The organism is Sorangium sp. So ce381 (assembly GCF_051473845.1).
GTDB lineage: Bacteria > Myxococcota_A > Polyangia > Polyangiales > Polyangiaceae > Sorangium > Sorangium atrum.
The window spans coordinates 11,415,245-11,530,587 of sequence record NZ_CP150336.1; the positions used below are offsets into that span (position 1 = coordinate 11,415,245).

A 115,343-nucleotide genomic window follows, 5' to 3' on the forward strand; every position below is an offset into this window, starting at 1 on the left:
TCCGATGCGACAGAATCGGCCGCGCACGGGATCGGCTCGATCACGTACTCCGGTTCGGCAAAGGAGGTGTCGCCGGCCCGGACCTTGGCGAACAGGTCTTTGACGTAGACGCGCTCCTCGCACACGTCGATGGGGAAGCTGAGGGGACCGAAGCGGCAGATGGGATAGTCGCGGGCAGCACATCGATTGGACCCCGTGAAGTCGATGTGCTCGCTGGTAAAGATATAACCGGCGTCCTGTTCCTTGATGGCGCGAAGCGCGGCAAGTTGGCTGCCATCGGAGACGCGAAAGAGCATCGTCGAGCCGTCTAGGAGAGCGGACACCAGCACGTTGCCGTCCGGCGAAAACGCCACCGCGCGCACCAGATGGGCATGCCACTCCAGGGTCTTGACCAGCGCGCCAGTGCTCGCATCCCACAACCGCACGCTCGCGTCCCCGGCCCCCGACGCGAGCCGCTCGCCGTCCGGCGAAAACGCCACCGCGTGCACGTCATGGGCATGCCCCTCCAGGGTCTTGAGCTGCGCGCCCGTGCTCGCATCCCACACACGCACCGTCTCATCGCCGGACCCCGAGGCCAGCCGCTTGCCGTCCGGCGAAAACGCCACCGCGTGCACCTGATGGGTGTGCCCCTTCAGGGTCTTGAGCTGCGCGCCCGTGCTCGCATCCCACAAACGCACGCTCTGGTCCGAGGACCCGGACGCGAGCCGCTTGCCGTCCGGCGAAAACGACACCGCTTCCACCCAACCGGTGTGCCCCTCCAGGGTCTTGAGCAGCTCCCCCGTGCTCGCATCCCACAAACGCACGCTATTGTCCCAGGACCCCGTGGCCAGCCGCTTGCCGTCCGGCGAAAACGACACCGCGTCCACGACGTGGGTGTGCCCCTCCAGCGTCTTGAGCTGCGCGCCCGTGCTCGCATCCCACAACCGCACGCTCCTGTCCAAGGACCCCGAGGCCAGCCGCTTGCCGTCCGGCGAAAACGACACCGACGTCACCCAATCGGTGTGCCCCTCCAGGGTCTTGAGCAGCGCCCCCGTGCTCGCATCCCACAAACGCACGCTCTTGTCCTCGGACCCCGAGGCCAGCCGCTTGCCGTCCGGCGAAAACGACAGCGCTGTCACGTCACCGGCGTGCCCCTCCAGGGTCTTGAGCAGCTTCCCCGTGCTCGCATCCCACACCCGCACGCTGTCCGAGGACTCCGAGGCCAGCCGCTTGCCGTCCGGCGAAAACGACACCGACGTCACCCAATTGGTGTGCCCCTCCAGGGTCTTGAACAGCGCCCCCGTGCTCGCATCCCACAAACGCACGCTATTGTCCCAGGACCCCGTGGCCAGCCGCTTGCCGTCCGGCGAAAACGACACCCCTTCCACGACCTCGGTGTGCCCCTTCAGCGTCTTGAGCTGCGCGCCCGTGCTCGCATCCCACAAACGCACGCTCTGGTCCGAGGACCCGGACGCGAGCCGCTTGCCGTCCGGCGAAAACGACACCGACCTCACCCAATGGGTGTGCCCCTCCAGGGTCTTGAGCAGCGCCCCCGTGCTCGCATCCCACAACCGCACGCTCTTGTCCTCGGACCCCGAGGCCAGCCGCTTGCCGTCCGGCGAAAACGACACCGCTGTCACGTCACCGGCGTGCCCCTCCAGGGTCTTGAGCTGCGCGCCCGTGCTCGCATCCCACAACCGCACGCTCATGTCCCGGGACCCCGACGCGAGCCACTTGCCGTCCGGCGAAAACGACACCGCTTCCACGACCTCGGTGTGCCCCTCCAGGGTCTTGAGCAGCTCCCCCGTGCTCGCATCCCACAACCGCACTCTCCTGTCCTCGGACCCGGACGCGAGCCGCTTGCCGTCCGGCGAAAACGTCACCTCTGTCACCCAATGGGTGTGCCCCCGCAGGCGAGTTCGCTCCCTCCATGTCGTGGTATCGACGATCGAAATCTCCGCCCGGTCGGTTATGGCCAGACGCTTCCCGTTCGGCGACCAGGCAACGGAGAGAGCGGAGCCTCCATTGGGCATCTCCAGCGAAAGTCCCTTCCCTGTCGCCTTCTCCAGGTCCACCATCGCCCGGTCGAACAGCCGCTGCGCCAAGGCCCCCTCTCCGACCCTCCTCGCACACTCCCCCGCGGCGACCAGCGCCTGTCCGTTCGGCCGCCACGCCTCCCACGCGGCCACGAACTTCTCCATCGCGCCCCTCAGCGAGGCCTCATCGCCCTTCGCGGACAGCCTTTCGGCCTCCCAATACAGCCGGCGCATCTCCGCTTTGGCTTCGTCCGTCTCGGCAAAGCTCCTGTCGAGCCGCGCGCTCTTCTCTATCGCCGCCGTCGCCGCCTGCCGGGCGTCCTCCGGCGCCGACCCCGCCGCCTCGATCTCCTGCGCCACCCGCCGCGCCTCGGCGTAACGCCCCAGCTCCGCCAGCGTCTCCACCTCCGCGGCCCACGTCGCCGCCGCCATCGCAGGGCACAGCCGGTTGGCCTTCGCGATGACACGCACCGTCCGATCCAGCCGGCCCTTGCCCAGCAGCGCGGGCACCAGCTTGCGCAGCTCCCCGGCGGTCTGGCATGGATCCGGGGGCGGCGGTGAGCGCTGCGCCGTCCCGGCCACAGGAAGCTTCTCCGACAGCGGTGGAGCAGAGCCGGAGCAGGCGAAAAGCAGCACCAGCAGGCCGAACAGCAACCAGGAGCTCGGACGCAACGCACGCCGCATTGCGCCAGGCTATCACCGCGGCGTCAGCATGTGTGCACTCCTGGGCCGGGGCGGCGATGTTGACCCACCTCGGTCGGGTCGCCCCTTGGTGCGGAGGCGACATCGCCGCCCGAAGCCAGGCTCGCAGCGCGGCAGCGCGTCTTCGACCGCTTCCGGCACGAGTACAACGACCAGCGCCCCCACGAGACACTCGGGCAGAGGACGCCAGCTTCGCGCTACACGCCGTCGCGGCGGACGATGCCACGCAAGCCTTCGTCGCCGGGGTGTCCGAACACGACAACCGTTCGACGCATCGGCAGCACGGGACAGCTGCAGTTCGGGGGCGGGCAGAGCTTCGTTTTCAAGCTGATCGCCGGTGAGCCGATGGGGCTGCTTCCGATCGCAGACGACATCTGGGAGCTGTACTACGGCCCGGTTCTGCTCCCGCAGGTCCCCCTGAAGAACAAGGAGCCGCAGCGCGCCAAGGCACGGTGACCTTCGCGCTCGCACGCCGGACCGTGCGGACAAGCTCGCGTGCACCGAGACCGCGGAGAGCGGCTCGTGGTCGGATCCTGGCGGTCCGAGAGAGCGCGGCGAGCGAGTCGCGTCGACGAGGGTCCGGTCCCTGTTTCCAGTCCTCCCGGAGCAGGGGCCCGTAGCGCACGGAAGCGTCACCGCGGCTCCCGGTCAGAAGTGTTACCAGGGCTCCCGGTCGTTCAACCCTCCTGCGCACGCCCGGCGACCCTCCGGCGCGGCCTCGGCGCCCTCCTGCGCAACCCCGGCGGTCCTGCTGCGCGGTGCCGGCGACCCTCCTGCGCCCCCTCGGCGCCCTCCTGCGCAGCCCCCGCGACCCTCCTGCGCACCCCCCGCGACCCTCCTGCGCACGCCCGGCGACCTTCCTGCGCGGCCTCGGCGCCCTCCTGCGCAACCCCGGCGGTCCCGCTGCGCGGTCCCGGCGCCCCTCCTGCGCCGCCGCGGCGCCCTCCTGCGCAGCCCCCGCGAGCCTCCTGCGCATCCATTTTTGTGTCCTATCGCACGATCGCGTAGCTCCTGCGCCGCCCCGGCAACCCTCCTCCGCACCCATTTCCGTGTCCTATCCTACGATCACATGGCTCCTGCGCCGCCCCGGCAACCTTCCTGCGCGCCAAATTTGTGAGCTGCGTTGCCATGCCTCGACGCCTTCGGCTGTCGCCCCTGCTGCGCAGCCGCGGCCTCCGCTGGCGCGGCGCCTCTGTCTCCTTGCGACCTTGCGACAAAAGCGTCGGTATCGTGCTCTCCCGTGACCCGATGCCTTGGCGCCGACCGATTCCCTCATTGAGCGACCGTGCCTCTGCTCGGAGGGGCGCTGACCTCGACAAGGAGACACTCATCGCCATGGCAACGAAGGCACCCACCGCCGCTTCCTCCAGGACCAAGAACACCAAGAACACCAAGAACACGCGCGCTTCGAGCGACGCCGGAGGCGCGCACCGCTCGTCGGGCGGCGCGCCCGAGTTCACGCTGAGCGCCGAGCGCGAGGCCGAGCTGCTCCGGGAGGCCGAGTCGCTCGGCGATAACGCCTCGCCCTTCCCAGGCAAGCTCGCTCGACGCGTCATCTGGTCGAGCCGCATTCAGCTCGCCGCCGAGCGCGACGCGGCGGATCTCGTGCGCACGCCGTTCGCCGAGGACGAGGCTCCGCTCACGCGCGAGGAGATCCGCGGGCTTCGTGAGAAGATCGAGCTCCTGCGCGTCGTGCAATCGCGCTGGCAAGCGGCGCAGCAGCGCCAGGAGCGGGCCGCCGCGGCCTTCGAGACGCCGGCCGCCGAGGCCGTCCAGATCAAGCAATCGCTCCTCCGCTTCTTCGATCTCCGCTTCAAGCAGAGCCCCGAAGGGCAAAAGCGGCTCATGGCGATCCGGGCGGGCAGCGGAGACGCGGATCTGGTCCAGGACGCCTCCGATCTCCTCTTGCTCTGCTCCGAGCACGCCGAGGCCGTTCAAATGGCGCCTCGCGGAGAGGCCGCCGCGGCGGACCGCCTCCGCGAGCTCTCGCCAGTGCTCGCGCGCATGCTCGCCGACAAGACGCTCTCTCTCGAGACGGTGCGCTCGCGCAAGCTCCGCGACGCCGCGTACACCCTCGTCGTACACGCCGAGCGGAGGCTGCGCGCCGCCGCGGAGTACTGGTACGCGGGCACCGACAGGATGAAGGACTATGCGCCGTTCCCCGCCTCCCGCGGCGCCTACGGCGGAGGAGAAGAGGAGGGGGAGGAGGGCGGCGAGCCGGAGGAGGCCGAGCCGGAAGAGGGCGTGGCGAAGGAGGGCGAGTCGGGAGACGACGAGGCGGGCGATGACGGGGAATCGCCCTGAGCTCGCGCCTCACGGATCCCTGACGGGACGACCCCAACCGACGAGCGCCGGTCCCGGAGAGCACGGGGCCGCGGTCTTCACCGCGCGGGACGTAATGATCACCGACACGTGGAGCTCCACGACGACGCCGCGGGCGTGATGGCGGCAGGTTGGACAGCCGCGCAGAGCTCCAGGAGCACGACTCCAGGTCGTGGCGCCGAACGCGCGCTGGAGGAGCTCGCCGGCGACGGCCCCGAGTTCGTGCTGCGCCGCCCGGCGAGGGCCCCGAGCTCGCGCTGCGCTTCTACCTGGAGGAAATGACCCTCGCCGGGAGGCGAGGCGCCCGAACTCCGGCGCCCCTCGGCGCGCCCATGCCGCCGCTGGACGGCGCCGCGGCCCGCCTCGCCGAGCTCGGCGCGGTCGTGGGTCGGCGAGCTCGTGCAGCGGGAGCTGTCGAGGGCGTCGCCGTTCGATGTCCACCAAGGTAGTGCGGGGCGGCCGTCGGCGAGCTCCGCCCCGGCGCGGAGCTCGCCGACGGCCGATCGGTTGACGAACACCTCCACCCAGGGGCGTTCCGCTACCAACGGACGCCAGGTCCAAGACCTGCCGCCTTGCACCCTTAAGCCGTTCGGCGGAGTTACGACTGTTCAACCACCTTCATTCTGAAGCTTGAGAAGCCGAGACGGTTTGTGTTCATGGGCGCGCCTCAGCAGCACACTTGAGCCAGGCACACGCGTCGCAATAGGGCATGGCATGCGAGCTCTCAACATCATCACCACAGCTCTCATTTTTTGTTTTGCTACGGCGTGTACAGTTGATCCGTTGCCCGAATCGGAACCAGTGTTGGAGGAGGAGACCCTAGAGGACGGCGAGGTTCTCGCGACACGTGGCAGGTGTGAAGATGCAGTCGACGAGGGGGCGGAATTTCTGGAGGCTCATGTGTGGAGCGGCGATGCAAGACACGCTCTTTACGCCTCCAGAAACGGCCCATTGTTTGGGAGAGAGCAGCGAAGGTCGAGGCGCAGGCAAGGCAAAGTGCCGCTCCAGTTGCCCTACGGCATGCATGGCGCTCGTATCGCGATGGCAGCTGTACTGTGAAGAGCACCAGATCAGGCTCCCGTTGAGCATCTGCGAAAAAGCGCGCAAGATTGGGATGCAGCGATGCCTGAGCTACTGCTGAGCACGTGCGCTTGACATCAACGACGCGGGCGCTAGGTGGCCGTCATGCCGGACCTGATCGCGGAGCGCACCCTCGTGCTGACACTTCCGAACGGTACCCAAGAACGCATCCACGTGCGAGTTTGGGCGCCAGAACATAGGCCATCCGTGATGTACTGGGAAGCTGACGTGGAGGTCGACGGTGCGGGGGACACCGACAAATCCCATGGAGTCGGCATCGACGGATTCCAGGCGCTCTACAGCGCGCTCTTCTTGATTCCTTCAATGCTCGTCAAATACGAGGACGTGGGCCGGATATCGTGGCTGGGCGACGAGTGGCTCGGGTTCCCAGAGTTCAAACTAACGAAGCCGAAAGCTGGGTCGTCGGCGCCGTGAGTGCGGTGCAGTGGAGCCGTGGCCGAGCTCGCTGACGCGCACCTCGACGTCCTTCGCGGCCCGTGCGTCGCGGTCGAGGCGTGAGCCGCGCTGGCTTCCCCTTGGCCCGACCTTCCGGCTCGACACTGGCGACGAGGAGCACATGGGTGAACTCGGACCGCAGCGGCGTGGGCGCGCGCCGCGAGCCGCCTCGCCGAAGGTAGCCGCGCCCTAACCTCCCGTCCGAGAGTACTGCGCCACCGCGCGCGTGTTCGCCTCGCTCTTCCAGGGCGGCGGCGCGGCGCTGGTGCTTCAGCACTCGCGGGAATTGACCCGCCTCTACTCGCGAAAAATGGTTCACCCCCCGGCTGACAATGCTCGTGCCGAGCGCGCTGTCGGTGATCATCGCGTCCCGCGGCCTTCGAGAAGCCGGCCGCCGAGGCCGCCCAGATCAAGCAATCGCTCCTCCGCTTCTTCGATCTCCGCTTCAAGAAGAGCCCCGAAGGTCAAAAGCGGCTCATGGCGATCCGGGCGGGCAGCGGCGACGCGGACCTGGTCCAGGACGCCTCCGATCTCCTCTTGCTCTGCTCCGAGCACGCGGAGGCCGTTCAAAAGGCGCCTCGCGGAGAGGCCGCCGCGGCGGACCGCCTCCGCGAGCTCTCGCCGGCGCTCGCGCGCATGCTCGCCGACAAGACGCTCTCTCTCGAGACGGTGCGCTCGCGCAAGCTCCGCGACGCCGTGTACACCCTCGTCGTGAACGCCGAGCGGAGGCTGCGCGCCGCCGCGGAGTACTGGTACGCGGGCACCGACAAGATGAAGGACTATGCGCCGTTCCCAGCCTCCCGCGGCGCCTACGGCGGAGGAGAAGAGGAGGGGGAGGATGGCGGCGAGTCGGAGGAGGCCGAGCCGGAAGACGGCGAGTCGGAGGAGGGCGAGTCGGGTGACGACGAGGCGGGCGATGACGGGGAATCGCCCTGAGCTCGGGGTTCACGGATCCCTGAGGGACGACCCCGAGCCCGCCCGACGTCCGACCGACCAGCGCCGGTCCCGGAGAGCTCCCGGCAGCTGACTCACCTCGGGCGCCGTGAGGACCTGCGGCGCCCGAGTCTCCGCCCAGCGTCGGTAGCTCTGATCGATCGTCCGGAAATGCAGGAGACGCCGTCTCTTGGTGCAATCAGCATCGGCCCACCAACGGCGCGCGCATCGATTCGAGCGCCAACGTCCCCGCGGTGTCCCGGCGACACGCGACGCTGGAGACAACATGCACGAGGGAGCCGCGTCAGCGCTCGGCCAACGTGTCGTCGAGCGGGGGCACCGCATCAGCGCTCGGTCAGCGCGTCGTCGAGCGTAGGCGCGGTGATCACGCGCTCGGTCCAGCCTTCGATCTGCGCGGCATCCGCGGCGCCGATGCGCGCCTCGATCGGCTCCGGCAGCTCGCCGAAGCGCAGCCGGAGCTGCTTCAGCAACGTGCTCCGCTGCCCTTCGAGCCGGCCCTCTCGCTCGCCCGCCAGCCGGCCCTCTCGCTCGCCCGCCAGCCGGCCCTCTCGCTCGCCCGCTAGCCGGCCCTCCCGGCGCCCCTCTTCGCGAAGGTAATCTGCGATGGTCACGATCTCCTCCTTGGCCTCCGGTCCCGCCGCCGCGAGCAGCGCCTTCAGCACTTTCTCGGGGTCGCGCAGGTCGGCGATGCTGAACATATAATGCCACAAGCGCGCGAGCGCAGCCCCTCCGCTGGGCGCCCGACGCACCTCCTCGAGTACGTCGCGCCACGCCGGCAGGAGCTTCACCAGCTCGTCGAAGTCGCTCGAATGCCGGAAGCACCACAGCACCACCCGCCCCAGCGCCGTCATCGCCCGCGCTCGCAGCGCCTCGTCCGTCTCGTGGCTGATGTCGTCCAGCACGAAACAGAACTGCGGCACATGCTCGGCCATCTGCGCCAGCGTTTCCGGCGGCACATCCAGCAGATCCTGGAACGAAACCGGCGCGTTCCAGGCAATCGCGCCGTGATACAGCACCACCGGCAGGATCCCCGGGAGGAGCGTCGCCTTGGGGTGACGCTCCAGGTAGCCCTGCCAGATCCGCACCATGTACGCGAGCAGCCGGGACGCCATCAGCGGGTGCATCGTGCTCTGGTGCTCGAAGAGCACGTAGATGAACCGCGACCCTTGCTCCAGCCTCGCGGTGAAGAGCAGGTCGCTGTGGCTCGCCACGAGCGCTTCGTCGATGAAGCTGCCAGGTTGCAGCGTCAGCGACCCGAAGTCGATCTGGGCCGCAAGCGCCGCCGGCAGCGCCTCGCGCAGCGCCCCGGCCGCGTGCTCCGGCTGGCTGAACGTGGACTTGAACAGGGCGTCGTGAGGGGTCGGCGTCATCGAGACTCACTCCCCGCCCGCGCTCTCCGTGCCGGCGAGCTCGCCGATCTCGCGCATCGCCGCCTCGTCACGGCCGATGGCCATCGCGTAAGCCCGGAGCTCCGCGCCTGGCCGACGTGTGCAGCCGGCCGTCGTGATGGGGCAAGCGCCTCCGCGGCGCGGAAGGACAAACGTCGGCCTTGCGCCGCCGAACACGGGCTCGGCGGCGCGCCGTCTCCGAGGCCGATTCGCTAGCAAGTCACAGATGGATTGACCATGAAAAAGAAATCTATTTTTGGATGCGATTCATGAGATGACATCGAACGGTGTCGCGCAATTACGGCGAGGCAAACCATCTCATCTCTCAATCGTCTTTCGCGCACGCCAGTGCTGCCAACCCAACCTGGTTCGGGTCGCCTCGGAGCGGTTCGCCTCGGGCCCAGATCGCCCGCTCCGCTCAGCCCTGGTCACGCCCGCCTCACCTGCCGTATCCTCCTCCCAGGTGCAGACCCTCCACATCTCCCGCCTCTCCGAGCTCATGGCCCTCCTCGAAGCCGCGCCCGGCTCGCGGTTCTGCTACCGGGGCCACGCGAGCGCCGCGTGGAGCCTGGTGCCGACGCTCTACCGCGACGTGGAGCGCACCTCGCCCCCGCTGGAGCCCGTCGACGGCGAGTGGCTCGGCCCGCGCGAGCGCGACATCGCGCGCCGCTTTCGGCTGGCGGCGCGCGGCGAGCCGGACGTCCTCGCCGACGAGTGGCGCGCCCTGTGCCTCGCCCAGCACCACGGCGTACCGACCCGCCTTCTCGACTGGACCTATAACCCCCTCGTCGCGGCGTTCTTCGCGCTCTCGGAGCGCTCGCCCGACGACGCGGCCATCTATCGACTCAACCTCTCGGACTACCCCTTTCCCGCGGCGCTCGGCCGGCGCCTCCCGGAAGGCGCCTTCCGGATCGAGAACCTCCGCTCCTTCCTCGGCGGCAGGACACCGCCCTTCTTCACGCCCGTGTCGAGCATCCTGCCCCGCGAGGACGCCACGGCCGCGCCGCCCGCCGTCGACTCCGCGCTCGTCGTGTTCCGGGCCCCGCTCGACGTGGCCCGCATCGAGCGGCAACAGGGGATCTTCTCTGTCTATCTATCGAGGAACGACCACGATTTCGCGCTCGATCACCTGGCGCCCATCCTCGGCGCCGAGGCGTCGTCCGGGCGAGAGCTGCTCACCAAGGTGATCATCCCCCGGGCGGCGGCAGACGGCATCCGCAGGCAGCTCGCGAGCCAGGGAATGACGGCGAGCGTGCTCTTCCCGGACCTGACCGGGGTCGGCCTGGAGCTCAGGGCGAAGCTGCGAGACGAGCTCGAAGAGGAGCTGCAGGACCGGCGGCGCCAGCGGGCGGAATAAGCCCTCACCCGCCCAAGGGCAGCGTCGTCGCGAAATCCGCCGGCCGCAGCACCACGCCGCCGCCGAGCGCGTCGACCACGCGCACCCCGGTCGGATGGAAGCCGATCGCCACAAGCCCGGGCGCGCCCTCGGGCTGCGCGTGGTACCGCTTCCAGACCGGCACCCCCGCGCCGTGCCGGCGCAGCACCTCGCGCTCGGTCACGAGCCACGGCACCCCGTCCTCGTCGAGGCCCATCGCCACCGGGCGGCCGCCGCCCTCCGACGCCTCCATCGCGGCGCCGCTCTGATCGAAGCGCATGACCACCCCGGCGCCCGCGGCCCACGCCGCGCCGTCGGCGCCGGCGACGGCCACCTCCAGCGGCGGCGCGTCGGTCATGCCCGTCGCGAACACCTGCGCCTTGCCATCGTAGCCGAGCCACATCGCCCGGCCGCGCTTGCCCCGGTAACCGCCAGCCACGAAGAAGCCGAGCGGCCCCGATGCGACGGCGTGGACCTCGCCCCTGAGCAGCAACAGCAACGGGTCGCTCCAGCGCTCGCCGTCCTGCGACAACCACAGCTCCGGGCCGCCTTCGCCGTCGTCGGTCTCCGCCGTCACGACGCCGAACGTGCGGCCGTCGCCCAGCACGGCGACGATGGGCCCGACCGCGCCCCCACCCGCGCGACGCGGCAGGGGCATGAGCGCGAAATCGGCGTCGCGAAACAGGGTGCCGCGGAACAGGAGCACGTGCGCCGGGCCGACCAGCGCGACGCCGCCACCCGGCCCGCGCGCGAGCCACCTCGTCGCGGCCAGGGATGGGAGCACCTCCTCCGGCACCTCCACCTCGAACAGCTGCGGCTCCCGCTGAGAAAAGCAGTAGAGGCCGCCGCCGCTGCACGCGAAGGCGAAGGTCCCCGGCTGGAAGACGACCTCGCCCGGCGCGAGGAGCAGCGCGCGACCGCCGGGGATCGACGACGGCGGAACCACCTCCACGGCGGCGTGCGCGCCCTCGTCCGACGCGACCATCCGGGTCCGCCGGAATTGCGTCACCGGCCGCTGCCCCTTGCTCTCGCGCTCGATCCACCGCGCCGCCACGGCCTCGAGCGGCGACAAGACCGCCGCGGCGAGCTCGTCCACGCTCGCATACCGCGCCGGCGCATCGCCGAACACCGACGCACCGAAGAGCTGGCGCGCGCGCCGCTCGTAGAAGCTCGCGCCCTCCCGATCCCAGGTCCCCGGCGGCAGCTTCGGCGACGCGCCCGTGCGGAGCGCCCGGTCGAGCGCCTCGAGCAGGTCACCATCCGCGAGGAAGCCCCGGTGCAGCCGCCGCGACGTGCGCAAGCTGCGGCGCTCGCCGGCGTTCCAGGCCGGCTCCGAGCGGCACCACTCCTCGCCGGCGATCACGAAGAAGATCGTCGCGGCGAGCGCGTGAACGTCGCTCCACGGTCCGACCAACGGGTTCTGGTGGCTCGGCCGCAGCGCCGAGAGGCTCTGCTCGGGCGCGCCGTAACCTGGCGTCATCGCCTGCACCGTGGCGAGCCGCAGCCCCTCGACCCGCGCGATGCCGCAGTCGGCGATCTTCGGGGTCTCGACGTCCACGGGGCCAGCTACGAAGACGTTGTTGGGCTTCAGGTCGCGGTGGATGACGCCGAGTCGGTGCAGCACGCGTACACCCTCGATCATCCCGCGCGCCAGCCGGTGAACCCGCACCGGGTCGACGCCACCCTCCCCGGCGAGCTCGATCCGCTCGGCCAGCGTCGTCCCAGCGTTCGATCCCTCGACGTGCTCGAGTGCGATCCAGGGCAAGGAGAGCGCCGAATCGTTCTCGAGCTGAACGAGCGCGCTGCCGCTGCCGTAAAGGCCGATGACGAACTCGCTCGGTGGACGCAGGTTCCTCACCCGCACGAGGGCCTCGATCTCGCGGAGGGCGACGTCCATGCTGCTCATCCCGAGCTGAGCGAGCCCGTGCTCCGTCTCGGGTTTGACGATCTTCACGGCAAGGAGCGTCGGCGCGATGTCGGAGAGGAGACGCGATGCAACCGTCGGATCCCGCTCGGCAAGGAACACCGCCGACATGCCGCCCGCGCCGATCCACCGTAACAGGCGCAGCCCAGAGGGCGCGCCGGTGCGAGCGTCGGCGAGCACGGGCCGGCCCTGGGCGAGATCGCGGAGGTCCGGCGCGCTGCTCCGAAGGACGAGCGTCATGGGGCACGATGCTACGCGGAATGGACCGCAAGCGGGAGCCCGGCCGAGTAAAGGGTGCTGCCTCCGCAACGACCTTGTCGCCCGCAGGAGCTCGCGGAAGCGCCGCGCGCGAACCCTTGCGGTTCAGCTGCATCGAGGTGGCAATTGCCCGAGCAGCCCGGAGCCGCGCGAGTGCTCAGGGTCCTATCGACCCCTCCTTCATGGCAGCCAACCTCGCTCGATACTCCGGCGGACCCATCGAGGAGGCGGCAACCCAATCGAAGCGCGGGAGCGCCCGCGCTGGAACCGCGATCAGTTGATGGTGAAGGACTTGCTGACCGAGACCGGGCCCCCGCCGAAGGCAGGCACCCGCGCGCCGCGGAACAGCCTGGCGACGCATCCGCCGACGCTGGTCCCGGCGAACGGCGCCCCCTGGACTTCAGCCGACGTGACGCTGCCGCTCGGCGCGAAGGTGACCTTGACCCTCCCGGTCCCGGTCGGTCCGCCGGCCTTCTTGCAGCTCTTGGCAGAGCCAGCGGCGGCGCCGAGCGCCGAGCTCGCGGCGCCACGGTTGAACTCGGCGCCGCCGGACGCCGCCGGCTCCGGCTTCGATGCCGCCGGCTTCTCTGCCGCGGCAGCGGGCGCCGACGCCGGCTTCTCCGCCGCGGCGGCGGGCGCCGACGCCGGCTTCTCCGCCGCAGCGGCAGCAGGCGTCGCGGCGCTCGGCGCCTCGGCGCTGGCGGTGGGCTCCGCGGACGGCGCCGCCGTCTCCGCCGTGGACGGCGTTGCGGCCGCAGCGGTCTCGGCGGGCGTCGGCGCCGGCGCCGGCGTCTGCGCAGGGCTCGGCACCTCGGCGGGGGCGGTGTTCGCCTGCTCCGGCGTGGCCGTCGACGTCTCCGGCTTCGGCGACTGCATGAAGAAGAAGGCGACGCCGCCGATCAGCACGACCGCGGCGACCGCGGCCGCGATGAGACCGGTGCGGCCCTTCTTGGGCGAGGCCTCCGGCGCCGCGAGCGGAGAGAGCGACGAAAGCGACGCGGGCGGCACCGACGCCTTGGACGGAAACGGCATCGAGGGAGGCGGCCGCGAGTCCGTCACCGGCGCGAGCAACGGCGGCGGCGCGAGCATCGGCGCGGAGGCGATGGGGCCGCCGCCGAGGTTCAGCAGGTCGTCATAGCCGGCTCGACCGTTGTTCTTCGAGGGGCGGTTCGAGGGACGCCGGCCCGACGGGAGCTCGTCTTCTTCCTTCTGCTTGGCCGCGGCGTTCTCGGTCGCGGTGAGCGCCGAGAGCGAGAAGAGGACCGAGTTCTCGTTGCGCTCGCCCACCTGGCGATCGAGGCCCGGCGGCGGGGCGGACGCGCCGGGGTCCTCGGCGCGCTCCGCGGCGCTGAAGACGTCGACCGCGGCCCCCCGGGCTGCGCGACGCGCAGCCGCTGGCGCCGCTGCGCCGTCTGGGGCCGGCGCCGCGGCCGCTGGATTCGCCGACGCCGCGGCCGCTGGATTCGCCGGCGCCGCAGCTTCAGGGGCCTTCGCCGATGCGACGGCTGCAGGCGCCGGGGTCGCGGCCCCCGCTTGGTTCAGGGCGCGCCGCGAGTCCTTCATGACCACGGTCCCCTCGGGCCCGAACCTGAGCCCAGCAGGCGCCGGAGCCGTGGGGACCGGCGCAGCCGCAGGCGCTGGAGCGGCGGCAGGCGCAGAGACCGCTGCGGGCGGAGGCGCCGCTGCGGCCGCCGGCGCAGCTGCAGCAGGGACGGCCGCCGCGGCAGGCGCAGCTGCAGCTGACACAGGCGTCGCGATCGCGGGCGCCGCGGCAGCTGGCGCCGCCGCGGCGACGGCTGCTGCGGCCGCGGGAGCCGCGTCTTCCCGCGAGGAGAAGCGCTCCTTGAGCTCCGGGACGCTGGCGATCGGCAGCCAGTCGCCCATCCCGTCCTTCCACACGTACGTGTCGTTGCTCAGGCCTCCGCGCGCGTACTCGGCCACGAGCTCGGCGGTCGTCATGGTCCGCTCGTCGCCCTCGGCGACGTTGACGGTCCACGTGTCGGGCGCCGCCGCCGGGGACGCGCCGCCCGCGTCGGCCACGAGCTTCGCCTCGGCGTCATCCGACAGGTCGCCCTGCTGCTCCGCGGTCGCGTCCTGCGGCGCGGCCGGGGTAGCCTCATTCGCGCCGTGGACCACCATGGAGTGGTTGCACTTTTTGCATTTGATCTTGACCGTCTTGCCGGCGACTTTCTCGTCGGCAATCGTGTACTTGGCCTGGCACGACTCACACGTAATCTTCATGCGACTGTCGCCCTTCCCGTTCCGGCATGCGGGCATGGGTTCAACGACCACACACGCGCACGTTCACGCGGCCCGGTCGGTCGACGCAGAATAGCGGGACGGCGCGAGGCCGATCAAGGCGGCGACTTCTTTTATGATCGCGCCGGCGCAGCGCCGCCCGATGACGCAGCGCGCGTCCACGTCCCCGCGCGGCCGCAGCGCGCAGTGTGGCGCGATCAATTGAGCAGGAGCAGCTGCGTGCCGTCTTTCCCGCAGAACATCGCCTCGCTCGGATAGCGGTCGCCGCAGGTTGGGCAGATCTTTCCACGAGCCCGCAGCGTCGGCCTGACCGGCGCCGCGGCTGGCCCTGCGACGCCCGCGAGCGAGGCCTCCGCGGGCGCCGGGGTTCCCTCGGCGCCTGCGCTGTCGTGCTCGCCGGCGGCACCGGCCATGGAGGCCGGGTCTTCCACCTCGCCTCCTGTCCGCCGCCGGCCTCGGCGGAGCAGGATCAACCCGGCAAATCCGAGGCAGGCCGCGACCCCACCCACGATGGCCACGAACAGGTTCTTGCGCTGGCGTCCCAGGTCCTCGCCCGAGGTCGTGCGCCCGCCGATGGTGCCGGCCGCGATCACCACGACGGCGGCCTGCTCGCTCTCACCCGCCTCGTTGAGGCCGCTCGTCGCGAGGAGCGCGTCGTAACGATCGGGGCTCGTCACCTCGATCGCGACGGTCACCCCCTTTCCGGCGACGGACGCGACGAGGCCGAGCGCCCCCTCGCCCGCGCCGGCGCCGAGCGAGAGGGCGCCTGTCGCGTCGACGGTCGCGGCGGACGCGAGCGGCCCCGGCGCGATCGACCACGTGGGCCTCGTCGGGAGCGCGCACCCCTCCGCATCCATGACCAGCGCGCGGAACTGAAAGCGTTCGCCCGGCCGCATGAGCTTGCGCGACGGCGTGACCTCGAGGCGCGCCGGCTCACCGGGGGCGTCGCAGGTGCGCGAGGCCGCGGGCTTCTTCTCGGCTGCAGCGGGCGCCGCGGACGCCACCGGCGGCGGAGCGCTCGCCACCGGCGGAGCGCTCGCCGCGGGGGGCGCCTCGCCCTCGCGCCGGACGAGCGTGTAGGTCCGCGTCCTCGTCACGGACGCGCTGCAGGTCGTGTCCTGGATGATGAACTGGTACTGCCCGGTCTCCACCATGTTGATGCTGGCGTCGGTCGCCTGCGTCGTGGTGGTGACCACGGCCCGGCGGGGGTCGCTGGCCGGCGTCGTGCAGCGGGTCTGCCAGGAGCGCGCGTTGCCGGAGGCCGAGTGCTTGCTCCGCGCGAGCCCGGGCATCTGCTCCCAGCACTCGGCGGTGCTCCACGACCGTCCGGCGCCCGAGATCGAGAGCTCCGAGCCGTGCTGCTGGATCTGCACGGCGCCGCCCGGGGCGCCTTGCGGGCGTGGCCTGGGCCCGCACGCCTGCCCCCAGGCGGCGACCGACCACTGTTCCGTGAGAGCGCTCGCCGTCCAGGACCCGCTCAGCGTCGGCAGGTCCTGCGCGGCGCTCGCGCGGGGGACGGCGAGGACGATGGACGCGAGCGACGCGAGGCGAAGCGCGTGGAACAGGGCGGACGAGGCGAGCAGCGGGCGTCGCACAGCCGAACCGTAGCAGCGCCCGCGCGCGGGCGGCAGCCGGCGGGCCTGGAGCGCCGCCCGCGCGGCGCGGGATGTGCGGGATGTGCGGGATGTGCGGGATGTAACTGACGCCAGATGATCGCAGCGAACCGCGACGCAGCCTGCTCGCTCCGCCTAACGAGCGCCGCGTGACAAGCAACGCCCGGGCCCACCCGTACCCGAAACCAAGAGCCACGCCACACAAAATGCTCACGCCCCGAAAAAGGATCTAGACAGGCAAAGCAAAGACTCGTTATCTTTAAAAATGGTCCTGTGTGCGTTCTGCATCAAATCTCGTCAGGCACTCCCGCGTACCTGATCCGATCCTGTTCGTCCCTCGACCCCTGCGAAGGGTCAGAGAGGGCTGCTCAGCGCCGCCGAACGCCGCCGCACGCCCAGAGCCCCCGCGAACCGCGAGCTTGCGCACCGACCGTCGAGCTGGCGAGTGTTCTGGCCATCGAACTCGATGCGCCAGACGGCGCTCGTCGCCGCAAACGGCGAGCAAACGGCGAGCAGCCGCGAGAAGACCAAAAGCGTCACCGCACGACCCAAAATTGTCACCGCACAACTCGATAACTTTCTCGCGTCTATCGCCAAAAAGATCTGGACACTTTCATCTCTGAGTTGCTAACTTGAACACTGTCCCCTTGCGCATCCGCTCTCCGATCGAAGCAAAAGCACCCGCGTACTTGATCCGATCCTGATCAGCCCGCGGGGCTCATTCCGACCGGAGCCCGCGAAACCGACCTCGCCTGACCCGTGTGTCATGGTGCCTGCTATTCGGATGGCGCTCCATCAATGGTTCACCCGTGAGGACCTCAAGGAGCTACCAATGAAGCAGTTCGCAATCGCATCTTCTGCCGCCCTCGCCACGCTGTTCATCACCGCCACCAGCCTCGCCAACACCGCCGCTCCGTCTCCCACGTGCACCGTGATCAAGCGGGGAACCCTGGGCGACATCTACAACGCCGAGATATGGAGCCTCGCCCCGAGCTACCACGTCCCGTCCCCCTTCGAGGTCAACACCGGGTACTCCAGCTCGGTCGGAGAGAAGCGCGCCCTGTTCCGCTTCGATCTGAGCCCCATCCCCGCCGGCTCTCTCGTCACGTCGGCCAAGTTCTACGCCCTGACGTACACGAGCACCGCGAAGACCGTGTACGTCCACCAGGTGCTCGCCCCCTGGAGCGAGGAGCTCGTCACGTGGAACAACTTCGGCGGCATGGACCCCGCCGCGTTCACCTCGTTCGTGCCCAACGTCACCGGGTGGAGCTCGGTCGACCTCACCGGGATCGTGCAGAACTGGGTGAATGGGACGGCGCCGAGCTACGGGATCCTCCTCGAGGAGGGCACCAGCGGGAAGACGTCGTACAAGGGCAGCGCCCACACCGACATGGGTTACCGCCCCATCCTCGAGGTCTGTTACACCGCGCCGAAGGGCTCGATCGGCGACAAGGTGTGGTTCGACGCGAACGCGGACGGCATCGAGGACGCCTCCGAGCTCGGCATCTCTGACGTCGTCGTCGACCTCTTCGGCGACGCGAACTGTGACGGCGTCGCCGACGGCGCCGCGCTCCAGAGTACCGTGACCGGCGCGAACGGCGTCTACCGATTCACCGAGCTCGAGGCGGGCTGTTACGTCGTCGATGTCGACGACGCGACGCTCCCGCTCGGCCACCTCCTGACCAGCGATGACGAGCCGTTCGGCGTGTCCCTCGATCCGGGTGAGAACGTGGCCAACGCCGACTTCGGCTACGTGACCTACTCGTCGATCGGCGACACGGTCTGGCTCGACAGCGACGCCGACGGGCTCTACGAGCCGGAGACCGGCGAGCTCGGCGTCAACGGCGTCCGTGTCGAGCTGTTCCAGGGGGCCCAGCTGATCGACTTCACCATCACCGGCACGAGCCCCTACACCGGCCAGCCCGGCTTCTACCTCTTCGACACGCTCCCGGCGGGCACCTACTCGGTGGTCATCACGCCCGACAACTTCATGACGAGCGGTCCGCTCGCCGGGCAGGAGCCGACGGCCGACCCCGACGGCGGGCTCGACAACGTGGGCGTGGTCTCGCTCGGCTGGGCACAAGACCTCCTCGACGCGGACTTCGGCTACCGGCTCTCCTGCGGCAACGGCGTCTGCGGCGGCGACGAGAGCTGTTCCAGCTGCGCTGTCGACTGCGGCGTCTGCCCGCCCCAGTGCGGCAACGGCACCTGCGAGATCGGCGAGGACTGCGGCAGCTGCAGCGCCGACTGCGACGTCTGCCCGCCCGCCTGCGGCGACGGCACCTGCAACGGCAGCGAGAGCTGCAGCACCTGCGCGGCCGACTGCGGCACCTGCCCGCCGGTCTGCGGCAACGGCACCTGCGAGGCCGGCGAGGACTGCGGCTCCTGCTCGGACGACTGCGGCGCCTGCCCCGCGGTCTGCGGCAACAACGTCTGCGAGAACGGCGAGGACTGCTCGAACTGCACCGGCGATTGCGGCGCTTGCCCCGCGGTCTGCGGCAACGACAGGTGCGAGGCCGGCGAGAACTGCCTCGAGTGCCCGAGCGACTGCGGCATCTGCCCGCCGGTCTGCGGCGACAAGGTCTGCGCGGTCGGTGAGACCTGCTCGAACTGCGCCGGCGACTGCGGCGCCTGCCCGCCGGTCTGCGGCGATGGGGTGTGCAAGGCGGGCGTCGAGAACTGCTCGAGCTGCGCCGCCGACTGCGGCGTCTGCAAGTGCTCTTCCCCCGGCACCGGCTCCCCCGGTTACTGGAAGAACCACCCGAACGCCTGGAAGATCACGAAGCTGACCATCGGCGGCAAGACGTACACGAAGTCCCAGCTGCTCGATATCATCAGCCGTCCGACGCGGGGCGACGTCACCTACATCATCGCGAAGCACCTCATCGTCGCCAAGCTCAACGTCGGTATCGGCAACCAGTCGAGCTGCATCGAGGACACCATCGCCAAGGCCGACGCCTGGCTCAAGAAGTACCCGCTCGGCAGCAACGTGAAGGACAACTGCAGCAGGAACGCGCCCTGGGCGACCGGCGAGCCCCTGGCCGAGAGACTCGACAAGTACAACAACGGCTATCTCTGCGCCCCCCACCGCGACGACCTTGACTGCGAGGACAACCGCAACGATCGCGACCATGACCGCGGCTGCGGCCGCTGAGACATAGTCGCGAGCGCCCCCGGGGCCAGCGCCCGCTCCAAGCGACCAGCCTGGAGAGCCGCCGACGCTGGCCCAGCCTCCTCCCCCCTCCCCCGCCTCCCCTCCCCCTTCCAGCCTCCCCTCCGCCCAACGCCGCCTCCTCCTCGCCGCGCCTGGCGGGGATGGCCACCTCGTACTCAGGACGGAACGTTCCTCGACGCGCGTGGACACCCTATGCCCCCGTATGGGCGTGATCTGCCCCTTCTGCGGCAAATTGCCCCTGCCGCCCCGAAGGGAGCCCCCGCCGGCGCCGCCTACGCCTCGAACAGCGCCCCGCCAAGGAGCGGGGTCGAACCCGTCGAGGCCGCTCCACCGCAAGGCAGGACAGCATGGCACGGGCGCTGCAAATCCTGCGGGGCTGAGCTCCGAGGACCGCGGTAAACGGTCCAACGACACAGCGTTGGCGGGCCAGAAGAAGGAGAAGTTGCCATGAACCTGACGGAAAGCTGGATTGGCGATAAGCCCCTGGTCCCGCCTTGCGGCTTGTTCGGCAAAGGTCAGCATATCGTCCTGGCCGAAGACGACGATGACTTCCGGTCCACGATCGCCATGGCGCTCCGCAGCGACGGGTTCGAGGTGTCCGAGGCGCGAAACGGCCTCGAGCTGCTCGACAAGGTGGCGCCCTGCCTCGGTGGGAACGAGCCCCCGAAGCCGATCGACGCGATCGTCAGCGATATCCAGATGCCCTGCTTCTCAGGGATGGAGATCCTGGAGGGCCTCGCCGAGGTGAGGCGGCGGCCGCCGGTCATCCTGATCACCGCGTTCGGCCACCCGCACCTCCACGCAGCCGCACGCAGCCTGGGCGCCTCGGCCGTCTTCGAGAAGCCGTTCGATCTGGACGACCTCCGCAGCGTCCTGTTCAACCTGAAGGACGCGCCCGGCTTCGACGGCGGTTACTGACGAGGACTGACGTGGACTGACGAGGACTGACGAGGACTGGACGAGGGGTCGCGCCTGCGCGCGCCGGGGCCGCCGCTCAGCCGTCCGGCCGCGGGAGCGGGGTCGCCGCCGCCCAGCGCGCGACACAGCCCCGCTCCTCCTCGGTCATCTCGAGCATGCTCGCCACCGTGCCGTCCAGGTGGCGCCGGGCGTCGGCTGGCAGGCCCGCGTTCGCTGGGCCGAGCTCCCGTCCGAGCGCGTCGAGCGCCGCGATCAGGGCGGCTCCCGCCGGCGGGGGCGCAGGGATCGCGCGCAGGTGCGCGATCTTCACCTGCGGCATGCCCTCGCGCGCGTCCCGGTGACGGGTGTAATGCCACCAGCGGACAGGAGAGGAGTTGAGATAACAGAGCAGCGCGAACTCGCTCCAGGTGGCGTCGGAGAAGCCGGCCAGGATCGAGTTGCGGAACGGGAGGCCGTCGCTCAGCGCGGCGATCGGATAGCGGGCGGTCTGGCGGATGAGCAGCCGCACCGCCTTCCAGTCCTCGTCCTTCCGGAAGCGGCCCTTCACGCCGGCGCGATCGACGTGGTGGCGCGGAGCGCGCGCGACGAGCTCGCCCACGTCGGCGCCCTCCCGGATGGGGCAGGTATACGGCGGCTCCGGGGCGTCCGCGCGCCGGATGCGCTCGGCGTCCTCGGCCGTCGTCTGGAACCCGCGCTCGCCGAACAGGGCCGCCGGCAGCGGGGGCAGCGCGCCGAGCCGCTCGAGGAGCCGGCGGGACACGACGTCGAGATCCGAACGCGCGAGCGGCCACGAGGCGATCGCAGCCGCCCGCGGGGCGGCGGGGGCGAGGCGGGTCGAGAGGAGGCCCATGCACGGCTGGAACACGCCGTCGAAGGCGCCGCTGCCGAAGCTCGGAAGGTCGGAGTCCACGGCGCAGAGCGCGTCGTGCGCGCGCCGCGTCGGGCCGTATCCATCGAGATCCGACACCGACGTGGGGATGACGAGGCCGAGCCGCCCGCCCGGCCGCAGCAGCGATGCGGCCCGGTGCACGAACAGGCCGTGCAGCGAGCGGTAACCGTGGAACGCCGGGTTCCTCCGGAGATGGAGGTGGAAGACCTCGGGCGCGATCGGCTGCGCCGCGCGGCCGACGTACGCGACCCACGGCGGATTGCCGATCACGGCGTCGAAGCCCGGCTCGGGGCGATCGAAGACGCAGGGGAACGCGAGCTCCCAGTGCAGGAACCGGCGCTCCTCGGCGATGCGCCGCGACAGCGCCGCCCGCGGATCGGCCGGCTCGCGCGCGGCGGCCATGTAGCGCGCGAACGTGGCAGGCTCCGGCGCCAGGGCCGCGAGCTCGCCCGCCGGCGGCCAGAACCACAGGGCCATCCAGGCGTCGAGCGCCGCCTGGTCCGCCCCCTCGGGCCCATCGCCGAGCGCTCGCTCGGCGCCCTCTGGCCCACCGCGGGGCGCTCCCTCGGCGCCCTCCGGCCCACCGCGGGGCGCTCCCTCGGCGCCCTCCGGCCCACCGCGGGGCGCTCCCTCGGCGCCCTCCGGCGTCGCGCCCTCCGGCCGCGGGGGAAGAGGAGCCTGCCGCAGAAGGGCCCGCCGTGTTTGCCGCTCCCCGCTGCCGCCGGGCAGCTTCGCGGCGGCCGGGAAGCCGCCGACCTCCGCGCGCTCGGCGCCGATGAGGCTATCGCCGCAGCGGAGCTTGCCGTCGAGGAAGCTCAGCGGGAGGCGCGCCTCCTGCACGACGAGCCACAGCGATAGCCTGGCGAGGTCGACCGCGAGCGGGTCGAGGTCGACGCCGTGCAGACAGCGCTCCGCCACGAGCGCCATCGCGCGAGCGAGCGGCGGCTGCGGCGGCTCGTCGCGCGCGAGCGGCGGCGCCGCGCCGGCGCTCTGCCACGCCTCGACGAGGCGCGCGGCGAGCTGGCGGCATGCCTCCACCAGGAACGCGCCGGACCCCATCGCTGGATCGCACACGGCGAGCGCGAGGACATCCGCGGGCGCCGCCGGCCGGCCGTTCCTGTCGAGCAGCGGCGACAGCGTGCGCTCGACGACGTGCGACGTGATCTCCCGCGGCGTGTAGTACGAGCCCGCGCGCCGCCGGAGCTGCCCCGGCTGCAGGTAGAGCGCGCCCCGCGCGATCCGGTCCGGGTGCCGCGGGGACGCGCGTCGCGCGAGCGCCTGCGACAGCTCGGCCACGCTTCCGGCCGCGGCGACGCGCGCTGCCGGCCGCGCGCCGAGCTTCAGGTCCGCCGCCTCCTCGAGCCGCGCGAGCCGGTCACGGCCGGGGAGGGCGAGGAGCGCCTCCAGATCGACGACGATGTGCGACGGCAAGAGCGCCATCGACTCGCCCTCGGCGATCTCGAGGTCCAAGGCGATCAGGCCCTCGTAAAGCGTGCCGAGGTGCTCGACCTCGAGCTCGCCGTAGCGCAGCGGCACGCCGTCGTGCGCGAGGAGCGCCGAGAGCACCCGGTGGAGCGCGCCGTCGCTGAGCCACGGTCTCCCCTCCAGGAAGGGATGGGCGTCCGGATCGCAGAGGCCGCCGCGCGCGCCCCCGGGACCGCGATCGCGGAGCGCGCGGAAGAGCGCCGCGATCCTCGCCCACGCGCCGTGGCGGCGCTCGAGGTCGTCTCCCTGCCGTCGCCGTTCTTCCTGGAGATCCTCGAAGAGCCGAGCGAGCGGCGCGCCGCCGCCTTCCACGCCGGCGAGCAGGCCGCGCGCCTCGGCGTAGAGGAGGAAGATGAGCCGCATCAACGCGGACACGAGGCCGGCGCGGAGGCGCCGCCGCCCTTCGGCGGAGCCGGCGCACGCGACGTCGCCGCCCTGCGTATCCGCCGCCTGAAAGCCGCGGAGGACCTCGCCGAGCGCGCCCTGCGCCCGGTCCCGGAGCTGCCGCGCCACGCCGTCGGCGGACGGCCCGGATCCGTCGAGGGACGCGCCCGTTCCCCTCGCGGCGCCGCGCGGGGCGAGGGCGCCGCCCCGTTCACGGTCGCGGCCCAGGGCGGCGCTGAGCTGAGGGCATTCCGAGGACACGCAGGTTCCGCAACAGCATTGCGGATGAGACCGGGTGCAGGCAAGCGCCCCGGCGCGGCGTCGCGCCCCGTCGTGGCGGTCCGCGCGGCCCGCGGCCGGCCTTGGCGCCGCGCGGACCGCCACGGCGGGACGAACGCCGAGAGGAGACCTCCATGTCCCGACCCCTTCCGGCGCTCTCGGCGCTTGCCCGTGCCGCTCCTCGAGCCGCGCGGCGCGCTGGAGAGGAGTCCTTCCTCGCCCGGAGGTCCTCACCCAGCACGGTTTACCGAGATCCTCGTGAAAGCATCTCTGGCACGCGGCCCCATGGAGGTATGGTTCGTGCCGCATGCTCAAGAATGAATCCTGAGCTGTTCGAACGATACGCACTCGCTCATTCACGCAATTCACGCGCTGGCTCCGTGGCGCGGCGCGGCGCCCTGCTCGCCGCGCTCCTGCTCGGGATCTCGGCGTGCCACGGCGCGAGCGAGGACCCTGCGCAGGAGCCCACCGGCGCGGTCGCCGGCGGGATTGACCTCTATTCCGGCATTCCCCAGGACGGCATCGTCCTCGGGGACCCGGACGCGCCGATCACGCTGGTGGAGTTCTCGGATCTGCGCTGCTCGCATTGCCGGGATTACGGGCTCGAAATCTTGCCGGTGATCCTCGAACGCCATGTGAGGACGAAGCAGGTGAAGCTCGTATTCCGGAATCTCGCGTTCCTCGGTCCGAGCTCCGTGCAGGCTGCGCGCATGGCTGCCGCGGTCGGGATGCAGGATCGGCTCTTCGATTTCGTCGACCGCTTCTTCCGGCTCCAGGAGCGCGAGCGCCCGGCGATCACGGACGAGCTCCTGTTGCGCGTCGCCTCCGAGGTGCCCGGCGTGGACGCCGATCGAGCGATGGCGCAGCGCGACAGCCCGGAGGTCGTGAAGCAGCTCGAGGCCGCGCGGGCCGAGGCGGTGGCGCTCCAGGTCCGGGGCGTGCCGGCGCTGTTCCTGATCCGGAAGGGGCAGGAGCCCCGCCGGCTCCGCCTCACTTCGATGTCGCCGGAGCCGATCTCCCGCGCGATCGAGGAGATCATGCTCGAGCCGCAGCCGCCCGGGTGAACCGCCGCGACCGCCGCGATGACGCGGGTGAACCGCCGCGGCCGCCGCGACGGGCACCGGCGCATCGCGCGCTTTTTGGTACGCTCGCGCGGGGATGACCGCATCGCCGCTCGTGTTCCCTCCCCGCCCCCCCTCGCTGCGCGGCCGTCGCCGCGAGCTCGCGACGCTCGTGGCGACGGTCCGCGCGTCGCGCCCGACCCGCGTCGCGCTCGTCGGCACCGGCGGCAGCGGCAAGTCGACGCTCGCGTGCGCGCTCGGGCACAAGCTCGCGCGCGAGCTCCCCGGCGGGATCCACTGGTTCCGGGTCGGCGCATGGGACGCGCGCACGCTGCGCGGCATGCTGTCGCTCCGCTTCGGGGCAGGGCCGTCGCCATCGCTGCCTGCGCTGCGGAGCCGCCTGCGGGCGCTCGGGGAGATGCTCATCGTGCTCGACAACCACGAGCACGACCGCGCCGTCGCCGAGCTGCTCGACGGCCTCCGCGACGAGGCGGTGACCTGGGTCATCACGGCGCGGCGCTGCCTCGTGGCCGGCGTCTCCATCTTTCCGGTCATCGCGCCGCTCGTGACCTCCGGGCGGAGCCCCTTCCCTGCGGTCGCCTCGCTGACCCGCCTGCTCCGCTGGAACCCGGTCTCCCTGGAGCTCGCCGACGCGATCGTCGAGAGCGGCGCGGCCGACGTCGCCGAGCTCCACCGGTGGCTCGTGGCGGGCGGCGTCGACCGCGTGCAGGTCATCGATCACGAGGACGACCTCCCCGAGGTCGGCCTGCTCGTCGCGTGGGCTTTCCGCGGGCTCTCGCCGGCGGCGCGGCGGATGCTCGCGGTGCTCGCGCACTCGAACGGCGACCACATCGACGAGGGCTCCCTCGCCGAGCTCGCGCGGGCCGGACGGCGCGCCGGCGACGCGCTGGCCTCGCTGCGCCGCTTCCGGCTGGTGCAGGAGCCGTTCGCGGGCCGCTTCGCGCTGCACGCGACGGTGCGCCACGCCGTGTTGAAGCGCACGCAGATGGATCAGCGCCGCTTCTTCGATCACTACGTGGCGCTCCTCGAGCGCTCTCCGGAGCGCCTCGATCTCGAGCAGACCCACCTGTTCGCGGCCATGGACTACGCGCACGACATCGGGAGCGTGGCGGCCGCGCTCCGCGTGAACGAGCTGCTGTCGCGGCTGTCGCTCTGAAGCCCGCGCCGGCTCCGGGAGCCCCGTGCGAGCGCGAGCGTCGATGGACGCCCTGGCCGCTCTCCCTGCTCGATCCCGCTCGATTTCAGGTCACCGCGGCGCCTCCGGGCCCCCCACGTGCTGGCGGCAGAGCTCGACGAGGCGCTTCAGCACCCATTGCCCCGCGGGCCCCTGCACGAGGCCCGGCCTGTGGACCACGGCGAGCGGCAGGACGTGCTCGTCGTCCCCCCACGCCGCCGGCCAGAGGCGGACCAGGCGCCCGGCGTTGAGGTCGTCGCGGATCATGTGCTCTGGCAGGTTCCCCCAGCCGAGCCCCGCGCACAGGAGCTCTCGCTTGGTCTGGAGATCCACGACGCGCCAGGTGCGGGGGGACAGGACGGCCTGCTCCGGCGAGCGCGCTCCGCCGCGCTCGCTCAGCACGATCTGCACGTGCTCGCGCAGCTGCTCGGTCGCGACGCGCGCGCCGCGCGGCCCTGCTGCGGCGAGCGGGTGTGTCTTGCCGACGACAGGCACCATGCGCACCGAGGTGAGGTGCTGGCGCTCGAGCCCCTGGGCCGTCGCCGTCGGCCCCACGACCCCGAGCTGGCATGTGCCGTCGAGGACGCGATCGGCGACGGCGGCCATGGTCTCGGTGTGGACGACGAGCTCCACGGTGGGGTAGACGCGCGCGAACTCGACGCAGAGATCGACGAGCGCGGACAGCGGAAAGACGGCATCGACGCACAGCGAGACGAGCGGGTCGAGGCCGCCGGCGAGCCGCTGCGCGGTGCTGCTGAGCGCGTCGGCGTCGGCGCACACCCGCCGCGCGGCGCCGAGCAGGACGCGGCCGTGCTCCGTGAGCGCCGGGATCCTCGTCGACCGGTCCCAGAGGGCGACCCCGAGCTGGCTCTCCAGGTTGGCCATCGCGTGGCTCACGGCCGACTGGACACGCCGGAGCTTCCTGGCCGCGGCCGAGAAGCTGCCCTCATCGGCGACCGCGATGAACGTGCGCAGCTGTTCGAGCGTGATGGAGTCGTGCACCGCGCATCACCATGCCACGGCCCGCCGCGGCGCGGTGCGGTCGCAGGGTAAGTGGGTGGGCGCGTGCGTGCGCCCGCCGGAGGCCGCGGCCCCTCTGCGCTGGTGATGTCCCTGAAAGCGGCGCGGCGGCCAGGACAGGCGAGGAGCGTTTTCCCAAGGGGTCTACCCTCCAGCGGGCCCGCATCGTCCGCGGGAAGGTAGACCCCTTTTTCTCACGCTCCTCGCCTGCCCCGGCCGCCGGCCGCGCGCTCAGCCGAGCGCGCTCGTCACAGCCTGGAGCAGGCCTACCCGCCTGTCAAAGCGCCGGCTTGGCGTTCTTCACGCACTCCACGAAATACTCGTGGAACCACTGCCCCGCCTGCGGCGCGCGCGTGTCCGCGTTCTCCTTGCCGCAGAACAGGTCGTAGCGCGGCTGACCCTCCTGGCCCACGCCGTCGGAGTCACCCGGCGGCTTGACCCACACGAAGGCGTCGAGGTTCGTCGCGCCACCCGGGTTGGCCTTGGGCCGCTCGCCCATGCCGGCGCCCTTGTTGTTGCACCAGTAGCCCCAGTCCGCCCGGATGTTGCCGACGCCGTTGCGGCTCGTGTCGATGATGAAGTGCTTGTCGCCGAGGCCCTCGGCCGCGAGCGCCGAGGCCATGGCATCGACGTAGTCGAACTCGCCGTAGCAGGGATTGCTCTGCTGATCGTAGCTCTCCGAGCTGTAGCTGAGCTGGGTGTAGTTCGCGACGTTGGTCGCGAAGCCGCGGACGCTGGCCGGGCTGCCGGCGGCCTTGATGACCTCGGCGAAGATCTGGGCGCCCTTCTTCTGGTTGTCAGGCCAGCCGAGCCAGCCCGAGTGCGCCGCATCGATGTACTGGTACACGTGCGGCATATTGAGCTCCTTGAGCGCGTGCGCGACGTTGTCCCGGTAGGACTGCGCCGTCGTCTCGTCGCATCGCTTCCCGCCCAGGTTCGTCGCGATGTTGGGGAGCGAGTCGGGCTCGATGACCGCGGCGATGCGCTGCCCCGAGTGAGCGGCGAGGATCTGCTTGATCGGGGCGATGTACTCTTCTTTGTACCGCTGGGTGCCGTTCTGAGCGAGCTGGAGCTCGCCGTTCGACGCCTCGGCGAAGCAATCGCGGTTCGGAAGGTCGTACACGACGATGAGCGCAGTGACCGGCTCACAGAGCTCGTTCTGGAGCTTGAGCGCCGCGTCGAGGTAGGCCGGGAGCTCCTTGATCGCCTCGATCCTGTCGAGCCAGAACGCGGTCTGGATCTCCTTGACCTTCTCCATCTTCGCCTTCAGGGCCGCGTCCGTGACCTTCGCGATCGACGAGTCGACCTTGGCCACGTAACCGGGGTCCACGAACAGGTGCGCGCCCGCGAACGGGTTGCCATTCGGCGCCGCGATGTCGACCGCAGGAGAGCAGTTGCCGCCGCCCGAAGCCGCGCTGGTCGTCGGATCGACGTTGCCGGTGCTCGTCGTCGTCGGATCGACGTTGCCGGTGCTCGTCGTCGTCGGATCGACGTTGCCGGTGCTCGTCGTCGTCGGGTCGACGTTGCCGGTGCTCGTCGGGGTGCCCGCGCCCACGCCGCTGCTCGTCGGGGTGCCCGCGCCCACGCCGCTGGTGTTGCCGCCCCCGCCCGTCCCGTTCGTGTCACCGCTCCCGCCGTCCCCGCCGCACGCCGTGAGCGCAAGGATCACCGCAACCGACGTTGCCAACCCCAGCTGATGCGCATTCCTTCTCAGCATATTAAGCCTTTCATTACTTCAACGAAGAAACCAGGCCAATTCAACGCGTCAAATAGCGGGCCGAATTTAGACCAAAGGCATCTCTCGGGCAAGGACAAACGACGGCTATCCCACGCCAGCGCGGCTGCGTTAATAGTGCGCCATGTAGGTATTTTTCCACGGACGCTGAAACGGCCGACCCCCCTCGACGCGCGTCCCACGTGGCTCCTCCGCGCGGCCAGCCGCGAGCAGCTGCAGCGGTTCTGCAAGGGGAGAACGCACCGGCGGCGGGGGCGAGCGCCCTCCGCTCATCCACTCAACGCAACGCGCAATCACCGCGACTCCACAGTTGCGAGCACGGCTGCGCCCGGATGTGACACGGCAGTGTGACACGGCAGACCGATAGAAGGGTTTCAGTTCTATTTCCAAGGTTGCCGACGACGACGAACTCCGCCTCTCCGAGCGATAACGCACACCAAGGCTGCTCGGCGCTCTGCGCCAGGCGTCATGCGCGATGGCGACGCATGGCGCCATCGCGCGTCCGGGGGTCGAGGGGCGGAGTGCGCCGCTCGCCCGCGGCCTGCGCGTGGACCGCTTCGAAGCCGGGCGCTCATGACGTGACAGCGAGCAGGATCGCACGCCACGTCCGCGCCTCGCTCGTGTCGCTCGATCCGTCGCAGCGCGTCGGCGTCACCCGGCCGTCACGGAGCGCTTTCTGGCCGGTCGTCGCCGATCGGTTAGGCTTCCGTCCCCCCTTTCGTGCAGAGCCTCCCATGCGCATCGCTGTCGTCTCGCTGATCCTCGCCCTCGTCCTCAGCGTCCTGGGCCTGTATGTGCATCGGCGCGCATCCGGGCTGCTCGGCCTGGGTGTGCGCGCCCGGCGCGCGCTCGCGTGCCTGCTGGCCGCCGGCATCATCGCCATGATCTTCGCGCGGCTCGGGCGCGGCGCGCTGCCCGACGGGGTGCTCCGCGGGATGGGGCTCGCCGGCAGCACGCTCTCGCTCGGCGTCCTGATCTCCGCGGTCCTGCTCGCCGTCGTGGACCTCGGCCGGCTGATCGCCCGGCTCGGGGGCGCCGCGCTCCGGCGCGCGACGGCGGCCGGACCCGCGGAAGGCGGGACCAGCCGCCCTGCCGGCGCGACGCCTCGCCTCGAGGAGGGAGCAGCGCGAGAGGAAGGCGGCCCCGCGGCCCTGCCGCTCCCGCCGCCGGTAGAGCTGCCGGCGCTCGCCCGCCGCGACTTCCTCGCGACCGGGGCCGCTGGCTCCGCCTTCCTCATCGGCGGCGGCAGCGCGGTGTATGGCGCGCTGCTCGGGCGACACGACTACACAATCGAAGAGGTCGCTATCCCGATACCGGGCCTGCCGCGGAGCCTGGACGGGTTCACCATCGTGCAGCTGTCCGACATCCACCTCGGGCTGTTCGTCGGCGAGCCGGAGATGCGCGCCGCCGAGGATCTCGTGCGCGAGGCCCGCGGCGATCTCGTCGTGATGACGGGTGATCTCGTCGATTTCGATCCGAGGTACGCCGAGCACCTGGGGCGCCTCACGCGGAGGCTCGGCCCGCTCGCCCGGCATGGCGTCGCGGCGATCCCGGGCAACCACGACCACTTCGCCGGCATCGACGCGGCGCTGGGCGCGCTGGAGCGCGGCGGCGCGCGCGTGCTCAGCAACCGCGGGTGCGTCGTGGGTGGGCCCGGCGGCGCCTTCGCGCTGCTCGGCGTCGACGACGTGTGGGCGCGGGGGCGGGTCCCCGGCGGCGGTCCGGACCTCGGCCGTGCGCTCGCGGACGTGCCCCGCGATCTGCCGCGCGTGCTGCTCTGCCACAACCCCGTGTTCTTCCCGGAGGCGGCCGGCGAGGTGGCCCTGCAGCTCAGCGGCCACACCCACGGAGGCCAGATCAACCTCCTCGTGCGGCCCGCCGAGCTGCTGCTCCCCCACGGCTACGTCGCCGGGCTCTACCAGCGTGGCAGTTCGCATCTCTACGTCAACCGCGGCTTTGGCACCGCCGGACCGCCCGCCCGCGTCGGAGCGCCGCCCGAGGTGAGCCGTATCGTCCTCGTCGCCGCCTGACGTCACGCCCGACGCCGTCCCCGTCGAGCTCGCATGGCGCCGGCGAGCAGACGGCCGAGCTCGGTGCCGAGCTGCAGAAGGCCCCCGCGAGCTCCCGGGCACTCGAGCGTCTCCGGGACAGGCATGTTCTCGGATCCTTGATTCCCGTGCTGAGGGTGTTCACCCTCCGATGTGCGATGAGCGCAACACGTGCGACCCGTACGACACGCGCGATGCCTGAGAGGCGTGCACCACGCGCGATGCGCGCGGCACGTCAGCGCGCGCCGACGGCCTCGGGCCCCCGGCGGGCGCTCCTCCTCGGGATCGCGCTCGCGATCGGCGCCGAGGGGTGCGCGCCAGCGCCGCTCGCCGCTCCTCTCGGCCGTGTCGGCCGCAGCGATCCGCCCGCCGCCCCGCAGGAGCGCGGGCGTCGGCCGGAGAGCGCGCCTCAGCCCGCGCCGGCGCCTCCGCCGCCCGCGGACGAGCCCGAGCTCATCGAGCTCGAGGTCCCGGACTTCGGCCCCGCGGTGGTCGTGACGCCGCGAGGCGTGGGGCCGCGGCCCCTGCTCGTGGTCGCGCACGGCGCGGGCGATCGGCCCGAATGGCACTGCGACATCTGGCGCGGGATCGTGAGAGGGGCCGGGTTCGTGCTCTGCCCGCGCGGCAAGCCGATCGACGTCCGGGCGCCGGACGCCGGGCGGATCTTCTATTACCCGGACCATCACGCGCTGAGCCGCGAGGTCGCGGCGGCGGTCTCGGCGCTGTCGGCGCGCTTCGGGGATCGGGTGGATCTCCGCGACCCGATCTATGCGGGGTACTCGCAGGGGGCGATCATGGGCGCGCTGCTCTTGCCCGGGCATCCCGCCCGCTTCGCGCGAGCGGCGCTGATCGAGGGTGGCTACGGCAGCTTCGACGAGTGGACGCCCGGCGCCGCCCGGCGCTTTCACGGCGGCGGCGGGGCGCGCGTGCTCCTCGCGTGCGGCCGGGCCGACTGCGCGGCGCAGGCGCGCAGGACGCGGGAAGTGCTCGAGCGCGGCGGCGTCACGGCGCGCGTCGTCCACGCCGTGGGGGCCGGCCACAGCTACGGCGGCCTGATGGAACGCGCGCTCCACGAGGCGTACCCGTGGGTCGTCGAGGGCGATCCCCGCTGGCTCGACGGCGGGGCCGCGTCGCCTGCGGACGGGGCCGCGTCGACCGGCAAGGCCGCGCCGACCACGGACGGGGCCGCGCCGACCGGCAAGGCCGCGCCAACCACGGGCAAGGCCGCGCCGACCGGCAAGGCCGCGCCAACCACGGGCAAGGCCGCGCCGACCGGCAAGGCCGGCGCCCGCTCAGCAGGACGCGGCGGCGATGCTGCGCGCGCGCTCGGCCAGCCCCTGGACGACGGAGTGGAAGCTCCGCAGCTGCCTCACCTTTCCCTCGCCGAAGCGCCGCTCGATGCCGCGCCGGAGCGCCGGCACCCTGGCGGTCCCGCCCGTGCAGCACACGACGTCGATGTCGTCGAACGACAGGCCCGCGTCCGCCACCGTCCGGTCGAGCGCGCCGAGGATCGCGTCGATCTGCCGCTCGCTCCCGGCCTCGAACTCCTCCCGGGCGACGCGCTCGCGGATGTGCATCGACGGGTAATCGAAGCGGAACTCCGTGGCCGCCTCTCCGGACAGCGCGCACTTGCTGCGCTCGATCTCCTCGAAGAGCCGGAATGCCAGCGAGTCCTCCACGAGGCAGAGCAGGTTGTCCATGCGCTGCCGATCCTCGGGCCCGAGGGACCACGCCTTCACGTCGCGGAGGAAGGCGAGGACGTCGCGGTGCTGGAGCACCGTCATGTCGGCCGGTGAGCAGAGCTTCTCGGCGATCGATCGCGGCATGGTCAGCTGGTTCGAGCCGAGCGGGACGCGGTAGGTGACCTCCGCGCCGAAGTGGCGGGCGATCTTGTGGCGCATGAGGCTGCCGTCGAGCGCGTCCCCCGCGACCGAGACGCCGCCGAGCGACAGCACGTCGGACGGCGAGAACCCCTCCGGCCGCATCCGGACGATCGTGTAATCGGACGTCCCGCCGCCGAAATCGGCGACGAGGACGACGGCCCCGCGATCGAGCTCCAGGTGGAAGTCGTGCGCGGCGGCGACCGGCTCGGGGCAGAAGGAGACCTCGCGGAAGCCGGCGATGCGCGCCGCCCGCTCGAGGCGCTCCTCGGCGAGGCGATCGTCCGCCGGATCGGCCGAGAACTTCGCCGGCCTGCCCAGCACGACCCGCGCGACGTCGGCGTCGAAGTGGCGGTTCGCCTGCTCGCGCATCTGCCGGAGGAAGCGGCCGATCAGGTCCTCGATGGTCACGACCCGGTGCCCGATCTGCGTGCCGGAGAAGCTGCGATCGGGGAGGTATTTCTTGATCGAGCGGATGAAGCGGCCCTGCATGCCGTTCGCGACGAAGTCGCTGATCGCCGCCGCGCCGCAGGAGAACCGCTCCTGCCCGAAGAACAAGAGGCTCCGGAGGACGGTGGGATCGGCCGCCGCGGCGTCGAGCGGGATGGGCGGGCAGGTCGCCTCCGCGCTGGCCGCCGAGAGCAGCGAGTTGGAGGTACCGAAATCGACGGCATACACCTCGGGCCTGAATCGTGCGGACATGATCTCGCCTCCTCGTGGGGTGCTTCGCGAGACGCGGATCTGGCGCACATAGCCACTATTTACAAGCTATCGAATGCATGCGAAAATGCTGACGGGCTCGCGGGATGAGCAGAATTTACCGCTCTGACACACGCGACGCAGAGCGGCGGTCTCCCGCACAGGAGACGGGCCCAGATCGGCGTTTTCGGCGCGGAAGCGCACTCCTGTGCGCTGAGCACCGAAAACGTCGAGGTGGGCCCGTATCCGAAGCGGGTGACCGCCGCTCTACGACACGCGGGTCACGCGCCGCAGCGCCACGGTGAGCACGACGAGCGCGATCAGCGTCGGCAGGGCGATCACGCCGACGTCGATCCAGCCGAGCCAGTCGGCCGGATCGAGGCCCAGGGCGGGGATCGGCAGCGCGAACGCGTTGTAGGCGGCGGCGCCGAGCGCGAGGGCGCCGCACGAGACGAACAGCCACACGAGCGCGCCGAGGAGGCCGTTGCCGAGGCGCTCCATGGCCGGCGCGCTCCGCCAGCGGCCGACGAGGACGCGGAGCGTGGCGACGAAGGCGATGAAGGCCAGCGCTCCCGCGGCGCCCGCGGCGAGGAGGACCTCGCTCTGGCTGAGCGCCCGCCGCTCGGTGATGCCGTAGACCCTGCGGAGGACCATCGCCGCGCTGGTGAAGACGGCCGCGCCCGCGGCGAGGCTCACGGCGATGGACAGCAGCGACGCGAGGGGGCGAGCGCGCCGCGCCTTGCGCGTCACGTCGTCCGCGCTCTGGCCCTGGGCGTTCGGGATGACGACCGTGGCCCGCTCGTCGTTCGGGGCGCCCTCGGTCACCGCGACGCCCACGCCGAGCGCGCGCGAGGGCGCGAGCGGATCCTGCAGATCGAAGTCCGCGAGCAGGCGATCGAGCTCCTGGGCGGACGGCGGCCGGTCCTCGCGCGCCCGGGCCATGGCGCGCTGGATCAGCGCCTCGAGCCCCTCGGGGATCGTCTTGTCGATGTCGCGCGGGCGCCGAGGATCCTCGGTGAGCAGGCGGAGCATGGTCCGCGTCGGCTCCTCCTCGGGGAAGGGCCGCTCGCCGGTCAGCATGCGGTACAGCACGGCGCCGACCGCGTAGATGTCCGCGCGCGAGTCGACGTCGGCCGAGCCGCGCGCCTGCTCCGGCGCCATGTACTGGGGCGTGCCGACCACCGAGCCGGTGCGCGTGAGGTCGGCGCCGTCGAGCACCTTGGCGACCCCGAAATCGAGGATCTTCACGTGGACGCTGCCCCCTTCGCGCCGGACGAGGAACAGGTTCGACGGCTTGAGGTCGCGGTGGACGACGCCGGTCGCGTGGGCCGCGGCCAGGCCGCGGCAGACCTGGCGCGAGATCGTGATGGCGGTGGGGAGCGGCAGCTTGCCGACCTGGTCGAGGAGGCCGCCGAGGTCCTCGCCCTTGAGCAGCTCGGTCACCATGCACGGGCGCCCGTCCTTGAGGCGGACGATATCGACGACGTCGATCACGTGCTCGTTGCCGACGCGCGCGATCGTCTGCGCCTCGCGCTCGAAGCGCGCCATCGCCTCCCGGTGGCTGGCGAAGTGCTCGTGCGGCACCTTGACGGCGAAGCGCTTCGGCAGGCGGATGTGCTCGGCGACGTAGACGCGGCCCATGCCGCCCGCGCCGATCACGCCGGTGATGCAGAAGCTCCCCGCGAGCAGCTCGCCGACCATCGGGTCGCTCGCGGTCACGCCCTGGAGCTCCAGGGCCGTCGCGTCGATGGGGCAGACGAGGAAGTCGAGCGGGTACCGGACGCCGCACACGGGACAGCGTCGGGTGGGCCTCTCCGGGGGTACCTGCTGCCGTGCCTGGTCCGGGGCGGCTTGCCTGGCTAGGTCGGCCATCGACGGCGAGTCTAGACGAGAAGCGGGTTCCGGGCGCGACGGATCGGCCCCGCCTCGACTGACGCAGGGCGACGCCGGAGAGCCCCGCCGGCGGCCGCGCGGCGCCCTGGCGGCGTCCGCGGCGCGTTCCGGTGTCACGCGGGCATGGAGAGACGGCCCTCCTGGCCCGGCCTCGTCGCGTCGATGCCCACCCGTGGGGAGCTGTCGCCTTCGCTGGCTGCGCCGATGGGCGGGTGGTCCCAGACCGGCGAGCGACCGCCGGAGCCCCGTGGCCCCGCGACACGGGCCGCGATGTGCGCGTGATCCGAGCGTGCCTGATCGCCGTGAAAGCGGAAGTCTTCAATGGCCTCCCTCCTGTCCTCCTGGGGGCACCCTGGATCGCCGACACCGGTGGACACCTGACCCCACGACGTCCGTTCGCGCCGGCGAGGAGTGGAATCGCGACACGGAGGACGGGTATCGAGCAGGGCCTGACAGATCCCTCATTTCATCGGCATTTTTAGAGAAATATTGAACAGGGAGGCGGGGAGACGGGGAGATTCATGGGAGTTTATTTCCCTTCTCTCCGCCTCTCCGCCTCCCTGTGAATTCTCCCGGACCATTCGCGGGGATGCTTCAGGAGCAGGCCACCTCGGAGCTCAGGCAGGGCCCGAGCCCGCTGCGGGCGCGGCTTCGCGGCTCATGATACGACGAAGGAAGCTTGAGGCGCGAGCGTTGTGCTGATGGGCTCGCTGGGGTATAGCGAGCTTCGATGGCATCTTATCACGGCGCCCCGACCGACGTCGCCTCGGTCCTTCGCCAGGTTCGCAGGCCCAGGCGGGCGGTCGTCACCGCAGGCATGCCCTACGCCAACGGGATGTTGCACCTTGGGCACCTCGCGGGGGCGCACGTCCCTGCGGACATCCACGCGCGGTGGCTGGGCCTGGTCATCGGCCGCGAGAACGTCCTCTTCGTCTGCGGCACCGATGATCACGGCTCCGCCAGCCAGATCGCGGCGCGGCAGGCCGGGGTGCCGATACGCGAGTTCATCGACGGCATCCATGAGAAGCAGCGCGCGAGCCTCCGGCGGTATGACATCGATCTCGACGTCTACTCGGGGACCTCGCGGCCGGAGTGCTTCCCGATTCAGCAGGAGCTCGCGCACCGCTTCCTGAGGCGCCTGCACGGGAACGGCCTGCTGGAGAAGCGCACGAGCAGCCAGTGGTTCGATCCGGAGCTCCAGTGCTTCCTCCCCGACCGCTTCGTGCGCGGGCGCTGCCCCAACCCGAAGTGCGACAATGGAGACGCGTACAGCGACGAGTGCGATCGCTGCGGTCACCAGCACTCGCCCTCGCAGCTCGGCAGTCCGCGGAGCGCGCTCAGCAACGCCACGCCGGTGATGCGCGACACCGCGCACTGGTGGCTCGACATGTGGGCCGTGTCCGAGACGCTCCGGGGCTGGATCCAGGGCAAGCAGGGCGCGTGGCGCCCGGCGGTGCTCGCGGACGTGCTGAACACCGTGATGCCTTCGCTCCGCTTCGAGGCCGACCTGGCCCCGACGTACAAGGAGATCAAGGCGTCGCTGCCGAAGCACAAGGCGAAGTTCACGCAGGATCGCAAGGTCCTGCTGCAGCTCGGCAGCAAGCCGGAGATGGAGGAGGCGCGCGCCGCCCTGGCGCGCCACGGCGTCCCCAGCGAGCCCGTCGAGGACTGGGCTCACCGCGCCATCACCCGCGACGTCGCCTGGGGGCTCTCCTTGCCGGTGGATCTCGATCCCGAGCTCGCCGGCAAGACGCTCTATGTATGGCCCGACTCGCTGATCGCGCCCATCGCGTTCTCGCAGGTCGCGCTCGCCCGGAGGGGCGTCGATCCGGCCCGGTACGTGGACTTCTGGTGCGATCCGGAGGCCAGGATCTACCAGTTCCTCGGCCAGGATAACGTCTTCTTCTACGTGCTCATGCAGGGCGCGATGTGGCTCGGCGCGCAGGCCGATCCGCGCCGGCTGCCGGCGCCCGGCGAGCTGCAGCTCACCGACGTCCTCGGCTGCTTCCACCTGCTCGTCGGGGGCGACAAGATGAGCAAGTCGCGCGGGAACTTCTTCACCGCCGATCAGCTCCTCGACGAGAAGGGGTATTCAGCGGACCAGATCCGTTATTACCTGGCGCTGCTCGGCCTCGCGGAGAAGCCGTCGAACTTCGATTTCGCCAAGCTCGACGAGCGCAACCGGTTCCTCGCCGGGCCGCTCAACGCGGCGTTCGAGCGGCCGATCTCGGCGGCGCACTCGAAATTCGATGGGCGCGTGCCCGAGGGGGCGCTGCTCGACAAGGTCGCCTCGGATACCGTCCGCATCGTCCAGCGCTACGTGCGCGCGATGGATCGCGCCGACTACCCGACGCTGCTCTTCGAGATCGAGAACTACGCGCGCGTCATCAACAGCCTCTTCGCGCAGTTCAAGCCGCACGACGACCGGCACCCGGAGCAGGGCCGGCGCGACGCGCTCTTCTCCTCGTTCTACGTGCTCAAGAACCTGATGATCATGCTCTACCCGTTCGTCCCGGCCACGATGGATCGGCTGCGGGAGTCGCTCCGACTCCCGCCGGACGTCTTCCGCCTCGATGAGCTCGGGACCCCCATCCCCGCCGGGCACGCCATCGGTCCCAAGCAGGTCTACTTCGCGCCGGTACCGGAGGAGTAGCTCCGCGAGTCAGAAATCCCGCCAGAAAGACCGGTCGATGACGGGTGGTAGCCGTGCGCATGGGCGGCGCCGTGTGGATCGTGACAGCGAGAACGACATGAACGGGAAGGTCTGCGTCGTCACCGGCGGCAACACGAGAATCGGCAAGGAGACGGCGCGCGGGCTGGCGCAGCGCGGCGCGACGGTGGTGCTGGCGTGCCGCGACACGGGGAAAGACGAGGCCGCGCGCGTGGACATCGCGCGCACCACCGGCAACAAAGAGCCGCGGGCCCCTGTCGGCTTCGCGGAGCAGGGCTCGCCTGACAGCTGATCCTCCGCCATGCAGCGCACGAGGCGGGCGCCGAATCAGCCGGACGCTCGCCCGACACGCCGCCAGTCGCGCGGCGTCATCCCGAACGCCGCCTTGAAGGCGCGCCCGAAATGCGACACGTCGTGGAAGCCCCAGGCGAAGGCGATATCGGCGATGCCGCGCGCTCGCAGCGCCGAATCGACGAGGGCGTCGCGGCATCGCGAGAGCCGCCGCGACAGGACCCAGCGCATGAACGTTTCGCCGCTCTCGGCGAACAACCCGTGAAGGTAGCGCGTCGACATGCCGCAGCGCGCGGCCACGGTCGCCGGGCTCAGCGACGGGTCGGCGAGGTTGCGCTCCACGTACCGCTTCAGCGCGTGGCGCCGGGCTTCACGCACGGACGCGCCATCGGAGCTCGCGCCGGCCTCCGGCGCGTTGCACGCGAGCGCAAGCAGCTCGATGAGGATGTCGGAGGCCGACCCCGTGACAGGCTCGGGCAGGACGTTCTGCGCGAAGGCGCGCATGTAGCTCGACACAAGCGCTCCGACCCCTTGTCGGCCCCTGACAACATTGCCGACCGCCCGGTCGATGCCCGTCAGCCTCGGTCGCAAGAGGTCGTAGGGGACGGACACGACGATCCGCTCGTAGTCGGTCTCAAACGACAGCTCGCCAGGACGAGTGCCATCGAGCAGCTCGATGTCGCCCGGCTCGGCCTGGCGGACCTCGCGCCCCTGGCGCAGCGTGCATAACCCGGCGAGCTGCATCGCGACGAAGAAGCACTCGCGCGACGCGCGCGCGATCTCGGGCTCCCCGCGGAAGACCCCCTGCGCCGACGAATGAAGCCGGGTGACCCACAGCGACCCGGCCCCGCGCCCCTCGAGCATGCCGAAGAACGGACCACGTCCGCGCCGCTCGGTGCGCAGCCCCAGGAACACCCGGCCCGCCATCTCCTGCCAATACTCCGCGCGCTCCTTCTCCGGAACGGCGTCTGTAGTGAAAGAAGCGAACATGCGCCTCGACGTTACCACGCGGACAGCCCCACGGCTGCACTCCGAGTCGAATCGTTGTGCGCTGTCGTCCGAGCCGGCCTCCCAGCCCCGTCCTAGGGTTCCAGGGGTCGTGACGGAGCAGCAGGCGAGCCCGGATCGCCCCCTCCGGGCGCGCCCCGCCGGCGGCCGCTCCGACCCACTGGATCTACCCCCATGCTCCTCGGCCGGCAGCCGGAGAGCCGTGATGAGCCACCGTCCCAATGAGGAGGACTCGATGGTATCTTCTTCTTGTTCGAATTCTGCCCCCTCGGCTCCGACCTCCCCACGCCGGGATCCCCGAGCGCCGACGAGCGCGTATCGTCTCCCCTTGATCGCTCTCCTCGTCGTCGTCGCCGGCTCGGCGCCGGTCGTGGCGTGCACGAGCGGGCCCTATGCTGATTTCGACCCTGCCGACACGGCGCACGCGCTCGATGTCGGCACGGAGGGGAGGAGCTCTTCGGATGTCGATAGGCCCGCCATGACGCCCTATGAAGAGGTGATCGTGCTCGGGGACGCCTCGATTTCGGGGTCCCGCAAGGGCGCCGCGCCGCAACCATGGCTCGCGTGCCCCCCGGGGCGGCACCCGATCGAGTATTACTTCAACGCCAGCGCGCCCAACTACGGGCTCGGATGGGACAACGCGGTGACGTGCCACGACACGACGGGGCTGAGCTTCAGCTCGTGCGAGCCCTGCCCGCCTCCGTACACAGCGGTCAGCGTGACCCCACAGGCCGGTCCCCTGATGCCTTGTCACCCGCTCGCTCCAGGCACCCTCTGGAGCGGCGTCATGCCCTTGCAGTACCAGTGCCATATCGGCGCCAGCTTCGGCGCTTCGCCCTGGGAAGCGCGGCTGGGGCCGCGGGAGACGTTCTACACGACCTTGACCTGGCACGGCGGCGGGGCCACGAACATCCGCGTGGTCGCGCGACCGCCCAATCGACCGGAGATCGAGCTCTCCACAGACCACGACGGCTCGCTCAGCTATGGCCCCATCGCCGGGGGCGAGTCCCATGGAATCCAGCTCTGGGGCGACGGGATGCTCCTCTACAACTACGGTGTCGTCGGCCGGGGCCCCACCGCGACGATCACGGCGACACCCGACCGCGTGGTCGCGCCCGCCAGCACGACCAACCTGGTCTGGTCGACGTCGAACGTCAGCTCTGCCCGTCTGGTGCGCCGGATCGACGGCGGCGCGCCGCAGATCATCGACACGCGCGTCGCCGGTCAGCGTGTCGAGACCATCTCGCCTGGCCATCGGTATCTCTATACCGTCGTGTATGGCGCCACCGCCACGAGCCCGACCCTCAGCGAGGTCACGGTGATCGGCGAGAACCCGCCGCTCGCGCCGACGCCCCAGGGAGGGCTCTGGGACGACCTCAGCCGTCCGAACAACGGTCTCGATGTTCGCTTCCTGGGCAACAGCGATGGCGTGGTCATGACGTGGTACACTTTCGATCCGGGCGGCGCGCCGATCTGGTACCAGGCCATCCTGTCTCGCGGCCCGAGCGCCTGGACCGGCGAGCTGTATCGCACGCGCTGGACCGGCACCGGGATCACCGCGACCGTGGTCGGCGCTGCGAGCCTGGAGCTCACGTCCTCGGATCGCGGTGAGCTGGTCTGGCAGCTCGACGGCAGCTCGGGGCGCGACAGCGTGGCGTGGTTCTGGGGTGCTGGCGGCTCACCAGATCTCGGCGGGCTCTGGTACGATGCCACCGAGTCCGGCTGGGGGCTCGGCCTGCTCTCGCAAGGGAGCACCCACGTCGGCTACCTCCAGGCCTACGCCGGGAGCGCGCCGACCTGGGTCTTCGGCACCAGCAACGGCAGCGGCTCTCACTTCGATTTTCCGCTCGCCGGAGTGACCGGCGTCAATGCGTGCCCCGGATGCTCCGGCCCAGTGTCGATCTCGACCTGGGACGCTGGGACCATGACGTTCGACGCCCCGCTGGCCTGGCAGGGGACCGCGACGGCAACCATCAATGCAACCCTCGCCGGCGATGTCTGGCAAAGGACCAGCCGGACCATCACGCGGATCACGCCCTGAGAGATCGCCGCGCCGGGGGGCGCCGTGGCAGCGCGGGGCTCGATCGCGTGTTGTCCCGCCGATCGGCCGCCAGCTCGACTGGAAGTACGTCGACGGGCCCGGATCCTGCCATTCGATGACCGCGAGCGACAGGCTGGCTCGAACCTCCTCGCGGAGGCGTCACGAACCCCGGCGGCGTCCTCATGATAACAAGCGCACTGGCATGCTCGAGTCCGCCCTCCCCAGCGACGCCGTGATAGCGCTCCCCGGAACGACAGCGACCGCCGTTGCGTGGCGCACGGCCCAGGGACAGCTCCACCTCACCGCAATCGTCAAGGCGACCTTCGCCTTCGCCCCGGACGCGGAGATGCCGCTCGCCGGGCCGCAGCCCATCGTCCGCGCGGAGGTGCACCATGGCAATAAGCCCATCCGGGGGGCACTGGCGAGCGGCAAGGCTCCGGCAGCGAGTCGACGCGAGCGGCGGGCTCGACGTTCGGCCCAAGCTTGCTCACCCCTCCGGTGCCACCGGCAGCCCGAGCAGCTGACCGATCGCCTCGTGCACGACCCGGGCAGCCTCGGCGTCCCCGAGGGCGACGGCTCGGCTCAGGATGCCGGCGAGCGACGCAACCACGGCGGATCGAGGCGAGGGATCGACCGTCGCGAGCTCTCCGGGCCCAGGGCTCGGCGGTTGGGTCGGGTTGGGGCCATGCCTCCTGAGGGGGTGCGATCCGTCGTCACGTCCTTCCAAAATCCCTGGAGATGCGACGGATCGCGACGGTTCGGCGCCGCGGAAGAGTCCCGCCAGAAAGACCGGTGCGCCGCCCGTCCGAGATGGCCATCGACATGCGCTCGGATTTGATGTTGGGCGCGTCGCCGACGCAGCGCTGCTGGCCGCGCCGGCGGTCCAACGTCACGAGCGGCGTACAGCGCCTGGTACTCACTCGCGGGCAGGCCGCCGCCACGGGCCCGCTCCGCCGCGGAGGACATGAGCATCGCAACGAGGGCTGTCTCGTGCGCCCACGCTGCGCTCGATGCGAGTTCGCGCGGAACCCCATTGGACCTCTTGTTCTCCCAGCAGGCAGCGGCGTTGCCGTTACCGGCGGACTGGAGGCCGCAGTCCATCCATGAGGAGGTCCAACAGGCGACTGGCAAGAGCTCCTCGCTGGGGCTTGGGGGCCACCGTGAAGACGCCGATGAGACTCGCGGCGATGTCTTCGGCGGTGACGTCTCGGCGGAGGTCATCCACCGCGCGGCCGGCGTCGAGGATCGTGGTGATGGCCGCGAGCAGCTCGATTCGGGTCTGGTCGTGGGCGATCTCGCCTGTCTCGATCATCGCCAGCAGTGTGTCGAGCATGCCGTTCTTGGTCGCGATCCAGTCGCCGAACAGGTCCACGATCGCCGGACGCACGGCATCCGCCGCCCTGGCCGTGGTCGAACTTGGGCCGGACGACACCGTGCTGATCGGCGGCGCGGCGGGCGGAGTCGGGGTATTCGTCGTCCAGATGGCCCGGATCGCAGGGGCGCGCGTGATCGGGACGGGATCGGCGACATCGGCCGATTTCCTGCGCGCTCTCGGAGCCGAGCCGGTCGCCTACGGCGACGGCCTGGCGGACCGGGTCCGTGCCCTCGCTCCCCGCGGTATCACCGCTGCGATCGACCTTCATGGAACGGAGACAGCGCACGCCGCAAGGGCACTCGGCGTCCCTGACACGCGCATCACGACCATCGCCGCCCAGGTCGACGGGATCACACCAACCAACGGCGCCAACGCCGCCCCCGGCGCCCTGGGAAAGCTCGCTCGCCTGATTGCGACCGGCCGACTCCGGGTACCCATCGCCGCAAGCTTCCCGGTCGAGCAAATCCGCGCCGCGGTCGAGCTCCAGGCCGGCCGGCACGTGAAGGGCAAGGTCGTCATCGACCTCTAGGAAAACGGCCTGCTCCTCTCACCCGTCGCCTCAGCCGCATACGGCGTCACCGAGCGCCTTGCGGCGCACAACGGTGCTTTTCCAGTACGGTGGCCGCCGCGTCGGCGCTGGGAGAGCGTGCTGGAGAAGCTCGGCGGAGCCTTCGAGATCGCGATTCCAGAGCAGAAGACGCCCACGGATATCGGCCACGATACGAAGCGTGGACGCGTCTTCGTGCCCCACGTCTTGGTGGACACGGTGGACGTCTACGAGCTGAGGTAATCAGCAGACGCACGCTGGGCCGCGCCTGCGGGTGGTGAGGGAGCTTGGGGTGCTCACCGGAGGGGCTGGAGTGCAAGCGAGCCACAAAAGGGGCTCGCCGGATGGAGTGCAGACGAGCCACAAAAGGGGCTCGCCGGAACGCAAGCTCTCCCGCGACGAATGGCAGGCCCGCCGCGCGTCGATTTTATGAGCCGGGGGACGCGTTCGGGTAGCATCGCGGCCGTGCCCCTGCTGCGTCCGCTCGCCCCGCCGTACGATCCGCTCGACTGGGCGAAGCGGCCGTTCCCCGAGCGCGCACGCATGGTCTGCGAGGCGTGGGCGCTGCAGGGCTCCGGCGCGCCGCTCGCCGTCTACGTGCTCCACGCGGTCAAGCTCGCCCTCTATGCCGGCGCCTGGGTCCTGTTCTGCAGCACCTCGCCGAGCCTCGGCGGCCTCTCGACGATCGGCGACTGGTGGCTGCACCCGCTCGCGTTCCAGAAGGCGATCCTGTGGAGCATGCTGTTCGAGGGCCTAGGCTTCGGCTGCGGGTTCGGTCCGCTCAGCGGACGCTACGCCCCGCCCGTCGGCGGCGCCCTCTACTTCCTCCGCCCCGGCACCACGAAGCTCGCGCTGTTCGCGCGCGCGCCGCTCCTCGGCGGCACGCGGCGCACCCCGCTCGACGTCGCGCTCTACTTCGCGCTGCTCGCCCTGCTCGTGCGCGCGCTGCTCGCCCCCGCGCTCGGCGCCTCGCACCTCGTTCCGATCGCCGCGCTCGTGCCGGTCCTCGCCGTCGCCGATCGCACCATCTTCCTCGCGCTGCGCGCCGAACACTACTGGACCACCGTCGTCGTGTTCGCGGCCACCGCCGACTGGATCGGCGGCGCAAAGGCGGTCCAGCTCGCGCTCTGGCTCTGGGCCGGCGTCTCGAAGCTCAACCACCACTTCCCGACCGTCGTGTGCGTGATGACGAGCAATAGCCCGCTCGCCCGCTTCGCATGGCTGCGGCGGCGCATGTACGTCCGCTATCCGGACGACCTGCGCCCGTCGCGGCTCGCGATCGCGATGAGCCACGCCGGCACCGCGCTCGAGCTCGGCGTGCCCATCGTGCTCGCGTGCGCGACCGGCGAGACGGCGATCGCCGTCGGCATCGCGATGGCGCTCGCGCTCCACGCCTTCATCACGAGCAATGTGCCGATGGGCGCGCCGATCGAGTGGAACCTGATGGTGGTCTACGGCGTGTTCGCGCTGTTCTGGGCCCACCCCGGCGCGTACCCGTTCGACGTCGGCCCGCCGCGGCTCGGCGCGCTCCTCGCGATCATGCTTGTCGCTGTTCCGCTCCTCGGCAACATCGCGCCAGGGCGGGTCTCGTTCCTGCTCGCGATGCGGTACTACGCCGGAAACTGGCCCTATAGCGTGTGGCTGTTCCGCGGCGACAGCTATCGAAAGCTCGACCGGCTCGTGAAGGCCGCGCCGTGGATCTACGACCAGCTCCACCGGTTCTACGACCACGCCACGTCGGTCGGCCTCGTCGGCAAGGTGCTCGCGTTCCGCCTCATGCACCTCCAGGGCCGCGCGCTGCCGGTCCTGCTGCCGAAGGCGATCGAGGGCCCGCTCCACGAGTACGAGTACCTCGACGGCGAGCTCGTCGGCGGCCTCGCGCTCGGCTGGAACTTCGGCGACGGCCACCTGCACCGCGATGGCTTGCTGCGCGCGATCCAGGACCAGTGCGGCTTCGCCCCAGGCGAGCTGCGCTGCATATTCGTCGAAAGCCAGCCGCTCGGCGGCGCGAAGATGGCGTATCAGATCCACGACGCTGCCTCCGGCCTGCTCGACGCCGGCGAGCTCGACGTGCGCGAGCTGCGTGGGCGCCAGCCGTGGGCGGGCCCCGTGACCGACGTGTGTTGATTTTTTGTAGGCCGATCAGCGGATCGTACCTTTTGCACGTTGTGTCAGCTGTCGGTCGTTGGTGGAACATCATTGATATCTCGGAACGGTTTTGCGCGGGCCATCCTCCGCAGGCTGTTGACCGTGACGCCCTTTGGTTAAAGTAAGCGCTCCACGCCGAGTCATGCGCATCCGACGAATTTCAAATGTGATTGGGTTCGACGATGCGCCGTTCGAGCGGGGGGAGGGCGGGAAGGTAGCGCTCGTGGGGACGGTTTGCTCGGGGACGCGGCTCGACATCGTGGTGCGTGGGCACGTCGAGCAAGATGGCAGCGACGCCACCGGGGTGATGGCAGAGCTCGTGAAAGAGAACGAGTTGGTTCACGTGCGCGGCGTGCTGATGCAGGGCATCACGGTGGCGGGGTTCAACGTCGTCGACATCAACGCCCTGGCGGAGGAGCTCGGGGTGCCGGTGATGGTCGTGATGCGCAGGCGGCCAAAGATGCAGAAATTCCTCGAAGCGCTCGAGCAGGTGAAGAGCGCGCGTGAGAAGCGGGGCGTGCTCGAGCGAGCCGGACCGATCGAGCCTTGCGCGGGCCTGTGGGTGCACCGCGCCGGCTTGTCGCTCGAGGAGGGGCGCGAGCTCATCGAACGGACCACGTTGCACGGCGCCATCCCGGAGCCGCTGCGCCTCGCGCACATCATCGCGGGAGGGACGACGCGTGGAGTGAGCCGTGGTCGAGCTTGAACGCCCCCTCGGTCGGAAGGCTTACTTCAAGATCCCGCACCTGCCCGGCTCTCGCACTGGCTCGTCCGACCGCACCGCTCCGCGCGAGCACGCCGAGCGCTGTCTGGTCGCGTCGCGCCCCGGAGAAGAGGTCCTCGTGCAAGAGAAGCTCGACGGCTCCTGCGTCGCGGTCGCGCGCCTCGGCGACGCCGTGCTGGCGCTGGGCCGTGAAGGCACGCTCGCCGCGCGCTCCGAGAACCCCGGGCGCCAGATGTTCGCGGCCTGGGTCGAGCAGCGTGCGACCTCGTTCCGCCAGCTGCTCCACCCCGGTGGGTGGCTCGTCGGCGAATGGCTCGCGCTCGCGCATTCGACCCGTTACGAGCTCCGCCACGAGCCGTTCGTGGTCTTCGACGCCTTTCATGAGGGCCGACAATGGACGTTCGACGAGCTCGACGCTCGGCTGCAAGGCGCATTTCCTCGTCCAGCGCTCCTGCATCGAGGTGGCGCGCTCGGCATCTCGGCCATGCTCGAACGGTTGGGCAGAGGCGGCCACGGCGCCGTCGAGCCGCCGGAAGGCGCTGTTTGGCGGGTCGAGCGCGCCGGGCGCGTCGTCGGCATGGCGAAATACCGCAGCGTGAAGCTCTTCGCAGGTGGGACGAGGTGGCCGCGCGGGCGCCGCGTACCAATTATTTCGAGCACCACGCCAAGGTCGTGCTGCCGTCGCCTGATAGCGAGGCCGAGGTTTCGCGCGCATTTGCCGAGCTGGGGGCCTACCTGTCGCGCGGCGCGCCGCGCACCGAATTCGGTGCCGACGCCGTGGAGGCAGCCAGCTCACGGCGAGCTGGGTCCCCGGGCGCGTCGCGGCGGATCTCGACTTCGTTCTCATGGGCGACTGGAGCCTCGACCGCGCCACGCGCGTCGTGAATCAGCTCTTGGGGTCGAGCGAGCTGGCGGCTGAAGGCGTCGTCGCCGACCTCTGCGTCAAGGCGTGGGGCATCTGGCTCGAAACGCCCTGGCCTGGCCTGCGGCTCGAGCTTTCACGCGCCGAACGAAAGCTACAGGTCGACTTCGGTTGGGGCGAGGTGCTCGGCGTCGCTCCGCGCCCTTTCGAGCTGGAAGGTTTCACGCTGCCGGCCGTCGCACCCGAGGTGATGTTCGCCTGGAAGGTTCACTCGCTGGTGGAGCTCGGTCCGCGTGGTCGCTGGCACCCGAAGACGCTCATCGATCTGGTGCTCCTGGCTCGGCACTGCACGCTCGATCCCGTGGCCACCAAGCGCTGCGTCGAGAGCGCCTTCGCCAGCCGCGAGATGAGCCTCAGCGCGCTCGACGCTTTCTTCACGGCCGAGGATTGGGGGTCTGGCCGCAGCAGCCGTCACAAGTGGAAGAAGTACGTCGCAACGGCGCCGTGGGTCACCTTCTCGCGCACCGACGCCATCAGCGAAGCGCGCGAGGTGGTGCGGTCGTTCCTGCACCCCGTCCGCTGACGAAGCCGTGCCTGACACCGAGCGGAGCCAGGGGCGCCAGGGGGCGCCGTCACGCCGCTACCTGCACGATCCGGTCTCGATCGAGCGCGGGCGCACCGACGTGTTCTGGATGCTGTTCGGGTCGGTCACCGCGACCTCGCGACCCCAGCCGGTGAGCCCCGCGAAGGTCCCGTTGGTCGTCATGTCGAACGGCCCGTCGCTCTGACAGTCGCTGTTCTTGACGGCGCCCCACGACCAGGCGAGCCACCCCACCTCGAGCTCGACGCTCTTGGCCAGGAGCGTCTTGTAGTCGAACGGGTGCTTGCCGCACTCGTACACGGCGTGCTGCGCGAACTCGCCGACCATCAAAGGCAGGTTCAGCGCCACGGACTCCTGCAGCTCCTTCGTGATCGTGGCCCCGCTCCCGTCCGTCCACCACATGTGGACGCTGAGCAGGATGTTCGCGTCGTGCTTGACGAGCGCGGGGCCGACGGCCTGGAGCTGGTCGATGTTCTGCCCCCACTTCGAGGCGTCGATCACGAGCGGGACCGTGATGCCGGCGCCGCGCATCCGGGTGATGGCCTGCTTGTAGCCCGCCTCCCACGCCGCGTTGTCCACCTGGTCCCCGACCTCGTTGCCGATGTTGACGAGCAAGCTCTGCTCATGCTTCTTGATCACGGCGACGACATCCGCCCTCGTCCAGTAGTCGACGAGGCTCGGCAGGAGATCCCATTTCCCCGTGGCGTCGTGGAGCTCGACGATCGGAATGAGCTTCTGCGCGAGCGCGTTCGTGATGGCCTGATCGAGGCCCGCCGAGGACTCCGTGGCGAGCCAGACGATCCGCACGGCGTTGGCGCCGGTCTTCGCGATCTCCGCGAACTCCGGCAGGCCGTCGGGCCCCGACGACAGCCACACGACCATCTCGTTGATGCCCCGGAGCAGCACCTTCTCGCCGCAGCGGTCGTAGAGGAAGCGGCCGCGCACCGAGAACCCCGGCGTCTCCTGGTCACCCCCGCCCCCGGCGCCCGCGCTCGAGGTGGCGCCGCCGGCGCCCGACGTGGCCCCGCTGCCCGAGGTGGCGCCGCCGGCGCCCGACGTGGCGCCGCTGCTCGAGGTGGCGCCGCCGGCGCCCGACGTGACGCCGCTGCTCGACGTCGTGCCATCGGCGCCGGACGTGGCTCCCGTGGCCCCCCCGCCCGCGCCCGATGCGCCGCCGCCCGCTCCGGTCGCCTCCTGCCCCGAGCCCTGCTGGTCGTCCGAGTCGTCTCCGCATCCCGCGGAGAGGCCCAGCGCCATGAGGGCTGCTCCGGTCCAACCAGCCACCGACCCATGAAGAACGCGCATCGTGATCTCCTTCTGCCTCTCCCCTGATTGCACCTGGCGACGTCCGGCTTCGACCTGCGTGACCGCACGGTGAATCCTTCTCGTTCTGCAGGTCGAACAGGCCCTGCACGCCGCGCATCACCGCGGGCGGCGCGCAGATGGCGCAAATGACGCCCTGCATGGCGAGGCCTGGGAAGAACCCACGGCGAGGAGAGGACCTATTCCGTCCGCGGGCCCACGAGAATCAAGAAACCAAGAGACCGCGGACCGGGGCTCACCAACGACTCCTACGACATGGCCCGAGGCACGCGGGAAGCGCGGACAGGAAACCACTTAATCGGTTCATTGTCCAGCGCCACGAAGGGCGGCGCGGGGCCCCGGCGCCTACCGGGACGGGCGCGCCCCGGAGCTCGTGGAGACGGTCCCATCTGTGACCTGGTCCCCGCTTTTATTAACCGGTAAAGTCCTCACTGCAGCGTCGCGCGCGGCGTGGGAGATCTCGCGGCGCGGTGCGCTGATACGAGGCCACGCGCCGCGGGCGCTGCGTGCATTCAGGCGGCGCGGGGGCGCACGCCGTAGCCGGCCCCGCGCACGGCCTCGACGAGGGCGTCCACGGGCGCGCTCGCCGGATCGTGCTGCACCACGACGATGCCCTCGCGCAGGCGCACGTCGACCCTGGTCACGCCGCCGCCGAGCTCGCGAAGCGCGCTGTCGATGTGGCGGACGCAGGACGGGCAGCTCATCCCGTCCACCTGGAGCATGGTCTCTTTCATGGCTCTTCCTTTCGGCGACCCACGGGCCGCTCATCCCGGGAGACGCAGCCATCGGGGCTCATTACACCGCGCAGGAGCCGCAGCGTCCCTTCGCGCGTGGCGCGCGTGGCGCGCGTGGCGCGCGGGGCGCGCGGGGCCGGCCAAGGAGCGGCGGGTCTGCGGTGGACGCCGTGAGGCGCTCGCGTCGCGCGCCATGGTAGAATGGGCCCCCTGGAGGACAATCCGCGGACCGCCGTCGCTCTGGCCGAGGCTCCGCCGCGGCCCGGTGAATCGGATGGCTCGCCCGACCCGAATGCTTCGCGCGCTCCGCTCCGCGGTCTCGGCAGACGCGCGGCAGCCGCTCGCCGGAGAGCCGATCGGGGGTGCGCCGGGCCCCAGAGCACGGAGCGACGCGGCTATCTCCAGGACCAGGAATGGTTGGCCGCCTGGGCAGGAACAGGAAGAAAAGGCGTCGCAGCCACCCGGAGCGGTCAGCCGCCACGGCAGCTGGTCGAGAGGCGCTCGACATCCTGGCCGAGACCGTTCACAATGCCATTAGATTTGAAATTGATTTTCAAAATCTGACGGGGCCCATGGTTTCCAGCGTTCCTCCCCAGTTTGACGTGAGCTTCGCCGATGTGGACTCGGCCGGCAGCGTGGCCGGCACGGAGGCGCGGGCGCGCGACGCCAGCGCCGCGGCTCCTGCGGGTCCGCTCTCGGAGGTGCGCGCCGGTGAGCGCGTGATCGTGGTCGAGGTCGGCCTCGACGCCGAGCTCGCCGCGTGGCTCGGCGCGATGGGGCTCGGTCCCGGCCAGACGCTCACGTCGATCCGGCGCGCGGCGTTCGGCGGCCCGCTCCACGTGCGCACCGGGTCGGGCGGGGAGCTCGCGATCAACGCGACGCTCGCGCGCTCGATCCTCGTGGCGCCCCTGCCCTCGCAGCGGCGGGTCGGATGACCGCCTCGCTCGACTTTTCAGGCGCGCGCACCGAGCGCCTCCCGGCGTCGGCCGAGCGGCCGCTCATCGCGCTGCTCGGGCGGCCGAACTCGGGCAAATCGTCGCTGTTCAACCGGCTGACCGGGGGCAGCGCGCACGTCGGCAACTTCCCAGGGATCACGGTCGACATCCTCACGGCCGACGTCCGCCTCGCGGGCGGGGCCGTCGCGACGATCGCGGATCTCCCCGGGCTCTACTCGATCGAGGCCGTCGTCGATCCGGCGACGGACGAGGGCGTCGCGCGCCGCTTCCTCGATCGCACCGGCGCGGAAGAGCGGCCGCGCCTCGTCGTCCAGGTGGTGGACGCCACGCAGCTCGCGCTCGGGTTGCGGCTCACGCGTGAGCTCGTGCGGCGCGGGCTCGCCCCGCTCGTCGTCGCCACGCAGCGCGACGTGCTCGAGGGCGAGGGGCGCGGGCTCGACACCAGCGCCCTCGAGCGCGCCATCGGCCTGCCGGTGCTGCTCGTGAGCGCGAGGGACCCGGCCGCGCGCGGCGTGGTGCTCGACGCGGCGGCCGCGCGGCTCGACGCGATCGCGTCGGGCGCCGTGAAGCCCCCCGGCGCCGCGGCGTGGGATCCGGATGAGGTCGCGCGCGCCGCGTACGTCGAGCCGCCGCGCCGCGACGCCGGCGCGGAGCGACGGAGGACGTTCACCGCGCGCGCGGACGCGGTGCTGCTCCACCCGGCGGCCGGCCCGGTGCTGTTCCTCGGGCTCATGGCGCTCCTCTTCGCCGCCGTGTTCCTCGTGGCCACCCCGGTCACCGAGGCGCTCGACGCGGCGATCGGTCAGCTCGGCAACCTCGTGTCCCGCGCCCTCGGCGGGGGGCTCGCCGCCTCGTTCGTCGTCGACGGCCTGCTCGGCGGCGCGGGGACGGTGCTCGCCTTCATGCCGCAGATCGTGATCCTCACGATCGCCATGGAGCTGCTCGAGGCGAGCGGGTACCTCGCGCGCGGCGCCTTCCTCGTCGACCGCCTGCTCCAGCTGATGGGGCTGAGCGGCCGGGCGTTCCTCCCGCTGCTGATGGGGCACGCGTGCGCGGTGCCCGCCGTGCACGCCACGCGCATCCTGCGCGACCCGCGCGAGCGGCTCACGGCGATCCTCGTCCTGCCGCTCATGGCCTGCTCGGCGCGGATCCCGACCTACGCGCTCCTCCTGACGACGTTCTTCGCGGCCCACGGCCCCTGGGTGCAGGCGCTGCTCTTCGTCGCGCTCTACGTCGCCGGCATCTTCTCCGGGCTCGTCGCCTCGCTCTTGCTCCGGCGCACGGCGACCCGCGGGCGCTCGCTCCCGATGGTGCTCGAGATGCCGGCGTACCGCAGCCCCGAGCCGCGGCTCGTGGTCCGCAAGGCGGGCCAGGCGGCGTGGCGGTTCACGCGCGACGTCGGGACCGTGATCCTGGCCGTCTCGGCCGTGCTGTGGGTGCTCTTGAAGGTCCCCATGCCGGGCGCCGCGCCGCACGAGCCTCCGACCGCCGCGGCCGAGAGCGCGGCGACGTCGCTCGAGTCGAGCATCGCCGGCAGCGTGGGGCGCGCGCTCGAGCCGGTGACCGCGCCGCTCGGGTTCGACTGGCGCATCAACGTCGGCCTCATCGGCTCGTTCGGCGCGCGCGAGGTCATGGTCGGGACGATGGGCGTCATCTTCAGCGTCGAGGACGCCGACGACGAGCCCGCGCCGCTCGCCGAGCAGATCCGCGAGGCGAAGCGCCCGGACGGGGCGCTCGCGTACTCGTCGCGCACCGGGCTCGCGTTGCTCGCGTTCTTCGTCCTGGCCTGCCAGTGCATGAGCACCGTGGCGGCGATCCGGCGCGAGACGAAGTCGTGGCGCTGGCCGGCGTTCGTCCTCGCCTACACCTACGCGGCGGCGTACGTCGCGGCGCTCGTCGTCTACCAGGGGAGCGGGCTGCTCGGGATGCCGTGAAGCGGCGCCGCGCCCCGGCGTCGGCGCGGCGTCGCGATCGACGGGGCCGCGTCGCCGGCGAGAGCAACAAGCTTCGGGTCTGCCGCCCGGTGTTCGGACAGGCGCCTGGGTGCGGGCTGAGCATGCGCTGACGAGAGCGGCGGGGACGAACGGCTCGCAGCGCTGCGCCGTGCTCCTGCCGCTGGGAGCATAAGCAGGTCGGCATCCGGGGAGTTCATCCCCATGGGCCTGATGGCGTTGAGCCTTCGGGCGATGTAGCGCTTGTGCGACAATCGGCCGATCAGGGTGGGGGCCATGGTGTCGATAGAAGAGATCGAAGCGCCGATCAGCCGCGACGAGGAGGTCGCCTGCATGGCCTCCCCCTGCCAGTGCGGGCGCCGCGAGCCCTGTCCGGCGCCGGGCGAGCTCACGGCGCGCGCGGCGCTCCGTTTGGCGCGCGCGGCGGAGCTCGACGAGCTCGCCGGGCTCATGCTCGATCAGGCGATGGAGCTCGGCGCGCGCGCTGCCTACCTGCTCCTGACCTCCGAGGACACCGGCGAGCTCAGGATCCATTCGGACCGCCACCTCCCCGCCGACATCCGTCTCTGCCTCGCGCGGGTGGCGCGCGGCGCGCCGCTGCTCGATGCATGGGCGGCGAGCTCGGGGCGGATCGAGGTGATGAGCGATGTGCGCTCGCTCGATCCGGGGCCATCCATGACGCGTGACCTTTGCGCGCGAACCCACGCGCAGAGCGCGGTCTCGATGCCCCTCTGCGTCCGCGATCGCTGCCTTGGCGTCCTCTCCTTCTGCCTGCCCCGCCCTCAGCCCCGCGCCCGTGTCGATCTCGGCGCGCTCGCCGCGCTCTTCGCGATCGGCCTGGACAGGGCCCTCGCGCGCCAGGGCGCCGCCGCGTTCACCGAGGAGGAGGAAAGCGCGGCGGCCCTGCGCAAGCAGACGGAGCAGGCGCTCCGCGACAGCGAGGAGCGCTTCCGGCTCAGCTTCGAGAACGCGCCCATCGGCAAGGGCATCATCGGGCTCGACGGGCGGTTCCTCCTCGTCAACCGCGCCTACTGCGAGATCCTCGGCTACTCGGCGGAAGAGCTCTCGAAGCTCCGCTTCCAGGACATCACCCATCCCGACGACGTGGACACCGACGTTGGCCTGGCCGAGCAGCTGAGGAGCGGCGAGATCTCGCGCTACCAGCTCGCCAAGCGTTATATCCACAAGGACGGAAGGGTCATCCCCGTCATCCTGCACGGGTCCGTCGTGCGCCGCGCGGACGGCGAGCCCATTCACTACATCGCCCAGGTGGAGGACGTGACGGCGCGCAAGCAGGCCGAGGAGGAGCGGGAGCGCCTGCTCGCGCAGCTCGACGCCGAGCGGAGGACGCTGCGAACGGTCTTCGACAGCGCGCCCATCCCGCTCCTGCTCATCGATCGAAACGACCCAGAGCGCATCCTTGGCAACCCGCACGCGCGAGATCTCACCGGCGGCGCCGAGGAGCGGTGTCACTACGTCGGTCGCCTGCGCCGCCCGGACGGCACCGTCCTCCCGCTGGACGAGCTGCCGTCGAGCCGGGCGATGCGCGGCGAGACGATCCCCGGCGAGGAGCTCATCGTGGCCAAGGCGGACGGCTCGTGCCGGACCTTCCTCGTCGCCGCCGCGCCGCTCCGCGACAGCGCGGGGAAGATCACGGGCGCCATCGTCGCCGGCGAGGACATCAGCCCGTTGAAGGAGCTCGCGCGGATGCGTGAGGAGTGGACAAGCGTCATCGCCCATGACCTGCGCCAGCCGATCACCACGATCGTCCTCAAGGCCGCCCTGCTCGCAAGGCAACCGCAGTGCAGCGACAAGGCGCAGCACATCCTGGCCAGCGCGATGCAGCTCAACCGGATGATCGACGATCTGCTCGACGTCTCCCGCCTCGAGTCGCATCGCCTGGATCTCAGGCCGATCGAGGTCGATCTGCCCGCGCTCATCCGCGCGACGGTGGAGCGGACGGCCGACGCGACGAGGGGGCATCGGGTCGACGTCGAGGTGCTGGACCGGGTCCCTCCGCTCCTGGCCGATCCCGGGCGCCTGGAGCAGGTGCTCACCAACCTGCTGTCCAACGCGGCCAAGTACGGCGCGCCCGAGACGCCGATCAGGATCGCGGTGGAACGGCGGAGCGGCGAGGTGTCGGTGGCGATCGAGAACGAGGGGAAGGGCATCGCGCCGGACGAGCTGCCGAGGCTCTTCACCCGCTATTACCGGACGCGCGAGGCGAAGGCGGGAGGCGCCGCGGGGCTGGGCCTCGGGCTCTACATCGTGAGAGGGCTCGTCGAGGCCCACGGGGGGCGGATCTGGGCGGAGAGCGCGCCCGGGAAGACGACCTTCCAGTTCACGCTGCCGCTGTCCTAATCGTGCTCACCTCACGCGCGAGCGCCCGGAGGCCTCGTCCACGAGCTCGAGCAGATCCTCCGTCGCGCCGCGGGCGATCCACGCCTCGATCGCACGCTCCACGATGGCGAGCGCGCAGCTGGCCAGCACCCGGGGCGCGAGGTCGCGCTGCGGATCCAGGCGCATCCGCCCGGTCCGCGGCTCGCAGATGGCCTCCGCAGGATCCATGTGCCCCTCCTTGACAAATGCCACTAAGGGGCACATTCTTTCCGCTATCGCGGCTTCCCGAGGAACACCATGGAACACGACAAGGTCGCGCTCATCACGGGCGCAAACCACGGTATTGGGCTCGAGCTCACGCGTCGTCTGCTGTCGGAGGGCTTTCAGGTCATCGCGCTGAACCGCTCGGGCTTCCCCGAGGAGGATCCGTTGATCCGGGAGGGCCTCGAGCGCCGGAGGCTCCGTGTCCACAACGCGGATCTGTCCGATTTCGAGGGCCTCAGGCGGGCGCTCGGCGCCATCGAGGCGAGCGAAGAGAAGATCGACGTGCTGTTCAACAACGCCGGCGGCAGCGCCCCGGAGCTGACCTTCTCCAGGCAAGGCCGCGAGCTGCACTTCGAGCTCCAGACGGTGGTGCCGTATGTCATCGCGATGGAGCTCAGAGGGCTGCTGCGGAAGGGGGACTTGAAGACCGTCGTGAACACCTCCTCCAATGCATTCGAGATGACGAGGCGCTTCGACCCCGAAGCCCTGGAGCGCCCGGCGTCGTTCAAGCAGCTCTTCGGCCCCTACGCGACCTCCAAGCTCGCGCTCTCCCTCTGGACGCGTGAGGTGGCGCCGCTGCTCGCGGGGGACGGGATCAAGATCCGGAGCGTGGATCCCGGGCCCAACAACACGCTGAGGAAGGGAAAGCGGTCGGGGCTGCCGTTTTACGTGGAGCCGCTGATGAGGTTCCTGTTCCCGCCCCCGAGCCAGGGGGCTTCGCGGCTCTACGAGGCGGCGTTCGGCGCGAACCGGGAGCTCTCGGGCGTCTATTTGAAGAAGGACCGCGCGATGGATCTCCCGTTCCGGGAGCACGGCCCGAGGGTGCTGGAGAAGGTGCGATCCATCCACGAGCGGGAGTTCGCCGCCCGCTGATGTTCTCGAGATGGCCGCGCCGACACATATCGCCTCTCGCCGGGCCAGCGCACGTCACATCTCCTCGAGCTCCTTGCCCTTCGTCTCGGGGATGAAGGCGACGACGAACACGAGCGAGGCCGCCGCGGCGGCGGTGTAGAGCCCGTAGGCGATGCCCAGGCCGGCCGCCTTGAGCGGCGGGAAGGTCGCGCTCACGAGGAAGTTCGCCAGCCATTGCGCGGCGGCCGCGATCGAGAGGGCGAGGGCGCGGATGCGGTTCTCGAACATCTCGCCGAGCAGCACCCAGGTCACCGGGCCCCAGGACGCCCCGAAGCAGAAGACATACAGGTTGGCGGCGAGCAGCGCGGCGTGGCCGGCAGCGCCCGTCAGGACGGGGTTGCCCGCGGCGTCCTCGCCCGCGGCGCCGAACACGGCCGCCATGGCGCCGAGCGTCAGCGTCATGCCGATGGAGCCCGCGAGGAGCAGCGGCCTGCGCCCGAGGCGGTCGACGGTCGCGATGGCGACGAGGGTGGTCACGATGTTCGTGACGCCGGTGATGACCGTGATGGCAAGCGAGCTTCGCTCGGAGAACCCGACCGCCTGCCAGAGGACGCTCGAGTAATAGAAGATGACGTTGATGCCCACGAGCTGCTGAAACGCCGAGAGGCCGATGCCGATCCAGACGATGCGGAGCAGTCCGGCGCGCCCCCGCAGATCCGCGAGCCTGGGCCGGCGCTCGGACGAGAGCGTCCTCTGGATCTCGACGAGCTTCGCCTGGGCGGACGCGCCGAGGAGGTCACGAAGGACGGCAAGCGCCTCGTCCACGCGCCCCCTCGCCACGAGGTGGCGCGGGGACTCGGGGATGAGCAGCGCGCCGAGCCCGTAGAGGAGCGCCGGTGGGATGGCGCTCCAGAACATCCATCGCCAGGCCTGTGCCCCGAGCCAGAACGGGCTCGCCGCCGAGCCAGCGGCCGTCGCGATGGCGTAATCGCCGAGCAGGGCGACGAAGATGCCGAGCACGATCGCGAGCTGCTGGAGCGATCCGAGGCGGCCGCGCAGGTGGGCCGGCGCGATCTCCGCGATGTAGGCCGGAGCGACGACGCTGGCCCCGCCGATGGCCATGCCGCCGAGCACCCTCCACGCGCTGAAGTCCCAGGGCGAGATCGCCGCCCCCGAGCCCGCCGCGCTGACGACGAACAGCAGGGAGGTCGCGATCATCGTCCGCGTCCGGCCGTAACGGTCCGCCAGCCTGCCCGCGAGCACCGCGCCGGCAGCCGCGCCGAGCAGCGCGGAGGACACGGACAGGCCCACGGTTCCCGGGTGCGCTGTGAATACCCTCTCCAGCGCGCCGACAGCGCCGTTGATCACGGCGGTGTCGAACCCGAACAGGAAGCCACCCAGCGCTGCGACGGACGCGATCAGGGCGATCCGTACCGTCGAGAGGGGCTCCTCGCCGCGTCCATCCCCCTGCTGCGCCGCGGGCTCTGCCATACCCCCCGTGAACCACGAACCGTGCCGCCGGGACTCGTCAGCTCGACCGACGACCGCCGGCGTGACCGGCTACGGCGCCGCTGTCGGTGCCGCCACGATCGCTTCGAGGCGGCCGAGCACCACTTCGAGCCGCTCGATCGTCGCCTTCAGATCCGCCCGGTAGGCTCGATCGTCGGTGTGGACCAGCTCGTCTCGCATCCCCACGAGCCGGGTCGAAAGGGCTGTCCTCGTGTCATCCGCTTCGCGCTCGCTGAGCTCGAGATGAAGCTTGCTCATATCTCCTCCTGACTCACGATGGCATGTCCCTCGGGCGAGCGTTCACGGACGCTCCCGCGCGGCTGGTTCAGGCCGTCGGCCAGCGACCCTCGCCTGCTCACTCGCCTGGCGTTCACCGCTGCTCCTTTCGACAGTGCACGAGGTTTGCGCTGCCCGAGTTCCGGGGGAGAACATGGTGACGCGAGCCCTCGCCGTCAGCGGCCGCGGCGAGCGAGCAGCGCTTCGGCCCGCTCGACACGCGGCAGCAGACCGATGAGCCCGTGGACCCGAATCGCATCGACGACCTGCAGCGGGGCGCAGAACATGCAAGCCGGAGGCGCGTAGCCGCGGCGAGGCCACACCACAGGATGGGGGAATCATGCAGACGCTAGGACCCGAGGAGCGTGAACGGTTTACACAGCAGGAGAGCCCGATCGCGCCGATATCTGGCGCGCGGCGCAGGCCGGAGGAGGAGAGGGAGGCGCCGCGGATCGTGCTCGGCGGCTCGCTCGCCGAGGTGGTGTGCGGCGCGGGGGCGATCGTCCTCGCCATCCTTGGCCTGACGGGGGTCATGCCGGGAGAGCTCACCTCGATCGCCACGATCGTCTTCGGCGCCGCGCTGATCGCGCACGGCGGCGCGATCGCCTCGCGCTTCGGCGCCTTGACGCGGAGCACGGCGCCCGTCGAGTGGGACACGCGCGCCGAGCTCGGCGGCGGCATGGGCGCGGAGCTCGTCGGCGGCGCGGCGGGCATCGTGCTCGGCATCCTCGCGCTGCTCGGGCTCGCCCCCGCGACGCTGACGTCGGTCGCGGTGATCGTCTTTGGCGGCACGCTGCTGCTCAGCGGCGGTGCGACGGCGGACCTCGGCGCGCTCGACGCGCGCGGCGCGCACCTGCACCTCGCCCACATGGCTCGTCAGGCGGCGATGGCCGCCGCCGGCTTGCAGTCGCTCGTCGGCGCCGGAACGGTCGTGCTCGGCATCCTCGCGCTGGTCGGCATCTATCCCATGGTGCTCACGCTCGTCGCCCTGCTCGCGCTGGGGTCGGCGATCGTCACGAGCGGATCGGCCGTCTCAGGGCGCGCGGCCGCGGCGCTTCGGCGCTGAGCCGGGGCGACGCTCCCCTCACGAGACGGCTCACCCCACCACGCGCTGGGCGACGTCCTCGATGTCCGATGCGATGCGCGCGGCGATCGGCAGCGGGCTGCGGGGCAGCGCCGACCGCCCCACGAGCGCCGCGGCGGCCGCGAGCGCGAGCAGCCCGAGCCCCACGGCGGTCGAGCGCGCCGGATGATTGCGGCGCTGCCCCACGGCCAGCGACACCATCAGCGCGTCGATGCCGGCGAGCCCCGCGACCCCCGCGACGCCGAACGCGATCGCCGAGCGCGAGAGGGCAGCGGCCGACCGGCGGAGATCGCGCCTGGCGAGCGCGAGCTCCGCGCCGAGGAGCTTCTTCGCCTCGTGGACCGCATCGGCGGCGAGGTCCTGCGCGCTGCGATCGGTTTGTGATGGACCGATGGACGGCTGTTGTTGCATGCGGGCTCTCCCTGCCGGCGTGAGCACGCGCCGGGCGCGCCCCGGGATGCATCGACTGCGCCCGCGCGCGCCGCGCCCGCCCGAACGCGCACCGGAGGCACGCAGCGCGGCGGGGCGGCACGGATGTCGCACGCCGCCCAGGTCGAGCTCACGCTCCGAGCTCGCGGGCGTCGCCGATCACGGCTCACCTGGCAACCGATCACGGGAACCGCCGATGAAGCATGTCGTGGGCTGGATCAGCTCCCTGCTGCTCCTCGTGACCTTCGGGTCACAGACCTACAGGGAGTGGAAGGGCGAGAAGGACAAATCGGAGAAGTACACCCTTGTGTTCTTCATCGCCGCGATCGCCGGGACGGCCGGGAACCTCATCTACAGCCTGCTCGTGAGAAACTCGGTGTTCACCGCCCTGAACGCCGCGCTGGTTGTCAACAACGCCGCCGGGCTCTGGATCGCACTCCGGCATCGGAAGCAGGCGCAGCAGGCAGGGGCGGCCTAGCGCTGCTGTGCGTTGCGCTGGCGAGGAACGGCGGTTGCAGCGCGGGAGACATGGAACCGTCCACTGCAATCCGATTCGATGAGGAGAGGGTCTCCCGTCCCCTCAGCGAGCGAGGTCACGTCGACGCCGGTGCAGGCTCCGCGGCGGCCGCGGGCCCGGCCGAGCAGATCGAGCACAGCAAGCAGCGGCTCGCGGGCGACCTCGTCGCGGCGAGGGCGAGGTTCCGCGGCGCCAGGAGCGAGGCAGAGCACACGGCCTGGCGCGTCGCCGTCGTTGCGGCGGCCGTGCTCGCCCTGGGTGGTGTCGCGGCGGTGGCGGTGAGCTCACGCCGCAAACGGCGGCGCGCGTGGTGGTGACGCCGTGCCTCGCAGAGGAGGCTGCGAGCGGCCTCTCCACGAGCGCGTCATGGCCTTGCGCGCCTTGGGAATGACCTGGCCTCGACATAGATGTGCTTCACATCGGGTCGCTGGCTCCGTATCCGCGCCTCGATCCGCTCGATCGCCTCCGCCACCTCGGAGGCCGTGAGCGCGGGGTCGAACTCGATGCACAGCACGACCAGGACGTCGTGCGGACCGAAGTGCATCGTCATCGGTCGCCCCACCTCCGACACGCCAGGATCCGCCTTGGCGAGCGCGCGGATCGCGGCAAGGAGATCCCTGTCCGCGCTCTCCCCCACGAGGAGCCCGCGGCTTTGCTGCGCGAGGAAGATCGCGACCGCCGCGAGCACGAGGCCGATGCCGATCGACGCCGCACCGTCGAGGTAGGGGTTTCCCAGGCGGTGCCCGAGCCAGACGCCGAGGAAGGCGATGGCGAGCCCGGCGAGCGCCGCGGAGTCCTCCAGGACGATGGTGAACGTCGTCGGGTCCTTGCTGGATCGCATCGCCGCGAGGTAGCCCTGTCCGTCCTTCTTCTTGAACTCGTGGACCGAGATGGCGAGCGACGTTCCCTCGAAGATGGCCGCTGCGCCGAGGACGACGTAGTTCCACGTCGGATCCTCGATCGGGCGCGGGCTCAGGAGGTGCAAGATCCCTTCGTAGATCGAGACGCCGCCGCCCGCGGCGAAGATCATGAGGGCGACGATCAGCGTCCAGAAGTAAAGCTCCTTGCCGTGGCCGAACGGATGATCGGCATCGGCCGGGCGGGCGCTCCGGTGCTTGCCGAGCAGGAGGAGGAGCCCGTCGGCGGTATCGACGAGAGAGTGCACCCCCTCGGAGAGCATCGCCGAGCTGCCGGTCACGGCGGCGGCGATGAACTTGACCGCCGCGATCGCCACGTTGGCGCCGACGGCGCCATAGATGGCGATCCTCGACCCTTCCCTCATGCGCCGCCGATCCTCCCAGCGATGTGCAGGCCGCGCCAGGCGCTCCCCTGTCGTGAAGTCGTGAAGTCGTGAAGTCGTGAAGGGAGAGCCCTGCCCGCACGGCGGCCGCACGGACGCGACCGTCGCCGGATGAGAGCGCGCAGGGTTGATGGGAAAGGCCTTCGAGGCAGGACGCTGGGGGCTCCTGGCTACCCGACCGATGTCGGCCCGATGACGACAGCAGACGATGGGGATCGAGGGCTGCTCTGCTTCTCGACGGTGATGAGCAGATCGAAGTTGGCATGCGGCACGCTCATCTGGGCCAGCTTGCCTCTTCGGCTGTCAGCATTGTAGTCGAGCACTCCGACCCGTTTCCACGGCGACTCGGAGCTCGGGCGCTGCCAGACGACGAAGTGCGTACTGCCGGCCTCGATCCGCTCGGGCGGCGAGAGGTGAACGACGTCTACCAGCAGCCGTGTGGTCGCGGCGTCGGAGTCGATGTCGGCGGTGATGTGCGCATCGGCGCCGGGCGCGAGCCGCGTGCCATGAATGGTTTGCTCGCTCGGACCGCCACAGCCCGCGAGCGCCATGCTCGCGAGAAGACCGAGCGTGAGCCCTATCCGGCGGCCGGTTCGTCGTCCCATGTCCGTGTGTTTCATATCGCCACCTCGATCGCCTCTCTGCTTCACGGCAGATCCACTGTCCCCCCTCGGGCGTCGCGTCCGGGCTGGCCGGTACCACAGCCTCTCGGCTGCATCGTCGCAATTTGAGCAAGCATCATGCCGAGGTGGGATGTGCGTCGGCGGGAGGCGGCGAAACGAGGACATCCACGACCGCGCAGCGCTCACTCCGGCCTGCCGAGGCGTCGGCGGGCGTCGTGATGTCCTACGACGATCGGGCGGGCGTGCTGGGCATTCACAGGAGCCACATCCCACGCCGGAGCAACGGATCTGAGCTGCAGATGCGCCCGCTGGCTCTTGCGCCAGTCGATCACGAGCTTCGGCGCGACCTTCGTCGGGAGCTGAGGCGCGAGCCTCTTCACGATCTCACGCTCCTTCGTGCCGAACTTCAGGTGTCGCTCTCCGGCGTTGCGTTCACCGAGGCGATTGTGTCACGATTTTTGAACTACTTGAGCTCCTTCGGCGGCTTCAGCCACTCGCCGTCGGCCAGAAGGACGCGCAGGCTCTTGCCGCTGCTCAAGCTCGCCGCGAGGGGGAGGCCGAAGCGGCGCAGGACGCGCCGGATGAGCGGCAACGCGTCGACGAAGACCTGCGCCATCGCCGGCGCCGTCAGGTCGCCGCGGCCAAGCATGATGCACGCGACGTTTGCGCGGACCAACGCGAGGCGTTCGAGCGCGTTTACACGAATATTCTTGTCCTTGGTCAGGACGACCCAGCCGCGGCGGCCGATCTCGACGAGCCACTCAGCGTCGGGCGTGTTCTGCGCGAAGTGATCGTCGTGGGCGTGGACGTCGAGCTTCGCCGCTCGCAGCGCTTCGACGACGAGCCCGCGGCCGAGCGACCGGTCGATGAAGTAGGTGAACGGCTCACGCAGCTTCACGCGTCTCGCACCGGATCGCGTCCTCGATCTTCTCGATCTCGACGCCGTAGTCCTTCGCGAGAAGCCGCACGGACTCGCCGGCCCGGTAGCGCTCGGTGACGATGCGGGCCTCGATCCCGGTGCCGGCGATCACGGGCTGGCCGAAGCCGCACCGCGGGTCGACCACGATCGTCTTAGGCTGGCTGCCGATCGCCGTGCTCCGGACCCAGGGGTAGAGCCGTGCTGCGAGGCCCCCTTCCCAGTCGATGCGCGCGAGGCTCGCGTCGAGGACCTCCCGGAGCACGGCTTGGCCCTCGGCGGAGACGTTCAGCAGCCGGTCGGCGTGCTGGACGAAAAGGTTGGCCCCGTCCGTCCGGAAGCTCGCGTGGACGAGTGGTCGGGCATAGCCGAGCTCGTCGCCGACGAACCGCAGCGCCTTGCGGACGCGCTGCATGGAGATGCCGTGCACCCGCCGCATCGAGGCGAGCACGAAGGCTTCGATGAGGTTCGAGAACGAGAGGGAGAGGGGCGCGCGCTCGGCCGGCTTGAAGAGCGCCTTGCGCGGACCGTCGCCCGAAGCCCAGAGGCGCAGGGTGGACGGCGACAGGCGGACGATCCGCGCGGCGCGCGGGACCGGGTACGCCGGAAGCTCCTCCGGGGCACCGCCGTCGTAGATGTCTCCCTTTGGCGCCATAGAGTTATTCTACCACACCGCTGCGGCGGGCGCGCAGTTCGAACGTGGCGCCGATGGTAGCAGCCGATCGCGCGCCGGGAGCATGGCGGCGCCCCGCGTCGATCTCACGGACGATAAGCGGGAAAGCAGGAGGTCGCGCGTCGCGCGAAGAGCATCGTTCGCGATACAGCGCGTCCGCCATGCCAGCGTTCGATCCAGCGAGTGCCTCGAACTTGATACGCGGTTCTCGAGAGGTATCGCGGTCAGCACCGCAGATAACCCGTCGAGCGTCCATTGTGGTTGCGCCGCGCCGCGGACGACGGCAGCGATGTTCGTGTGCCCTAGCAATAACTGGATAGATGCAGCGTCTTCAAATACCGCCATATCGACCGGCCGGTCGATAGACGAATTGTTCGTCACAACTCCGGGCTCACCCGCTCGCCAAACCGCTCCGCTGCCCGCCCTGCGCGAGGTTATCAATGCCGTTGCACTCGCGATGTTTGCATCGCTGCACCGCTCGACGACGCCGCTCGCCCCAACTACAGGGTATAGCCCCGCATCCGGCACGGCTCAGCGGGGGAGACCGACGGCGGTCTACGCTCGGGGTACGAACCCCGGCGGCGTCCAGCTTCCGCGCCGGATGTTCAGCCGATGCCGATCACCGTCGACCGCTCTCTCGCAGCGATCGAGCCCTCCAGCACGCTCTCGTGACTGTCGGCGGCTCGTGAGCTGCCTTCGCAGCTCAGCGCGCAGCGCCCCCACCACTGCGCCGCTCGTGTGCCGGAGCGGGCGGGCAGGCCGAAGGAGCACCCCAGAACGCCGAAAGCCCGGCGACCCACGGGTCCCGGGCTCTCAACCACCTGTCCCAGCCGTTGTCCCGGCTGTCCCAGCCAGCCTCTCGGGCTGACTGGATTCCGCAATCATCTCGGGTGGGCCATGAAGGACTTGAACCTTCAGCCAATGGATTAAGAGTCCACTGCTCTACCAATTGAGCTAATGGCCCGAGTGAATTGTCAAACCGACTGAACCTGAAACGGCTCCCGGGATCTCGCCGGAACGCTTGAGTCGCCCGTTGAGCCCGGCACGCCCGGCCTGATTCGAACAGGCGACTTTCGGATTCGAAGTCCGACGCTCTATCCAGCTGAGCTACGGGCGCTCCTGCTCACCCCTCGGCGGGGCTCGCGGAACGCTTCTAACCGCACCGGCGGCGATATGTCAAGACGTTGTAGCAACATGGTGCGCAATTCTTAGGCCGCCACCACCGCCGAGCCCGGACGGACGCGCTCGACGGGCGCATCCCGTCGCTCCCTCCGTCGGCAGCACCCCGTCCGCCGGCACCGATCGCGGCCAGCACAGCGCCCTCGGTGGGCGCCTGGCCCGGCACGGCGGCGTTCGGCCCGGCACGGCCGCACCTGGCCCGGCGCGGCTGCGCCTGGCCCGGCGCGGCTGCGAAAGAAGTTCTCCGTCCGCGGCGCCGCAGGGTAGGGTCCTGCCCGTCATGCCGCTGCTCCGCCCGCTTTCTCGGCGCTTCCTCGCCTCCCCAGGCCCCGTAGCCGCCCTCCTGCTCGCCCTCTCGCTCGCTGCGCCGGCCCAGGGCGCTCCCTCGACCCCCACGGGCGCGCAGCCGGCCGCGGCCGAGCAGCAGCCGGGCAAGAGCCCGCAGAACAAGCGCCGCGCCGCGCGGCGGAGCTCGGCCGACGGCGAAGGTGAGGCGCGGGCGGCGCGCAGCACCCGATCCAAGGAGAAGGCCCAGGAACGGGCTAGCAAGAAGCGCGCGGCGAAGCGGGACGACACCTCCCGCGCGGAACGCGACGGCACCGCCGCCGACGCCGACGAGCGGAAGCCGCTGTCGAAGGGCGCTCCGAACCGCGGGCGGCTGACCGGCGCCGTGCGGCTCCGATCGTCGAGGCACCTCAAGGCACGCGAGGGCGCCAGGACGTGGGGGCTGCCCGTGCTCGTGAAGACCCTGCGGCGCGCCGCCTTCCAGGTGGCCAAGAAGCACGGCGACTCGGCGCTGCTCGTCGGCGATCTCTCCGCCAGGACGGGCGGCGCGCTCGACGGGCACAACTCCCACCAGACGGGGCGCGACGCCGACGTCGGGTTCTACGTCGTCAACTCGAAGGGCAAGACCCTCCGCATGGATCGGTTCGTCGCGTTCGACGACGAGGGCAACGCCATCGGCCTCCCCGGCGCGCGGTTCGACGACGCGCGCAACTGGGCGCTCGTCCAGGCGCTGCTCGAGGACCGGCAGGCAGGCGTCAAGTACCTGTTCGTGACCGACGCGCTGCGGGCGCGGCTGCTCGCGCACGCTGCGAAGAAGCGCGTCCCGGCAGACCTCCGGGCCCGGGCCGCGGCCGCGATGATGAGCCCCAGGGACGCCGACCTGCACAACGACCACTTCCACATCCGCGTGATGTGCCCCCCGTCGATGCGCGGCGCCTGCATCGAGGAGTCGCTGGCCCGCCCCGCGTGCGCCACCGATGAAGCGAAGCAGGCGCTCGACTCCGGGGCGCCCGCGGCGACGGATGCGACGGATACGGACATCTACGGCGTGCCTTCCACCGCGGCGCCGACGGTGGCCGACGGAGCGCGCGCCACGGCCGCACCGGCGGCCGCGATCACGCCGCCCGCCGCGGCCTCAGGCGCTCGCCCGACCGCCGCGCCCCGCTGACGTCCGCCCTCGCTCAGGCCGCCGGCGCGGCCCCTTGCGGCGCGGCGCCGTCCGCGAGCTCCACCACGACCGGCGCGTGATCGGACGGGCGCTGGAGCTCCCGCGGGCGCGTGTCGATCGACACATCGGTGCAGCGCGCGGCGAGCGGGCGCGTCACCAGCGCCAGATCGATGCGGAGGCCCTTGTTGCGCCTGAACGCGCCCATCCGGTAATCCCACCAGCTGTACGCCTCCTTGGCGGGGTGGCAGGCGCGGAACGCGTCCACGAGCCCCCACTCCATCAGGCGCCCCAGCGCGGCCCGCTCGTCCGGATGGAAGAGCACCTGCCCCTCCCACTTCTTCGGCTCGGCGACGTCGATCGCCTCGGGCGCGACGTTGAAATCGCCGCAGATCACGATCTCCTGATCCGGACCGTAGCGCGCGTCGAGCTCGCTCCGCAGCCGCTCCAGCCACGCGAGCTTGTAGGCGAAGGCCGGCGTGCCCACCGCCTGGCCGTTGGGCACGTAGACGTTGATGACCCGGATCCCCTCGATCGTCGCCGCCAGCATCCGCCGGGCGACGTCCTGCTCGTCGCCGTCGAGGCCCTTCTTCACGTCGTCGACCGAGAGGCCGAAGCGCGTGGCGATCGCGACCCCGTTGTAGGACTTCTGGCCGAAGATGACCGAGCGATAGCCCACCTCGGAGAGCGCGGCCTCGGGGAAGCTGCCGTCCTCGACCTTCGTCTCCTGCATGCAAACGACGTCGGGCGCGGCGCGGACCAGCCAGCTCGTGAGCTGCTCGAGCCGCGTGCGGATGGAGTTCACGTTCCAGGACGCGATGCGCATAGGTCCTCCGGGCGATAGCGGATGAAGAGCCGGGCGGAAAGCCTGCTCCAGGGGCGCGCGCGCGGTTCACGGCTCCCGGTCACAAGGCCGCCCGCATCACGTCGAAGAGTCCCTCCGGATCGTCGACGTGGAGCCAGTGGCCGGCGCGCGGGAGGACGTGGACCGAGAGCCAGGGCGCGCGCGCCGCGAGCGCCTCGAAGCGGTCGCGCGAGGCCGGCGAGATCGACGCGGATCTGCCGCCGAGGACGACGTGGATGCGCCGCTCCTCCACGCCCGGGCCGCCCGGCGCCGGCGGGTCCTCGAGGACGTGCCACAGATCGCGGGCGAAATAGTCGGTGAGCAGCTCGTTCAAGATGTCGAGGTCGAGCCGGATGCGGAAGCCGTCGCCCTCGCGGCGGACGTTCATCGCCAGCCAGTCCGCGATGCCGCGGCTGAACCCGGCGGCGTGCACCGCCTCGAGGAACGCCTCGCGCGACGGGATCGGCTGCGGGATCGCGCGGAGCATCGCGAGCACGCCGGGGCTCTCCGATCCGCTCTCGCCGGCGGGCCTCGCGCTCGGATCGGCGTCGAGGATGAAGCCGCGCTCGATCCCCGTCGGCCGGCGCTCGAGATAGGCGAGCGCCACCTTGCCGCCGAACGAATGGCCCATCACGCCGCGGATATCGAGGCCGAGGCGGTCGCCCAGCCGGAGCAGATCCTCCGCGGCCGCCGCGATGGTGTGCGGCGCAGACGGGCTCTGCGACATGCCGTGGGCCCGCAGGTCGACAAGGATGAAGCCCCACGGCCGGGCGGCGGCAGGAGGCGCGCCCTCGACGGCTTGCGCCTCGGCGAGGCGTCGGATGAAGGTGCGCCAGTTGGCGCCCGAGCCGAAGATGCCGTGCAGCACGAGCATCCAGCGGGCAGGCGTCGCGGAGGGGGCGGAGACGAGGGCGTGGTGGGGCACGAAGCCGGCGTGTGCGTTCATGGCTCTCCGGACCGCGCGAGCGCGCGGCCTGCGCCTAGCGCTAGCATGGACCCATGGCCAAGAAGCCCCCCATCGCGCCGCCGAGCGCGGGCGCCACCGAAGACGAGGGCATCCAGCCGGCGAAGAAGCCCGAGCAGTTTCACGGCTCGGCGCTCGCCGGGGCCAGCTTCGACGACGTCGACCTTCGCAGCGCGCGCCTGCACGACGTCTCGCTCGCGGAGGCCGAGCTCGACGACGTCTCTCTCGCCCGCGCGCGCCTGCACAACGTCTCCCTCGCGGACGCCGAGCTCGACGACGTCGACCTTCGCGACGCGCGCCTGCACAACGCGACCCTCGCCGGCGCCTCGCTCGACGACATCTCGCTCGCCGGCGCGCGCATCGACAACGCCGACGCCGCCGAGACCCGCTGGTCCGACGCGAGCCTGCGCCGCGCTCGCTTCGAGGGGTCGGACCTCCGCGACGTCGAGATCGTCGGCTGCGCGATCGAGGGGCTCACCATCGACGGCGTGCGGATCGATCGCCTGCTCGAGGAGGCGAAGGATCGATCACGCGCGAGCCAGGCCCCGAAGGCCACCGAGAAGGAAGCGCCGCCGAAGAAGCCGAAAAAGGAGCGAAAACCGTAGCATCCCACCCGCGGAGCGAGCGGGCAGCGCCCCGCGCGGCCGCGGGCGGTTACGCCTCGATGAGCCCGGTGCGGACCGCGATACGGGTCAGCTCGACCGCGCTCTTGCACCCGAGCTTCGCGTAGATACGCACGCGGTGGGTCTCCACCGTCTTCGGGCTGATCGTCAGCCGCGCGGCCGTCTCGCGCGTCGACACGCCGGCAGCGAGCAGCCGCAGGACCTGGCGCTCGCGCGGCGTCAGCGCGTCGAGGCCGCCGGAGCCCTCGCTCGCCGGCTTGCGCATCGCGCGCACCACGGCCCCCGCGATGCTCGAGGACAGCGGCGCTCCACCGGTCGCGATCCGGCGGATGCCCTCGATGACCTCCTCGAGCTTCGAGGTCTTCACGAGATACCCCTGCGCCCCCGCGCGGAGCGCCTCGGCGACGCGGAACTCGTCGTCATACCCGCTCAACACGAGGAGCTTCGCCTGAGGCAGCTGCGCTCTCAGCGCCCCGAGGAGCTCGATGCCGTCCCGGTCGGGGATGTTGAGATCGACGAGCACGACGTCCGGCTTGCAGCTCGCCGTCTCGCGCAGGGCATCGGCCGCCGTCCCAGCCTGGCCCACGACGACCATGTCGGGCTCGTCCGAGAGCGCTCGAGCGAAGCCTTCGCGAACGACGGGGTGATCGTCGATCAGATAGATGTGCAGCTTGCTAGCAGGGGTTTCCGCCATGATGACCACAGGGGGATTGGAGTGTCCTTCAGACCACAATTCGATACCCGTGAGCAGTTCAAGTCAAGCTGCTCGGGTCGTCCTGGGAGGAACCTTACAGGGGTATCAGGTGCTCAACGATCTGCAAGGAGCGGCGCGGCGGCAAGCCCAATTGGTGAGGAAAACTCCGTCCTGAGCGAGTTTCGGAGCTCGACGGAGATCCGCGCGACGTGGAATGCGCAACGGAGGACGTGACGGGAGGTGCAACGATGCGCCCAGAGCGGCCTGCGCATGCGGTCGCGGCGACCCTCTGGTATCCTTCGCGCGCCTCATGCGCCGGAATGGCCAGCGATCCAGGGGAATACGATGAGCTCGCCGGTCCCCGCTCCCGGCCCGGCCGCCACCTCCTCGCCGCGCGCGGCCGCGGAGATCTTCGTCGTCGATGACGACCCCGCGCTCGTCGAGTCGCTGCTCGACCTGCTCTCCGACGAGGGCTACCGCGTTCAGGGCTTCACGCGACCGCTGGAGGCGCTCGATCGCCTCGCCCGCGGCGCGCGGCCGCGGGCGGTCCTGCTCGACTACATCATGCCCGAGATGACCGGCGACGAGTTCCTCGCCGCGCTCGCCGCCGCGGGCGTCGAGGTGCCCGTCCTCCTGCTCTCCGGCGTGAACGAGCCCAGCATCCGCGGCGCCGTGGCCTGTGTGCTGGCGAAGCCCTTCGACGTCGACCGGCTCCTGCTCGTGCTCGATCGCCTGACCGGCGCCGTGCAACGCTAGCGCACCGACGCCACGGCCCTCCGATCCCGGCTCGCACAGGCGCGGCGGCACGCTCCTCGCGTCCCCTGGCCCCCAGGAGAAGCCGAGGATGTCGTCGCTGCTCGTAGAAGACAGCGCCACCGGGCCAGCCGTCCTCGCGCGAGGCGGATCGGGCAACCCCGCCATCGCGAACGCGCCGGCAGCCGCGATCAAGCTGCCGGCCGAGCTGCACCACCGCTTCCGCTTCATCGCGATCGACGCGGGCCTCCTCGGGGAGGCGGTCGACGGCGCCGCGGCCCTGCTCGACGCGCTGCTCGCGATGGGGGTGCGCGTGGCGCTCTTCACCGACGAGGCCATGCCCCACCTCGCGCGGCGGCTCGCTCGCGGCGTGCGCGCCGAGAACCGCAGGCGGCTCTTCCTCGGCGCGCTCGAGGGCGCGGAGCTCCACGGCTTCGATCGCCGCGGCGCTGCGGTCGCGCTCGTCGCCCGCGCGGAGCCGGACGGGCGCTCCGCCGTCGCCGCGCTGCTCGCTCAGGTGATCGCGCCGCTCCGCGTCGAGCCGCACGATCGGCTCGCGATCTCGCCGGAACCACGCGAATCACGCGAATCACGCGACGGCGCGCCGGCCGGAGGGGCGCGCGGCCTCCGCGGCGCGCCGGAGCTCGCGGGCGCCGTTCACGCAACAGCCAGCGCGCAGCGGCTCCACGAGATCCTCGCGCTCCAGCGGGAGCTCGATGGCGAGCTCGGCTCGCTCGCGGCGCCCCGGGACGCCGCGTGGATCATCGAGGAGCCAGGGTTCGACATCGCGCGCGAGCACGAGATCGAGTCGCTGCTCGCGATCGCCAACGGCTATCTCGGCTCGCGCGCGTCGCTGCCGGAGGGGTCGAGCGTGTCGCGGCCGGCGACGTTCATCGCGGGCGCGTTCGAGCCCTCGGCCGACGTGAGCCGCGTGCCGGAGCTCGTGATCGCCCCCGACTGGGGCCGGCTGAGCGTCGCCATCGAGGGCGAGTCGTTCTCCGCGGAGAAGAGCGGCGTGCTGCACCACCACCGCACCCTCGACATGCGGCGCGGCGTGCTGCTGCGCGAGTGCCTGCGGCGCGACGAGGGAGGCCACCTCACGCACCTGCACACGCTCCACGCGGCGTCGCTCGCGAACCGCCACGTCCTCATGGAGGCGCTCAGCATCGCCCCCCTGAACTTCACCGGGACGATCCGGGTCGACGCGATCCTGAGCGGCGACGTGAGAAGCGCGAGCGGCGCGGCGCACTGGGCCGGCTTCGCGGCGGACGCGAGCACGAAGAGCCTGCTCCTCGTCGGGCACACGCACGGCGGGCTCCTGACCGCGATGACCTCGCACCTGCGGGAGTTCCCGGAGCAGGCCGCGGAGGGCCCGCCCCTGCCCGAGGGCCTCGAGGGTGCGCGCTGCGAGCGCACCACAGGCGCGCGATCCATCGCCGAGCGCTGCGACGTCGGCGTCCGCGTCGCCGAGCGGCGCCGCCTCTTCCGGACGACGACGCTGCACACGTCGCGCGACACGCCCACGCCGCGCGAGGCGGGCGAGGCGCTCCAGGACGAGCTGTCGAGCCGCGCCATGGCCGACGTGCTCGGCGAGCACACGCGGGCGTGGGCGGAGCGCTGGCGCCAGGCCGACGTCGAGATCGACGGCGCCCCCAGGATCGAGCGGGCCCTCCGGTTCGCGCTGTACCACCTCATCGGCGCGGCGAACCCGAACGACCCGCGCTGCTCCATCGGCGCGCGCGGGCTCAGCGGGGAGGCGTACCGCGGCCACGTCTTCTGGGACACCGAGACCTTCCTCGTCCCGTTCTACACGCACTGCTACCCCGAGGCCGCCCGCGCGCTGCTCCTCTACAGGCACCGCACCCTCGCCGGCGCGCGCCGCAAGGCGAAGGCGCTCGGCTACGAGGGCGCGCTCTACGCGTGGGAGTCGGCGGACACGGGCGACGAGACGACGCCGGCGCTCGTCGTCACGCCGTTCGGCGAGGTGGTCCGGGTGCTCTCCGGCGAGCAGGAGCACCACATCAGCGCCGACATCGCGTACGCGGTGCACGCGTACGTCCGCGCGACCGGCGATCTCGACTTCCAGCGCGGCGAGGGGGCCGAGATCCTGATCGAGACGGCGCGCTTCTGGGCGAGCCGCGCCGAGCTCGGGCCGGATGGCCACGCCCACATCCGGCGGGTGATCGGGCCGGACGAGTACCACGAGACCGTGGACGACAACGCGTTCACGAACTGGATGGCGCGGCACAACCTCCGCGTCGCCGCCGCGCTCGTCCGGCGCAACCTCGCGCGAGCGGACGTGCTCGCGCGGCTCGACCTCCGGCCCGACGAGCCCGACCACTGGCGCGACGTCGCCGGCCGCCTGCTCCTCGGGATCGACCCGCAGACCGGCCTGATCGAGCAGTTCGCGGGCTACTTCGGCCTCGCGCCGTTCTCCATCGCCGACTACGCCGTGCGCAGCGCGCCGGTCGACGTCCTGCTCGGGCGCGAGCGGACGCAGGCCTGCCAGGTCGTGAAGCAAGCGGACGTCGTGCAGCTCATCGCGCTGCTCTGGAGCGCGGTGCCCGCGAGCGCCCGGCGTGACAACTTCCTCTACTACGAGCCGCGCACCGCCCACGGCAGCTCGCTGAGCCCCAGCGCCCACGCGCTCGTCGCCGCCCGGCTCGATCTCCACGCCCACGCCGAGCGCTACTTCGAGCAGACCGCCGACATCGACCTCGGCAACACGATGGGCAACTCCGCGGGGGGCGTGCACATCGCCGCCATGGGCGGCCTCTGGCAAGCCGTCGCGTTCGGCGTGGCCGGCGTCACGCGCGTGCCGCGGAGCGCGCTCTCGGAGGCGCTCCCCCACGCGCCGCCGTGCCCCGACGAGGACGAGGCGATCGGGATCGAGCCGCATTTCCTGCCGGGCTGGCGCCACCTCAAGATCCCGATCGCCTGGCGAGGCCGCGCGCTCGAGATCCACGTGGAGGACGGGGCGGTCGAGGTCGCGCTCGAGGGGAGCGCGCCGCTGCCGATCTGCCTGCTCGACGCGGGCGAGCCCGCCTGCGCCGTGCTGGCGGAGCCGGGACGCCGCTACGCGACGCGGCGGCTGGGCGGCCGCGTCATGCCATGGGAGGAGGTCACGACATGCTGAGCGCTGCGCGCGATGGAATCCTCGGCGGACGTGGAGCGCAGTCCGAGCTGGTCTCCCCGGCCGAGCCGTCCTTCGGAGCACACGGGAGGGCGCGCGATGCGTGCGACGAGCCCGCGCCGGAGAGCGGTGCGCGGAGCAGGAGCGTGCTCGTCGCGCTCCACGGCCGCCGCGCCCACCTCGGCGCCCTCGAGCTCGGGCGGCTCATCGCGGGCGCGTTCCGCGCGCCGCTGCACGGGCTCTTCGTCGGAGCAGGCCCGATCGAAGCGAGCGAGGTGCCCGCCCTCCTCGGGGTCGCCCCGGAGGCGCTGCGGGGCGTGGTGCTGCACGTCGAGGCGAGCGAGGATCCCCCGGGCGCGATCGCGTCGGCGACGAAGAGCCGCGGCGCTGCAGTCCTCGTCGTGGCGTCCGAGCCGGACGAGCTCATGGACGAGCGCCTGGGCGTCGGCCGGCTCGCCGCGGGCGCGCTGGAGGCTGGCACGAGCGGCGTCGCCGTCGTCATCGTCCCGGCGAACCGACCGCCGACGCGGCTACGGCGCATCCTGCTCCCGCTCGACGGGACGCCGAGCACGGCCGCCGCGATCACCCCCGCCGGAGAGCTCGCCCGCAGGCTCGGCGCGGAGCTCGACATCGTGATGGTCGGCTGCGCCTCGCCGCGGAAGAAGGCCGCGGACGACGGGCCGCCCGTCTCGACGCCGGCGTCCTCCGAGCCGGGCGCGATGGTAGCGCCCCTGTACGTCGACCAGCCTCAGCACGAGTGGCCGGCGTTCACCGAGGAGTTCCTGGCCCGGTTCCTGAGCGCGATCGGCCATTGCCCCCACGACGTCGCCACGCGGTTCTTCCTCGGCAAGGGCGAGCCGGCGGCGGAGATCCTGCGGTTCGCCGAGCAGCTGGCGAGCGATCTCGTGGTGCTGGTCTGGCACGGGCACCTCGAGGATCACCACGGCAGCGTCTTCCGCGACGTGCTGAGCGGCGCCCCGTGCCCGGTGATGGTCCTACGCCGATAGAGCGCGCTCACCGGCGCAAATCCGCGCGAATCGGCGTGAATCGGCGCAAATCCGCGCGCAGGCGAGCGTGTCGGCGAGCGGGCTCCACGCCAACGACCGGCGAAAGGCGCTATGGTGCGCCGCCATGGTCTCCCGGAAGCTGCCCCCCAGCGAGTGCCGCAAGATCGTAGAGCCTCAGAGCTTCCGCTTCTCCACGACGGACGAGGTCGCGCCGCTGTCGGCGGGAATCGGCTCGCAGGAGCGCGCCCTCGCCGCGCTCGCCTTCGGCCTCGACATCCGCCAGCCCCGCTTCCACGTCGTCGTCGTCGGCGCGCCCGGCACGGGCCGGACGTTCTGCGCTCGCGCCGTCGCGAAGCGCATCGCGGCGAGCCGCCCCACGCCCGACGATATCCTCCTCCTGCCGAACCCGCACCGCCCGAGCGAGCCGACGGTCCTGTCGCTGCCGCCCGGCGAGGGGCGCCCCTTCGTCGAGGCGATGGAGGAGCTCCACGAGAAGCTCGTCGACGCCCTGCGCGGCGCGACCGAGGGCGAGCGCTTCAAGCAGGCGCGCGGCAAGATCCAGCGCCGCGTGAACGCGGAGGAGCGGCGGCTCGAGGAGCAGCTCAAGTCCGCGGCGCGCGAGCTCGGCCTCGACCTCGTGCGCGGCGAGGACGAGGTGCAGATCACCTCGATCGAGGACGCCGCCAACGCGCCGGACGGCGAGGCCCTGCTCGCCATCGCCGGATCCATCGAGGAGTTCGAGATGCGGCTCGCCACCGTGCAGGACGAGGCCGACGTCGAGCTGCGCGGCGTCGTGAAGCAGCTGCTCAGCGACGGGGTGAAGGGGTGCTTCCAGCCGGTGCGCGCGCGCTTCGAGGGGCGCGACGACATCAGCGCCTTCCTCGCGGACGTCGAGACGGTCGTGTCGAAGGAGTTCCGCCTGCTCGTCGACGAGGCGCGCGGCGAGGAGGGCGGCGCGACGCTCCCGCGCGGCGTGGTCGTCCCGACGCTCCTCACGGAGCACACGCCCGACTCCGGCGCCCCGGTCGTCGAGGTCCCCTACCCCACGCTGACCGCCCTGTTCGGCCGCACCCACGCGCCGCCCGACTCCGGCTTCCCGCCGGAGCCCGGCTTCGCGGTCGCGGGCGCCCTCCACGAGGCGGCCGGCGGCTTCCTGATCCTGCCCGCGGGCGCGCTCCTCAAGAACGAGGCGCTCTACGAGCAGCTCAAGGCCTGCCTCCTCGCGGGCAAGTTCATCGTGCCCGAGCACAACCCGTCGTACTTCCGCGGCACCGCGGAGGAGCTGCTCTTCCCGCCGATCTCGATCGACGTGAAGGTCGTCCTCGTCACGAACCCGCAGCTCTACCAGGACCTGCACGACGCCGATCCGGAGTTCTCGCAGCTCTTCAAGGTGCAGGCGCGCTTCGAGACGACGATCTCGCTCGATCAGGCGCTCCTCACGTACCCCGCGTTCCTCGCCGGCTTCGCGCACGATCGCGGCCTCCCGCCGATCACGGCCGACGGCGTGACCGCGCTCCTCTTCCACGGCGGCCGCCTCGCGGAGAGCCAGACCAAGGTGAGCGCCCAGGTCGGGCTCATCGCCGAGGTCGCGACCGAGGCCGGCTACCGGGCTCAGCGCCGCGGCCGCAAGGTGGTCGACGGCCCCGAGGTCAACGAGGCGCTCGAGGCGGCGCGGCGCCGCGGGAGCCATTTCCGCGACCACGTGCACGAGCTGCTCTCGGACGGGACGATCCGCATCGACGTGACCGGCCGGCGCGCCGGGCAGGTCAACGCGATCTCGGTCCTGTCCGACGGCCCGCAGACGTTCGGCCGCCCGTGCCGGGTGACGGCGGTCGTCTACCCGGGCCTCGAGGGCCCGGTGAACATCGCGCGCGAGGTCGAGATGTCCGGCCCGCTCCACAGCAAGGGCGTGCTGGTCCTCACGGGCTTCCTCGCGGCCCGGTTCGCCCAGCACCGCCCGCTCTCGTTCGGCGCCTCGCTCGTCTTCGAGCAGACGTACGAGCCCATCGAGGGCGACAGCGCCTCGTCGAGCGAGCTGTACGCGCTCCTGTCAGCGCTCTCCGGCGTCCCGATCCGGCAGGAGCTCGCCGCGACGGGCAGCATCGATCAGCAGGGGAGCATCCAGCCCGTGGGCGGCATCAACGAGAAGATCGAGGCCTTCTTCGATCTGTGCGCCGCCAAGGGCCTGACGGGCGAGCAGGGCGTGCTGATCCCGAGCGCGAACCGCGACGCGCTCATGCTGCGGGGCGACGTCGTGACGGCGATCGAGGCCGGCCGCTTCCACGTGTTCGAGGTGAGCTCCGTCGAGGAGGGCATCGAGATCATCACCGGCGTACCTGCGGGCGTCGCCGACGCGGACGGGAGGTACCCGGAGGGGACCGTGTTCCATGCGGCGGAGCAGCGGCTCGAGCGCTTCCACCAGGCGATCGCCGACATGCTGAGGAGCGGGACGAGCGTGGATCCTCGGCGCGTGCTCAGGGAGCGCTGAAGAGGACCGATGGCACCGAAGCGCACGGCCGACCCCGCGCCGCTCCGCGCCGGAGCCCGCCGATGATGCGGCGGCCGATCTTGCTCGCGGCGGCCGGCGCCGCGGCGCCTCTGCTGGCGTGGGGCGCGCTCGCCCGGTGGCGTGGCGGGTCGCTCTCGCTCGGCGCCGCCTGCGCGGCCGCCGCCGTGATCGCGCTGCTGGTCCTCCTCGGCGGCGACGTCCGGCGGCTGATCGCCGCGAGGCCCGGTCGATCCTCGCGCGAGGCGCCCGCGCCTCGGCTCCCGCGTCCGGGGCAGCCGGCCGCGCGCCGCGCGGACCGCGCCTCGACGCCGCCGACCGAGCTCGACGATCCGCGGATCATCTACGCCTTTGCGGCCCAGGCCGTCGGTCAGTCGCTCGCCTGGGAGGGGAGCTACAAGGCGGCGGCCGCCTCGCTGCGCGACGTGCCTCGCGACTGGATACCTCCGCAGGTCCGGGTGCTCGTCATCAGCAACCTCGCCCAATGGCAGCTCTGCGCTGGCGACATCGAGTCCGCCCGGCGGCTCCTCCCGGACCTCGACGAGCAGCGCGCGCCAGCGTCGGCGCGGCCGCTCGTGCGGGGAGCGCGCGCCGCGGTGCTCGTGCGCACGGGCGACGTCGAGGGCGCGCTCTCCCTGGTCGGCCTCCGCGATGGCGAGCGGGAAGAGCCCACCGAGGTGCGCCAGCGCTACCGCATCACCCGCGCGCACGCGCTCACCGCGCTCGGCGAGCCCGCCGCCGCGCGCGCGGAGCTCCGCCGGGTGATCGATGACGTCGGCGTCGACGAGCTCTGCCGCTGGATTCCCGCGGGCGGGCCCGCTCGAGCCACGATGATCGAGCTCATCGACGAGGGCTGACGGATCCGCGCGTTACCGACCTTCCGCGCCGCCCGTGCCTGGCCTCGCCAAGGCGCCCGGGTGGTGATGAGCTCCGCTCCTCGCCGCGCGCTCACGCCCTCCTCGACGCCGGCGCGCCGCCGCGAGGCCGCGACTCGCCAAGCGCGGATCTCGAGTCGCTCGAGTCAGGCGCAACTCGGATCGTCACGCCGCTTGTCAAGCGTCATTTCCCTGGTTTGTAACGCGGGAAGCCCCCCTCTGCTGGCTCCGGGCGCTCGAAGCCCACAGCGCGCATTGTGTGCGCTTCCCCAGGGATTCCGGATGGCGGTGGGGGACGCAACGTTGCGAGCGCCTGGCGGCTGGTAGAAATAGGATGCTGTACGCAAAGTGCATCGGGCCAGGTAGCCTTTTCGCGTCGACCGGGGGAGAACGCATGCCAACCTGTATGGGTGGCCAATGAGGGTGGAGGCGCCACGGGGGGTGATCGGCGGGTGCTGCACCGGTTCAACCAGCCCCACGCGCCCCGTCATGGCGACTGCCCTCGCTCACAGGAGCCCGCCCCGGAGGCTCTCGTGAACCGCCCGTCGGACACGCCGTCCCACCGCATCCTGATCGTGGACGACAGCCCCACGTACCTGAACCAGGTCGCGGCGGCGATGCGCGACGAAGGCTACTTGCCGGTGGTCGCCCACTCAGGGGAGGAGGCGCTCGCGCGGCTCACCGTGGCGCGCATCGACGGCATTCTGCTCGACATGGTGATGCCGGGTCTATCGGGCCCGGCCACGTGCCTCCGCATCAAAGCGAACGCCTCGTGGCGGCCGATCCCGCTGCTGATGCTCACGGGCCGCGACGACCACAAGGCGATCCTCGACGCCCTCTCGGCGGGCGCCGACGATTTCGTGACGAAGACGGGCGAGCTCACGGTGCTGAAGGCGCGCCTGCGCGCCCAGCTGCGCAGGAAGCATTACGAGGACGAGAACCGCAGGATGCGCGAGCTCCTCCTGCGCCGGGAGATGGAAGCGGCGGAGGCGCGCGCCGACCGGCGCCTCAAGCAGAGCGAGGAGCGTTTCCGCCTCATCGTGGAGGGCGTCCAGGACTACGCCATCTTCATGCTCGATCCCGCGGGCCGCATCGCCAGCTGGAACCCGGGCGCAGAGCGCATCAACGGCTACCGGGCCGACGAGATCATCGGCTGCCACTGCTCGGTCCTCTTCCCGCCGGAGGACGTCGAGCTCGGCAGGCCCGCCGCAGAGCTCGAGTCCACCGTGGAGACCGGCCGCTCGATCCAGGAGGGCTACCGCGTCCGCAGGGACGGCACCCGCTACTGGGCGAACGAGGTGATCAGCGTGCTCTTCGACGAGGCCGGGCAGCTGCGCGGCTTCGCGAAGGTCACCCGCGACGTGACGGAGCGCCGCCGCGTCCACGAGGCGCAGCGCATCCTCGTCTCCGCCGGGCAGATCCTCGGCGAGTCGCTCGATTTCGAGGAGACGCTGCGGCGCGTGGTCCGCGTCGCGCTCCCCGACTTCGCGTCGATCTGCGTGCTCCTGTTGCAGGACGAGTCCGGCGCGATCGATCGGCAGGTGACCGCCCACGCGGATCCGTCGATGGCGATGGCGACCGAGCTCCTCGGCAGGATCACGGCCGACTCTGCCGGGCGGGGCATCGGCAGGGTCCTGCGCACGGCGCAGCCGGAGCTCATCCCCAAGGTGACCGACTCGTTCGTCCGCGCGATCTCGTTCGATCAGGCGCACTACGAGGCGCTGCGCTCGCTCTCGCTCGCCTCGCACCTCACGGTCCCGCTGACGGCGCGCGGCCGCACGCTGGGCACGCTCTCGTTCGCCTCGACGCACCGGCGCTACGACGCCGTCGATCTCGATCTCGCGCAGGATCTCGCGCGGCGCGCGGCGCTGGCCGTCGACAACGCCCGGCTCTACCGGGAGGCGCAGCTCGCGGTGCGCGCGCGCGACGATTTCCTCACGATCGCCTCGCACGAGCTCCGCACGCCGCTCACGCCCATGCAGCTGCAGGTCGACGGCCTCCTGCGCGCCGGCAAGCGCGGCGGGCTCACCGCCGAGCGCGCCACGCCGCGGCTCGAGATGATCAAGCGCCAGGTCGAGCGGCTCGCCCGGCTCATCACGAACCTGCTCGACATCTCGCGCATCTCCGCGGGCCGCCTGCAGATCGAGCTCGAGGACGTCGATCTCGCGGCCACGGTGAACGAGGCGCTGGAGCGGTTCCGCGAGGAGCTCTGCGCCGCCGGCTGCCCCGTCAACCTGTCGGCCCCCGCCTCGATCGTCGGCCGGTGGGATCGCCTGCGGCTCGATCAGATCGTCACGAACCTCCTCTCGAACGCCGTCAAGTACGGCGCCGGCAAGCCCATCGACGTCGCGCTGGAGGACCTCGCGGACCGCGCCCGTCTGACGGTGCGGGATCGCGGCATCGGCATCGCCCCGGAGCAGCAGGCCCGCATCTTCGAGCGCTTCGAGCGCGCCGTCTCCAGCGAGAACTACAGCGGCTTCGGCATGGGGCTGTGGATCGTGCGGCAGATCGCCGACGCGCTCGGGGCGACGATCCAGGTCGACAGCCGGCCGGGCGAGGGGGCGACCTTCACCGTCGACCTGCCGAAGGAGCCTGGCTGACGTCCTCCACGCCGCGCGCCGCGCGGCTACAGCGCCCGCCGGACCCTGCGGCGCTGCTCGATCATGTGCTGGGTGATCTGCTGCCTGCCCTCGGCGCGCTCCACCAGCGTCCACACGTTGTCGCCGCGCTCCCTGCCCGCGCAGTCGAGGAGCGCGTCGGCCGCCTGCTCGGCCGGGATGAGCCCGTCGTGTCGCCCCGGGAGCTCCACCACGGCGGCGCGCGTGCAGAGCCCGCCCATCGTGGCGAGCATCCCGCGCACGATCTCGCGGAAGATCGCCTCGTCGAACGCGTCGCGCCGGCCGGCGCCGAACAGGACGAGCTTGTCGAACGCCATGCGCGGCTTGCACGGGATCATGACGACCTCGCCGAGCTCGCCGGTGATCAGGCCCTGCCGCCTCAGCTCGGAGATCCGGCCGCCGAGCCGCCAGTCGCAGAGGCCGGCCACGCCGTGGACCGGCCGCGCGTCGCTGAACGGGGCGCACGCGAGCACCTCCGAGTCGAGCTCGTCGAGGCTCTGCAGGTCGGGGGAGATGAACCGTAGCTCCACGTGGATCAGACGCTGATCGCGCCCTTGCGGAAGTCGCTCTTCGCGATCTTCACGTTGACGCAAGCGGGCCTGCCGCACCGGAACGCCTCGTCCAGCGCGGGCCCGAGCTCCTCGACGCGCTCCACGCAGGCCCCGAAGCCGCCGAGCGCCTCGACCACGCGGTCGTACCGGGTGAAATCGAGCGACGTCGCCGGCGCGCGGCCCTCGCCGTAGAGCTCCACCTGGCCCCTTCGGATCTGCGTCCAGGCCGCGTCGTTCCCGATCACGCTCACGACGGGGATGCCCTGGCGCACCATCGCCTCGAACTCGAGCGCGTGGAAGCCGAACGATCCGTCGCCGTACACGAGGACCACGTTCGCCTCCGGCCGCGCGAGCTTGGCCGCCATCGCGTAGCCCGGCCCCACCCCGAGGGTCCCGAGCGGGCCGGGGTCCATCCAGAGCTGCGGCCACTCGAGCTTCAGCACGTTCGCGGCCGTGGCCACGAAGTCCCCTCCGTCGCCGATGACGATGTCGTCCTTGCCGAGGCGCCTGCCGATCTCTGCGCAGACGCGCAGCGGGTTCGGCGGATCGCCGTCGCTCGCGATCTCCGCCAGCATCTTCGCGCGCGATCGCTCCTCGGCCTCGCGCACGGCCGAGAGCCACGCCGCCGCCGTCTTGTCGGGCACCTCCGCGAGCAGCTGCTCCAGGACGACGCCGCTGTCCCCGTCGATCCCGAGGTCGACGCGGCGGTTCCTGCCGAGCTCGCTCCCGTCGAGATCGATCTGGACGACCTTGGCCGCCGGGCTGACGGCGCGGCCGTACTCGAGGCGGAAGTCGAAGGGGGTCCCGAGCACGACGCAGAGGTCGGTCTGCGAGAGCGCGAAGCGGCGCGAGCGGCTCATCAGCCCCGGGTGCGCGTGGGGCAGGGCGCCGCGGGCCATGCCGTTCAGGTAGAAGGGCGCCTTCACCGCGTCGGCGAAGCGGCGCAGCGCGTCGCGCCTCGGCGACCACCGGAGCTGGCTCCCGACGATGAACATGGGCCGCTCGGCGTCCCTCAGCATGGCCGCGGCCCGCGCGACGGCGGCCGGGTCTCCCCCGGGGCGAGGCGGGGCCGTGGGCGCGGTGGCCGGCGCGTCGTCGCCGGCGTAGTTCATCAGGAGGTCGAGCGGCATCTCGAGGAAGACCGGGCCTGGCACGTTCGCCTGGGCGATGCGGAAGGCCGAGTCCACGTACTCCTGGATGCGATCGGTCGAGGGGACGGAGACGCTCCACTTCGAGATGGGGCGCATCAGCTCGACGTGGTTCATGTCCTGCAGCGAGCCCATGTCGGCGAGGGCGCGCGGGCCGGCGCCCCCGATGACGACCATCGGGACGCCTGCGCGCTGGGCGTTGGCGACGGCCGTCACCACGTCCGTGACGCCCGGCCCCGCGGTGACGGCGCACACCCCCGGCCTTCCGGTCACCCGCGCGTACCCGTCGGCGGCGTGTCCGGCGGTCTGCTCGTGTCGCACGTCGACCACCCGGATGCCGTCATCCAGGCACCCGTCGTAGATCGCCTGGATGTGCCCGCCGCACAGGGTGAAGAGGTGCGTCACCCCGTGCCTCGCGAGGGCCTTGGAGACGAGCCTGCCGCCGTGCACCTGCGCCATGGGGCCGGCATATACCATGTGCGACCCAGCGTCCTGCCGGCGAGCGGTCGGTTCGCGGCGCCGCCCCGGCGCGAGCGCGCATCGCCCTGGCCACGTCGCCCGCCCGGCCGCTCGGCGCCCCGAGTCGCCGCCCGAGGGCGCCGCGGGTCGGCGCCCCGAGGACGAGCCACGGGTCACGCGCCGGCGGCCCCATGGCCGTCGCGCTGCGGCGCCGCGTCGAGGTGTCCACTCCTCAACATCACAGGAGCTGGCGGGTCGTGTCCGCCCGAAACCCTCATGTTCCGGGTGGTAGGCAAGTGTTCTTCCTAACCTCCCGACCTCGTCGGATCTCTCTCGGGATCAGGGCACCACCCGCTTGCTGGCGCGCGCGCCGCCTCCCTGACGGGTGATCCACGCTATCGCCCGATCAGCTCGGCTATCCGACCACCGAGAAGGATAACCCCCCTTCGCAGGGTGTTGCTGTAAAAATACAGCTCCGCTACAGCATCGACTCCGACCTTGGATGCGACGTCGTCGCCCCACCGCAGCGGCCGACGCCTTTGCGATCACGTACCCGACGCTGTTCTCTTCTATCCCGGCCACGAGATGATATAGTTGGAACCTTATTGCAGGTGCCAGCTCGACACCGCCACCTCTCTCGACCTCTCCCCGGTGCTCCTGCCCTGCAGCCGCCGGCGTGGGAGACGGCCCGGTCCTCTGCCGACGCGGCGATCAGGCCGCCGGCGGCCACCTCCGCCGACGGCGTTCCCCGTAACCTGCCGGAAACATTTCGAAGGGGGCTCGATAAGCCGCGCCCCCGAGCTTCTGTGAGGAACGTAACCGGTTCATGGCCGTTGCGGCGCTCGGCGAGCACTGGGTGGTTGCCAACAAAGGGCGTGTCGAGCTCACCGAGCCCTCGCAGGGCGCGCGCGACGCGCCCTGTCGCGACGCCTGGCGCGCGGCCGGAGAGGGCAGCTGGCACCGGGGGGCGGCTCCGGCCGATGGCCGCGTTGTCGGGGCTCGCCCGCCGCGTGGCGACGACACACGATCTCCATTACGTGTGCTCGCCAACTCCTTTGCGGCGTGCCGACCTCGACGGGCTGGAGGCGTCGAGCCGCTGCGGCGATCTGGGCAGCATCAGGGGTGAACACGAGCCATCTTGTGCGACGGTCTCGTGGACGCTGCCTTCACAACCTACGTCCCGAGCGGCGTCTACCACGTGTGCGCCGACTTCACCCGTCCGGGCATTCCTGACATCCGATCGCCATGTTGCTTTCACTGGTGTGCGCCGGGACCTTCTCCGTCCATGGCGCATCATTTCATCACCACGCGATCGCTCAGGGCATCATGCGCTCCTGTTGCAGCGCAAGGAGGCCCGAATTCTCAGCGATCTTGCGCGAGGTCCCGCGGGGGCTGTCGTGCGCTGGCACCTCCCCATCTCGCAGCGTTCATTTCAAATATCCTGCGCTCACAGAACGTTACCCAATACACCAAAATCACGCGTGACTGCTTACATGAGCTGGCGAGGTTGTTGTTTTTTATTTCGGGAAGGCTCTGTATCGGTTATGCGGGATAAGAGGACGCGCAATCGCGCTTCGCTGGAGTAGCATCGTCCTATGTCGGAGCCCCCTAGTAGCAGTCAGTTGATCCGGATACCCATGGTGCTGGCGCTCGACTGCAGCCCCCATTTTCTGGCTCGTTGCCGGAGGGTTGCAGCGCGGGCTCGCTTCCTGGTCCGCTCCTGCGATGCGGCCTCGGCGTGGGGGGTGGCCGTCCGCCTCCGCCCGCTGGCGATCGTCTTGCCGAGCCACTTGCACGATCGTGCGCCGAAGACCTTCGAGTTGCTCGCGGAGGACGCGGGCGCGCGCCTCGTCGTCGTGGAGTCCGAGCAGCTGCCCGCGGGCGAGCTGGAGGGGCACATCACCCACGCGATCGGCGAAGCGAGCCGCGCACGCGGCGCCTAGAGCGACGGTCACCCGCTTCGGAGACGGGCCCACCTCGACGTTTTCGGTGCTCAGCGCACCGGAGTGCGCTTGCGCGCCGAAAACGCCGATCTGGGCCCGTCTCCTGTGCGGGAGACCGCCGCTCTGCTCTGCGTGGTGCAGCGGTGGGCGGAAACCGCTGTAGAGCGGGGTGCGCTGTGGGCTCTGCCGCCGGGCAGGCGCGATCGGTCGCCAGGCAGGCGGCCCGCCGGGCGCCTCGGCCGCGTGCCTCAGTCGACGCGGACACCGGCGGTGAAGTGGAAGCCCCATGTGTGGTCGAGCGGCGGGCCGAGCTCCTCGTCGAAGGGCAGCAGCAGGCCCGTCCGGAGGAACGCGAGGTTGCGCTCGATCGCGAGGAAAGGCTCGATGGCCAGGACGTAGAGATTGCGGGCGACGGCGTGCCGGATGCTCACGTTGTCGAACGTGGGCAGCGCCATCCCTTGCACGCGCACGCCGCCGCCGATGCCGTGGCCGATCTGGAGCTCGACGGCGTGCTGGATCGCGACCTCGTACTCCTTGTTGCGGCCGAGGGGGATGTAGAGCACCGGCTCGAGCTGGAAGCGCCCGATCATCAGCGAGCCGACGTGGGCCTCGGCGCCGAGGCGCGCGTGGATGGGGAGGATGCTCGGGAAGTACTCGTGGAGATCCCAGTACGCCCGGCTGGCGCTGACGGGCTCGTAGCTGGCGTGGTCGTGGGTCTTGCCCGAGAGCGTCGCCAGCCCGACGTCGCCGCCTACCGTGAGCCAGAACGTCCGGCCGACGCGGGCGACGTGATGGGCGCCGAGCGTCACGTTGCCGAGCACGGCGTCGGTGCGCTCGGCCATCGCGAGCCCGAAAGGGAGTCGGACATCGAGGAACGTGTGCGGGGCGAACGGCATGCGGGCGAAGAGGGCGACCGAAAGCCCGGAGACCTCGCCGTCGCCGCCGGTGAACGAGGAGGTCTCCAGGCCGATCGCGCCACGCCGGCTCAGCGGGACGATCCCCTCGTCGATCGCTCTCGCTCTGCCGCCTCCGGACGCGCGCGCGGGCGGCGGCCCCAGCTCGGCGTCCGAGAGGGACACGGCCCAGGACGCCGGCGTGCTGCCCTTGCGGCCCGCCTCCGGCCCGCCCGGCTTCCGGTCCGGCGGCGCCGAGTCCGAGGGCGGCCCGGCAGCTCCCGGCGCGGTTTGCGCCTCTGCCGGCGCGAGCGGCGAGGCGTCTGGCTCAGGTGTGCCCGCTCCGGGCGCGCCGGGTTCCGGGGGCTGCGGTGGCCCACCGGGCAACGGCGTCGCGCGCGGCTGCGGTGCGCCTGAGGCAGGCGGCTGCGGTGTGCCCGGCGCCGGCGTCGCAGGCGGCTGCGGTGTGCCCGGCGCCGGCGTCGCGGACGGCTGCGGTGCGCCCGGCGCCGGCGTCGCGGGCGGCAGCGGCGTCGCTGGTCGCTGCGGTGTGCCCGGCGCCAGAGGCGTTCCCGCCGACGCGGAGGGCGCAGCGCTAGGTGCCGGGCGAGGCGTCGCGGGCTGCGCAGCAGACGACGCGACCACGAGGGTCGCCGCCAGCCAGGAAAGCGAGGACAAGACCAGGATTCGACGTGGCATCGTGTCTCCTTGGAGCGCGCATCCTATCGTCTCGGCAGGCAGACGCGCTCTGCTCGGGCGAGCGCTGGATGCATCTCCGGCAGCCAGCGCCGTCCCGCAGCCGCCCGTGCCCACAGCGCCCGTGCCATCCCGCAGCGGGACGGGCATGGGGCGACCCGGAGGCAGAGGCGAGCGCCGCGCGGCACCCCGCTGCGGAGCAGCGGCGCGAGGCGGGGCCCTCCCGCGCGCCGCTACAGCAGCGCGGCGAGGGCCGCCGCGAGCCGCTCATAGTGCGGCCTGTCGTTGTAGATCTGGGCCGAGATCCGGAGGTGCCGCCGGGGCGACGCGGGCCAGGCGAACACCGGCACCTCGATCCCCCACCGCTCGAGCAGCGCGTCCTGGAGCGGATCGAGGCGCAGCCGGGACGACGGCGCGTCAGGGAGCGGCACCGTCGCGAGCGCGCCGATCATCGCGTCGGGGCTCGGCGGCATGCAGCCGAGCGCCTCGCACAGGAGGTCGCGCGCGGCGAGCGCCGTCGCCCGGTTGTGCGCCTGGAGCGCGGGCCAGCCGCCGGGCACGAGCGCGGCCATGGCGCGGAGCGCGTCCGCGACGCAGAGCGCCGCGCTGGGGTCGGCCGTGCCGGTCCAGTCGAACTCGAGCAGGAAGCGCGACCTGTCGGTGCGCGGCGAGTTGGCGCCGTGGCTGATGGAGAGAGGGCGGACCGCGCCCTGCCTGTCCCGCCGCACGTGGAGGAACGCCGCGCCCTTCGGCGAACAGAGCCATTTGTGGCAGTTGCCTGTGTAATAGGCCGCCCCGAGGGCGCGTAGATCGAGCGGCACCATGCCGGGCGCGTGCGCGCCGTCGACCAGGACGTCGACGCCGCGCTCCGCGAGCGCGGCGATCAGCGAGGCGACCGGGAACACGAGCCCCGTCGGGCTCGTCACGTGGTCGACGAGGACGAGCCGCGTCCGCGGCCCCACGCGCGCGAGCACCGCCTCGACCACCTGCTCGGGCGCCTCGATGGGGAACGGCACCGGCGCGACCACGACACGCGCACCGGCGCGGGCCGCGACCGCCTCGGCCGCGTTGTTGCAGGCGTTGTACCCGTGATCGGTGATGCAGAGCTCGTCGTCGGGCCGCAGCGAGAGCGACCGCAACACCGTGTTGACCCCGACGGTCGCGTTGGGGACGAACACGAGGTCGTCGAGGTCGGCGCCGACGAAGGAGGCGAGCGCGCCTCGGGCCGCGTCGAGCAAGGGCTCCAGCTCGCGAAGGAAGAACCGGACCGGCTCACGCTCGAGCCGATCTCGGTAGCGCTGCTGCGCCTCGAGCACCGCGCGCGGGCAGGCGCCGTACGAGCCGTGGTTCAGGAAGGTGACGGCCGGGTCGAGCGACCAGAGCTCGCGCACGGCGGCGGCGCGCGACTCCGGGAAGGCGTTCGGGTTCATGGCGAGGAGCGGGCCCCGATGCGGCGACGTGCCGGAGGGCCCGGAACAATGTCTCGCGGGCCCCGACCCCTGTCGAGGGGCACGCGAGGTGCAGCTTCCAATCCATGATGGACTGTACCGTCAATGTTGAATCATGGATCAACCATGACCGGATGCGGGCGGCCATGCAGAGCCGGTCAACCCGTCCATGATGGACATCGCGTCCGGCCGTCCCACGACGGACATCGCATCTTCGGTCCCATGATGGACACCGCACCTGCCAGCTCATGATGGACACCGCACCTGTCAGCTCATGACGGCTTGTCATGAACGGGCAGGGAGCAGCGACGGGAAGCCGCCAGCGGCGACGGGCAGGGAGCAGCGGCGGGAAGCCGCCAGCGGCGACGGGCAGGCGCCAGCCGCGCGCCTCGGCGGGTGTACCGGATCAGCGGCCCGACCAGACCGGAGAGGCGCTGTTCATCTCGAGCGCCTCCATGCGCCGCGCCGCGGGCGAGGGCGGGGCCGCTGCGGCCGCGCGCGCGGTCTTCCGCGCGCTCGCGACCGCCGAGGCCGCCTGGACGGCGCGCTCCTTCTCCTTGTCCGACCGGGCGCGCGCCGCCTGCTGCCGGAGCCGATCCTCCGCTGCCGCGAGCTTCGCCTCGGCCGCACCGAAGTTGCCCGCGCTCACCTCCTGGGCCGCGTCGAGCTGCATCATGCCCGCCTCCATCACCGCGGCGATCGTCTGGGTCTTCTCGTTCTGGTGCGCGGCGACGAGGGCCGGATCGCTCGTCACATCGTAGCTGGCGACCACCTCCTGCACGCGCGGGAGGTTGCCGCTCTCGGCGTCGCGGAAGTGGAGCCGCACGCTCGCCAGCGGGTGGGAGCCGGCCGCCGGCGCGGTGACCCGAGCCCGCACGAGCATCTCGCGGTGCTGCCCGCCGAACATCGTGCCGAGCAGCACCCGGAGCGCGTCCCCGGAGCGCTCGGTGCGCTCGTTGGGGACGTCGAGCAGCTCTACGCCGGGCGCCGGGACGATCTCGACGAACGCGCCCGTCGCCGCCGTCGTCTGGAGCAGGGCGAGCTCGCGCTCGAGGACGGAGGACATCTCGCGCGCCTCGGTGAGGTGGTACAGCCGGCCGCTGGAGCCGATGGCGAGCGCGTTGAGCGTGCGCTCGTCGTAGTCGGCCCCCACCCCGATCGACGTGACCTGCACCCCGTGCGCGGCGCCGCGCTGGGCGAGCGCTCCGAGGATGTCGGGAGAGGAAGGCCCGATGTTCGCCTGGCCGTCCGAGATGAGCACCACGCGCCGGACGGCGTGCGTCGACGGCGCGGCGAGCGCGTGCTGCTCCGCGAGCTGGAGCCCAGCGAAGAGGTTGGTGCTGCCGTCAGGGCCGAGCGCGGCGATGGCGCGGGCCACCGCGGGGCGCGTCGACGGGCCGAGCACGGTGGGCGAGACGCGCGCCTGCGCGGTGTCGGCGAACGACGCGACCGAGACGAGGTCGCCGTCGGGGAGCCTGTCGACGAACGCCTGCGCGGCCGCGCGCGCGTTCTCCATCTTGGGGCCTTGCATCGAGCCGGAGGCGTCCACGAGCAGCCCGACCGCCGCCGGCGCGCGCTGCTGTCCGCGGGCCGCGCGCGCCGCCGGGACGTCGATCCACACGCCGAGCTGCGTCTCGCGCCTCCCCGGCAGCACGAAGTCGCTCGCGCCCGCGGCGCCGATCCACACGCCCTGGTTCCCCGAAGGCCGCGGCTCCGGGCGGGACGACGGCGCCTCGGCCGCCGCCGCGGAGGGCTCGGCCAGCTCCGTCGGGGCCACGGCCACGGCGACCCGCTTCGCCTCCTCCCCCTTCGTCGCGTCCTCCCGCGCCGCTGCGCCCGACGCGGCCGCCACCGCCGCGGCGCTCGTGCCCGGAGGCGCCGCCGCGCTGGCCGTGCAGCCCAGAGCCGCCCATCCCATCAGCAATCCAGCGAGCATCGTCCGCATCGAGAAGCTCCTTCCGCCGCAAGCCATGGCGCGGCCCACGGGGGGACCGCGTCCCTCCGCCGCGATCTCCCGGACCCCGCAGCGCGCGGCTTCTACGGACCGGGCCGAAAAAAGATCTCCGGGAGAGCCCGCGCCGGCAGCAGCACCGCCGGCCCTCGCACCGGCGGAACGCCGCCGCTCCGCGCCCGGAGCCCCCTCCGAGCACACATCCATGGGTCGTCCCTGCCTGACTCCAGGGCACATCTCGAGATCTCACGAGATCCGCGACTCCCAACGTCCCTCTGTCGATGGTTCAGGTCTTGCTCATTCACGACCATCGACAGGCGATCGCCGGAGCGCGGCGCCCAGACACGATGCGCCGCACGGAGCGGCGATGCCGGAGGAGGTCGATCCGATGCAACTCGCGCGCAGCAAAACTCCAGCTCTCCTCGCCGCGTTCGCGGCGGTCTTCCTCGCTGTCGGGAGCCTCCTTGCTTTGCCGGGCTACACGCTCACCGGCACGGGCGTCCGCGTGAGGACCATCGGCGTGGTCGACATCGATGTCTATCGGATCAGCCATTACATGGAGCAGCTCCCTGCCACCAAGTCCAAGGAGGCTGTCATCGACATGGACACGGGGAAGAAGTTCGTCTGGACGATGCTCCGCGACGTCGACCGCGCGAGCATCGTCAAGGCGCTGCGGGACGCCTATGCGTTGAACCGATACACGGACACGCCGAAGATCGAGAGGTTCGTGGCGGCGTTCAAGGGAGACCTCAAGGCGGGAGCGGAGGTCACCATCGCGTACGACCCGCGCGCGAAGACGACCACCGTCACGGTCGCCGGCGGCGGGACGGCGACCGTGGCAGGCGTCGATTTCATGAAGGCCACCTGGCGGATCTGGCTGGGCAAGATCGATCAGCCCACGCTGAGCGACGCCCTCATCGCCAGGCTCCGCTGAGGCAGGCGAGGCCCCCGTCAGTCCGACGGCCTGTCGCGCACCACGAGCACCGACCGGTTCGTGTGGTTCACGACCTTCGCCGCCGTCGTGCCGAGCACCTTGTCGATGCCCGAGTAGCCGTGCGACCCGATGACGATGAGATCCGCGTTCTCCTCGTCGGCCGTCCGGCAGATGACCTCCCAGGCGACGCCGACGTGGATCACGACCTTCGCGAGGAGCTCGGGCGGCACGTCGCGCGCGAGCTGCGAGAGCTCCTCGCGGTCGCCCCGCTCCAGGATCTCGGGGACGCGGGTCGGCGACTCGTTCAGCGCTTCCGCGGGCAGGGTGTGGTGCAGCCCGATCCCGCGCACGAGCACGAGCTTGCCGCCGAGCTTCTGCGCGAGGTCGACGCCCTCCGCGAGGACGAGCGACGCCTTGGGGGAGCTGTCCAGTGCAACGAGGATGGTCCGGGGGTGCTTGAGACTCATGGCGTCCGCCTTTCGTGCGGTGACGTACCGCACCTTCTTTAGCCGACCTGGCGCCGGACGCGCAGCGCATCGCTCGGCGGCGGCGCACCGCGCCTTCGCGCCGGCCCGGCCGCCTGCGCCGAGCACGGAGGACGTGCGTCCAGCGTGGATCAGGCCCGGATCGTCACGCCATGGCCTCGGTCGTCCGTGAGGATCTCGAACGCCGCGCGCCGCGCCGTCGTCAGGGTCTCGATCCCCACCTCGCGGCCCAGGCTCTTCCGCCGCAGGGTGACGGTGCAGGCCCCGATCTTCGTGTTCAGGCAATGCTTCACGCCGCCGGGAGGGTTCCTGTAGGCCAGGCCCACGAAATCGCCGGCGGACGCGGAGATCTGCCCCTCGACGCTCAGCCGATCGGTCTCCGTCCGGAAGCGCCAGGTGAAGTAGTCGAACGAGGCGTCGGCGCGGACCGACTGGACGAGCGAGGTGAGCGCGATCTCCTCGCCGCGGTGCCGGAGGACCAGCGGTGTCATGTTCGGCGTCCAGAACGGTCCGACCTTCAGTCGGGCCGTGGCGACCTCGAGGAAGCTGTCCGGGTGGCTGTCGAACCCGGCGACCTGCCCCCAGGCGTACAGGTCCGTGTGCTTCGTCCCCCAGTTGTGGTTCTGGCTGCCCACCCAGCCCGAGACGTCCACCCCGCGCCCGGCGACGCGGAGGAGGCCGCTGTAGACGGCCATCGGCGCGCCGACCAGCGCCTTCGCCTTCGGCAGCGGGGCGCCGTAGAGGGCCGCGGGGAGCAGCAGGAGAGGCTCCCCGCCGCCCTCGTACGCGAGGTCCCAGGTGATGGCGTCCTCCCCCTCGCCCGCCGCGCCGGTGAGCCTGCCGAGGCTCAGGCGGGCGCCGTCGATGGCGACCGACAGGCTGTCGCGGGCGAAGGAGCAACGCCCGGCGAACGGGACCTCGCGCTTGGCGACCACGTGGCGCCCCGACTCGCCATCGAAGTAGACCGCCCAGAGCTCACCCTCCGCGGCCTCGGGCCGCCCGGCCGGGCTGAACAGCGTGTACCGGATCCAGAAGGCGAGCGGGCGCGTCGGGTGGTTCGCCCGCTGGAAGAAGCTCTCGTAGAAGCCGCCCCGCTGCCCCGGCCGGTAACGCGCGTGGTTCGCCCGCTCCCGGATCGTCCTCGCCTTCGCGCGCGCCATCGAGCCCCCGCTCCTCCAGCCTAGTGCCCCCGCTTCGACCCGCCGCTGAGAAGATCGCCGATCACCCGCTCCAGATCGTCGAGCGAGATCGGCTTCGCGATCTTCGGGTTGTCCACCCGCTCCACGAACTCCCGGGCGCTCGGCGTGAAGGCGCCGCCCGACATGAAGGCCATCTTCGGCAAGAGCTGCGGGAACCGCTCGCCGATCTCGTCGTACAGGGCCATCCCGCTCATCTGCGGCATCAGGAGATCGCAGACGATCGCGTCGATCCGGCCGCCGCGGTCCCGCAGGAGGTCGAGCGCCTCGTGGCCGCTCTTCGCCACGAGCACCTCGTGCCGCTCCTCGAACGCCCGCGCGAAGGCGTTGAGCAGCATCGGCTCGTCGTCGACGAACAGGATCGTCCCGCGCGACGACGCGCGCGGCGGCTCCGGCGGCGGCCGCGGCGCGGGCAGATCCGTCGGGTTGAGGCCGGTCAGGCGGATCGTGAAGACGGTGCCGACGCCGGGCGTGCTCGACACCGTCATCGTGCCGTGCTGCTCCTCGACGATGTTGCGCGACACCCAGAGCCCGATGCCCGGGCGCGCGCTCTCTTCCTTCGTCGTGAAGAACGGGTCGAAGATCCGCTCGACGACCTCCGGGGTCATCCCGCGCGCGTTGTCCTCCACCTCGACGTGGTGGACGCCGGCGTCGAAGCGCGTCGTCACGCGCACCATGTTCTCGTCGCGCGGGCGCTTCGGCATCGCCTGCGCCGCGTTGATGAACAGGTTCACGAACACCTGCGAGAGCTTGCCCGGATAGCCGACGAACGGCGGCATCTCGCCGTAGCTGCGCTCGATGCGGCAGAGCTGGCTGAGCTGCGGGCCCGTCATGCGCAGCGCGAGCTCGATCACGTCGACGAGATCGACCCGCTCGGGCTTGCGCTCGCTGCTGCTCGAGAAGAGGTTGAGGTCCGTCACGATGTCCCGCATCCGCTCGACGCCGGCGAGCGCCTCGTGGCACGAGCGATCGATGAGGTCGATGGCGCGCAGCAGGTCCTCGTACGAGCCCGAGGCGACCGGGCGCGCCGCCGAGACGAGCTTGTGCGCCCCGCTCCGGATCTGCTCGAGGTTCGCCATCACCCACGCCATGGGGTTGTTGAGCTCGTGCGCGACGCTCGCCGCGACCTGGCCGATCGAGGAGAGCTTCTCGCTGTGGAGGATCTGCGCGCGGCGCGCGACCTCCTCGGTGACGTCGCGCATGAGCGCGAGCGAGGCGTCCTCGCCGTAGAGCCGCGTGATCCGGACCGTCATCACCTTGGTCAGGCCCGCGCGCGTCCCGCAGCGGATGGTGGCCTCCCGCGGCGCCTCGGCCCGCGACGCCGACAGCACGAGCGTGCGCAGGGCCGGCACGTCCGCCGCGACCGCGAGCGCTGTGATCGGCCGGCCGATCCACGCCTGCCGCGAGTGACCGAAGAGCGCCTCGAACCGCACGTTCAGCCGCGTCAGCATGCCCTCCTGGTCGATCGTCGCGAGGACGTCGGACGAGAGCTCGACGATCTCGCGGTAGCGCTCCTCGGAGGCGAACAGCGAGCGCTGGGCGTACGCCTCGGCGAAGCGGTGCTCGAACTGGAGCAGCAGCGCGTCGACGGCGCGGAGCACGTCGATCGAGGACGAGCCGTCCCCCTCGGCGTCGTCGTGCGTCGTGTCGAGCACGCCCGCGACCGCGGTGCGGAACTCGGACGCGGCGATCAGGGGACCGCTGATCGAGTACCCGGTCGCGTAGCGCTGCTCGACGAGGTGCGTGATGAACTCGTCGAGCAGCGTCTCGCTGCCGTCCTCGAGGATCCTGGTGAACGCGGCGAGCCAGGAGCGCACGTTCTCCGTGACCTCGCCCACGGGCCGATCGGTGTACCGGCCCCGCTCCGGCGGCAGCGCCAGCACGTTCTCGATCCAGTCGTCGATGAGCTCGTCCTTGTGCCGCTTGCAGAGGTCCAGCAGCCGCCGGCGCGCGAGCGCCATCGACGTCTCCGCGTTGGTCGGCGGCCCGTGGATCTGCGAGCGCCGCTCGCCGTCCCCCCCGCCGCGCGCGCCCCGCGAGTCTGGGACCTGCGAGCGCCGCTCGCCGTCCCCTCCGCCGCGCGCGCCCCACGACTCCGGGATCTGCGAGCGCCGCTCGCCGTCCCCTCCGTTGCGCGCGCTCCGCGCCTCCGGAAGCTCACGCTTGGCTTCCTCGTCCGCTGCCATCGCCGTTACCTGCCGCGGAGGACCTCGCAGCCCATGAACGCCCGGAGCGGCTCCGGCACGACCACCGTGCCGTCCGCCTGCTGGTACTGCTCGAGGATCGCGATGACCGTCCGCCCCACCGCGAGCGCCGACCCGTTCATCGTGTGGACCAGGCGCGGCTTCGCCTTCGGCTCGGGCCGGTAGCGGATCTGGGCGCGGCGCGCCTGGAAGTCGCCGAAGTTCGAGCAGCTCGAGATCTCGCGGTACACCCCCTGGCCGGGCAGCCACACCTCGAGATCGTACGTCTTCTGCGAGCCGAAGCCGAGATCGCCGGTGCAGAGCGCCGAGACCCGGTAGTGCAGGCCGAGCCGCTTCAGGACCTCCTCGGCGTGCGCGGTGAGCAGCTCGTGCTGGCGAGCGGAGTCCTCCGGCGCCGAGAACCGCACGAGCTCGACCTTGTCGAACTGGTGCTGCCGGATGAGCCCGCGGACGTCGCGCCCGTGGCTGCCCGCCTCGCTGCGGAAGCACGGCGTGTAGGCGGTGTACGCGATCGGGAGCGACGCGCCGTCCAGGATCTCGTCAGCGTGGAGGTTCGTGACCGGGACCTCGGCCGTCGGGATGAGGTACAGGTCGTACGCCCTCTCCGGGTCGCTCTTCTGCGTCTTGAACAGGTCCTCGGCGAACTTGGGCAGGTTGCCCGTGCCGAACAGCGCCGTGTCCTTGACGAGGAAGGGCGGCAGCACCTCGAGGTAGCCCTGCTCGCGCGTGTGCAGGTCGAGCATGAACGAGATCAGCGCCCGCTCGAGGCGGGCGGCCGCGCCCATCAGGACGGTGAAGCGCGCCCCCGAGAGCTTCGCTGCGCGCTCGAAGTCGAGGAGGCCGAGGGCCGTGCCGATGTCCCAGTGCGACTTCGGCGCGAACGAGAAGGTCGGCTTCTCGCCCCACGTCCGGACGACCACGTTGCCCTCCTCCCCCGCGCCCACGGGCACCGACGGGTCAGGCAGGTTGGGCACCATGGAGAGCAGCTCGGTCATCCGCTTCTCGAGCTCGGAGACGACCTGCTCGGCCTCCTTGATCCGCGTCGACAGCGCCTTCAGCTCGTCGCGCTTCTGCGCGAACTCCGGCGATTTCTTGTCGAGGCGCGCCATCGCGTCGTTCGCCGCGTTGCGCTCCGCCTGCCACCGCTCGAGCTCCTGGATGTTGGAGCGCCTCGCGCTGACCGTGGAGGCGAAGTCGTCTCCGAGGCTGGCGGCGGCGGCGGGCGAGCGAAGAGCGAGCGCCGCGCGCACCTCATCGAGGTGCTCCGCGACGTAGCGAGGATCGAGCATACCCCAGGGTTTAGCCGAAGCCTGCACGCGCGTCAGCAGCCGCGACGCGCCGCTCCGCATTCAAAGATGGGCCCGCTCGTCGCCGCAGGCTGGCGGCCTGGCGGCGAGGAGCGGCGTGGCAGGAGGCGCTAGGCGCTGGCGCCCAGGCTGCGCAGCACGAACTGGAGGATGCCGCCGTGCTGGTAGTAGTCGACCTCGTTCGGCGTATCGATGCGCGCGGTGACGGTGAAGGTCTTCTTCGCCCCGCCTTCCCCGGTCGCGACGACGTTGAGCTTCTTGCCCGGCGTGAGGTTGTCCGAGATGCCGTCGATCTCGAACACCTCGCGCCCGGTGAGCCCGAGGGCGGACGCGTCCTCGCCCGGCGCGAACTCGAGCGGGAGCACGCCCATGCCGACCAGGTTCGACCGGTGGATGCGCTCGAAGCTCTTCGCGATGACCGCGCGCACGCCGAGCAGCTTGGTCCCCTTGGCCGCCCAGTCGCGCGACGACCCGGTGCCGTACTCGGCGCCGGCGATCACGAGCAGCGGCACGCCCTCGTCCTTGTACTGCATGGCCGCGTCGTAGATCGTGGTCTTCTCGCCGTCGGGCAGGTGCACCGTGATCCCGCCTTCCTCGCCGGGGCGCAGGGCGTTCTTGAGGCGGATGTTCGCGAACGTGCCGCGCATCATCACCTCGTGGTTGCCGCGGCGGGCGCCGTACGAGTTGAAGTCGGCGGGCGCGACGCCGTGCTCGACCAGGTACTTCGCGGCGGGGCTGTTCTTGGCGATGTTGCCGGCCGGGGAGATGTGATCGGTCGTCACCGAGTCGCCGAGCAGCGCGAGCACGCGCGCGCCCCGGATGTCGGTGAGCGGCGCCGGATCCTTCGAGAGGCCCTCGAAGAACGGCGGCCTGCGCACGTAGGTCGAGCCCTCGTCCCACACGAACGTCTGGCCGCCCGGGACCGCGAGCTTCTGCCACTCCTCGTCGCCGGCGAAGACGTTCTCGTACTGCACCTGGAACTGCTCGGGCCGCACGGCCGTCCGGATCGCCTCGTTGACCTCGGCCGAGCTCGGCCAGATGTCCTTGAGGTACACCGGCTCGCCGTTGCGATCCGTGCCGACCGGCTCCTTGAAGAGGTCGGCGTCGACGTCGCCGCGCAGCGCGTACGCGACGACGAGCGGCGGAGAGGCGAGAAAGTTCATCCGCACGTGCTGGTTGATGCGGCCCTCGAAGTTGCGGTTGCCCGAGAGGACGCTCGCCACGACGAGGTCGTTGTTGCGGATCGTGTCGCCGATCGCGTCCGGCAGCGGCCCGGAGTTGCCGATGCAGGTCGTGCAGCCGTAGCCGACCAGGTGGAAGCCGAGCGCCTCGAGGTACGGCAGGAGCCCCGCCTGGCGCAGGTAGTCGGTGACGACCTTCGACCCGGGGGCGAGCGACGTCTTCACCCACGGCTTCACCGAGAGCCCGCGCTCGACGGCCTTCTTCGCGAGCAGGCCCGCGCCCAGCATGACCGCCGGGTTCGACGTGTTGGTGCAGGACGTGATCGCCGCGATCACGACCGAGCCGTGGCGCAGCGTGTAGCGCGTGTCGCCCTCGGTGATCTCCGCGGGGCGCATGATCTTCTCGAGCGCGGGCGCGCGCGCGGCAGCATGGCCGGCTCCCTCCTCGAGGAACGCCTTGACCGCGGGCGCGTCGGCCGCGGCGAACTCCTTCTCGAGCATGCCCTGGAGCGAGGCGCGGAAGGCGCGCTTCGCGTCGCGCAGCGGGACGCGGTCCTGCGGCCGCTTCGGGCCGGCGATCGACGGCACCACGTCGCCGAGGTCGAGCGAGAGGGTGTCGCTGAAGACGGGGTCCGGGGTGCTGTCCGTGCGGAACAGCCCCTGCTCCTTGTAGTAGGCCTCGACGAGCGCGACGAGCTGCGCGGGCCGGCCGGTGAAGCGCAGGTACGCGATCGTCTCGTCGTCGACGGGGAAGAAGCCGATCGTGGCGCCGTACTCGGGCGCCATGTTGGCGATCGTGGCGCGGTCCGGGAGCGAGAGCGCGCTCAGGCCGGGGCCGTAGAACTCCACGAATTTCCCGACCACCTTCTTCTGCCGCAGCATCTGCGTCACCGTGAGGACGAGATCGGTCGCGGTCGCGCCCTCGGGCAGGCTGCCGTGGAGCTTGAAGCCCACGACCTCGGGGATGAGCATCGAGAGCGGCTGGCCGAGCATCGCCGCCTCGGCCTCGATGCCTCCGACGCCCCAGCCGACGACGCCGAGCCCGTTGATCATCGTGGTGTGCGAGTCGGTGCCGACGAGCGTATCCGGGTAGACCAGCGTGCCCTGCCGCATGACGGCGCCCGCGAGGTACTCCAGGTTGATCTGGTGGCAGATGCCCTGGTCGGGCGGCACCACGCGGAAGTTCGTGAACGCCTGCGCCCCCCAGCGGAGGAACGCGTAGCGCTCCTCGTTGCGCTCGAACTCGAGCGCCGCGTTCACCTTCACGGCCGTCGAGGACGCAAACCGGTCGACCTGGACCGAGTGGTCGATCACGAGATCGACGGGCTGGAGCGGGTTGATCTTGAGCGAGTCGCCGCCGAGCTTCGCGAGCGCCTCGCGCATGGCGGCGAGGTCGACAACGGCGGGGACGCCGGTGAAGTCCTGGAGCAGCACGCGCGCGGGGTGGAAGGCGATCTCCTGCGAGGGGCGGGCCTTCGGGTCCCAGTTGAGGACGGCCTCCACGTGGTCCTTGCGCACGACGCGCCCGTCCTCGTGGCGGAGGAGGTTCTCCAGGAGGATGCGGAGCGAGAAGGGGAGCTTGTCGATCGACGCGCCGCCTTGCGCCAGCGAGGTGAGCTTGTAATAGGTGTATGTTTCGGCTTGAACCGTCAGCGTGCTCTTGGTGCCAAAGCTGTCGACCATGCGGCCTCCTCCAACGTCCGGAGCGCCCTTGTAGGCGCCCCGAAGCCGCTAATCTAGTGTTATGTGCGCGCGTTTCACCCTCGCCGTTCCGGACTTTGCGACCCTCATCGCGCTGCTCGAGTCGTCCTCTGGCGCAGGCCGAGCGGGTGGCGGTCCGGCTCGGTCGATTGCCGCTGATCCGGAGATAGCGGCAAGGTTTCGGCCCCGTTTCAACATCGCACCTGCGACCGTCCACCCGGTGCTGCGCGCGCGCGACGGCCAGCGCGCGCTGGTGGCGGCGACCTGGGGCTTCGCGGGGCGCTTCGCCAGGGGCGGCGCCGGGCCTTCGCTCCTGGCCAACGCGCGGGCGGAGAGCGCGCGGGCGAAGCCGACGTTCCGCGAGGCGTTCGCGGCGCGCCGCTGTGTGGTGCCGGCGGACGGCTTCTACGAGTGGACCGGGCCCAAGGGCGCGCGGCGGCCCACCTGGTTCCACCCCGCGGAGGGCGGGCTGCTCCGCCTGGCGGGGCTGTACCAGCCGGCGAAGGACGCCGACACGGGAGAGCCCGACCTCCGTTTCACGCTCCTGACCACCGAGGCGAACGCCGACGTCGCGCCGATCCACGACCGGATGCCGGTCCTGCTGGGCCCGGGGGACGTGGACCTCTGGCTCGGCCTCGGTGACGGCGCAGACGCGGATCGGGCCGAGGCGCTGCTCCGGCCGGCGCCTCGCGGCGCCCTCGCGGCGCGCGCCGTCTCGCCGCGGGTCAACTCGGTCGCCCACGACGACCCCGCCCTGCTGCAGGAGCTCGCGGCGGAGACCGACCCGAAGGCCGCTTCTCCGAAGGCCGCTGCCCCGAAGGCCGGCGGCACGCTTCCGCTGTTCGATCTCGATGGCGGCGCGAGGCCCGCCGTCCCCTCCGGCCGGACCTCGCGCCGCTGATCTGCGGCAACGTGCGTTGATGTGCGCTCGTGACGGTCAGCGCGTGGAGGCGCTGCTCGCGCGACCGCCCTTGCGGCCCGTGCGGCTGGTCTTCGCCGGCCGGCTCGCCTTGCGCGCGGGCGCGGCTCGCCCGGTCTTCGTGGGCGCCGTGGCCTCTGTCTTCTTCCGTCCGGTCGCGGCGGTGCGGCGCCCCTTCTGCGCGCCCCGCGCCGGCTCGGCGCGCTGCGTCGACGCGCGCTTCGGCGCGCGCTTCGCGGGTGGACGCTTGGCCGCCGCCTTGCGCGCCTGCGGCTTCGCTGCGCGCGCGCGGCGGCCGGCGGCGGGCATGCTCTTCGCGACGTTCCGAGCGAGGAGCGCCTCGACGTCGCTCTCGCGCACCTGGCCGAAGCGCATCGCCAGGCGGCTGCCGAGCTCCTCGAGGCGCTCGGCGCCCATGGCGCTCTCGACCTGGGGGAAGAGCTGCTTCTCCTCTTCCTCGACGTGGTGCTGCACGAGCTCCTTCAGCACGCCGAGCCTGGCGTGAAAGGTTTCGTCACCCGGCTCGGTGCTGAGCAATTTCTGCAACATGACGTCGACGAGCGCGTGCTCCTCGTACGAGGTCGTGATCAGGGGGGAGGCGCCGAGCGCCTCCCGGCTCTCGGGATAGAAGAGCTCCTCCTCGATGGCCGTGTGGCTCACGAGGGTCGCCACGAGCTCGTCGCGGAGCGCGCTGATCTCGTCGTTGTCAGCCTGCGACATGCGCTCGAAGAGCTCTTCGACTTCCTGGTGATGCTCCTTCAATAGGTCGGTCGCCTTCATGCGGGGACTCCTCTCACGGAATGATGAAGCGCCGTCGAGGCGCTTGGCCTGTGCGGTCTGCGGGGTTTGCGCGAAGCATGCCAGGCGCCTTCCGCGCGCGAAGCGAGCGCACGACGCGCACGCGCGGGCGCGGGCGTACGTCGATCGGCCAACCCGCGCGGGGGCGTCGCGGCGCGCGCGACGCGGGGCGTGCTGCCCCGCAGCGAGGCGTCATGGCGCCGCTGGAGCGTGATCGCGCGCGGCCTGCGCGATGTCGCGGACGCCTTCGCCCGCGCAGGGCGCCGGCGCGCCGCCGGGCGCCGTCAGCGGGCTCTCCCCGGCTCGCAGGCGCGGGCCTACGTCGATCGCGCGCGCCTCAGTTCGCGCCCCATACGTTGAGCACGGCCGCCGTTTCCGCGTCGATCGTGGCCGGCTCCCGTTGCGCCGCGGGCGCGCGCACGGACAGGTCGAACGTCACGGTGCGCCGGAAGAGCGACACGGTGGCGAGGGGCATCACCTCGCGACGGTTGAAGGCGCAGGTCGGGTCCACGTCGAGGTCACAGAGAAAGGGGGGAACGCCGAGTCGACCCGAAAGCACGAGGTTGCCCCAGCGGGTGGAGTAACGATCCCCGAGGGCGGCGATCTGGGGGCCGCGCTCGACGCCCTCGAGGCCGGAGGCGACCGCCGCCAGATCCTTCCCGAGCGGCTTGCGGGCGAACGACAGGCCGAGGGCGGCGATCGCCGTGCGCGCGACGTCGATGATCTCGGTCGGGGCAGCGACGCGCTGGCCGGCGTACAGATCACCGGGAAAGTGGACATAAAGCGGGAGCGTCAGGACGGGCTCCTGGAGGTCCATGCCCTCGCCGTAGAGCGCGGCGTCGGAGCGCCCGCTGGCCAGATCGCCTGTCACGATGAAGAGGGTGTCGTCCCACAGGCCAGCGGCCTTGAGGGTCCCGATGAGGTTGCCGAGGGCGCGGTCCTGGCCGGCGAGGGCGATGGAGAAGAGGTCGCGGATCCGGTCGCGATCCTCGGGGCTGAGCACATCGCGCCGCCGGCTCCTCAGCCTGGCCAGCACCTGGGCGGCGCGGCGCGGCTCGACGGGGCCGGCGTAATCGGCGGGCTTGAGGGCGTTCAGCTCCTTCGGGCTGACCTCCCAGGGCGGATGGCCGCCGCGCGCGTGGACGAACGCGAGGAGGCGGTTGGAAGCGTCCTGACGGACGGTCTCGCTGATCCAGGCGGCGGCGGCGTCGATCGGGGTGGTGGCTGGCTCGCCGCTCGTCGGGGGATGCTCGAGGACCCGGGACCAGCCGGGCCCGAAGCCGAACGCCCGGAAGGTGGTGGGGACGCCGGTGAAGAACCCGGTGCGGATGCTGCTGTCGCTCGCGATGGCGCCGATGGTGGTGACATGGGCGGGGAGGCGGGCCCCGGTGTCGGCGACGGTATGGGCCGGCGGCGGAAGACCGGTGAGCAGCGACGCGGCCACGGCGGACACGACCGTGCTCGGCCCCCGGTGGTGATCGAACGTCGTCGCCGACGTCGCGAGCTCCGAGAGCGTGGCGAGGTGCGGCTCCGGACGACCGCTCCAGGGGGGCAGATCGGGCCGCTCGACCCCGTTCATGGCGACGATCACGACGGCGCGCGCGGCGGGCACGGACGGAGGAGGCTCCTGCGATCCGGCGAGGACGGGGTCGCCGAAGAGGATGCGCCCGCCGCGGGCCGCGGCGGCGGCGCGGAGCTCGAGGGAGATGAGGGACCCGGCAAAGGGCGCGAGCGGCAGCTCGACGTCGGTCCAGGCCGCCTTGTCGCCGCCCTCGACGTGGACGCGATGGATCACGAGCGGCTCCTGGCCGTCGCGGAGGACGCGGATCTCGGCGTCGCCTTCTCCTGAGCCCAGCGCGCCGATGGCGGTGCGGAGGCGGGTCACCCTGGAAGGGCGAAAGGCGCAGCGGACCGCGCCCGGCGCGCGCAGCGCGATGGACCGGTGGGGGACGCCCGACAGGGCGGCGGCGGGCGCCACGACGTCCCGCAGGGTCGGGGGGCCGTACGTGGCCGGGTCCTCGTCGGGGATGCCCACGCGCACCCAGTCGACGTCGGCGAACGACTCCCCCTGGCGGAGCCGGCCGGAGAACTGGAGCGTGAGGGTGTGCAGGCCGGGATCGGCGGGGAGCGTGGTGGTCGGGGTCGAGGCGATGCGGATCTGGTCGCGCTGGAGGCGGAGCGTTCCGAGGAGCTGATCGTCCAGGGAGACGGTGGCGTACTTGGAGGTGAGCCCGACGGCCCGGGCGGACACGAAGATGGGGCTCGCGGACGGCAGGACGAACGTGAGCTTGATCTGCCGCTCCGAGATCCGCGCCCAGGTGGATCCATCGTGCTCGACCGCCTGGATGCCGGTGGGCACGGTCCCTTGCCACGCGAAGCGGCCGATGAGCGCGTTCGCGCCGGTATCGAACAGGAGCCCGCGGTGCTCGAGATCGCAGCTGGGCAGCTCGTCGATGAGGTGTACGACGTCGCGCGCCGGCGGCGGAGGCGCCGCCTGCGGGCTCGCGGACGCCGTGGCCGGGGCGCCGGAAGGCAGATCCCGGGTCGACGACTCGCACCCGGTGCAACCGGAGAGGAGCGCGGCCGCGGCGGAGGCGAGCGTGAGCGCGGAAGCGGAAGCAGAAGCGGAACGGCGGGTTCGGATCACGCGGGCGCGCACGGGGCGTCCTCTACCACGAGCGGGGTCCCCTGCCTGTGGCTGGGCACCCCGGGGCGAGCGCGGGCTCCTCGATTGCCTGGAGGAGCGCTCGCGGCGCGCTCAGCGGCGCCACGGCGGCGCGACGCGGAGCCGGGTGAGGCGGCCGGCCTTGACGACCGCGAACCGCACCCGCTCCTCGTCCCGGAGCTTCGCCCGGATCTCGTAGGCGCCGTCCTTGGGCGCGAGCGGCAGCTTGACGCTGCCGGTGCCGACCTTCCGGCCATCGACGAAGAGCGTGTCGCCCGCGCCGGCGATCACCTCCAGCATGCCCTGCCCCTCGGGCACCTTGTGCTCGGCGGCCAGCGGCAGCGTCTCGGGGAGCACCGGGTTGGCCGTCGTCTCGCCGATCGGCCCGGCGGCAGCCGCGGCCGGCGTGGCGGCGACCGCCGCCGCGACCACGCTCGACGAGCCGGCGGCGGCAGGCACGGCAGCGCCGGCCGGGGCAGCGGTCGCGGGCTCTGCGGCTGCCGGGCCCGGCTGCTCTGGGGGTGGCGGAGCGCCCTGCAGCTCGTGATCGCGCGACAACCGCGCGGCCACCGCGAAGACGAACGCCGCCACCGCGAAGAGGACCCACATCGTCGTGCGGTTGTCGCGGGCGGGCGGCTGCGGCGTCGGCACGTAGGCCGACGGCCGGCGCACGCGGCGCGGCGTGGGCGACTCGTCGACGGCAGGCGCCGGGGCGGGGGCCGCGAGCCGCGCGGCGGGCGGCGCCGCGGGGACCTTGAGCGCCGCGGGCGCCGGCTCCTCGACGACGGGCGGCGGCGGGAGCGAGCCCAGCGTCAGCAGCCGCTCGGGCTTCGGGTACTCCAGCGCGGGCAGCGTGGCCTCCGGCCTGCGGGGCGCGGGCGCCACGCCGGGCACGGCCGGCGTCACGCTCGCCAGCGCAGCGGCCTCCATCTGGGGGCTCCGCGCCGCGCGCACGCTGACCACATCGCCTCGAACCTCGGCGAGATCGCTCGGAACCCGCGCGCTGACCAGCGCGCTTGCGAGCGCGCTCGCCTCCTCCTCGCCCGCGCTCGCGAACGCCGTGTCCTCGTCCTCGCCGTCCACGGACAGCACGGGGATAGACATGGCCGAGCCCGGCCCCGACACCGCCGAGCTCGGCGCCGCCGAGCCGCGCGCCGGCATGGCCGATCTCGGCGCCACCGAGCCGGGCACCACCGTGAGCTGGTCGTCGGTGAGCTCGACCGACGCGCGCGACGACGCTGCGGCGACGTCGCCGGCGAGCTCCGCCGGCAGCGCCACGACCGGGGCGGCTCGCTCCGGGAGGCGCCGCACGCCGCGGAGCGTCTCCTCCTCGTAGGCCACGGCGGGGGCGAGCAGGTCGTCTCCCTCGCGGCCGATCACCCGACGCACGCCGCCGCGCGCCGCGACGTCGTTCAGCACGTCCTCGACGAGGCTCGCGGCGAACTCCCCCGAGGTGATGACCGATCGCGGCGATGTCCCCCGGGCGAGCGCCCTCAGGAGCGAGCGCGCCGGCTCGGGCGTCGCGTCGGCGGTCGCGCCCATCCCCTCTAGGTCGAGGACGACGCGCTCGACCTGCATCAACGGCGGCCCGTGGAACAGCCGCTGGGCGGCCCGGGCCGCCGCGATCGCGGGCAGGAGCTGCTCCGCCAGCGTCCCCTCGAACCCGGGGCGCGGCGGCGCGGCGAGCTCGCTCTCCGGCGCGGGCGCCACGACGAAGCGGCCGGAGCCGACGCCGAGGAGCGCCGCGAGCACCGAGGGGCCGCGGTGGAACGTCCCGTCCTGCGCCGTCCGCGTCGCGCCGGCGGGGCGGCCGTCCTTGAGCAGCACCTCGTACAGGAACGCGGCGTCCCGGACCGACACGAGCGCGTCGGGCCGGTGCGCGCACGAGAGCGACAGCAGCGTCCGCGTCGTCATGCCGTCGAGCCGCCCGCGGACCTCTCCGCCCGTCGCGATGCGCTCCGCGACGCGCCGCCTGCCCCGCAGGACCTCGTGCACCCGCTGCACGAACGCCGCCGCGCTCTCCTCCTTGCGGAGGTAGCCGTCGGCCTGGGCGCCGAGCTCGCGGAGCCGCTGGAGCAGGTCCTCCTTCCAGGAGAGCAGGATGACCGGCACGTCGCGCAGCGCGACGTCGCGCTTGAGCGCACGGCAGAGGGCGAAGCCGTCGAGCCGCGGCATCAGCACGTCGCTCACGACCAGGTCCGGCGTCGTCTGGTACGCGAGGTCGAGCGCCCGCGCGCCGTCGTGCGCCTCGTGCACGTTCGCGCCCGCGGCCCGGAGCACGCCGGCGAGGAACCACGTCACCGCCGGATCGTCGTCCGCCACAACGATGTCGAGGGCGTCGAGCGCCGCGTCGCCCGGCGCAGCGCTCGACGCGAGCGACGCGAGCGACGCGCTGATCGTGCGCGCCGGCGACTTCGCGCGGATCTCGCTGTGCAATCGCGAGCGCTCGCCCTCGGGCGTGCTCGGCGCGATCATCCACGGGGCGAGCGGCAGCGCGCCCTCCGGCCCGTTCGGCGAGAACCGCACGCCGCCCTGCGAGCGGATCGTCACGAGATCGCGGATGCGCGCCACCGCGCCCCAGAGCGCCGCGAGGACCTCGGCGCCGTCGCCGAGATCCACGTGCGCCCCGCGGCTCCTCGGCTCGGCGGCGTCGCAGAGGCCGCGGCGCAGCTCCGCGGCGAGGCGCGCCCCGAGCTCGTCGAGGCTGACGGCCCCGAACGGCCCGCGCACGGCGCGCGAGGCTTCGGCGCGCACGCAGGCCGCCGCTGCTTCCGCGGCGGCGCGCCGGACCGCGTCCGGCGACACGGGCTTCGGCAGCGCGCGCGCGGCGCCGAGCGCCAGGTACGGGGCCGCGTCCTCCGGCCGCGCGAAGCGGCCGACGGCGACGACGGGGACCAGGTCGGTCAGCGGATCGGCGGCCAGCGCCTCCGCGAGCCCGCGCGCGCCCGGCATGTCCGCGTCGAGCAGCACCAGATCCGGAGCGAAGGCCCGCGCGAGATCGATCGCCGTCTCCACGTCGTCGGTCCGCTCCACCTCGAACGACGGCCCGACGTCGGCGCTCGCCGCGTCGAGCGCCTCGGCGAGCGGCGCGGCGCCCACGACGAGGACCGTGATCGGCGCGTCGAGCGAAACGGCCGACGCGGCCTCCGGCGCCTCGGCGGGGGGCGCCTGCTCCACGCCGCGCGTCGAGGACGCGCGGGCTTCCTCTTCATCGTCGAGCGAGAGCGGCTCGGGGGCGAGCGCGCGGCCGTTGCTCACGCCCGCGATCCACGTCGTGGCCTGGCCCTTGGCCGCGGCCGCGCCCGTGGCTTCCGGCCGCGCGCTGGCGCCGCGTGCGTTCGGCGGATCCGCGGCAGCACGCGCGCGGGGCGGCGCCGACGCCTTCTCGAGCGGCTCGGCGGCGCGCGGCGCCGGCTCGCCCATGGCCGACTGCCCCCAGGCCAGGGCGGGCAGCTCCTCGAGCAGCTTCCGCAGGGCCGCCGCGGCCTCGCCGCTGAGCCGCGCGCCGTTCGCGGCGGCGAGCTGCGACTCCCCTTCGGCGAGCCGCTCGGCGACGCGCACGAAGCGCAGGAGGCGCGCCCCCGCGCCGAGCGAGTGCAGGCGCCGCTTCAGCTCCTCGACGAGCCGCGGCGCATCCCCGTCTGCCTCGATCCGCCGGACCATCTCGCGGAGCTCCGCCACGCGGCGACCCAGGTTCGCCACGAACTCGGCGCGCGCTCCGCCCAGCCGCTCGTGCCGAGACTCGCTCGCTGCATTGCTGCGCGGCCCCGCGTGCTCCACTGCCCTCGATCCTACGCCCATTGGCGGTCCCGTATCACAGGAGGATCGGACACCCGAACTTCTCGGCGATCGAGCCCCCGCGCCGGCCGCGCGCCGGCGCCCCGGGTCACCTCACGGCGGTCCCAGCTCGGCGGCGATCTGCTCCCGGACCCATGCGCCGGCGGCGCGCGTGCCGAGCGTGCCGCCCACATCGACCGTGCACATCCCCTTGTCGAGCGCCTGGGAGACCCAGCGCTCGATGCGGCGCTCTTCCTCGGGCCACCCGAGGTGCGCGAGCAGCAGCCCCGCGGTGAGCATCGCCGCGAACGGGTTCGCGATGTCCTTGCCGGCGAGCGGCGGCGCCGACCCGTGCACCGGCTCGAACAGCGCGACCCGCCCCGGATCGGACGCGTGCACGTTCGCGCTCGCCGCCATGCCGAGCCCCCCCTGCAGCGCCGCGCCGAGGTCGGTCACGATGTCGCCGAACAGGTTGTTCGTCACGATCACCTGGAACTGCGCGGGATCCTGGATGACGTACAGGCAGAGGGCGTCCACGTAGACGTGGTTCGACTGGATCTCCGGATACTGGGCGCGCACCTCGTGGAAGACGCGCAGCCAGAGCTCGTGCGCGTGCCGCATCGCGTTCGACTTGTCCGCCATCGTGACCCGCGTCCGGCCGTTCGCCCGCGCGTAGTCGAAGGCCGCGCGGATGATCCGCTCGACGCCCTTCCTCGTATTTACGTCCTCGTTGATCGCGACCTCGTCGGGGGTGCCGCGTTTGAACTGCCCGCCCATCCCGACGTAGATCCCCTCGGTGTTCTCGCGGAACACGACGAAGTCGATGTCCTTCGCCGTGCGGCCTTTGAGCGGCACCAGCCGGTCCGACAGCGCGCGGACGGGCCTCACGTTGGCGTAGAGGTCGTAGCCGAAGCGCATGCCAAAGAGGATGTCGCGCGCGTGCTCCAGGTTGGGCACGCGGGGATCACCCAGGGCGCCGAGGAGCACCGCCGAGCACTCGCGCTGGATGGCGATCTGGATCTGGTTCGGAAAGGTCGTCCCGTCGCGCAGGTACCGATCGGCGCCGAGATCGAGCTCCCAGAGGTCGATCGGCAGCCCTGCTCGCGCCTGATAGAGCTCGAGCAGCAGCTTCGCCTCGTCGATGACGGACGGACCGATGCCGTCACCACCGATGATCGCTATTTTCTTGTTTTTTCTGGATGCCACGAGGTCGCGCTCCCGGTCAGCCGAGCGCGCGTTCGACCGACACGTACTCCAGCCGGTGGGCCGCCGCGACGGGGCCGTAGGTCACGTGGCCGCCGTGGGTATTGATCCCGAGGGCCACGGCCCTGTCGGCCTTGGCCGCGGCGACGATGCCCTGGTTGGCGATCGCCACCGCGTAGCCGATCGTCGTGTTCGTGAGCGCCCAGGTGCTCGTGTGCGAGACCGCGCCTGGCATGTTGGCGACGCAGTAGTGAACGACGCCGTGCACCTCGTAGGTCGGGTTGTCGTGCGTCGTCGGGCGGCATGTCGCGATGCACCCCCCCTGATCCACGGCGACGTCGACGACGACCGTCCCCTTCTCCATGCGTCGGATGAGCTCTTCGGTCACGAGCAGGGGCGCCTTGGCGCCGGGCACGAGCACCGCGCCGACCACGAGATCGGCGCGCTCGCACATCGTCTCGATGTTCTCCGCGTTGGAGTAGAGCGTCTCGATCGCGCCGCCGAACACGTCTTCGAGGTAGCTCATCGTCTCGGCGCGGACATCGAGCACGGTGACCTGCGCCCCCATCCCGACCGCGATGGTCGCTGCGTTCCGGCCGACCACGCCGCCGCCCAGGATCGCCACGCGGCCGCGCCGCGTCCCCGGCACGCCGCCGAGGAGCACGCCCTTGCCGCCCCGCTCCTTCTCCAGGCACGAGGCGCCGACCTGAACCGCCATCCTGCCGGCCACCTCGCTCATGGGCCGCAGGAGCGGCAGCGAGCCGTCCTCGAGCTGGATGGTCTCGTACGCGACGCCGGTCACGCCTCGCTTGGCGAGCTCCCGGGTGAGATCCGGCTCGGCGGCCAGGTGCAAGTAGGTATAGAGGAGGAGACCCGGGCGAAAGTGGCCGTACTCGGCAGGGAGCGGCTCCTTCACCTTCACGACCATGTCGGCGCTCCACGCTTCCGCTGCCGACCTCGCGATGAGCGCGCCCGCGCGTGCATAGGCTTCGTCGGAGAGCCCGCTGCCTTCGCCGGCGCCGGTCTCCACGAGGACCTTGTGCCCGTGCCCGACCAGGGCCCGGACTCCCGCGGGCGTCATGCCGACGCGGTACTCACGTGTCTTGATCTCCTTGGGGACTCCGATAAGCACGATCGCGCTCCTCTCCTCGCCGGACTGCTGAAGCGAGGCGTGTGCGACGATAGCAGAAACCTGTTCTCGCAACGCCGTGTGCCGCCGAGTCGAACGCCGGTTTCCGAGGTGAGAAACCCGGAAGATCCGTTCTAAAGCGACGTTTTCGTCGGCCGGTCACACGCCCGCGGCGGCTTCGAGCGCGGCGCGGACGAGCAGCGTGATCTGTCCCGGTGAGGCGAGATCGAGCGGCCCCATCATGGCCTCTGCGTCGAGCAGCAAGAGCTCCAGGGCCTCGCAGTGCGCCGCCAGCGCGTCCTCCCCGCCATCGCCGAGCCGGACGACCGCGGCCGCGCCGTGCAGGGCGAGCGGCCAGGCTGGCGAGAAGCTCTCCTCGATGGGGAGGCCGACCAGGGCGAGCTCGACGGCGTCGCCGAGCCGGATCACGCCGAGCGGCCTCGGGATCGCCGCCTGCGGCGGAGGCTCGGCGGGGACGACGGCGTCTCCGATGCGGCGGACCGCATGAGAGAGCGTCGCCATACGGCGCGTGCTCGCGGCGATGACGAGGTGAGGCGGCGGCGCGAAGCCCGGCCGGGCCAGGCGGGTCACGAGGGACCGGAGGACCGGAAGGTGCTCCGACGGCGCGAACGGCGTCGTGAGGTCGGCGAGCGAGATGCGGCGGATCTTCCCGGAGGCCGTCAGCTCCATCAGGACCTCGAGGATCAGGAGATCCGGCCCGCTGATCTCGTCGAGCAGCTCGTCGAGGTTGTGCGGCATCTGGAGCAGCGCCGTCAGCTTCTCGGCCACGGCGGTGCGCTCCGCGGGCTCCCCGAGGGGCGCCGGCGGCGACGTCGTCGGGGAGCGGAGGGCGTCGAGCCGGAACGCGGCCGGCTCGGCCGCGCGGAGCGTGGGCGGCGGCGGCATCGAACCGACGCGGTTGCCCTTCACGTCGCTCGCCGGCATCGGCGCGGAGGTGAAGTCGGGCACCGAGCTCATGGCGTTCGCCAGGGGTGCGGCGCTCGCTCGGTCCGCCGCGGCGCTGTCGCCGAAGGTCGCGTCGACGCTGAACGCCTCGTGGTCCGGGAGCGGGGACAGGTCGAGATCGTCGCTCGCGGGCTCGGTCACCAGGAAGGCCTCACCGGCCGGCGCGAGCTCCGCTCGCCGGCGCTGGACCTCGTCGACCTGGCGGAGCGCTTCCATCAGGAGACGCGAGGTCGGCGCCATGATGCGGCGCACGCTCGCCGGTTCGCCGGGCGAGAAGGCGAAGTGTCCGTCCCGCTCTCCGAGCAGCCGATAGAGCGCCTTCTCGCCCTCGAGGCGGCGGTAGACGGCATCGATCACCTCCCCTGCCGAGAGCCGGAGCTCCCCTGCCCCGGTCGGCGTGGTGATGCCGAGGGTGCCGCTCCGGCGGTTCATCGCGAGCAGCTGGAGCAGGTCGACGAGCGGGGCCTGCTCGAGATCGCCACGGATCTCCTGCGGCACCGTCGGCTTGGAGCCGCGCGGCGACGCCTCGGTGATCCGCGAGACGATGTGATCGACGTCGCCGCGCAGGACCTCGTCGAAGCCCAGATCGCCCTCGGCGCCGTCGACGAGGAAGAGGATCGGGGTATCGGCGAGGTCGGGGACGGCGGCGAACGCGTCCGCGAGCGCGTTGTCCTCGTCGAGCGCCCTGGCGGCGAGCACGACGTCGGGCCGGCGCTTGAACGCCTGCTCCACGGCTTCGAACGCGCCGTTCGCGTTGGTCACGGTGAGACCACGCGCCCTGAGCGCCGACGCGAGCGCGCCGAGCGCGTCCACGTCCGAATCAACCAACAGCACCCTGCGAGACACTGGATCGGCGCCCTCCGAGTCAGCCGAAGACCCGCAGCCCGGCCGCGCGGCCGAGCCGCTCCGCGAGGAAGTCCGCGAGCAGCGGATCGGCGGCGTGGATACCCTTCACGAAGCCCCCCTGGTTACGCCCGATCAGGGCATACGCGCCGTGCTCCGCGAGGACACAGAGCGCCTCGATGTCGTCGCACCCAGGCGAGGAGCGGAGATCGACGGTGTGCACCACCACGTCGTCGCGCGGCGAGGCCAGCAGCGCCTTGACCTGCGCTCCCAGGCTCAGCCCGTCGTGGTGAGCGACGAGCACGAACACCGCGCCCCCGCGGAGCGCGTTCCTGACGACCGACGTCGCGAGCAGGATCGTATCGGACACCGACAGATCGAGCGCGCGGGGCGCCGAGATCGCGGAAGCTCCACCGGGCGCGGGGGACTCCCTGAAGAGGAGGTTGACGATCTCGCCCATGCTCCGCCGATCCTGAGGGATGCGATGGACGATCGAGGACTTGGTGGCGTCGGCCCGCCGCCGGGCGATGCGGAGCAGCTGAGCGAGGCTCTGGCCGTCATGGGGGAACGTGGCGACCCCGACGAGCAGCCCCTTCGGCAGGTACCCGGCCCGCTTCTCGCTCTCGGCGACGTTGGAGAGCATCCGTCGATGGCAGGCGTGAGCCTCCAGGGCGGCCGTCTCGGGCATCAGCAGGTGGAACTCGTTCTCGTCGACGCGGGCCAGGATGTCGGTGTCGCGCACGGCGCGGAGCAGGTGCTCGACGACCTGACCCGGGTTGTGCGTGTTGGCAGGGGGCGCCGGCGTGATCCTCCAGAAGGCGAGGTCGCCTGGGCGCTCCGGTGCGGCTGCCGCGTCAGGCTCGATCACGATGGTCGCGATCGTGAACCGGCGGCCGTACCGCCTGGCCTTGTCGATCTCCCGGCCGGCGACGTCGACGTAGTAGGCGAACGAGTAAGCGCTCGACGCCGGATCCTTCATCGCTGCGCCGCCCGTCGAGCGCTCGCGTTCGCCGAGCAGGGCGAGCGCCGTCGTCGCCTGCGTGGCGAGCAGCTTGACCAGGCCGTCGAGGAGCGGGGCGCGCCGCGGGGTCGAGGCCGCGCTGTCCGGGCGCCTGACCGAAGGGAACGCGGAGCTGCGACCAGGCTCCTTCTGGAGAAGGAGGTGCCCTGCGGCGAGCTTGCGGAGCGCCAGCGGGACGACGACGAGCTGCTCGCGCCGGGCGAAATCGAGGATGTCGGTCTCGGTCCCGTAGGCGGGCGCGCGCTCGAGCGGCCCCATCGCCGCGGAGCGGACCAGCTCGCTGGAGCGCTCTCCGGCGGCCAGGTACACGGCGGCTGCCGCCGCGCCCGTCGCCTCGACGAACACCTCGGCGAGCTGCTGGGCCGCCGCCGTGCGGTCGCGCGCGTCGGCGAGCTCGGCCAAGCGGGCGATCCACCCGGCCGCGCGGGCGCTGCGCGCGGACTCCTGCTCCAGCTGCATCCGGAGAGCCCGCTCGGCGAAGCGCAGGCGCACCGAGCCGACCGCGTTCAGCACCTCGTCCCCGCCGAGGGGCAGCAGGAAGAGCCCGGCGCCGCCGAGCGCGACCGCATGGGCGCCCGCCTCGAGCTCCGCCCTCGTCGCCAGCGCGAAGACGGTGGCCTCGGACGCGAGGGCCTTCAGGTGGTGGACCATGGCGAGGCCGGCCCCGTCCCCGAGCCCGACGTCGATGAAGGCGATGTCGGGCGCGGCGGTCTCGGCAAGGACGATCCCCTCGGCGAGATCGCCGGCGAGCAGCAGCTCATCGGACGTGATGACGCGCGAGAACAGCGTGCGCGTCGCCTCGTCGGCGATGACGGCGAGCACCTTGAGCGAGAACTCGTGGGCCGGCGCCCGGCCAGGACCCCAGACCCCCTCGAGCGAGGCGGTCACGCGATCACCACCTCGCCCGAGAACGCCCGGCGCGCCGGGCCTTGCATGAGCAGCTCCAGGGATCCGGGCGCGACGGTGATGCGCAGCGAGCCGCCCGGCAGCGCCAGGCGGAGAGGTGCTCCGTACGGCGCGCGGCCCTGCGCGCACGCCGCGGCCGCTGCGGCGCAGGCGCCCGTGCCGCACGCGAGCGTGCGGCCCACCCCGCGCTCCCAGACGGTCACGTCGATGCGCGCCGCCTCGCCGTGCTCGGCAGGTCGAACGCGGCAAAACTCGACGTTGATGCCTTCGGCGGGCGTTGTCGCGACGATCGGCCCGAGCTCATCGATCGCGTCCTCCGTGTAGGGATCGAACGTCACCGCGTGCGGGTTGCCGACGTCGACGGTGGCGAACCGGTGCTCCGCGCCGAGCGCTGTCACGACGAGCGTCTCGCCCATGCGGGCCCGGCCCATGCCGACGAGCACGTCGAAGCGATCGCCCGCCCGTGTGACCTCGCACCGCTTGTCGCCGGCGTCGGTCGCGATGGTGAGCGCCTTCTGAGGGGTCCCGCGGGAGACGAGGTATGCCGCGACGCAGCGGATCCCGTTGCCGCACATCTCGGGGCGGCTCCCGTCGGCGTTCCAGACCTGCATGCGCGGCTGCTCGCGCTCGATCACGAGCACGCCGTCGGCGCCGATGCCGAACCGCCTGTCGCAGAGGCGCCGCGCCGCCTCGGCGGTCATCGGGACCGCCTCGACCAGGATGAAGTCGTTGCCAAGACCTTCCCACTTCTCGAACCGGACGACGTTTTCCTTCATCGCTTCGCCCCGGCGAGCCGCTTTCGCGCCTCGGCTTCCTTGAGCCCACGCACGGCGACGACCTTGCTCCTGCCGCTCGCGCCGAGGGCGATCTGGACATCGCTCTGGCGCACGTCGAGCGCGCGCGAGAGCAGCTTGACGAGCTCCGCGTTGGCCGCGCCATCCACGGGCGGCGCGGTCAACGACACGTCGAGCGCGCCCTCGCGCACCCCGACGATGGCCGAGCGCGACGACTTCGGGCGCACCTGGACCGAGATGCGGACGCCTTCGGCGCGCTCGGTGATCGCGAGGCGACTCCACTCGCCGACGGCGCCGCTCTCCTCGGGTTTGCTCATCTGGCCGGCGGCATCGTAGCGTATCTGGAGCTCACGCGTGGTTCCCGCGAGGCGTGGTGATGTCGCTCTTCGGACGGCGACGACCATCGCGAATTTGCCGGTCGGCGGCCTGACCCGCTACTCTTTTCGCCCCGGCCGTGGGTCGGCTCGCGCAGTACGATCCGGCAGGTCGACTTGCATCGGCGGCTCTCGTTGTTCGCTGCCGATGTTCATTTCCGCGGTGGAGGCGTTGGACATGACTGATGAAGGAGAAGGGTCCGTGAACGCAACGCCAGGCCTCGCGAGGAGGTTGTGCGCGCTCGCGCTGCTCGCGACGTCGGGTGGCCTGCTCGGGTCTGCATGCGCCGACAACGAGAGCAGCCTGTTCATCCGCATGCGGATGGCAGAGACGGGGGACTGCACCGTGAGCTGCGGTCCCAGCGAACCGTTCTGGACCGAGGACGCGGTGGACTCGGCCTATGCGGGCAGCCACAGCGCGATGCTCTTGGTGGGCAACCAGATCGTAGAGCGCGGCGACCCGGACGTCCTCCGCACGGAGACGTCCCGCGTCCAGCTCTACGAGGCCGAGGTCCGCGTCGCCGACATCGAGGGCAACGACGTGACGCCGGGCTACGTCGTTCCGATCACCGGCGCGGTCGACCCGAGCACGTCCGGCGACCCCGGCTACAATTGCACCGAGGTCCTCCTGATCGACGGCGCTACGATGGACACCTTGCGCGTGCAGGCCGCGCAGCTCCGGCGCGACATCCAGGTGTGGGCGACGGTGGTGTTGCGCGGCAGGACGCTGGGCGGCCAGGAGGTCGAGACCAAGGAGTGGACCTACCCCGTCAGGGTCTGCTTCGCCTGCAGCCGGTGCGTCGACACGTCACCGCCGGACTGCTGCTACAGCTCCGCGAACGAGGAGTGCGAGGACGCCAAGGAGCTCGAGGGCGCCTGCCCTGGCGCCCGGGGCCCTCAGGACTGTCGCGACCTCGGTCAGCCCTGCGCCGATCACATCGCAAGCTTCGGCCTGTAGAGCGCTCCCCAGCAGCCGCCAGATCGAGGCGCCTTCAGGGCGCCGGTTTGGCGCGGCGCACCGGGGCTGCCTCGGGTGACGGCCCTTTCGCAGCCTCGAAGAGGTAGACGAACGGGAGGGCGAGCAGCGCGAGATCGAGCTGCGCCGCGAGGACGACGGCGGTCTCCTTCGAGCCGCCGAGCCCGAACCGCCCCTGGGCGAGCAGCCCTGTGCTCATCCCGTAACGCGAGTGGAAGTTGTAGCTGCGTCCGCCCCAGAAGATGGCGGCGGCGATCCCTGGCTCCACGCCGCGGGCGTCGCCGCTCCACCGGCCGTAGGCGCCGGTGGAGAGGACCAGGGGGAACGTGTCGTGGATGGGCGCGAGCACCGAGACCCCCACGCCGGTCTGGATCTCATCGAACGCGTGGGTGAGCACCTCGGCGTAGGGACCGACGCCGAAGTCGGCGTTGGCAGCGCGGCCGAACAGGACATCTCCGCGCAGTCCGACGTGGAAGACCGTGGAGTCCCACAGCTGCCGGTCGAGGCCAACGCCGGCAAGGCCGACGGTGACGCCGGCGCTCGCCTGGGGCTCGGCGCGGGCCGTGCCGTGGAGGAGAACGGCTCCGAGGAGCGCGGCAACCAAGGCAGCTGGGCGGCCCGCGGTGGCCATGATGGAGCCATGCTACAGGGCGCTGGCGGGGAGCGCGCCTGAATTCTGCGGCACGGAGCCTGCGCCCTGCGTGAGGATGTCCTGAGTTCGTTTTCGGTGCGTCGCGTGCGTCGCGTTCGCCGCGTCCGTTGCGGGTGAGTCCCTCCGTTCGCACCGCGCAGCCCGCCCTGCGCGCCCGCTGGCGTTCATGGTAGCGTCCGGGGGCAATGGCGCGACGCACAGTGCAGCTACGGGTAGGAGGTCAGACCTACCGCGTGGTGACGTCCGCGAGCGACGAGGAGCTCCAGCGGCTCGCCGCGGTCGTCGATCAGAAGCTCGCTACCGTTGTGCCCGCCGGCCGCGCCGTGACCCCCCAGGCCATGTTGCTCGCCGCCATCGCGCTCGCGCACGATCTCGAACAGGAGCGGACCCGGGCGTCGGCGATCGCAGGGCGCGCGCGGGACGCATTTGGCCGTATCCTGCAGCGGGTCGACGCGGTCCTCGGCGCCGGTCCGGAGTCGCCCTCGTCCAGCGGAGCGAACGACAGCACGCGCTGAGCTGGAGTGCCCGTACCTGGCGAGGGGTGGTCCTGCCGC

General features: G+C 71.6%; 83 protein-coding genes, 2 tRNA genes and 3 pseudogenes (1 of these 88 cut by a window edge). 39 read left to right on the forward strand and 49 right to left on the reverse strand.

Going from position 1 to position 115,343, the window contains the following annotated elements:
- Positions 1-2,699, reverse strand: partial view of a WD40 repeat domain-containing protein gene (locus WMF29_RS42860; protein WP_437325822.1) — the 5' portion only. Its footprint begins 7 nt before the window's first position; 2,699 of the gene's 2,706 nt are visible here — the first part of the coding sequence; the start codon lies at positions 2,697-2,699; its stop codon lies off the left edge, out of view.
- Between the two features lie 84 nt (positions 2,700-2,783).
- Between WMF29_RS42860 and WMF29_RS42865 the strand changes: the two are divergent.
- Positions 2,784-3,173: pseudogene (locus tag WMF29_RS42865) on the forward strand (integrase core domain-containing protein); the annotation flags it as partial.
- Positions 3,174-4,052: 879 nt separating this feature from the next.
- Positions 4,053-5,021, forward strand: coding sequence for an ATPase (locus WMF29_RS42870; RefSeq protein ID WP_437325823.1), 969 nt, complete (start codon positions 4,053-4,055; stop codon positions 5,019-5,021).
- 98 nt (positions 5,022-5,119) lie between these two features.
- Here the strand turns inward: WMF29_RS42870 and WMF29_RS42875 are convergent, their stop codons facing one another.
- Entirely contained in the window at positions 5,120-5,557 is a 438-nt protein-coding gene (locus WMF29_RS42875) for a hypothetical protein (RefSeq protein WP_437325824.1), read from the reverse strand.
- Positions 5,558-6,224: 667 nt separating this feature from the next.
- On the opposite strand from WMF29_RS42875, the gene WMF29_RS42880 reads away from it, so the two are divergent.
- Both WMF29_RS42880 and WMF29_RS42885 read left to right on the forward strand, forming a co-directional pair.
- Positions 6,225-6,554, forward strand: a complete 330-nt coding sequence (locus WMF29_RS42880) for a DUF6968 family protein (RefSeq protein ID WP_437325825.1) — start codon at positions 6,225-6,227, stop codon at positions 6,552-6,554.
- Between the two features lie 498 nt (positions 6,555-7,052).
- The gene (locus WMF29_RS42885; protein ID WP_437325826.1) at positions 7,053-7,511 is read left to right on the forward strand and encodes a hypothetical protein; all 459 of its coding nucleotides are present in this window, start codon (positions 7,053-7,055) and stop codon (positions 7,509-7,511) included.
- A gap of 341 nt (positions 7,512-7,852) precedes the next feature.
- Here WMF29_RS42885 and WMF29_RS42890 read toward each other — a convergent pair whose 3' ends face one another.
- Positions 7,853-8,899, reverse strand: a complete 1,047-nt coding sequence (locus WMF29_RS42890; protein WP_437325827.1) for an Rpn family recombination-promoting nuclease/putative transposase — start codon at positions 8,897-8,899, stop codon at positions 7,853-7,855.
- Positions 8,900-9,380: 481 nt separating this feature from the next.
- On the opposite strand from WMF29_RS42890, the gene WMF29_RS42895 reads away from it, so the two are divergent.
- The gene (locus WMF29_RS42895; RefSeq protein ID WP_437325828.1) at positions 9,381-10,274 is read left to right on the forward strand and encodes an FRG domain-containing protein; all 894 of its coding nucleotides are present in this window, start codon (positions 9,381-9,383) and stop codon (positions 10,272-10,274) included.
- 4 nt (positions 10,275-10,278) lie between these two features.
- On the opposite strand, the gene WMF29_RS42900 is transcribed toward WMF29_RS42895, so the two are convergent.
- The 3 genes from WMF29_RS42900 to WMF29_RS42910 form a co-directional block, all read right to left on the reverse strand.
- A complete protein-coding gene (locus tag WMF29_RS42900; protein WP_437325829.1) occupies positions 10,279-12,456 on the reverse strand; it encodes a serine/threonine-protein kinase in 2,178 nt (725 codons plus the stop codon).
- Between the two features lie 291 nt (positions 12,457-12,747).
- Positions 12,748-14,715, reverse strand: a complete 1,968-nt coding sequence (locus tag WMF29_RS42905; RefSeq protein WP_437325830.1) for a zinc-ribbon domain-containing protein — start codon at positions 14,713-14,715, stop codon at positions 12,748-12,750.
- Between the two features lie 215 nt (positions 14,716-14,930).
- Positions 14,931-16,328, reverse strand: a complete 1,398-nt coding sequence (locus tag WMF29_RS42910; protein ID WP_437325831.1) for a hypothetical protein — start codon at positions 16,326-16,328, stop codon at positions 14,931-14,933.
- Positions 16,329-17,178: 850 nt separating this feature from the next.
- On the opposite strand from WMF29_RS42910, the gene WMF29_RS42915 reads away from it, so the two are divergent.
- A complete protein-coding gene (locus tag WMF29_RS42915) occupies positions 17,179-19,500 on the forward strand; it encodes an SdrD B-like domain-containing protein (protein WP_437325832.1) in 2,322 nt (773 codons plus the stop codon).
- A 468-nt stretch (positions 19,501-19,968) separates the two neighbouring features.
- Complete coding sequence (locus WMF29_RS42920; protein WP_437325833.1) at positions 19,969-20,439, forward strand: response regulator; 471 nt, start codon at positions 19,969-19,971, stop codon at positions 20,437-20,439.
- Between the two features lie 76 nt (positions 20,440-20,515).
- Here the strand turns inward: WMF29_RS42920 and WMF29_RS42925 are convergent, their stop codons facing one another.
- The gene (locus WMF29_RS42925; RefSeq protein WP_437325834.1) at positions 20,516-23,458 is read right to left on the reverse strand and encodes an Eco57I restriction-modification methylase domain-containing protein; all 2,943 of its coding nucleotides are present in this window, start codon (positions 23,456-23,458) and stop codon (positions 20,516-20,518) included.
- Between the two features lie 398 nt (positions 23,459-23,856).
- Between WMF29_RS42925 and WMF29_RS42930 the strand changes: the two genes are divergently transcribed.
- On the forward strand, positions 23,857-24,540 hold the full coding sequence (locus WMF29_RS42930) for a DsbA family protein (RefSeq protein WP_437325835.1): 684 nt from the start codon (positions 23,857-23,859) through the stop codon (positions 24,538-24,540).
- Positions 24,541-24,634: 94 nt separating this feature from the next.
- Positions 24,635-25,714 carry a hypothetical protein gene (locus WMF29_RS42935; RefSeq protein ID WP_437325836.1) on the forward strand — a complete coding sequence of 360 codons (1,080 nt, stop codon included), beginning with the start codon at positions 24,635-24,637 and terminating at the stop codon, positions 25,712-25,714.
- A gap of 90 nt (positions 25,715-25,804) precedes the next feature.
- Here the strand turns inward: WMF29_RS42935 and WMF29_RS42940 are convergent, their stop codons facing one another.
- Together WMF29_RS42940 and WMF29_RS42945 are read right to left on the reverse strand one after the other, a co-directional pair.
- A complete protein-coding gene (locus WMF29_RS42940; protein WP_437325837.1) occupies positions 25,805-26,734 on the reverse strand; it encodes a LysR family transcriptional regulator in 930 nt (309 codons plus the stop codon).
- A 295-nt stretch (positions 26,735-27,029) separates the two neighbouring features.
- Positions 27,030-28,421 (reverse strand): glycoside hydrolase family 6 protein, encoded by a 1,392-nt coding sequence (locus WMF29_RS42945; protein WP_437325838.1) that lies wholly within the window; start codon positions 28,419-28,421, stop codon positions 27,030-27,032.
- Positions 28,422-29,221: 800 nt separating this feature from the next.
- Here WMF29_RS42945 and WMF29_RS42950 point away from each other — a divergent pair.
- Positions 29,222-30,517 (forward strand): metallophosphoesterase, encoded by a 1,296-nt coding sequence (locus WMF29_RS42950; RefSeq protein ID WP_437325839.1) that lies wholly within the window; start codon positions 29,222-29,224, stop codon positions 30,515-30,517.
- A 1,310-nt stretch (positions 30,518-31,827) separates the two neighbouring features.
- On the opposite strand, the gene WMF29_RS42955 is transcribed toward WMF29_RS42950, so the two are convergent.
- Entirely contained in the window at positions 31,828-33,117 is a 1,290-nt protein-coding gene (locus WMF29_RS42955) for an Hsp70 family protein (RefSeq protein WP_437325840.1), read from the reverse strand.
- 264 nt (positions 33,118-33,381) lie between these two features.
- Positions 33,382-34,905 carry a serine/threonine-protein kinase gene (locus WMF29_RS42960; protein ID WP_437325841.1) on the reverse strand — a complete coding sequence of 508 codons (1,524 nt, stop codon included), beginning with the start codon at positions 34,903-34,905 and terminating at the stop codon, positions 33,382-33,384.
- Between the two features lie 832 nt (positions 34,906-35,737).
- Here WMF29_RS42960 and WMF29_RS42965 point away from each other — a divergent pair.
- Positions 35,738-37,660, forward strand: coding sequence for a methionine--tRNA ligase (locus WMF29_RS42965; RefSeq protein ID WP_437325842.1), 1,923 nt, complete (start codon positions 35,738-35,740; stop codon positions 37,658-37,660).
- Positions 37,661-37,757: 97 nt separating this feature from the next.
- Entirely contained in the window at positions 37,758-37,970 is a 213-nt protein-coding gene (locus tag WMF29_RS42970; RefSeq protein ID WP_437325843.1) for a hypothetical protein, read from the forward strand.
- Positions 37,971-38,005: 35 nt separating this feature from the next.
- Here WMF29_RS42970 and WMF29_RS42975 read toward each other — a convergent pair whose 3' ends face one another.
- The gene (locus WMF29_RS42975; protein ID WP_437325844.1) at positions 38,006-38,959 is read right to left on the reverse strand and encodes a helix-turn-helix domain-containing protein; all 954 of its coding nucleotides are present in this window, start codon (positions 38,957-38,959) and stop codon (positions 38,006-38,008) included.
- A 346-nt stretch (positions 38,960-39,305) separates the two neighbouring features.
- On the opposite strand from WMF29_RS42975, the gene WMF29_RS42980 reads away from it, so the two are divergent.
- Positions 39,306-41,018: a hypothetical protein gene (locus WMF29_RS42980; RefSeq protein ID WP_437325845.1), complete on the forward strand. Its 1,713-nt coding sequence runs from the start codon at positions 39,306-39,308 to the stop codon at positions 41,016-41,018.
- Between the two features lie 487 nt (positions 41,019-41,505).
- Here WMF29_RS42980 and WMF29_RS42985 read toward each other — a convergent pair whose 3' ends face one another.
- Positions 41,506-41,628: a hypothetical protein gene (locus tag WMF29_RS42985; RefSeq protein WP_437325846.1), complete on the reverse strand. Its 123-nt coding sequence runs from the start codon at positions 41,626-41,628 to the stop codon at positions 41,506-41,508.
- 462 nt (positions 41,629-42,090) lie between these two features.
- Positions 42,091-42,390 (reverse strand): annotated as a pseudogene (locus WMF29_RS42990) (TetR/AcrR family transcriptional regulator); the annotation flags it as partial.
- On the opposite strand from WMF29_RS42990, the pseudogene WMF29_RS42995 reads away from it, so the two are divergent.
- The 6 genes and pseudogenes from WMF29_RS42995 to WMF29_RS43020 form a co-directional block, all read left to right on the forward strand.
- Positions 42,389-42,922, forward strand: a pseudogene (locus tag WMF29_RS42995) (zinc-binding dehydrogenase); the annotation flags it as partial. The pseudogenes WMF29_RS42990 and WMF29_RS42995 overlap by 2 nt on opposite strands.
- Before the next feature lie 117 nt (positions 42,923-43,039).
- A complete protein-coding gene (locus WMF29_RS43000; protein ID WP_437325847.1) occupies positions 43,040-43,183 on the forward strand; it encodes a hypothetical protein in 144 nt (47 codons plus the stop codon).
- Positions 43,184-43,405: 222 nt separating this feature from the next.
- Positions 43,406-45,067: a DUF3556 domain-containing protein gene (locus WMF29_RS43005; protein ID WP_437325848.1), complete on the forward strand. Its 1,662-nt coding sequence runs from the start codon at positions 43,406-43,408 to the stop codon at positions 45,065-45,067.
- A 187-nt stretch (positions 45,068-45,254) separates the two neighbouring features.
- On the forward strand, positions 45,255-45,794 hold the full coding sequence (locus WMF29_RS43010; RefSeq protein WP_437325849.1) for a DUF99 family protein: 540 nt from the start codon (positions 45,255-45,257) through the stop codon (positions 45,792-45,794).
- 136 nt (positions 45,795-45,930) lie between these two features.
- A complete protein-coding gene (locus tag WMF29_RS43015) occupies positions 45,931-46,731 on the forward strand; it encodes an RNA ligase family protein (protein WP_437331228.1) in 801 nt (266 codons plus the stop codon).
- A complete protein-coding gene (locus tag WMF29_RS43020; RefSeq protein ID WP_437325850.1) occupies positions 46,658-47,257 on the forward strand; it encodes a nucleotidyl transferase AbiEii/AbiGii toxin family protein in 600 nt (199 codons plus the stop codon). The genes WMF29_RS43015 and WMF29_RS43020 overlap by 74 nt, the downstream gene beginning before the upstream one ends.
- Before the next feature lie 57 nt (positions 47,258-47,314).
- Here WMF29_RS43020 and WMF29_RS43025 read toward each other — a convergent pair whose 3' ends face one another.
- Positions 47,315-48,580: a cellulase family glycosylhydrolase gene (locus tag WMF29_RS43025; protein WP_437325851.1), complete on the reverse strand. Its 1,266-nt coding sequence runs from the start codon at positions 48,578-48,580 to the stop codon at positions 47,315-47,317.
- 530 nt (positions 48,581-49,110) lie between these two features.
- Positions 49,111-49,332, reverse strand: coding sequence for a heavy-metal-associated domain-containing protein (locus tag WMF29_RS43030; protein WP_272101976.1), 222 nt, complete (start codon positions 49,330-49,332; stop codon positions 49,111-49,113).
- A gap of 602 nt (positions 49,333-49,934) precedes the next feature.
- Here WMF29_RS43030 and WMF29_RS43035 point away from each other — a divergent pair.
- The 3 genes from WMF29_RS43035 to WMF29_RS43045 all read left to right on the forward strand — a co-directional run bounded on the left by WMF29_RS43035 (position 49,935) and on the right by WMF29_RS43045 (position 54,601).
- Positions 49,935-50,267 (forward strand): FeoA family protein, encoded by a 333-nt coding sequence (locus WMF29_RS43035; protein ID WP_437325852.1) that lies wholly within the window; start codon positions 49,935-49,937, stop codon positions 50,265-50,267.
- Positions 50,264-52,222 (forward strand): ferrous iron transporter B, encoded by a 1,959-nt coding sequence (gene feoB, locus WMF29_RS43040; RefSeq protein ID WP_437325853.1) that lies wholly within the window; start codon positions 50,264-50,266, stop codon positions 52,220-52,222. Before WMF29_RS43035 ends, feoB begins: the two co-directional genes overlap by 4 nt.
- Before the next feature lie 294 nt (positions 52,223-52,516).
- On the forward strand, positions 52,517-54,601 hold the full coding sequence (locus tag WMF29_RS43045) for a PAS domain S-box protein (protein WP_437325854.1): 2,085 nt from the start codon (positions 52,517-52,519) through the stop codon (positions 54,599-54,601).
- A 6-nt stretch (positions 54,602-54,607) separates the two neighbouring features.
- Here WMF29_RS43045 and WMF29_RS43050 read toward each other — a convergent pair whose 3' ends face one another.
- Complete coding sequence (locus WMF29_RS43050; RefSeq protein WP_437325855.1) at positions 54,608-54,808, reverse strand: acyl-CoA-like ligand-binding transcription factor; 201 nt, start codon at positions 54,806-54,808, stop codon at positions 54,608-54,610.
- Positions 54,809-54,877: 69 nt separating this feature from the next.
- Here WMF29_RS43050 and WMF29_RS43055 point away from each other — a divergent pair, with 69 nt between their 5' ends.
- A complete protein-coding gene (locus WMF29_RS43055) occupies positions 54,878-55,717 on the forward strand; it encodes an SDR family NAD(P)-dependent oxidoreductase (RefSeq protein WP_437325856.1) in 840 nt (279 codons plus the stop codon).
- Between the two features lie 54 nt (positions 55,718-55,771).
- Here WMF29_RS43055 and WMF29_RS43060 read toward each other — a convergent pair whose 3' ends face one another.
- Both WMF29_RS43060 and WMF29_RS43065 read right to left on the reverse strand, forming a co-directional pair.
- Positions 55,772-57,187: a sugar porter family MFS transporter gene (locus tag WMF29_RS43060; protein WP_437325857.1), complete on the reverse strand. Its 1,416-nt coding sequence runs from the start codon at positions 57,185-57,187 to the stop codon at positions 55,772-55,774.
- Positions 57,188-57,256: 69 nt separating this feature from the next.
- The gene (locus WMF29_RS43065) at positions 57,257-57,463 is read right to left on the reverse strand and encodes a hypothetical protein (protein WP_272101971.1); all 207 of its coding nucleotides are present in this window, start codon (positions 57,461-57,463) and stop codon (positions 57,257-57,259) included.
- Between the two features lie 358 nt (positions 57,464-57,821).
- On the opposite strand from WMF29_RS43065, the gene WMF29_RS43070 reads away from it, so the two are divergent.
- Entirely contained in the window at positions 57,822-58,547 is a 726-nt protein-coding gene (locus WMF29_RS43070; protein WP_437325858.1) for a hypothetical protein, read from the forward strand.
- A 30-nt stretch (positions 58,548-58,577) separates the two neighbouring features.
- On the opposite strand, the gene WMF29_RS43075 is transcribed toward WMF29_RS43070, so the two are convergent.
- Entirely contained in the window at positions 58,578-58,976 is a 399-nt protein-coding gene (locus tag WMF29_RS43075; protein ID WP_437325859.1) for a phage holin family protein, read from the reverse strand.
- Between the two features lie 214 nt (positions 58,977-59,190).
- Between WMF29_RS43075 and WMF29_RS43080 the strand changes: the two genes are divergently transcribed.
- Entirely contained in the window at positions 59,191-59,472 is a 282-nt protein-coding gene (locus WMF29_RS43080; RefSeq protein WP_437325860.1) for a hypothetical protein, read from the forward strand.
- Between the two features lie 50 nt (positions 59,473-59,522).
- The gene (locus tag WMF29_RS43085; RefSeq protein ID WP_437325861.1) at positions 59,523-59,828 is read left to right on the forward strand and encodes a hypothetical protein; all 306 of its coding nucleotides are present in this window, start codon (positions 59,523-59,525) and stop codon (positions 59,826-59,828) included.
- Positions 59,829-59,875: 47 nt separating this feature from the next.
- On the opposite strand, the gene WMF29_RS43090 is transcribed toward WMF29_RS43085, so the two are convergent.
- From WMF29_RS43090 to WMF29_RS43115, 6 genes are all read right to left on the reverse strand, one after another.
- Positions 59,876-60,793 (reverse strand): cation diffusion facilitator family transporter, encoded by a 918-nt coding sequence (locus WMF29_RS43090; RefSeq protein WP_437325862.1) that lies wholly within the window; start codon positions 60,791-60,793, stop codon positions 59,876-59,878.
- Positions 60,794-60,981: 188 nt separating this feature from the next.
- Positions 60,982-61,362, reverse strand: coding sequence for a hypothetical protein (locus WMF29_RS43095; RefSeq protein WP_437325863.1), 381 nt, complete (start codon positions 61,360-61,362; stop codon positions 60,982-60,984).
- A gap of 535 nt (positions 61,363-61,897) precedes the next feature.
- On the reverse strand, positions 61,898-62,332 hold the full coding sequence (locus tag WMF29_RS43100; protein ID WP_437325864.1) for a hypothetical protein: 435 nt from the start codon (positions 62,330-62,332) through the stop codon (positions 61,898-61,900).
- Positions 62,319-63,005 carry a DUF433 domain-containing protein gene (locus WMF29_RS43105; RefSeq protein ID WP_437325865.1) on the reverse strand — a complete coding sequence of 229 codons (687 nt, stop codon included), beginning with the start codon at positions 63,003-63,005 and terminating at the stop codon, positions 62,319-62,321. The genes WMF29_RS43100 and WMF29_RS43105 overlap by 14 nt, the downstream gene beginning before the upstream one ends.
- Before the next feature lie 909 nt (positions 63,006-63,914).
- Positions 63,915-63,987: transfer RNA gene (locus WMF29_RS43110), tRNA-Lys, on the reverse strand.
- A 79-nt stretch (positions 63,988-64,066) separates the two neighbouring features.
- Positions 64,067-64,140, reverse strand: a tRNA-Arg gene (locus tag WMF29_RS43115).
- A gap of 342 nt (positions 64,141-64,482) precedes the next feature.
- On the opposite strand from WMF29_RS43115, the gene WMF29_RS43120 reads away from it, so the two are divergent.
- A complete protein-coding gene (locus WMF29_RS43120; protein ID WP_437325866.1) occupies positions 64,483-65,655 on the forward strand; it encodes a penicillin-insensitive murein endopeptidase in 1,173 nt (390 codons plus the stop codon).
- Positions 65,656-65,668: 13 nt separating this feature from the next.
- Here WMF29_RS43120 and xth read toward each other — a convergent pair whose 3' ends face one another.
- Both xth and WMF29_RS43130 read right to left on the reverse strand, forming a co-directional pair.
- Complete coding sequence (gene xth, locus WMF29_RS43125; protein WP_437325867.1) at positions 65,669-66,478, reverse strand: exodeoxyribonuclease III; 810 nt, start codon at positions 66,476-66,478, stop codon at positions 65,669-65,671.
- A 79-nt stretch (positions 66,479-66,557) separates the two neighbouring features.
- Complete coding sequence (locus WMF29_RS43130) at positions 66,558-67,442, reverse strand: alpha/beta fold hydrolase (RefSeq protein WP_437325868.1); 885 nt, start codon at positions 67,440-67,442, stop codon at positions 66,558-66,560.
- 53 nt (positions 67,443-67,495) lie between these two features.
- On the opposite strand from WMF29_RS43130, the gene WMF29_RS43135 reads away from it, so the two are divergent.
- Positions 67,496-68,065 (forward strand): pentapeptide repeat-containing protein, encoded by a 570-nt coding sequence (locus tag WMF29_RS43135; RefSeq protein WP_437325869.1) that lies wholly within the window; start codon positions 67,496-67,498, stop codon positions 68,063-68,065.
- 49 nt (positions 68,066-68,114) lie between these two features.
- On the opposite strand, the gene WMF29_RS43140 is transcribed toward WMF29_RS43135, so the two are convergent.
- On the reverse strand, positions 68,115-68,777 hold the full coding sequence (locus WMF29_RS43140) for a response regulator (RefSeq protein WP_044970202.1): 663 nt from the start codon (positions 68,775-68,777) through the stop codon (positions 68,115-68,117).
- Between the two features lie 345 nt (positions 68,778-69,122).
- Here WMF29_RS43140 and WMF29_RS43145 point away from each other — a divergent pair, with 345 nt between their 5' ends.
- The 6 genes from WMF29_RS43145 to WMF29_RS43170 all read left to right on the forward strand — a co-directional run bounded on the left by WMF29_RS43145 (position 69,123) and on the right by WMF29_RS43170 (position 79,651).
- Entirely contained in the window at positions 69,123-69,533 is a 411-nt protein-coding gene (locus WMF29_RS43145) for a response regulator (protein WP_437325870.1), read from the forward strand.
- Positions 69,534-69,621: 88 nt separating this feature from the next.
- Positions 69,622-72,666, forward strand: coding sequence for a glycoside hydrolase family 65 protein (locus WMF29_RS43150; RefSeq protein ID WP_437325871.1), 3,045 nt, complete (start codon positions 69,622-69,624; stop codon positions 72,664-72,666).
- Complete coding sequence (locus tag WMF29_RS43155) at positions 72,660-73,670, forward strand: universal stress protein (protein WP_437325872.1); 1,011 nt, start codon at positions 72,660-72,662, stop codon at positions 73,668-73,670. The genes WMF29_RS43150 and WMF29_RS43155 overlap by 7 nt, the downstream gene beginning before the upstream one ends.
- A gap of 124 nt (positions 73,671-73,794) precedes the next feature.
- Entirely contained in the window at positions 73,795-76,158 is a 2,364-nt protein-coding gene (locus WMF29_RS43160; RefSeq protein WP_437325873.1) for an AAA family ATPase, read from the forward strand.
- A gap of 62 nt (positions 76,159-76,220) precedes the next feature.
- Complete coding sequence (locus WMF29_RS43165) at positions 76,221-77,033, forward strand: hypothetical protein (RefSeq protein WP_437325874.1); 813 nt, start codon at positions 76,221-76,223, stop codon at positions 77,031-77,033.
- A 551-nt stretch (positions 77,034-77,584) separates the two neighbouring features.
- Positions 77,585-79,651 (forward strand): ATP-binding protein, encoded by a 2,067-nt coding sequence (locus tag WMF29_RS43170; RefSeq protein ID WP_437325875.1) that lies wholly within the window; start codon positions 77,585-77,587, stop codon positions 79,649-79,651.
- Positions 79,652-79,677: 26 nt separating this feature from the next.
- On the opposite strand, the gene WMF29_RS43175 is transcribed toward WMF29_RS43170, so the two are convergent.
- Positions 79,678-80,199, reverse strand: coding sequence for a M17 family peptidase N-terminal domain-containing protein (locus WMF29_RS43175; protein WP_272101954.1), 522 nt, complete (start codon positions 80,197-80,199; stop codon positions 79,678-79,680).
- 5 nt (positions 80,200-80,204) lie between these two features.
- Positions 80,205-81,827 (reverse strand): thiamine pyrophosphate-binding protein, encoded by a 1,623-nt coding sequence (locus WMF29_RS43180; protein ID WP_437325876.1) that lies wholly within the window; start codon positions 81,825-81,827, stop codon positions 80,205-80,207.
- A gap of 1,622 nt (positions 81,828-83,449) precedes the next feature.
- Here WMF29_RS43180 and WMF29_RS43185 point away from each other — a divergent pair.
- Positions 83,450-83,770 (forward strand): hypothetical protein, encoded by a 321-nt coding sequence (locus tag WMF29_RS43185; RefSeq protein WP_272101952.1) that lies wholly within the window; start codon positions 83,450-83,452, stop codon positions 83,768-83,770.
- A 248-nt stretch (positions 83,771-84,018) separates the two neighbouring features.
- Here the strand turns inward: WMF29_RS43185 and WMF29_RS43190 are convergent, their stop codons facing one another.
- The 3 genes from WMF29_RS43190 to WMF29_RS43200 all read right to left on the reverse strand — a co-directional run bounded on the left by WMF29_RS43190 (position 84,019) and on the right by WMF29_RS43200 (position 88,752).
- Positions 84,019-84,849 (reverse strand): hypothetical protein, encoded by an 831-nt coding sequence (locus tag WMF29_RS43190; protein WP_437325877.1) that lies wholly within the window; start codon positions 84,847-84,849, stop codon positions 84,019-84,021.
- Positions 84,850-85,592: 743 nt separating this feature from the next.
- Entirely contained in the window at positions 85,593-86,789 is a 1,197-nt protein-coding gene (locus WMF29_RS43195) for an aminotransferase class V-fold PLP-dependent enzyme (protein ID WP_437325878.1), read from the reverse strand.
- Positions 86,790-87,213: 424 nt separating this feature from the next.
- On the reverse strand, positions 87,214-88,752 hold the full coding sequence (locus WMF29_RS43200; protein ID WP_437325879.1) for a vWA domain-containing protein: 1,539 nt from the start codon (positions 88,750-88,752) through the stop codon (positions 87,214-87,216).
- Between the two features lie 394 nt (positions 88,753-89,146).
- Between WMF29_RS43200 and WMF29_RS43205 the strand changes: the two genes are divergently transcribed.
- A complete protein-coding gene (locus WMF29_RS43205; protein WP_437325880.1) occupies positions 89,147-89,692 on the forward strand; it encodes a chalcone isomerase family protein in 546 nt (181 codons plus the stop codon).
- A gap of 17 nt (positions 89,693-89,709) precedes the next feature.
- On the opposite strand, the gene WMF29_RS43210 is transcribed toward WMF29_RS43205, so the two are convergent.
- From WMF29_RS43210 to acnA, 5 genes are all read right to left on the reverse strand, one after another.
- The gene (locus WMF29_RS43210; protein ID WP_437325881.1) at positions 89,710-90,159 is read right to left on the reverse strand and encodes a universal stress protein; all 450 of its coding nucleotides are present in this window, start codon (positions 90,157-90,159) and stop codon (positions 89,710-89,712) included.
- 149 nt (positions 90,160-90,308) lie between these two features.
- Positions 90,309-91,337 carry a hypothetical protein gene (locus tag WMF29_RS43215; RefSeq protein WP_437325882.1) on the reverse strand — a complete coding sequence of 343 codons (1,029 nt, stop codon included), beginning with the start codon at positions 91,335-91,337 and terminating at the stop codon, positions 90,309-90,311.
- A 20-nt stretch (positions 91,338-91,357) separates the two neighbouring features.
- On the reverse strand, positions 91,358-93,559 hold the full coding sequence (locus WMF29_RS43220; protein WP_437325883.1) for an ATP-binding protein: 2,202 nt from the start codon (positions 93,557-93,559) through the stop codon (positions 91,358-91,360).
- Between the two features lie 5 nt (positions 93,560-93,564).
- On the reverse strand, positions 93,565-94,866 hold the full coding sequence (gene serS, locus WMF29_RS43225) for a serine--tRNA ligase (protein WP_437325884.1): 1,302 nt from the start codon (positions 94,864-94,866) through the stop codon (positions 93,565-93,567).
- A 128-nt stretch (positions 94,867-94,994) separates the two neighbouring features.
- On the reverse strand, positions 94,995-97,748 hold the full coding sequence (gene acnA / locus WMF29_RS43230) for an aconitate hydratase AcnA (protein WP_437325885.1): 2,754 nt from the start codon (positions 97,746-97,748) through the stop codon (positions 94,995-94,997).
- Positions 97,749-97,809: 61 nt separating this feature from the next.
- Here acnA and WMF29_RS43235 point away from each other — a divergent pair, with 61 nt between their 5' ends.
- Complete coding sequence (locus tag WMF29_RS43235; protein ID WP_437325886.1) at positions 97,810-98,667, forward strand: SOS response-associated peptidase; 858 nt, start codon at positions 97,810-97,812, stop codon at positions 98,665-98,667.
- Between the two features lie 36 nt (positions 98,668-98,703).
- Here the strand turns inward: WMF29_RS43235 and WMF29_RS43240 are convergent, their stop codons facing one another.
- The 9 genes from WMF29_RS43240 to WMF29_RS43280 form a co-directional block, all read right to left on the reverse strand.
- On the reverse strand, positions 98,704-99,465 hold the full coding sequence (locus tag WMF29_RS43240) for a hemerythrin domain-containing protein (RefSeq protein ID WP_437325887.1): 762 nt from the start codon (positions 99,463-99,465) through the stop codon (positions 98,704-98,706).
- Between the two features lie 355 nt (positions 99,466-99,820).
- A complete protein-coding gene (locus WMF29_RS43245; RefSeq protein WP_437325888.1) occupies positions 99,821-102,142 on the reverse strand; it encodes a sulfatase-like hydrolase/transferase in 2,322 nt (773 codons plus the stop codon).
- A gap of 99 nt (positions 102,143-102,241) precedes the next feature.
- A complete protein-coding gene (locus tag WMF29_RS43250) occupies positions 102,242-105,949 on the reverse strand; it encodes a response regulator (RefSeq protein ID WP_437325889.1) in 3,708 nt (1,235 codons plus the stop codon).
- Between the two features lie 90 nt (positions 105,950-106,039).
- Positions 106,040-107,131 carry an isocitrate/isopropylmalate dehydrogenase family protein gene (locus WMF29_RS43255; protein ID WP_437325890.1) on the reverse strand — a complete coding sequence of 364 codons (1,092 nt, stop codon included), beginning with the start codon at positions 107,129-107,131 and terminating at the stop codon, positions 106,040-106,042.
- Positions 107,132-107,147: 16 nt separating this feature from the next.
- The gene (gene ald / locus WMF29_RS43260) at positions 107,148-108,260 is read right to left on the reverse strand and encodes an alanine dehydrogenase (RefSeq protein ID WP_437325891.1); all 1,113 of its coding nucleotides are present in this window, start codon (positions 108,258-108,260) and stop codon (positions 107,148-107,150) included.
- 156 nt (positions 108,261-108,416) lie between these two features.
- Positions 108,417-110,057 (reverse strand): DUF4388 domain-containing protein, encoded by a 1,641-nt coding sequence (locus WMF29_RS43265; RefSeq protein ID WP_437325892.1) that lies wholly within the window; start codon positions 110,055-110,057, stop codon positions 108,417-108,419.
- Positions 110,058-110,088: 31 nt separating this feature from the next.
- Positions 110,089-111,975: a diguanylate cyclase domain-containing protein gene (locus WMF29_RS43270; protein ID WP_437325893.1), complete on the reverse strand. Its 1,887-nt coding sequence runs from the start codon at positions 111,973-111,975 to the stop codon at positions 110,089-110,091.
- Positions 111,972-112,769 carry a diaminopimelate epimerase gene (gene dapF / locus WMF29_RS43275; RefSeq protein ID WP_437325894.1) on the reverse strand — a complete coding sequence of 266 codons (798 nt, stop codon included), beginning with the start codon at positions 112,767-112,769 and terminating at the stop codon, positions 111,972-111,974. The genes WMF29_RS43270 and dapF overlap by 4 nt, the downstream gene beginning before the upstream one ends.
- Positions 112,766-113,104 carry a DUF167 domain-containing protein gene (locus tag WMF29_RS43280; RefSeq protein WP_272101933.1) on the reverse strand — a complete coding sequence of 113 codons (339 nt, stop codon included), beginning with the start codon at positions 113,102-113,104 and terminating at the stop codon, positions 112,766-112,768. The genes dapF and WMF29_RS43280 overlap by 4 nt, the downstream gene beginning before the upstream one ends.
- 259 nt (positions 113,105-113,363) lie before the next feature.
- Here WMF29_RS43280 and WMF29_RS43285 point away from each other — a divergent pair, with 259 nt between their 5' ends.
- Complete coding sequence (locus WMF29_RS43285) at positions 113,364-114,119, forward strand: hypothetical protein (RefSeq protein ID WP_437325895.1); 756 nt, start codon at positions 113,364-113,366, stop codon at positions 114,117-114,119.
- A 34-nt stretch (positions 114,120-114,153) separates the two neighbouring features.
- Here WMF29_RS43285 and WMF29_RS43290 read toward each other — a convergent pair whose 3' ends face one another.
- Positions 114,154-114,768 (reverse strand): hypothetical protein, encoded by a 615-nt coding sequence (locus WMF29_RS43290; RefSeq protein WP_437325896.1) that lies wholly within the window; start codon positions 114,766-114,768, stop codon positions 114,154-114,156.
- 206 nt (positions 114,769-114,974) lie between these two features.
- Between WMF29_RS43290 and zapA the strand changes: the two genes are divergently transcribed.
- The gene (gene zapA / locus WMF29_RS43295) at positions 114,975-115,304 is read left to right on the forward strand and encodes a cell division protein ZapA (RefSeq protein ID WP_276597790.1); all 330 of its coding nucleotides are present in this window, start codon (positions 114,975-114,977) and stop codon (positions 115,302-115,304) included.
- Positions 115,305-115,343: the final 39 nt, after the last annotated feature.

Coding starts and splice junctions, on each gene's coding strand:
- WMF29_RS43145 (WP_437325870.1), top strand. CDS start 69,123: ATGAGCTCGCCGGTCCCCGCTCCCGGCCCGGCCGCCACCTCCTCGCCG.
- WMF29_RS42920 (WP_437325833.1), top strand. CDS start 19,969: ATGAACCTGACGGAAAGCTGGATTGGCGATAAGCCCCTGGTCCCGCCT.
- WMF29_RS43210 (WP_437325881.1), bottom strand. CDS start 90,159: ATGAGTCTCAAGCACCCCCGGACCATCCTCGTTGCACTGGACAGCTCC.
- WMF29_RS43195 (WP_437325878.1), bottom strand. CDS start 86,789: ATGAACCCGAACGCCTTCCCGGAGTCGCGCGCCGCCGCCGTGCGCGAG.
- WMF29_RS43105 (WP_437325865.1), bottom strand. CDS start 63,005: ATGGCGCCAAAGGGAGACATCTACGACGGCGGTGCCCCGGAGGAGCTT.
- WMF29_RS43150 (WP_437325871.1), top strand. CDS start 69,622: ATGTCGTCGCTGCTCGTAGAAGACAGCGCCACCGGGCCAGCCGTCCTC.
- acnA (WP_437325885.1), bottom strand. CDS start 97,748: ATGGTCGACAGCTTTGGCACCAAGAGCACGCTGACGGTTCAAGCCGAA.
- WMF29_RS42880 (WP_437325825.1), top strand. CDS start 6,225: ATGCCGGACCTGATCGCGGAGCGCACCCTCGTGCTGACACTTCCGAAC.
- WMF29_RS43065 (WP_272101971.1), bottom strand. CDS start 57,463: ATGAGCAAGCTTCATCTCGAGCTCAGCGAGCGCGAAGCGGATGACACG.
- WMF29_RS43075 (WP_437325859.1), bottom strand. CDS start 58,976: ATGCAACAACAGCCGTCCATCGGTCCATCACAAACCGATCGCAGCGCG.
- WMF29_RS43200 (WP_437325879.1), bottom strand. CDS start 88,752: ATGCGGACGATGCTCGCTGGATTGCTGATGGGATGGGCGGCTCTGGGC.
- WMF29_RS43140 (WP_044970202.1), bottom strand. CDS start 68,777: ATGGCGGAAACCCCTGCTAGCAAGCTGCACATCTATCTGATCGACGAT.
- WMF29_RS43020 (WP_437325850.1), top strand. CDS start 46,658: ATGGGCGACTGGAGCCTCGACCGCGCCACGCGCGTCGTGAATCAGCTC.
- WMF29_RS42915 (WP_437325832.1), top strand. CDS start 17,179: ATGAAGCAGTTCGCAATCGCATCTTCTGCCGCCCTCGCCACGCTGTTC.
- WMF29_RS43220 (WP_437325883.1), bottom strand. CDS start 93,559: ATGGCAGCGGACGAGGAAGCCAAGCGTGAGCTTCCGGAGGCGCGGAGC.
- WMF29_RS42965 (WP_437325842.1), top strand. CDS start 35,738: ATGGCATCTTATCACGGCGCCCCGACCGACGTCGCCTCGGTCCTTCGC.
- WMF29_RS43235 (WP_437325886.1), top strand. CDS start 97,810: ATGTGCGCGCGTTTCACCCTCGCCGTTCCGGACTTTGCGACCCTCATC.
- WMF29_RS43215 (WP_437325882.1), bottom strand. CDS start 91,337: ATGGCGCGCGCGAAGGCGAGGACGATCCGGGAGCGGGCGAACCACGCG.
- WMF29_RS42975 (WP_437325844.1), bottom strand. CDS start 38,959: ATGTTCGCTTCTTTCACTACAGACGCCGTTCCGGAGAAGGAGCGCGCG.
- dapF (WP_437325894.1), bottom strand. CDS start 112,769: ATGAAGGAAAACGTCGTCCGGTTCGAGAAGTGGGAAGGTCTTGGCAAC.
- zapA (WP_276597790.1), top strand. CDS start 114,975: ATGGCGCGACGCACAGTGCAGCTACGGGTAGGAGGTCAGACCTACCGC.
- WMF29_RS43280 (WP_272101933.1), bottom strand. CDS start 113,104: ATGAGCAAACCCGAGGAGAGCGGCGCCGTCGGCGAGTGGAGTCGCCTC.
- WMF29_RS43155 (WP_437325872.1), top strand. CDS start 72,660: ATGCTGAGCGCTGCGCGCGATGGAATCCTCGGCGGACGTGGAGCGCAG.
- WMF29_RS43180 (WP_437325876.1), bottom strand. CDS start 81,827: ATGGCGCAGGTGCACGGCGGCAGGCTCGTCTCCAAGGCCCTCGCGAGG.
- WMF29_RS42935 (WP_437325836.1), top strand. CDS start 24,635: ATGACCGCATCGCCGCTCGTGTTCCCTCCCCGCCCCCCCTCGCTGCGC.
- WMF29_RS43135 (WP_437325869.1), top strand. CDS start 67,496: ATGGCCAAGAAGCCCCCCATCGCGCCGCCGAGCGCGGGCGCCACCGAA.
- xth (WP_437325867.1), bottom strand. CDS start 66,478: ATGCGCATCGCGTCCTGGAACGTGAACTCCATCCGCACGCGGCTCGAG.
- WMF29_RS42955 (WP_437325840.1), bottom strand. CDS start 33,117: ATGTCCGCACGATTCAGGCCCGAGGTGTATGCCGTCGATTTCGGTACC.
- WMF29_RS42900 (WP_437325829.1), bottom strand. CDS start 12,456: ATGACGCTCGTCCTTCGGAGCAGCGCGCCGGACCTCCGCGATCTCGCC.
- WMF29_RS43090 (WP_437325862.1), bottom strand. CDS start 60,793: ATGAGGGAAGGGTCGAGGATCGCCATCTATGGCGCCGTCGGCGCCAAC.
- WMF29_RS42905 (WP_437325830.1), bottom strand. CDS start 14,715: ATGAAGATTACGTGTGAGTCGTGCCAGGCCAAGTACACGATTGCCGAC.
- WMF29_RS43160 (WP_437325873.1), top strand. CDS start 73,795: ATGGTCTCCCGGAAGCTGCCCCCCAGCGAGTGCCGCAAGATCGTAGAG.
- WMF29_RS43120 (WP_437325866.1), top strand. CDS start 64,483: ATGCCGCTGCTCCGCCCGCTTTCTCGGCGCTTCCTCGCCTCCCCAGGC.
- WMF29_RS43130 (WP_437325868.1), bottom strand. CDS start 67,442: ATGAACGCACACGCCGGCTTCGTGCCCCACCACGCCCTCGTCTCCGCC.
- WMF29_RS43095 (WP_437325863.1), bottom strand. CDS start 61,362: ATGGCGCTCGCGGGCTGTGGCGGTCCGAGCGAGCAAACCATTCATGGC.
- WMF29_RS42885 (WP_437325826.1), top strand. CDS start 7,053: ATGGCGATCCGGGCGGGCAGCGGCGACGCGGACCTGGTCCAGGACGCC.
- WMF29_RS43250 (WP_437325889.1), bottom strand. CDS start 105,949: ATGGGCGTAGGATCGAGGGCAGTGGAGCACGCGGGGCCGCGCAGCAAT.
- serS (WP_437325884.1), bottom strand. CDS start 94,866: ATGCTCGATCCTCGCTACGTCGCGGAGCACCTCGATGAGGTGCGCGCG.
- WMF29_RS43060 (WP_437325857.1), bottom strand. CDS start 57,187: ATGGCAGAGCCCGCGGCGCAGCAGGGGGATGGACGCGGCGAGGAGCCC.
- WMF29_RS43045 (WP_437325854.1), top strand. CDS start 52,517: ATGGTGTCGATAGAAGAGATCGAAGCGCCGATCAGCCGCGACGAGGAG.
- WMF29_RS42870 (WP_437325823.1), top strand. CDS start 4,053: ATGGCAACGAAGGCACCCACCGCCGCTTCCTCCAGGACCAAGAACACC.
- WMF29_RS43205 (WP_437325880.1), top strand. CDS start 89,147: ATGCAACTCGCGCGCAGCAAAACTCCAGCTCTCCTCGCCGCGTTCGCG.
- WMF29_RS43240 (WP_437325887.1), bottom strand. CDS start 99,465: ATGAAGGCGACCGACCTATTGAAGGAGCATCACCAGGAAGTCGAAGAG.
- WMF29_RS42950 (WP_437325839.1), top strand. CDS start 29,222: ATGCGCATCGCTGTCGTCTCGCTGATCCTCGCCCTCGTCCTCAGCGTC.
- WMF29_RS43025 (WP_437325851.1), bottom strand. CDS start 48,580: ATGCGCGTTCTTCATGGGTCGGTGGCTGGTTGGACCGGAGCAGCCCTC.
- WMF29_RS43050 (WP_437325855.1), bottom strand. CDS start 54,808: ATGGATCCTGCGGAGGCCATCTGCGAGCCGCGGACCGGGCGGATGCGC.
- WMF29_RS42890 (WP_437325827.1), bottom strand. CDS start 8,899: ATGACGCCGACCCCTCACGACGCCCTGTTCAAGTCCACGTTCAGCCAG.
- WMF29_RS43080 (WP_437325860.1), top strand. CDS start 59,191: ATGAAGCATGTCGTGGGCTGGATCAGCTCCCTGCTGCTCCTCGTGACC.
- feoB (WP_437325853.1), top strand. CDS start 50,264: ATGACCGCCTCGCTCGACTTTTCAGGCGCGCGCACCGAGCGCCTCCCG.
- WMF29_RS43070 (WP_437325858.1), top strand. CDS start 57,822: ATGCAGACGCTAGGACCCGAGGAGCGTGAACGGTTTACACAGCAGGAG.
- WMF29_RS43290 (WP_437325896.1), bottom strand. CDS start 114,768: ATGGCCACCGCGGGCCGCCCAGCTGCCTTGGTTGCCGCGCTCCTCGGA.
- WMF29_RS43085 (WP_437325861.1), top strand. CDS start 59,523: ATGGAACCGTCCACTGCAATCCGATTCGATGAGGAGAGGGTCTCCCGT.
- WMF29_RS43165 (WP_437325874.1), top strand. CDS start 76,221: ATGATGCGGCGGCCGATCTTGCTCGCGGCGGCCGGCGCCGCGGCGCCT.
- WMF29_RS43030 (WP_272101976.1), bottom strand. CDS start 49,332: ATGAAAGAGACCATGCTCCAGGTGGACGGGATGAGCTGCCCGTCCTGC.
- WMF29_RS42970 (WP_437325843.1), top strand. CDS start 37,758: ATGAACGGGAAGGTCTGCGTCGTCACCGGCGGCAACACGAGAATCGGC.
- WMF29_RS43055 (WP_437325856.1), top strand. CDS start 54,878: ATGGAACACGACAAGGTCGCGCTCATCACGGGCGCAAACCACGGTATT.